This is a genomic window from Agrobacterium larrymoorei, assembly GCF_037722385.1.
Classification (GTDB): Bacteria; Pseudomonadota; Alphaproteobacteria; order Rhizobiales; family Rhizobiaceae; genus Agrobacterium; species Agrobacterium larrymoorei_C.
Map to the genome: position 1 here is coordinate 1 of NZ_JBBKAQ010000017.1, position 113,629 is coordinate 113,629.

The 113,629-nt window shown below is 57.3% G+C and carries 108 protein-coding genes; 71 read left to right on the plus strand and 37 right to left on the minus strand.

Annotated elements, in window-relative coordinates; genetic code table 11:
* The 4 genes from WKI41_RS15875 to WKI41_RS15890 form a co-directional block, all read right to left on the minus strand.
* A partial coding sequence (locus tag WKI41_RS15875) for a recombinase family protein (RefSeq protein ID WP_340194466.1) occupies positions 1-1,806 on the minus strand: 1,806 nt, incomplete at its 3' end.
* Positions 1,807-1,892: 86 nt separating this feature from the next.
* Positions 1,893-2,726, minus strand: a complete 834-nt coding sequence (locus tag WKI41_RS15880; RefSeq protein ID WP_340194467.1) for a recombinase family protein — start codon at positions 2,724-2,726, stop codon at positions 1,893-1,895.
* 205 nt (positions 2,727-2,931) lie between these two features.
* Complete coding sequence (locus WKI41_RS15885; RefSeq protein WP_340194468.1) at positions 2,932-3,708, minus strand: hypothetical protein; 777 nt, start codon at positions 3,706-3,708, stop codon at positions 2,932-2,934.
* Positions 3,709-4,332: 624 nt separating this feature from the next.
* Positions 4,333-4,668, minus strand: coding sequence for a hypothetical protein (locus WKI41_RS15890; RefSeq protein WP_340194469.1), 336 nt, complete (start codon positions 4,666-4,668; stop codon positions 4,333-4,335).
* 67 nt (positions 4,669-4,735) lie between these two features.
* On the opposite strand from WKI41_RS15890, the gene WKI41_RS15895 reads away from it, so the two are divergent.
* The 7 genes from WKI41_RS15895 (at position 4,736) to WKI41_RS15925 (ending at position 12,773) form a co-directional block, all read left to right on the plus strand.
* Positions 4,736-5,035: a hypothetical protein gene (locus WKI41_RS15895; RefSeq protein ID WP_340194470.1), complete on the plus strand. Its 300-nt coding sequence runs from the start codon at positions 4,736-4,738 to the stop codon at positions 5,033-5,035.
* Positions 5,036-5,522: 487 nt separating this feature from the next.
* Positions 5,523-6,701, plus strand: a complete 1,179-nt coding sequence (locus WKI41_RS15900) for a hypothetical protein (RefSeq protein ID WP_340194471.1) — start codon at positions 5,523-5,525, stop codon at positions 6,699-6,701.
* 331 nt (positions 6,702-7,032) lie between these two features.
* The gene (locus tag WKI41_RS15905; RefSeq protein WP_340194472.1) at positions 7,033-8,100 is read left to right on the plus strand and encodes a hypothetical protein; all 1,068 of its coding nucleotides are present in this window, start codon (positions 7,033-7,035) and stop codon (positions 8,098-8,100) included.
* A gap of 116 nt (positions 8,101-8,216) precedes the next feature.
* Positions 8,217-8,756 carry a hypothetical protein gene (locus tag WKI41_RS15910; RefSeq protein WP_340194473.1) on the plus strand — a complete coding sequence of 180 codons (540 nt, stop codon included), beginning with the start codon at positions 8,217-8,219 and terminating at the stop codon, positions 8,754-8,756.
* The gene (locus WKI41_RS15915; RefSeq protein ID WP_340194474.1) at positions 8,749-10,743 is read left to right on the plus strand and encodes an AAA family ATPase; all 1,995 of its coding nucleotides are present in this window, start codon (positions 8,749-8,751) and stop codon (positions 10,741-10,743) included. Before WKI41_RS15910 ends, WKI41_RS15915 begins: the two co-directional genes overlap by 8 nt.
* Entirely contained in the window at positions 10,740-11,480 is a 741-nt protein-coding gene (locus tag WKI41_RS15920) for an ATP-dependent Zn protease (protein ID WP_340194475.1), read from the plus strand. The genes WKI41_RS15915 and WKI41_RS15920 overlap by 4 nt, the downstream gene beginning before the upstream one ends.
* Positions 11,481-11,624: 144 nt before the next feature.
* Positions 11,625-12,773, plus strand: coding sequence for an RHE_PE00001 family protein (locus WKI41_RS15925; protein WP_340194476.1), 1,149 nt, complete (start codon positions 11,625-11,627; stop codon positions 12,771-12,773).
* Between the two features lie 126 nt (positions 12,774-12,899).
* Here the strand turns inward: WKI41_RS15925 and WKI41_RS15930 are convergent, their stop codons facing one another.
* From WKI41_RS15930 to WKI41_RS15955, 6 genes are read right to left on the minus strand one after another with little or no spacing between them, the layout of a single operon-like run.
* Entirely contained in the window at positions 12,900-14,600 is a 1,701-nt protein-coding gene (locus tag WKI41_RS15930) for a UvrD-helicase domain-containing protein (RefSeq protein ID WP_340194477.1), read from the minus strand.
* Positions 14,573-16,570, minus strand: a complete 1,998-nt coding sequence (locus WKI41_RS15935; RefSeq protein WP_340194478.1) for an ATP-dependent nuclease — start codon at positions 16,568-16,570, stop codon at positions 14,573-14,575. The genes WKI41_RS15930 and WKI41_RS15935 overlap by 28 nt, the downstream gene beginning before the upstream one ends.
* Positions 16,560-17,480, minus strand: a complete 921-nt coding sequence (locus WKI41_RS15940) for a hypothetical protein (RefSeq protein ID WP_340194479.1) — start codon at positions 17,478-17,480, stop codon at positions 16,560-16,562. The genes WKI41_RS15935 and WKI41_RS15940 overlap by 11 nt, the downstream gene beginning before the upstream one ends.
* A gap of 12 nt (positions 17,481-17,492) precedes the next feature.
* A complete protein-coding gene (locus WKI41_RS15945; protein ID WP_340194480.1) occupies positions 17,493-18,770 on the minus strand; it encodes a hypothetical protein in 1,278 nt (425 codons plus the stop codon).
* Entirely contained in the window at positions 18,767-19,117 is a 351-nt protein-coding gene (locus WKI41_RS15950) for a hypothetical protein (RefSeq protein ID WP_340194481.1), read from the minus strand. The genes WKI41_RS15945 and WKI41_RS15950 overlap by 4 nt, the downstream gene beginning before the upstream one ends.
* Positions 19,117-19,680: an STAS-like domain-containing protein gene (locus tag WKI41_RS15955; protein ID WP_340194482.1), complete on the minus strand. Its 564-nt coding sequence runs from the start codon at positions 19,678-19,680 to the stop codon at positions 19,117-19,119. The genes WKI41_RS15950 and WKI41_RS15955 overlap by 1 nt, the downstream gene beginning before the upstream one ends.
* Before the next feature lie 217 nt (positions 19,681-19,897).
* On the opposite strand from WKI41_RS15955, the gene WKI41_RS15960 reads away from it, so the two are divergent.
* Both WKI41_RS15960 and WKI41_RS15965 read left to right on the plus strand, forming a co-directional pair.
* Positions 19,898-20,749 carry a type IV toxin-antitoxin system AbiEi family antitoxin domain-containing protein gene (locus tag WKI41_RS15960; protein WP_340194483.1) on the plus strand — a complete coding sequence of 284 codons (852 nt, stop codon included), beginning with the start codon at positions 19,898-19,900 and terminating at the stop codon, positions 20,747-20,749.
* Positions 20,736-21,647 carry a nucleotidyl transferase AbiEii/AbiGii toxin family protein gene (locus WKI41_RS15965; RefSeq protein ID WP_340194484.1) on the plus strand — a complete coding sequence of 304 codons (912 nt, stop codon included), beginning with the start codon at positions 20,736-20,738 and terminating at the stop codon, positions 21,645-21,647. The genes WKI41_RS15960 and WKI41_RS15965 overlap by 14 nt, the downstream gene beginning before the upstream one ends.
* 9 nt (positions 21,648-21,656) lie before the next feature.
* Here WKI41_RS15965 and WKI41_RS15970 read toward each other — a convergent pair whose 3' ends face one another.
* Together WKI41_RS15970 and WKI41_RS15975 are read right to left on the minus strand one after the other, a co-directional pair.
* Complete coding sequence (locus WKI41_RS15970; protein WP_340194485.1) at positions 21,657-24,698, minus strand: class I SAM-dependent DNA methyltransferase; 3,042 nt, start codon at positions 24,696-24,698, stop codon at positions 21,657-21,659.
* Positions 24,699-25,275: 577 nt separating this feature from the next.
* A complete protein-coding gene (locus WKI41_RS15975; protein ID WP_022557122.1) occupies positions 25,276-26,061 on the minus strand; it encodes an alpha/beta fold hydrolase in 786 nt (261 codons plus the stop codon).
* A gap of 159 nt (positions 26,062-26,220) precedes the next feature.
* On the opposite strand from WKI41_RS15975, the gene WKI41_RS15980 reads away from it, so the two are divergent.
* The 3 genes from WKI41_RS15980 to WKI41_RS15990 all read left to right on the plus strand — a co-directional run bounded on the left by WKI41_RS15980 (position 26,221) and on the right by WKI41_RS15990 (position 28,610).
* The gene (locus WKI41_RS15980; protein WP_340194486.1) at positions 26,221-26,793 is read left to right on the plus strand and encodes a sigma-70 family RNA polymerase sigma factor; all 573 of its coding nucleotides are present in this window, start codon (positions 26,221-26,223) and stop codon (positions 26,791-26,793) included.
* Positions 26,786-27,433: an NrsF family protein gene (locus WKI41_RS15985; protein WP_340194487.1), complete on the plus strand. Its 648-nt coding sequence runs from the start codon at positions 26,786-26,788 to the stop codon at positions 27,431-27,433. Before WKI41_RS15980 ends, WKI41_RS15985 begins: the two co-directional genes overlap by 8 nt.
* Positions 27,434-27,623: 190 nt before the next feature.
* Positions 27,624-28,610: an alpha/beta hydrolase gene (locus tag WKI41_RS15990; RefSeq protein ID WP_113327737.1), complete on the plus strand. Its 987-nt coding sequence runs from the start codon at positions 27,624-27,626 to the stop codon at positions 28,608-28,610.
* A gap of 45 nt (positions 28,611-28,655) precedes the next feature.
* Here WKI41_RS15990 and WKI41_RS15995 read toward each other — a convergent pair whose 3' ends face one another.
* Entirely contained in the window at positions 28,656-29,465 is an 810-nt protein-coding gene (locus tag WKI41_RS15995; protein ID WP_340194488.1) for an SDR family NAD(P)-dependent oxidoreductase, read from the minus strand.
* Positions 29,466-29,511: 46 nt separating this feature from the next.
* Between WKI41_RS15995 and WKI41_RS16000 the strand changes: the two genes are divergently transcribed.
* The 5 genes from WKI41_RS16000 to WKI41_RS16020 all read left to right on the plus strand — a co-directional run bounded on the left by WKI41_RS16000 (position 29,512) and on the right by WKI41_RS16020 (position 33,881).
* Positions 29,512-29,892, plus strand: a complete 381-nt coding sequence (locus WKI41_RS16000) for a winged helix-turn-helix transcriptional regulator (RefSeq protein WP_034499614.1) — start codon at positions 29,512-29,514, stop codon at positions 29,890-29,892.
* 156 nt (positions 29,893-30,048) lie between these two features.
* Positions 30,049-30,582, plus strand: a complete 534-nt coding sequence (locus WKI41_RS16005; RefSeq protein ID WP_340194556.1) for a TetR/AcrR family transcriptional regulator — start codon at positions 30,049-30,051, stop codon at positions 30,580-30,582.
* Positions 30,583-30,662: 80 nt separating this feature from the next.
* The gene (locus WKI41_RS16010) at positions 30,663-32,081 is read left to right on the plus strand and encodes an MFS transporter (protein WP_340194489.1); all 1,419 of its coding nucleotides are present in this window, start codon (positions 30,663-30,665) and stop codon (positions 32,079-32,081) included.
* A gap of 88 nt (positions 32,082-32,169) precedes the next feature.
* A complete protein-coding gene (locus WKI41_RS16015) occupies positions 32,170-32,925 on the plus strand; it encodes an SDR family oxidoreductase (protein WP_013637163.1) in 756 nt (251 codons plus the stop codon).
* A gap of 266 nt (positions 32,926-33,191) precedes the next feature.
* Positions 33,192-33,881 carry an aspartate/glutamate racemase family protein gene (locus WKI41_RS16020; protein ID WP_022557128.1) on the plus strand — a complete coding sequence of 230 codons (690 nt, stop codon included), beginning with the start codon at positions 33,192-33,194 and terminating at the stop codon, positions 33,879-33,881.
* A 51-nt stretch (positions 33,882-33,932) separates the two neighbouring features.
* Here the strand turns inward: WKI41_RS16020 and WKI41_RS16025 are convergent, their stop codons facing one another.
* On the minus strand, positions 33,933-34,844 hold the full coding sequence (locus tag WKI41_RS16025) for an AraC family transcriptional regulator (RefSeq protein ID WP_087747385.1): 912 nt from the start codon (positions 34,842-34,844) through the stop codon (positions 33,933-33,935).
* A gap of 93 nt (positions 34,845-34,937) precedes the next feature.
* On the opposite strand from WKI41_RS16025, the gene WKI41_RS16030 reads away from it, so the two are divergent.
* From WKI41_RS16030 to WKI41_RS16065, 8 genes are all read left to right on the plus strand, one after another.
* Positions 34,938-35,765: an oxidoreductase gene (locus WKI41_RS16030; protein ID WP_340194490.1), complete on the plus strand. Its 828-nt coding sequence runs from the start codon at positions 34,938-34,940 to the stop codon at positions 35,763-35,765.
* Between the two features lie 55 nt (positions 35,766-35,820).
* Positions 35,821-36,411, plus strand: a complete 591-nt coding sequence (locus WKI41_RS16035; protein WP_020808320.1) for a TetR/AcrR family transcriptional regulator — start codon at positions 35,821-35,823, stop codon at positions 36,409-36,411.
* 67 nt (positions 36,412-36,478) lie between these two features.
* Positions 36,479-37,105, plus strand: a complete 627-nt coding sequence (locus tag WKI41_RS16040; protein WP_340194491.1) for a hypothetical protein — start codon at positions 36,479-36,481, stop codon at positions 37,103-37,105.
* A gap of 108 nt (positions 37,106-37,213) precedes the next feature.
* Entirely contained in the window at positions 37,214-38,068 is an 855-nt protein-coding gene (locus WKI41_RS16045) for a cytochrome b/b6 domain-containing protein (RefSeq protein ID WP_340194492.1), read from the plus strand.
* Complete coding sequence (locus WKI41_RS16050; RefSeq protein ID WP_340194493.1) at positions 38,065-38,841, plus strand: molybdopterin-binding protein; 777 nt, start codon at positions 38,065-38,067, stop codon at positions 38,839-38,841. Before WKI41_RS16045 ends, WKI41_RS16050 begins: the two co-directional genes overlap by 4 nt.
* A 33-nt stretch (positions 38,842-38,874) precedes the next feature.
* The gene (locus tag WKI41_RS16055) at positions 38,875-39,204 is read left to right on the plus strand and encodes a hypothetical protein (RefSeq protein ID WP_340194494.1); all 330 of its coding nucleotides are present in this window, start codon (positions 38,875-38,877) and stop codon (positions 39,202-39,204) included.
* Between the two features lie 49 nt (positions 39,205-39,253).
* The gene (locus tag WKI41_RS16060) at positions 39,254-39,838 is read left to right on the plus strand and encodes a DUF308 domain-containing protein (RefSeq protein WP_340194495.1); all 585 of its coding nucleotides are present in this window, start codon (positions 39,254-39,256) and stop codon (positions 39,836-39,838) included.
* Between the two features lie 41 nt (positions 39,839-39,879).
* Entirely contained in the window at positions 39,880-40,176 is a 297-nt protein-coding gene (locus WKI41_RS16065; RefSeq protein ID WP_340194496.1) for a chorismate mutase, read from the plus strand.
* A 67-nt stretch (positions 40,177-40,243) separates the two neighbouring features.
* Here the strand turns inward: WKI41_RS16065 and WKI41_RS16070 are convergent, their stop codons facing one another.
* Positions 40,244-41,107: a LysR family transcriptional regulator gene (locus tag WKI41_RS16070; RefSeq protein WP_340194497.1), complete on the minus strand. Its 864-nt coding sequence runs from the start codon at positions 41,105-41,107 to the stop codon at positions 40,244-40,246.
* A 108-nt stretch (positions 41,108-41,215) separates the two neighbouring features.
* Between WKI41_RS16070 and WKI41_RS16075 the strand changes: the two genes are divergently transcribed.
* The 7 genes from WKI41_RS16075 (at position 41,216) to WKI41_RS16105 (ending at position 46,681) form a co-directional block, all read left to right on the plus strand.
* Positions 41,216-42,040 carry an oxidoreductase gene (locus WKI41_RS16075; RefSeq protein ID WP_340194498.1) on the plus strand — a complete coding sequence of 275 codons (825 nt, stop codon included), beginning with the start codon at positions 41,216-41,218 and terminating at the stop codon, positions 42,038-42,040.
* A gap of 47 nt (positions 42,041-42,087) precedes the next feature.
* Complete coding sequence (locus WKI41_RS16080) at positions 42,088-42,936, plus strand: alpha/beta fold hydrolase (protein WP_340194499.1); 849 nt, start codon at positions 42,088-42,090, stop codon at positions 42,934-42,936.
* A gap of 65 nt (positions 42,937-43,001) precedes the next feature.
* On the plus strand, positions 43,002-43,532 hold the full coding sequence (locus tag WKI41_RS16085; protein ID WP_340194500.1) for a VOC family protein: 531 nt from the start codon (positions 43,002-43,004) through the stop codon (positions 43,530-43,532).
* Positions 43,529-44,263 carry a L,D-transpeptidase gene (locus WKI41_RS16090; protein WP_425341056.1) on the plus strand — a complete coding sequence of 245 codons (735 nt, stop codon included), beginning with the start codon at positions 43,529-43,531 and terminating at the stop codon, positions 44,261-44,263. The genes WKI41_RS16085 and WKI41_RS16090 overlap by 4 nt, the downstream gene beginning before the upstream one ends.
* Positions 44,264-44,372: 109 nt before the next feature.
* On the plus strand, positions 44,373-45,131 hold the full coding sequence (locus WKI41_RS16095; RefSeq protein WP_340194501.1) for an alpha/beta fold hydrolase: 759 nt from the start codon (positions 44,373-44,375) through the stop codon (positions 45,129-45,131).
* 385 nt (positions 45,132-45,516) lie between these two features.
* Positions 45,517-46,164 carry a LysE family translocator gene (locus WKI41_RS16100; protein WP_034499637.1) on the plus strand — a complete coding sequence of 216 codons (648 nt, stop codon included), beginning with the start codon at positions 45,517-45,519 and terminating at the stop codon, positions 46,162-46,164.
* Positions 46,165-46,276: 112 nt separating this feature from the next.
* A complete protein-coding gene (locus WKI41_RS16105; protein WP_340194502.1) occupies positions 46,277-46,681 on the plus strand; it encodes a RidA family protein in 405 nt (134 codons plus the stop codon).
* A 284-nt stretch (positions 46,682-46,965) separates the two neighbouring features.
* Here the strand turns inward: WKI41_RS16105 and WKI41_RS16110 are convergent, their stop codons facing one another.
* Positions 46,966-47,997 (minus strand): LacI family DNA-binding transcriptional regulator, encoded by a 1,032-nt coding sequence (locus tag WKI41_RS16110; RefSeq protein ID WP_340194503.1) that lies wholly within the window; start codon positions 47,995-47,997, stop codon positions 46,966-46,968.
* 195 nt (positions 47,998-48,192) lie between these two features.
* Between WKI41_RS16110 and WKI41_RS16115 the strand changes: the two genes are divergently transcribed.
* The 8 genes from WKI41_RS16115 to WKI41_RS16150 all read left to right on the plus strand — a co-directional run bounded on the left by WKI41_RS16115 (position 48,193) and on the right by WKI41_RS16150 (position 59,219).
* A complete protein-coding gene (locus tag WKI41_RS16115; protein WP_340194558.1) occupies positions 48,193-50,121 on the plus strand; it encodes an ABC transporter substrate-binding protein in 1,929 nt (642 codons plus the stop codon).
* A 104-nt stretch (positions 50,122-50,225) separates the two neighbouring features.
* Complete coding sequence (locus WKI41_RS16120) at positions 50,226-52,340, plus strand: family 10 glycosylhydrolase (RefSeq protein WP_340194504.1); 2,115 nt, start codon at positions 50,226-50,228, stop codon at positions 52,338-52,340.
* Between the two features lie 28 nt (positions 52,341-52,368).
* Positions 52,369-53,355, plus strand: a complete 987-nt coding sequence (locus tag WKI41_RS16125) for an ABC transporter permease (RefSeq protein WP_340194505.1) — start codon at positions 52,369-52,371, stop codon at positions 53,353-53,355.
* 9 nt (positions 53,356-53,364) lie between these two features.
* Positions 53,365-54,540: an ABC transporter permease gene (locus WKI41_RS16130; protein ID WP_340194506.1), complete on the plus strand. Its 1,176-nt coding sequence runs from the start codon at positions 53,365-53,367 to the stop codon at positions 54,538-54,540.
* Positions 54,541-54,551: 11 nt separating this feature from the next.
* Complete coding sequence (locus WKI41_RS16135; protein WP_340194507.1) at positions 54,552-56,264, plus strand: dipeptide ABC transporter ATP-binding protein; 1,713 nt, start codon at positions 54,552-54,554, stop codon at positions 56,262-56,264.
* 11 nt (positions 56,265-56,275) lie between these two features.
* Entirely contained in the window at positions 56,276-57,061 is a 786-nt protein-coding gene (gene otnI, locus WKI41_RS16140) for a 2-oxo-tetronate isomerase (RefSeq protein ID WP_340194508.1), read from the plus strand.
* A gap of 3 nt (positions 57,062-57,064) precedes the next feature.
* Positions 57,065-57,916: a 2-hydroxy-3-oxopropionate reductase gene (locus WKI41_RS16145; RefSeq protein WP_340194509.1), complete on the plus strand. Its 852-nt coding sequence runs from the start codon at positions 57,065-57,067 to the stop codon at positions 57,914-57,916.
* A 37-nt stretch (positions 57,917-57,953) separates the two neighbouring features.
* Entirely contained in the window at positions 57,954-59,219 is a 1,266-nt protein-coding gene (locus WKI41_RS16150) for a glycerate kinase type-2 family protein (protein ID WP_340194559.1), read from the plus strand.
* A gap of 51 nt (positions 59,220-59,270) precedes the next feature.
* On the opposite strand, the gene WKI41_RS16155 is transcribed toward WKI41_RS16150, so the two are convergent.
* The 5 genes from WKI41_RS16155 to WKI41_RS16175 form a co-directional block, all read right to left on the minus strand.
* A complete protein-coding gene (locus WKI41_RS16155) occupies positions 59,271-60,488 on the minus strand; it encodes an alpha-hydroxy acid oxidase (protein WP_340194510.1) in 1,218 nt (405 codons plus the stop codon).
* An 86-nt stretch (positions 60,489-60,574) separates the two neighbouring features.
* Positions 60,575-62,083 (minus strand): tripartite tricarboxylate transporter permease, encoded by a 1,509-nt coding sequence (locus WKI41_RS16160; RefSeq protein ID WP_340194511.1) that lies wholly within the window; start codon positions 62,081-62,083, stop codon positions 60,575-60,577.
* 30 nt (positions 62,084-62,113) lie between these two features.
* Positions 62,114-62,587, minus strand: coding sequence for a tripartite tricarboxylate transporter TctB family protein (locus WKI41_RS16165; RefSeq protein ID WP_340194512.1), 474 nt, complete (start codon positions 62,585-62,587; stop codon positions 62,114-62,116).
* Complete coding sequence (locus WKI41_RS16170) at positions 62,572-63,534, minus strand: tripartite tricarboxylate transporter substrate binding protein (protein WP_340194513.1); 963 nt, start codon at positions 63,532-63,534, stop codon at positions 62,572-62,574. The genes WKI41_RS16165 and WKI41_RS16170 overlap by 16 nt, the downstream gene beginning before the upstream one ends.
* Before the next feature lie 223 nt (positions 63,535-63,757).
* Entirely contained in the window at positions 63,758-64,768 is a 1,011-nt protein-coding gene (locus tag WKI41_RS16175; protein ID WP_340194514.1) for an ABC transporter substrate-binding protein, read from the minus strand.
* Positions 64,769-64,894: 126 nt separating this feature from the next.
* On the opposite strand from WKI41_RS16175, the gene WKI41_RS16180 reads away from it, so the two are divergent.
* From WKI41_RS16180 to WKI41_RS16215, 8 genes are all read left to right on the plus strand, one after another.
* Complete coding sequence (locus tag WKI41_RS16180) at positions 64,895-65,944, plus strand: amidohydrolase family protein (RefSeq protein ID WP_340194515.1); 1,050 nt, start codon at positions 64,895-64,897, stop codon at positions 65,942-65,944.
* Positions 65,941-66,867: an SMP-30/gluconolactonase/LRE family protein gene (locus WKI41_RS16185; protein WP_340194560.1), complete on the plus strand. Its 927-nt coding sequence runs from the start codon at positions 65,941-65,943 to the stop codon at positions 66,865-66,867. The genes WKI41_RS16180 and WKI41_RS16185 overlap by 4 nt, the downstream gene beginning before the upstream one ends.
* A 37-nt stretch (positions 66,868-66,904) precedes the next feature.
* Positions 66,905-67,612 (plus strand): IclR family transcriptional regulator, encoded by a 708-nt coding sequence (locus WKI41_RS16190; RefSeq protein ID WP_306929356.1) that lies wholly within the window; start codon positions 66,905-66,907, stop codon positions 67,610-67,612.
* A gap of 148 nt (positions 67,613-67,760) precedes the next feature.
* Positions 67,761-68,774 (plus strand): ABC transporter substrate-binding protein, encoded by a 1,014-nt coding sequence (locus WKI41_RS16195; protein ID WP_340194516.1) that lies wholly within the window; start codon positions 67,761-67,763, stop codon positions 68,772-68,774.
* On the plus strand, positions 68,774-69,595 hold the full coding sequence (locus WKI41_RS16200; RefSeq protein WP_340194517.1) for an ABC transporter ATP-binding protein: 822 nt from the start codon (positions 68,774-68,776) through the stop codon (positions 69,593-69,595). The genes WKI41_RS16195 and WKI41_RS16200 overlap by 1 nt, the downstream gene beginning before the upstream one ends.
* 7 nt (positions 69,596-69,602) lie before the next feature.
* Positions 69,603-70,478, plus strand: coding sequence for an ABC transporter permease (locus WKI41_RS16205; RefSeq protein ID WP_425341058.1), 876 nt, complete (start codon positions 69,603-69,605; stop codon positions 70,476-70,478).
* A gap of 183 nt (positions 70,479-70,661) precedes the next feature.
* Positions 70,662-71,618 carry a hydroxyacid dehydrogenase gene (locus tag WKI41_RS16210; RefSeq protein WP_340194519.1) on the plus strand — a complete coding sequence of 319 codons (957 nt, stop codon included), beginning with the start codon at positions 70,662-70,664 and terminating at the stop codon, positions 71,616-71,618.
* Positions 71,619-71,644: 26 nt separating this feature from the next.
* Positions 71,645-72,316 (plus strand): RraA family protein, encoded by a 672-nt coding sequence (locus WKI41_RS16215; RefSeq protein ID WP_340194520.1) that lies wholly within the window; start codon positions 71,645-71,647, stop codon positions 72,314-72,316.
* Between the two features lie 172 nt (positions 72,317-72,488).
* On the opposite strand, the gene WKI41_RS16220 is transcribed toward WKI41_RS16215, so the two are convergent.
* Positions 72,489-73,382 (minus strand): LysR family transcriptional regulator, encoded by an 894-nt coding sequence (locus WKI41_RS16220; protein WP_340194521.1) that lies wholly within the window; start codon positions 73,380-73,382, stop codon positions 72,489-72,491.
* 302 nt (positions 73,383-73,684) lie between these two features.
* Here WKI41_RS16220 and WKI41_RS16225 point away from each other — a divergent pair, with 302 nt between their 5' ends.
* The 6 genes from WKI41_RS16225 (at position 73,685) to WKI41_RS16250 (ending at position 80,001) form a co-directional block, all read left to right on the plus strand.
* Complete coding sequence (locus WKI41_RS16225) at positions 73,685-74,626, plus strand: alpha/beta hydrolase (protein ID WP_340194522.1); 942 nt, start codon at positions 73,685-73,687, stop codon at positions 74,624-74,626.
* 194 nt (positions 74,627-74,820) lie between these two features.
* Positions 74,821-75,495, plus strand: a complete 675-nt coding sequence (locus tag WKI41_RS16230) for a response regulator (protein ID WP_340194523.1) — start codon at positions 74,821-74,823, stop codon at positions 75,493-75,495.
* Positions 75,492-76,811: a sensor histidine kinase gene (locus tag WKI41_RS16235; RefSeq protein WP_340194524.1), complete on the plus strand. Its 1,320-nt coding sequence runs from the start codon at positions 75,492-75,494 to the stop codon at positions 76,809-76,811. The genes WKI41_RS16230 and WKI41_RS16235 overlap by 4 nt, the downstream gene beginning before the upstream one ends.
* 40 nt (positions 76,812-76,851) lie before the next feature.
* Complete coding sequence (locus WKI41_RS16240) at positions 76,852-77,181, plus strand: hypothetical protein (protein ID WP_340194525.1); 330 nt, start codon at positions 76,852-76,854, stop codon at positions 77,179-77,181.
* Between the two features lie 340 nt (positions 77,182-77,521).
* Positions 77,522-77,833 (plus strand): hypothetical protein, encoded by a 312-nt coding sequence (locus tag WKI41_RS16245; RefSeq protein ID WP_340194526.1) that lies wholly within the window; start codon positions 77,522-77,524, stop codon positions 77,831-77,833.
* Positions 77,821-80,001, plus strand: coding sequence for a prolyl oligopeptidase family serine peptidase (locus WKI41_RS16250; protein WP_340194527.1), 2,181 nt, complete (start codon positions 77,821-77,823; stop codon positions 79,999-80,001). The genes WKI41_RS16245 and WKI41_RS16250 overlap by 13 nt, the downstream gene beginning before the upstream one ends.
* 334 nt (positions 80,002-80,335) lie before the next feature.
* On the opposite strand, the gene WKI41_RS16255 is transcribed toward WKI41_RS16250, so the two are convergent.
* Complete coding sequence (locus WKI41_RS16255) at positions 80,336-81,085, minus strand: glucose 1-dehydrogenase (RefSeq protein WP_340194528.1); 750 nt, start codon at positions 81,083-81,085, stop codon at positions 80,336-80,338.
* Positions 81,086-81,099: 14 nt separating this feature from the next.
* Between WKI41_RS16255 and WKI41_RS16260 the strand changes: the two genes are divergently transcribed.
* Positions 81,100-81,519 (plus strand): winged helix-turn-helix transcriptional regulator, encoded by a 420-nt coding sequence (locus tag WKI41_RS16260; protein WP_425341057.1) that lies wholly within the window; start codon positions 81,100-81,102, stop codon positions 81,517-81,519.
* A gap of 210 nt (positions 81,520-81,729) precedes the next feature.
* Here the strand turns inward: WKI41_RS16260 and WKI41_RS16265 are convergent, their stop codons facing one another.
* Positions 81,730-82,665 carry a LysR family transcriptional regulator gene (locus tag WKI41_RS16265; RefSeq protein WP_340194529.1) on the minus strand — a complete coding sequence of 312 codons (936 nt, stop codon included), beginning with the start codon at positions 82,663-82,665 and terminating at the stop codon, positions 81,730-81,732.
* A gap of 61 nt (positions 82,666-82,726) precedes the next feature.
* On the opposite strand from WKI41_RS16265, the gene WKI41_RS16270 reads away from it, so the two are divergent.
* Complete coding sequence (locus WKI41_RS16270; protein ID WP_340194530.1) at positions 82,727-83,650, plus strand: SDR family NAD(P)-dependent oxidoreductase; 924 nt, start codon at positions 82,727-82,729, stop codon at positions 83,648-83,650.
* A 64-nt stretch (positions 83,651-83,714) separates the two neighbouring features.
* Here the strand turns inward: WKI41_RS16270 and WKI41_RS16275 are convergent, their stop codons facing one another.
* The 4 genes from WKI41_RS16275 to WKI41_RS16290 form a co-directional block, all read right to left on the minus strand.
* Complete coding sequence (locus WKI41_RS16275) at positions 83,715-84,161, minus strand: carboxymuconolactone decarboxylase family protein (protein WP_022557092.1); 447 nt, start codon at positions 84,159-84,161, stop codon at positions 83,715-83,717.
* A gap of 94 nt (positions 84,162-84,255) precedes the next feature.
* Positions 84,256-84,693 (minus strand): cupin domain-containing protein, encoded by a 438-nt coding sequence (locus WKI41_RS16280; protein ID WP_022557093.1) that lies wholly within the window; start codon positions 84,691-84,693, stop codon positions 84,256-84,258.
* 15 nt (positions 84,694-84,708) lie between these two features.
* A complete protein-coding gene (locus WKI41_RS16285) occupies positions 84,709-85,461 on the minus strand; it encodes an SDR family oxidoreductase (RefSeq protein WP_340194531.1) in 753 nt (250 codons plus the stop codon).
* An 11-nt stretch (positions 85,462-85,472) separates the two neighbouring features.
* Entirely contained in the window at positions 85,473-85,985 is a 513-nt protein-coding gene (locus WKI41_RS16290; RefSeq protein ID WP_340194532.1) for an Rrf2 family transcriptional regulator, read from the minus strand.
* Positions 85,986-86,160: 175 nt separating this feature from the next.
* Here WKI41_RS16290 and WKI41_RS16295 point away from each other — a divergent pair, with 175 nt between their 5' ends.
* A complete protein-coding gene (locus tag WKI41_RS16295) occupies positions 86,161-86,565 on the plus strand; it encodes a YybH family protein (protein ID WP_340194533.1) in 405 nt (134 codons plus the stop codon).
* Positions 86,565-87,587, plus strand: coding sequence for a bifunctional DNA-binding transcriptional regulator/O6-methylguanine-DNA methyltransferase Ada (gene ada / locus WKI41_RS16300; protein ID WP_340194534.1), 1,023 nt, complete (start codon positions 86,565-86,567; stop codon positions 87,585-87,587). The genes WKI41_RS16295 and ada overlap by 1 nt, the downstream gene beginning before the upstream one ends.
* A gap of 83 nt (positions 87,588-87,670) precedes the next feature.
* Here the strand turns inward: ada and WKI41_RS16305 are convergent, their stop codons facing one another.
* Both WKI41_RS16305 and ligD (WKI41_RS16310) read right to left on the minus strand, forming a co-directional pair.
* Entirely contained in the window at positions 87,671-88,444 is a 774-nt protein-coding gene (locus tag WKI41_RS16305) for an SOS response-associated peptidase family protein (RefSeq protein ID WP_282455199.1), read from the minus strand.
* A 58-nt stretch (positions 88,445-88,502) separates the two neighbouring features.
* A complete protein-coding gene (ligD, locus tag WKI41_RS16310) occupies positions 88,503-89,555 on the minus strand; it encodes a non-homologous end-joining DNA ligase (protein ID WP_340194535.1) in 1,053 nt (350 codons plus the stop codon).
* 280 nt (positions 89,556-89,835) lie between these two features.
* Between ligD (WKI41_RS16310) and WKI41_RS16315 the strand changes: the two genes are divergently transcribed.
* The 10 genes from WKI41_RS16315 (at position 89,836) to WKI41_RS16360 (ending at position 101,765) form a co-directional block, all read left to right on the plus strand.
* The gene (locus WKI41_RS16315; protein ID WP_340194536.1) at positions 89,836-90,612 is read left to right on the plus strand and encodes an ImuA family protein; all 777 of its coding nucleotides are present in this window, start codon (positions 89,836-89,838) and stop codon (positions 90,610-90,612) included.
* Entirely contained in the window at positions 90,533-92,044 is a 1,512-nt protein-coding gene (locus WKI41_RS16320) for a DNA polymerase Y family protein (protein WP_340194537.1), read from the plus strand. Before WKI41_RS16315 ends, WKI41_RS16320 begins: the two co-directional genes overlap by 80 nt.
* Positions 92,041-95,295 (plus strand): error-prone DNA polymerase, encoded by a 3,255-nt coding sequence (locus WKI41_RS16325; protein ID WP_340194538.1) that lies wholly within the window; start codon positions 92,041-92,043, stop codon positions 95,293-95,295. The genes WKI41_RS16320 and WKI41_RS16325 overlap by 4 nt, the downstream gene beginning before the upstream one ends.
* A 396-nt stretch (positions 95,296-95,691) precedes the next feature.
* The gene (locus tag WKI41_RS16330) at positions 95,692-97,065 is read left to right on the plus strand and encodes an MFS transporter (protein WP_340194539.1); all 1,374 of its coding nucleotides are present in this window, start codon (positions 95,692-95,694) and stop codon (positions 97,063-97,065) included.
* 57 nt (positions 97,066-97,122) lie between these two features.
* Positions 97,123-97,566, plus strand: coding sequence for an acetyl-CoA carboxylase biotin carboxyl carrier protein (locus tag WKI41_RS16335; RefSeq protein WP_340194540.1), 444 nt, complete (start codon positions 97,123-97,125; stop codon positions 97,564-97,566).
* Positions 97,567-97,594: 28 nt separating this feature from the next.
* Positions 97,595-98,950 (plus strand): acetyl-CoA carboxylase biotin carboxylase subunit, encoded by a 1,356-nt coding sequence (gene accC, locus WKI41_RS16340; RefSeq protein ID WP_340194541.1) that lies wholly within the window; start codon positions 97,595-97,597, stop codon positions 98,948-98,950.
* Complete coding sequence (gene pxpB / locus WKI41_RS16345; RefSeq protein ID WP_144579143.1) at positions 98,940-99,602, plus strand: 5-oxoprolinase subunit PxpB; 663 nt, start codon at positions 98,940-98,942, stop codon at positions 99,600-99,602. The genes accC and pxpB overlap by 11 nt, the downstream gene beginning before the upstream one ends.
* Entirely contained in the window at positions 99,599-100,573 is a 975-nt protein-coding gene (locus WKI41_RS16350; protein WP_340194542.1) for a 5-oxoprolinase/urea amidolyase family protein, read from the plus strand. Before pxpB ends, WKI41_RS16350 begins: the two co-directional genes overlap by 4 nt.
* A complete protein-coding gene (locus WKI41_RS16355; RefSeq protein WP_144579141.1) occupies positions 100,573-101,007 on the plus strand; it encodes a biotin/lipoyl-containing protein in 435 nt (144 codons plus the stop codon). Before WKI41_RS16350 ends, WKI41_RS16355 begins: the two co-directional genes overlap by 1 nt.
* The gene (locus tag WKI41_RS16360) at positions 101,004-101,765 is read left to right on the plus strand and encodes a 5-oxoprolinase subunit PxpA (RefSeq protein ID WP_340194543.1); all 762 of its coding nucleotides are present in this window, start codon (positions 101,004-101,006) and stop codon (positions 101,763-101,765) included. Before WKI41_RS16355 ends, WKI41_RS16360 begins: the two co-directional genes overlap by 4 nt.
* On the opposite strand, the gene WKI41_RS16365 is transcribed toward WKI41_RS16360, so the two are convergent.
* The 4 genes from WKI41_RS16365 to ligD (WKI41_RS16380) all read right to left on the minus strand — a co-directional run bounded on the left by WKI41_RS16365 (position 101,766) and on the right by ligD (WKI41_RS16380) (position 105,885).
* Positions 101,766-102,668 (minus strand): LysR family transcriptional regulator, encoded by a 903-nt coding sequence (locus WKI41_RS16365; protein ID WP_340194544.1) that lies wholly within the window; start codon positions 102,666-102,668, stop codon positions 101,766-101,768. It abuts the gene before it with no gap.
* 78 nt (positions 102,669-102,746) lie between these two features.
* The gene (locus WKI41_RS16370; protein WP_340194545.1) at positions 102,747-103,397 is read right to left on the minus strand and encodes an RraA family protein; all 651 of its coding nucleotides are present in this window, start codon (positions 103,395-103,397) and stop codon (positions 102,747-102,749) included.
* A 37-nt stretch (positions 103,398-103,434) separates the two neighbouring features.
* Complete coding sequence (locus tag WKI41_RS16375) at positions 103,435-104,640, minus strand: pyridoxal phosphate-dependent aminotransferase (RefSeq protein ID WP_340194546.1); 1,206 nt, start codon at positions 104,638-104,640, stop codon at positions 103,435-103,437.
* Between the two features lie 204 nt (positions 104,641-104,844).
* Entirely contained in the window at positions 104,845-105,885 is a 1,041-nt protein-coding gene (ligD, locus tag WKI41_RS16380) for a non-homologous end-joining DNA ligase (RefSeq protein WP_340194547.1), read from the minus strand.
* Positions 105,886-106,257: 372 nt separating this feature from the next.
* On the opposite strand from ligD (WKI41_RS16380), the gene WKI41_RS16385 reads away from it, so the two are divergent.
* Genes WKI41_RS16385 through WKI41_RS16395 form a run of 3 tightly spaced genes read left to right on the plus strand, consistent with a single transcriptional unit; the run spans position 106,258 to position 110,063 of the window.
* Entirely contained in the window at positions 106,258-106,962 is a 705-nt protein-coding gene (locus WKI41_RS16385; RefSeq protein ID WP_340194548.1) for a gluconate 2-dehydrogenase subunit 3 family protein, read from the plus strand.
* A 3-nt stretch (positions 106,963-106,965) separates the two neighbouring features.
* Positions 106,966-108,735: a GMC family oxidoreductase gene (locus tag WKI41_RS16390; RefSeq protein ID WP_340194549.1), complete on the plus strand. Its 1,770-nt coding sequence runs from the start codon at positions 106,966-106,968 to the stop codon at positions 108,733-108,735.
* A gap of 11 nt (positions 108,736-108,746) precedes the next feature.
* Complete coding sequence (locus tag WKI41_RS16395; protein WP_340194550.1) at positions 108,747-110,063, plus strand: c-type cytochrome; 1,317 nt, start codon at positions 108,747-108,749, stop codon at positions 110,061-110,063.
* A gap of 374 nt (positions 110,064-110,437) precedes the next feature.
* On the opposite strand, the gene WKI41_RS16400 is transcribed toward WKI41_RS16395, so the two are convergent.
* From WKI41_RS16400 to WKI41_RS16410, 3 genes are read right to left on the minus strand one after another with little or no spacing between them, the layout of a single operon-like run.
* A complete protein-coding gene (locus WKI41_RS16400; protein WP_340194551.1) occupies positions 110,438-111,940 on the minus strand; it encodes a tripartite tricarboxylate transporter permease in 1,503 nt (500 codons plus the stop codon).
* Positions 111,941-111,949: 9 nt separating this feature from the next.
* Positions 111,950-112,411, minus strand: coding sequence for a tripartite tricarboxylate transporter TctB family protein (locus WKI41_RS16405; RefSeq protein WP_340194552.1), 462 nt, complete (start codon positions 112,409-112,411; stop codon positions 111,950-111,952).
* A 25-nt stretch (positions 112,412-112,436) separates the two neighbouring features.
* On the minus strand, positions 112,437-113,537 hold the full coding sequence (locus WKI41_RS16410) for a GntR family transcriptional regulator (RefSeq protein ID WP_340194553.1): 1,101 nt from the start codon (positions 113,535-113,537) through the stop codon (positions 112,437-112,439).
* Positions 113,538-113,629: the final 92 nt, after the last annotated feature.

The following is a 113,629-nucleotide window of genomic DNA, read 5'->3' on the forward strand; positions in this document are numbered from 1 at the left end:
TGAAACTTGTAAATTCTCCCATTCGGGAAACTTCCGCAAAAGCTCCTCAGAGTAAGCCTCGAGGAGCTTTTCCCTTTTTGCCTCCGTGTCGATCTCACCGGATGCAATGCGGGACATCAGGTCGTTCTGTGCGGCCGCCAGGAACTGCTGCTGCATGACGTCGATGACATCCATTGAGGCCATGATGTTGGCGATGTCGCCATGGACCTGCAGAGCTGCCGGTTGGTGGCCCGGTGTCTTGCCGATCACCACCGTGTGGATCAGGTCGCGCACGATCGGCATCAGCCGGCGCTTGGCCTGTTCGTCGGCATTGTTGCGGGCGAGGAAGATCAACTTGCGAATGGCAAGCTCGGTATTCGTCGGATCGAACTGCGCCTTCAACTTGGCAATCTTCTCCGAGAAATCCTGCTCGGGTTCTTCGGTGGTGGCGAGTTCCCCAAGAAGCGCCTCGCGCGCTGCCTCCAAGTCATCGAGTTGATCGTCGAGAATGGCGAGACGCGGCCGGCCTTCAGCGTGCCGATCCTGGATCTGCTGCATCAGGCTTGCCTGCTTCGACTTGATCGATGCCAGTTCGCTTGTCATCTGATCTTTGCGGGAAGGGATGGTCTTCAGCTTGCTCACCTCATGCGCGACCATCTTCTGCGAAATGCGGTCAAAGATATCGAGCGAGTAGAAGGCGACCGGAATGCAGTTGAGGACGCGCTCTTCGAGTTCGTGGCGGGTGATCGTCTTGCTGTTGCTGCAGCAGGCGCCACCGAGATCATCGATCGGCAGCCGCTTCTTGCGGTTGGTGCAGCTATAGCGATCCTTGCCGGAGATGGCGTAAGGCCCGCCGCACTCTGCGCATTCCAGCATTCCGCTCAGAAGATATTCCGGCCGATGTGTTGCGTTCAGGCGGTTAGTCCTGGCGTTCTGATAGAGGTCGCCGATCTCGGCGTCGCGAGCACGAACGCGCTCCCAGAGATCGTCGCTGACGATACGCATTGTCGGTACCTCTGCCCAGACCCATTGATCGGCATCGTTCATCCGGGCAGTGCGCCGCTCCGTGTCAGGGTTTTTACGGTACTGCCGCTTATTCCAGACAATACGGCCAATGTAGCTCGGATTGTTGAGGATGCCGGTTCCGACTGTTTTGGAGCCGCGGATGGCAGTATCGCGCCAGGCGGCGCCCCGTGGTCCGATGATACCTTCAGTGTTCAGGATGTGGGCGATGTCGCGCGGAGAGATACCATCGGAATACATTTTGAAGATTCGTCTCACGATCTCCGCCTTGACCGGATCGATATCCCGGTGACCCTTAATGCGGTCGCCGTTGGCGTCGCGCTCTTGGGACAGTTTGTATCCATAGGCGAGGCACGTTGATGCCTTGCCTTTCTTGACCGCCGTCTTCATTCCTTCACGCGTCCGGAAGCGGATCTGGTCGACGAGTTCGTCGCTTAGGGTCGCCCGGAAATGCAGTTCCAGCTTCGTGATCGGCTGACTGGCATGAACAGTCCAGATCTCGGTGTTCTGGTAGTTCAGGTCTTTGAGGATCCTGGCGCTGTGCTCGACATCGCGCGACAGGCGGTCGACGGTGACGCACAGCACGACGTCGATGCGTTCACGCTTCACATGCGCCAAAAGTCGCTGAATACCGGGGCGCAACATAAAGCTCATGCCGCTGACAGCGGAATCTGAATAGGTTGCAACGAGGTTCCAGCCTTTCTGTTTGACGAAGGCTTCGCATAGCTCAATCTGCGTCTCGATCGAGACCTCATTCTGGCGGTCGGTAGAGTAGCGGGCATAAAACAGGACATTCTTGGTCATCTGCGAAATTCCATCTGAAACAATCTCTTTGTGAACACTGGCCGGCAGAACTGGCCGCGATGATGGGGCGTGCTCGTGCTGGTGCGTTATTCCGCAACGCCTCGTGCCGCCTGACGCTGACGCTCCTTCACGCGGTGCCAAAGATCCTGGGTGACGATCTGAAGCGCTGGCACAAAGTCGAAACAGTCGCGGCCCGGTATCCAGAAGCGACCGAGATAGAGTTCCTCATTGAGGATGCCGGCTCTTTGCGCCCGATCACCACGGATTGTCGTGTCGCGCCATGGTTTCCCGAGCGGGCCGGCGATACCCAATATTTTGAGGAGTGCAGCAATCTTTGCCGGAGACATGCCATCGGCATACAAGTGGAAGATCTGCTGAACGGCTTCGGCTGCTTTTGGATCTACAGCCGTGAAGCCGAAGATGTACTGACGGTCAGCGTTGAATGCGCCCGAATAGCGGTAGCCATATGGAAGTGGAACGAGGTGTTCGGCTTCGTAGAGTTCGTCCGGCATTGGTGCGATCAGGTTGATGCATCCGGACGAGTCGCGCTCACCATCGTAATGTTCGCTCAGGTCAGTCGCCTTGATCTCAACACCAGGATCGGCTGACCAGACTTCAATGTCCTTTCCACGAAGTTCCCGCAACAGACCCAGCGCTACGTCATACCTTGAACATAGGCGGTCGAGCGTGTGGCAGAGGATGATATCGATCGCACCTTCTTCGACATAGCCGAGGATTTTGCGGATACCCGGCTGCGCCGTGAAGACGACTTCGCCGATGTCTTCATCGCGGCAGATTGCCGACAGTGACCAGCCGTTCTTCTTGATAAACTCCTTTGCGAAATACAACTGCGTATCGAAGCAGGCGCCGAGATGAGAGGTGGTCGAGCTGCGTGCATAGAACAGAACATTCTTCGTCATTGTGAACCTTGGATGAAAACTTTCCTTGGGGGGACATGGTAACCGGCGGCGGGGAACTTGAGAGCCCCCGCAGCACTACCGGACCGTCATGGTTCGGCGGGCGTGATGATGGAAACCCAGCGTTGAGCGGTGAAACTGTGCGAGGCGGGAGACAAATGCCAACGGCAATTATTGCCGCGATCACGCTTCGCCGACGCCGACGGGGCTAGGGGCTCATAGCGGAACGGTAAGCGGCCGCCGCGGCGGAGTTACCACGCAGGAGGCCGTCGCGTTGGGGCTCGAGGATCTCCCACTGGATACGGTCGTGGGCGCCGAGCCAGTACCAACTGCTTTGATCGGGCAAGATGACGAAGATCTCGTTAGGAGTGATCTTGACGCGCGTTGCTCCTGTCTCAGCCTTGATCGCCTCGCGAAAGAGTTCTTCAAGTTTGCTGTCCGCGTCAGTCTTCTTCGCCTTCGATACCAGCTTCCTGGATGTGATCGTGGGTGCAATACGTTTGGTCAAAGCCAGAACGTGGCTGACCTTTTTGCGACGCCCCTTTGCATCGCCGATATCGATCACGATGCCGTGGCTGAAGACGTCGCAGAAAACGCCGCCGCTCACGGCAACGCAATGCGTGCTGAGCCTCACAACGCACGGATGATCGCGCTCAACGCCGGTTCGGGTGTTTAGATATGCCGCGAGTGTCTGTTGTTCAGGGAGATAACGCCAACTTCCGACATATCCAAGAAGGCGCAATGCCCCCTCAATCTCTACATCGGTGGTTCCGGTGATGGGAGGAGCGCGCGGGAAGTCTAGCCAGCGCGAACCGTGGCGGTGCTGACGGATTGCGTCTTTCGCTTTCGACACACTTACGCTGGTGATCGACGCGATAACGCCCGGTCCAGGATAAAGGCGGGATTTGGTGTCGTTGTCGACGTCATGCAGGTGATGCGTTTTAACCGCAACGATGGCAGACGGATGCTGGATAATAGTTGACATGGAATCTCCTTATAGTCGTGGATCGTCGTCGTCTTCGACGGCAATCCACGCGGAGAACTTCCTCGCGCATGCGGCCGGTGCAGATTCCGAGACGGGAATCGTTGTTGCACTCAATGTCCCGGGACGGCTGGATCGTGGCGCCGTCGACATGGAAAACGTGAACCATGGGCGCCTCCTTGTCCGTTGTGGGTTGGCCTGTTGAACACTCGTTGGCGCCAATAGCGCACAAAGCCCGGCCTTTCTCAAGAGCCCCATTTGTATGGCTTTCGACGTCGGTTTGCCGAAAATGCCGTGATTCCCGAAATGGCACGGCTGGAATCATTGATCTGCGGGGGAACGCCATCAGCGACCAAACCGGCGGTAGGTCATTGTTAAGTATAGAGTTATGAAAACTGTTGCTGATGCGCAACGCACTTATACCCATGGCCTACTCGCCAGTCATGGTTCACGTGCCGGATCCGCCTCCCTCTTGAAAATGCTCGAAACATTCGATTCAGCATCAAACGGCGTTTTACCGAGTAATGGGGGGAGGAGCCGTAGAGTCTGCAAACGCCGTTAGGCGTTCCCTAGCCATCGCTGATGGGCGAAAGACCGAAACCGCAGCCGGCCAGCTGACGCGACCGATCAGTCAGCGTCGTTGGCGCCGTCAGGATAGAGCAGGTGGGGCTTGCGACGGAAGGGCGAGCCCCCCGTTCGGTATTTGTAGATGAGGTCATCGAGGACGATCTCGGATTGGTGGTCGTCGAAGCCTTGTTCTGCCAGCATCGCAACGATCCTTGCTCTAAACTTCTCGAGGTCTTCGTGCATCCCCTTCTTGATCGCCCGATCAATGAGCCAGTAGAGAGCGACGCGGGCAACATCGTCGCGTCCGGGGCGTTTGGCCTTCTTGTCGGCATCGCGACGCTTCTGCTGTCGCTCCCGCTGTTTGAGGTTGCGGATCTCCTCGGACTTTGCTGGCACGCACTCTTCCCCGTCAGGTCTCTGGCTATCGATGCCAGACGGTTGTCGCCACGGCAACGCCGTTTGCATGGAATCGGAAATCCCGGTTTATGAATCGTTTTTTTGGGGTTCTGAATCAAATGATCGCAATTTGAGATCAATTGCGGGCACGTTGAGACAGGTCGAGATAAGCTGGCGAGGGCCAAACGGCGGTCGTGAATCAAATGAGCAGCGTTTGGAATCAAAAATATCGAACCATGAATCAGATGAGCGCAACTTGTCTCGACGTGTGGGCACATTGAAACGATCTGTGGGCAAGGTGACGGAAATCGCCGGCGGCTTCGTGTCGCGCTTGCATCTGCAGGACGATCTCCATTCCGGACTATGAGGCGGCGGCGAACCAAAAAGCTTCTAGGTGGGTTCATCCGCGATGTCTCATGTCATATATCCCAGCCGTTCGCGCGGAATGTGCCATCTCCGGGTGGAAATCGAGCGTCGCCTTTAGACGGCGAGACGCTGGCGCCGTGTTTACTTCGCCGCGTGTTTCCGTAACGACAAGACTACTTCGTTAAGGCCCTAAATGTGGGAGGCCGGCTATTCGGCTACGGATACTGGATTTTGCCGTGAAATAATATCGATAAAACGCGAAGTGGAAATTTTTTATAAATATCGTATATCTCGATATCATTTAGTTAACTACTGGTTTCAGTTGAAATACATTCTCTTTAGATCGCTCAGAAATAAAGATTATAATCGAATATATACTATAATTATGTTTTACTTGAATTTGCATTATGTCCTTATTGGCGCGATCATATAGTTATTCGATGCGTTGTTCATCGGATGCATTGTAAACGCGTCACACGGAGACTTCCATGCGCACCAGAGATACCAAGACCACTGCGACCGCCGCCCTCTCCTACAACTACGAAGAAGAGGGGATCGCGCATACAACGCGCGATCTGCTCGAAAGCAGCGCCGCCCATATCTTCGACCTCGGCCGCCGCACCACCGAACAGACGTTTGAACTCGGCGACCATCTGGCCCAAGCTGCAGACCTGCTGGCCGACGGCCGGTTTGATCATTGGGTAAAGATGCGCTGCGGTCTCGCACCGCGCAGCGCCCGCAATTATACTGCGGTGTACCGCAACCTGACACCCTACCGTGATGAATTGGTCGACCTCTCGGTCGGCGCGACGGTGTTGTTCCACCTGAGTTCGGCAACGACCGACCAGATCACGGCGGCCATTGCCTTTGCCGAGGCGAACGGGCGTCTTCAGGTCGCCGACGTGAAGACCATTCTCACCGGTGGAGAGGTGGACGGTGACAAGGCCGAGAAGGACGATCAGTTCTGGACCGGCGGTGTTGTCGGACTGAAAGCGTTGATTGCGGCCAAGATCCGCGATGGATTGAAGGCGTTCATCCAGCACGTCGTGACAATCTGCCAGGCGATCGAGGCTGCATTGGCCAAAAGCCGCGTGATCAAGGAGGCGCTGGCGAAGGAAATCCAGGACATTGCCCGCGTCGCGCGTCAGGAGCTCGAAAGCCTGGCCTTGTTCCTCGAACCAGAACTCGACTGGGGCCGCAACACCAAGCCAACGAAATTCCCCAAAAAAACCGGATGGGCCGAGGTCAACGACACGCTCTACACATTGGGTGGCGTCGATGGCTGGCCGAAGTCCAAGGACATGCGGGACTGGCTTTCGCTGCATGTGCTTCCGGTGCTCGGCTGGGCGGTGTCAAAGGAGAGGAAGCCGGAATGGCCGCTTTCCGCGCCGACAGCTCCGACATCCGGACCGGTGCTTTTGGCAGGAATGGACAGCGTCGGCGAAAGCCATGATGGAAAGCCGGCAATCTTGGAAGAGGCCTCCACCGACGCCGGTGTCTCCGATGAGGTGATCGACCGGTTTGGTGCAGCACTGGAGGAGGCGACTGGCGGCTTCATGACGGTCAGCCGGGAGGCGCCGCGAAACCGCAAGCAGTTTGCCAAGGTGCCAGCGCTTGCCGCTGACAGCGTCGCCAAGGTCGAAGTCGTACCCGCGGTCATGCCGTAAGATGCAGTTTGCACGAGGGCCGGGCGACCGGCCTTCCCGCCAAACTCGAAAGGGCCGCATGTCGGCCCTTTTCCTTTTGCCTGATGATGGCGACTGAAACGCTGAGGTCGAGCGTTGCGATCAGTGAGCGCGTTCATCGGCCCGGACTTCGTGAGCCCGTCGTTAACCTTGTACCGGCTTCGTTCTCTTTTTTGTTCCCGGGTCCTTGAGCCCGGCTTCCGGTCCTGCCAGGTTGGGGTTGTTCGGAAGACCGGACACAAAACGGCCCAAGCCGATGCTACCAACATCGACAAGGGCCTGACCCTCAGCCTTCGCGAAAAGGAATCGGGCTATGACAACGCATACTCTCTCAACCTCTGCCGGGGAAGTTCTTCGTTCGACTGTCGCCGCGGCATCGATGTTCTCCCATGGCTCATTCGGCATCGGTGCCTACAGCATCGGCGAGCCAGCGGTCCTGCGCCGCCATCCGCATATCGTTCGCTTCGCCGAAGTCGAGGCCGATCTCGATCTGCTGATTGATCGCGCCATCGCGGCCATCGCCGACGGTGAACCGGTCGAAGACGACATCCTCGGGCACTACATTCATATCGCTTCGCTCGTTCGCGCCGTGTCCTTCCGTGAGGGCAAGCTTTTGGAGCAGGCGGTCGAGCGTCTGGCCAAGGCCAACCCCAACGTCGTTGTCTTGACGCAGTCGCTCAAGTTGCCGCTGGTGAAAGCAGCACTCGAAGCCGTGTCCGGCAACGATTGGTCGAGCCTCGACGGCGTGAAGCTTGACTGCGAGGCACCGGCGAAGGGCAGCTATACGCCGGACCTGATCCTTGTGAATCGCGCAAAGCACCTGGCCTACATTCTCGACTTGAAGCGGTCACTGGCGTCGTATGGCGACACCAGCCGTCTGGAAGAGTTGAAGCTGAAAATGATGGCCTCAGCGATGGTTTTGCCGGATTGGCTCTACAAAAACCAGAAGCGCCTGATGGTCGACACTGTCGAAGTTGCGATCGTTGATGGCGCCAGCCGCCCGAGCGACCATGCCACCGGCATCTGGGCCTTGTCGGAGATCGACGACCTGCTGGAGATCGACGGAGTTGCGGCCTGCATGGCCGAACTGCGCCTGCGCTTCGGTCGCCGCGTGCAGCAGCTTCTCGAAGCGGAAGCCCGTAAGGCTCTCGGTGTCGTGGCGGTTGCCGTGTCGGACGCGGCCGCTACCTCGACCGTATTGGGCAGGCCGCTGATCGCGCTGAACGGTCCGGCCCGCACTTACGAAGAAGAGCGGGCCATGGCTACGGATGAAGATGACGACGGTCGTTACAATCTCGGCCGCTTCGATGATGATCCGGACGAAGAGCCGGAACCGGTCCGTATCCGGGTTGGCTTCGCCCGCCGTCCGCGCAGGCACTGACGAGCCGCGCGCCCAACAGCATTGATCGCGGTCGCGCCTGAAGCGCGTGGCCGGCTTCTCCAGCCCTTTCCATTCCATAAATGCCGGTTGCAATGCACTCCGGTGAGGAGACAGTCATGTCCATCGACACCCATAGTCCGTCTTTGGCCGGCTTCCGTTGCGAAGCGGTCACGACCGATACCATCGCGTTCGCCTGCCTTCACGGCAGGCTCGTGAATATCACTCCCGTCCAATCCGATGACCTTGATCACGGTTCAAGCAATCGCGACGACCCTGCTGTTTTGATTGGGCTGACGCTTGCCTCCGTCAGACATGGTCGTTCGTTGAACGGCCTTGTTCCGGACCCGCTGATGCTCCGTCTGCGTGCGACTGCCGACAGCGGCAATGCCGCCTGCCGCCTGTTGCTCGACTGGCTGCAGAACCGCAATCGCGATATCGATCAGTCTTGGAACGAGCCGACTGGTTGGGCTTCGGTCACTCCTCCGGGCGGCTCTTCTCCGCCACGCTGTTCGCCGCGCGAGCGTGTGTTGACGCAGTTGCCGCAGCCCGGTGCCATTAGTGGGTGGAGGCGTGGTCGGACGCGTCGGCGCGAACCGGTGCAAGACGCCCACACGGAAATTATTGCCGCGGAGACGGGAGGGCGCACAGATGGATAAGCTCACTCGTCTGTTCGTTCGCCGGCTCCAGCATCTCGCCCGGCGGGAGGCACGCCGGACCGCACTGCGCAACGGTCTGCTGGAAAGCAGGATCGTTGATGTCGGGGGTCATCTTCTCCTCCGCTATTCCCCTGCGTTCGACACGACACGACTGATCGGCGATCCGATCCGTGACGACACCTGGTTCCGAAAGAACTTTGGCGACTGGCTTGTCCCACCGAGGGAGAGCGGCAATCCGGAGCCTGGCTCTGGAGGCGATGGTGCCATGATCGCCGAGGTCAAGCATCCGTCGTTCGCCGCGCAACTCGTGAACATCCCCCGGGTGCGTCACGGCGCAATCGGAGAGAATGCTGTGCTGGGCAACGGTATCGATCAGCGTGCCTATGCCATCGGTCTTGTGGATCGAGCCGCCGCTCCGCCAATGGTCAGTCACATCGTTGCGACCCTGGTTCTGGCGCGTGCGGTGCGTAGCAGCGGACGGTCGCTTCGGGAGATCGTTTGTACGCTGACCCGTGTGACATCGGTCGTTACCCTCCATGCGCCGCTTGCAGGCTTCGAGCGTGAGGTGCTGCGGCTCCTTGAGAAAACCCGGCTTGTGCCTGGCGGCCCGTTCGCAGCCACGGAATCCGATCACATGTACAACGACGACCACTTCGATGCCCTCGAAGCTGAGACGCGCAGGCGTCTGATGACCTTCTCGGGTGCCGGCGTGCATCGTGTCACGGGCAATGCCCTGCGCCGGCGGATGATCAGCGCGCTCTCGCGCGACTTGTCGATCCTTGCCATCGCGGAAAAGCGGTCGGACGTTCCGTCGCTCTTGCAGATCTCCGCCGACCTGTCTCTGGAGACGGGAAAGCTCGATCGCAGGTTCGTCGCCGATCTGGTGGAGGTGCTTTATCCGAACACGGCGATTGAGACGTTTGGCCTGCCGTCAGATTCCGATGCGCGCTGGCTGTCGCTGGAGGATCTGGTTCTTGCGTTTCGCCCCGGGCGACATGTTCGCGACGTACTGCATGTCCTTGCCACGCTCATCGAGCGCAATCGCAGTGACTTCGAGGAAGAGGAGGACGGTGGTGGCGGAAGCAATGACAAGGCATCCAGATCGGCATCGTCGAGCACATCCGCCGAGAAGCCCCAAGGCTCGCACGAAAAGCCGAAATCGTCCGACACGGATAGCAACGGTCGCTGGAAAAAGGACAAGCCGTCGGGCGCCGAGGTGATCCAGCCGGAACCTCTGCCGGCGGAAGGCGAGATCGGCGACAAGCCGCCAATGACCGTCGAAACGCTATCCGGCTATGGCAAGGCGAAAGACTGGGCGCTCGATCTCAAGGCAGATCTGGATGATTATCGAGCAAGCATCCTGTCTTGGTCGGAGATGAGCACCAAGCTTTTGCTGTCCGGGCCGCCAGGCACCGGCAAGACCATCTTTGCCCGGGCGCTGTGCAACAGTCTGCAGGTACCGCTGGTCGTCACATCCGTATCGACTTGGCTGCAGGGCGGTCATCTCAACGACGTGATCGACAGGATGAGCAAGACGTTTGTCGAGGCGCGGGCCATGGCGCCGGCGATCCTGTTCATCGACGAGATCGACGGCATCGGCAAAAGGCAGCCGGCCGAGCGGGAATATGCCGACTATTGGAATACCGTCGTCAACAAGGCGCTGGAACTGCTCGATGGCGCGATCAAGAACGAAGGGCTGATCGTCGTCGGCGCCACAAACCGGCCCGATCATATCGACGAGGCGATCAAGCGCTCCGGACGATTGGAGACCCATATCGAAATCCCCAGGCCCGATGTGCCGACGCTTGCCGAAATCTTTGCGCACCATCTCGGTGATGATGTTGAAGCTCTCGTGATGGAAGCCAAGCGACCACGGGTAGAGGAAGAGCCGACCGCACACAGCAACAGCATCTTCGACCACTCGGATCGCCACGGCGCTGGTAGAGCACCTCGCATCGAAGACACTCAAGCAAGGCCCCTTAAATGAAAACCGTAGCAAATAACGCAAGCGCAGTGGAATCAGAAGCGACGAAGGCCATGCTCGACCGCTTGGCAACCCGTGCCATGGGAATGACCGGGGCCGATGTCGAGCGCTTCGTCCGTGAAGCTCGTCTTAAAGCGCGCCGCGAGAAGCGGGCAATCCGTTACGAGGACCTTGAGGCAGCCATCCGTAATGACCGACCGCAACTGTCGCAAGATCTCCGCTGGCGCTTTGCGGTTCACGAGGCAGGTCATGCTCTTGTCCATCATGTCCTGAAGCTGGGCTCCATCCACGGTATCAACATCGACACGGCCAATGGTGGCGGCTACAGTGAGCTTGGCTTCTCCGCATCAGGAAGCGACACCCTCAGCTACCGGGAGAACATACTGGCCATGATGATGGCGGGACGTGCAGCCGAGCAAATCGTCATCGGCAACATCTCAGCGGGCTCGGCCGGGTCTGATGACAGCGATCTTGCCAGAGCAACCATCCTTGCGCTTGCCATTGAAAGATCACTTGGTTTTGGTGCCGTCCATCCGCTTCTCTACCGAAAGGACAACGATCCGACCGGGGTTCTGGATGGCAATCCGGAGTTGGCAGCGCGCATTCATGTGCGGCTTGAAAAAGCGCTTGAGAGGGCGGGTGCGATCATCGGTAAGCACCGTAGCAAGCTGAATGACCTAGCGAGAGCTCTGTTTGAGGAGCGGGCGTTAGATGGGACATTAGTGAGAGATATTTTGTAGTATATCCGGAATTTGGAACCTGAAAATATAATCATTTTAAGTATTGATAAATGGTACTTATCGATGGTTAGCATCTTAACCGCAAAACATACCATGTGAGGAACTGTAATATTCATATAGAGTTCTTATAAAAAATCATTTACCATGATTTCAATGGCTTACGATCTCGCAAAAATTAGCATGACAGCCCTGATGGAGCCGGCGTTCCGCGCCGGTATCGCTCTCACCCGTCTCGACGAGCGTATTTCACGCTCACCCGTCGGCGCCGGCTTCCTCGAACGCCAAAATTACGCCGATGCCTGTGCCTCCCTCTGGATCGACGGCGAGCTCGTCCATCTCGAAGACCTCGTCCTCCACGACGCCACCCGCGACATCCGCACGCCGACCCACGAACTCACCATCGCCCGCGACGTATTGCGCACCCGCCGACGGATCTGTGGGCAGTCACCCGAATGGGCGCTGTCCGCCGAAGGTATTCGGTGCTTGCGACAAACATCGGACATCATTTCCGTCGGCGCCGAGGCTGCGGAGCCGGTCGGCGTTCGTATGCCCGCGGCGGTGGGACAAAATCCGGAAGGGGAGGGGAAAGAGATCGATGAAGCCGAAGGGCTTCCTGGCGTCGACTATGCCGCCATCGACGCGCTGCTGGCGCGATCTGACGCGGCGATCGAACACGCAAAACGCCGCGACCTACCTGCGGTCGACAGCCGCGAGCGAGACACGCTCGTCTATGATCTCGACTGGGACGAGGACGAGCGGCTGGAGGAATGGCGCGGCGTGCTGCGGCAAGCCATTGATCTGCCAGCGGTGCTGCAGGCGATCGTCGCACTCGATGCATGGAACGAGCTGGCCGTCCTGCAGCATGCGCCCTGGCTCGGCCGGCTGTTGGCCGCCTCCAGCCTGCGACAGTCCGGTATCACCACCGCCGCCCATCTGGCCGCCATCAACCTCGGCCTGAAAACCATTCCCGTCGATCGGCGCCGGCATCGCGATCGGGAGACCCGGCTGTTAGCTATTGCCCACGGCCTGATCGTTGCCGCCGAGATCGTATCGAAAGAGCATGACCGGCTGACACTGGCGAAAACCATGATGGACCGGAAACTTGAAGGACGGCGGACGTCGTCAAAGCTGCCGGAACTAGTCGAGCTGGTGATGGCAAAGCCGTTGGTGTCGGCCGGGATGGTGGCCAAGACGCTGGGAATGACGCCGCAGGCGGCGCGGCGGATCGTTTTGGAGCTCGGCCTCAGGGAGATGACGGGGAGGGGGAGGTTTCGGGCATGGGGAATATTTTAGAGATCCAGTCATCTATGTGGTACTGCCCACTCGCGACGGAACTCTTGCGAGCTTTCGCGACGGGAGTTGGCGTTTGTCACGAACTTGAGCTATCTCGGAGGAGTTCGGCTGCGAGCGCCAATCAAGTCACATAGCGACAGCGCCCGCACCAAACAACTCCTCTACTTTCGCTTGGGCACCGGCGCCAAGGTCGGCGACAATCAGTTTGTCTTTAGCTCTGGAGCAGCACACATAAAAAAGGTTACGCGTGCGTTTCTCCCGACCTTGGCTGGTATCGGTTCCCGCCAGCATCTTGCCGAAGGAGTATTGGTTCCAATTCGCGCCCGCGTCATCAAGGATCACAACTACGTTCTGAAACTCATCGCCCTTCACTCCGTGCTTGGTAGAAAACGGCATGCTATTTTCCAGAACGGCTCGGTATCGACTAACCTCAACATAGGGCACGGCCAACAACAGCGCCATAAAGGCTTGATGTGCGGCTTCAGGCGAGTCTGGATCGGCTGGCGCCGCTGCCTCCCCAATAGCATCTTCGAGGTCATCCAAGAGGACGACCAATTGCGCTTTGCGCAAATGTCTCAGTACCGCTTCAATGGTGCCACCGGTGTCGATGAGGGAAAGCAACTCATCAAGATTTGCCTTAACTCTAGCTTTCTCGGTCGCCCCGGCAATCGGGCTCGGTCGATCCTTTAGAAAGCTGATGGCGCGCCCCACCTTTCCTTTTCGCCAAGCCGCAATAAAGGGTTCAACCTTGTTGACGAAGAACGACGCGATCGGGTCTTCGCCGCTCTGGAATCTATCCTGTGTGAAGCCGCCTCGGCTGTTATAGGCCGCCCATAGGCCAGCGTAACCGGCTTTGCGGGCAATAAGACGATGGGTAAGGAATAGCACCTTCAACTCGCCCTCGATGTTCCAGCCAAAAGCATCGCGGGCCTTTTGCACGGCCAAAGCTGACAAATCTGCATCGGGATCGACGCCGACCAAACTAACATACCCGGCGGCGCCCGGCAGATTAGTGCCTGCGGGTTGTTGCTGAATATCCGTCCGGATTTTGTTGAGCAGTTTGATCACCGCTTTTGAGCAGCGATAGTTCTGTTCTTTTTTGATTTGGGTGAGAAGCGCTTGTTGCTCGCCTGAAAGTTCGCCGACTCCACCTGAGTATATGCTCTGCATCTTGTCGCCGAAGAACCCGATCAGCGGTGGTTGTTTTGTCTTTAGCAAATGTTCCAGAAGCGTTCTTACGACGACCGGATCGGTGTCCTGATATTCGTCTACGAAAATGAACGGAAAGCGGGCGGCAACGACTTTAGACAACAGAGGATGATCGCGAAACATGATGTAGGCCACACCCAGAAGATCATCATGGAAGATACGACCTTCCAGAAAATTTGCGCCCCGATCCGAGTAAATGACCGCCGGCACTGTTTTCAATGCGGCCTCAAGCTCGTTCTGGTTCTGCTTCCTGCGACTGTTTGCCGGCAGCCCCTCATTGAAAGCCAGCAGAGCCGGTTTCAGCTCCTTCTGGAACGACTTGATCGAGGCCCAGAGGAAATCGTGGATCGTCGAAACCACAAACAGTGGGTCGTGCTCTGTGCGTTCGATAATCTCGTTCTTGGCCACGTTTGTAAAGGTGATGCAGGCAACGCGCTGACCCGACCCCATCACACTTAATCGGTCGGGCCCCCGAATATAGTCGAGTGCACGAATGAGCGAGGATGTCTTACCTGACCCCGCTCCTGCATCGATCAGAAAGCTCTTCCGCGCCTTGAGGCATTCCAGTATTTTCTCGTCCGCATCCATCATCATTTCGCCGGATGTTCTGCTAGCCATTTAAGGCCTTGCTGAATGTAGAGAGGAATGCCCCACCCCGGTGCATTGATAAGATCAAGTGCGAAATCGACTTTCGCCAGCTTGGAACTCAGCGTCCACGCCTGAGCCTCGAGCCCGGCATCCACCGCCTTCTTGATCGCAGCTTTGGTTGTCATGAGTTTGGCGTGGTTTGCCGTCAGCCAAGGAATATTGGCATAAACAAACGCCTCTTCAAATGACCTACCGCAGTGCCCGTTTTGGCTAACTTGGTAAGCCACACGGATGCAGCCTTGCGTCTTGTCTACGTCGCCGCAGGCCATCAACTCGTCGAATTTTATTTTCGCCGGAAGCCACGTCCTAAGGCAAACGTTGCTTGTGCCTTTGCCCTCCGCGACCGGGCACTTTTCATTGTTATCATCCACAGAATCCAAGTCAGTAATGATCAAGCTCGGAATGCCGAGGAATTCAATGATCGGCTTAAACTTGTGCGCATAGGCACCGCCGACCTCGGAGATACTGATATACTGGCTGCCGAGCGTCTCACACCCCGCCACCTTAGCCTGTTCTTCTATCATCATGGGAAGCAGCAATCGCTCCACCTGGCCTTCTACGAAGATGGCTTTGTCGGCAAAGAACAGATCGCAATGCGTTAGCCTAATGTAGCGGCGTAGGAAATCGAGAAGATCGGGATCATCGTCGGGCAATGGCAGCTTCGACAAATCCTGCATGACGACTTGACGGCCGACTCGCCGGAAATACCGCACTGGCTCAAACGCCGAATGGGCGATCATGTGCGATGAATGAGTGGATAGAACGACCTGCGCCGTAGTGCCCCCATCCGATTCCAAGGCTTTGGAGATTTCGCTGATAAAAACTGTCTGCATCTGGGGATGCAGATGAGCTTCGGGCTCTTCAATGCCGATGACGTGGACACGTGGCTTGTCGCTCTTGGACGCATCGATTGCGGCCCGGAAAGATTCCAATTGGAGAACGATGTAAATCAGATTTTTGTAACCCAACCCGTTGTATTTTTCGGGAAGCTCGAACTCTTCCATCACGCCTCCTTTCCCGGCGTGTTCACTGGCATAATAAATCCGTGCGTTGTCGCGGTAGATTGTCTCAGCGCTCAATTCGGCCCGCACTCTCAGGTCCGGCGCTTTCTGGCCAGGCGGATAGCCAAAATTTTGAAGTCGCTTCGTGAGGCGACCGAAGGCCATGCCGTACTTGCCGGTGAGATCACCGGCACTTTGCTTGAGCGCATCCTCGATCGCCTGATAGCCAGCAGCGTCATCTACTTGGTAAAAGCGCTCGTAGTGATCGTGGAGCAGCTTTGAGAGCTTTGCGGACCGGCTCCCTTCGTCGTCGTCGACGTGTCTCTGGGCCGGCACAAGATCGACTCGCAGCAGGGATTTCAGGAGGCCGCCGTCTTCAAGCTTTTCGACTTCCTTGCCGTCGGGGGAGACCTTAAAGAACATGCGCTTAAAGTGATCGCGGAACGTCTCTTTTAGGTAGTCGCAAAGTGATTGATTTTTGCGCGGCCGTGCCTCGAAATCATCGAGAAGCTTCTTTGCGTTCTCCAGCGCGTAGTCGATCCTCATCCGCACCTTGTTTGTACCGGGCGTCAAGTCCATCAAAAGCTGTGTCGCTGCCACAAGGTCGGCCGGGTCCTCGCCATATGCGAAAGTCAGCTCAAGCCGCATACGCGGGGCGAACCGCTTTAAGAGTGCAATCCTTTTTTCCGGATTACCTTCGCCCGCAAGCAGAACCTCGATGCGCTTAAGGTCACGGTGGCGAAGCTGTGAAAGATCGTGAAAAGAGATTTTAGGCGTCTCACCTCCCGGCCCGATAAAGAGCCGAAGCGCCTCCATGACAGAGGTCTTACCGCTGTTGTTGGGTCCAACGAAAATGGTCGTTGTCTTGTCTTGGGCAAGGTCGATCGATATCCGCCGCAGCAATCTGAAGTTTCGAATACTTACGTTCTCAAGGCGCATGATGTTGATCTCTAAGACCTGCAATGCGGAAGGATGATTTTAACGTCCTATTGCGAGGTAAAGGAGGGCTATTGAAGCCGTTTCTTATAGCGCGGACGAACTTTTCGCGCCAATATTGCACAATCTGGGGCTGATTCATCTTATCCGATTGAGTGACAGGCCGATTTCTGGCGTTCGCACAAAAAGCGCCGGGACCGCGTTTCGCATCGGGTAGATGCATTGAAGGAATTGCAGGCACAGCATGCAGGCAGCGCGTGAGATTGAAAGCAGCTTTGAGAATGCAGACGATCTGCTTTGGCAGGCGGCGGCCGAGCGACTTCCGCAATTCGGAAACATTCGCGTAAGTCGTTCTGGCCGCATCGGCCCTCTTGTAGAATTTGCCATGGCGCGGCGCTGTTATCCGGATGCGTACAAAGCAGTCTCGTTTGAACCGAGATTTGTAGCCATGGTCGATCAAGCGCTCGATCAGCGTGTCATAACCGGCAATGGAATGCGCGACATTGCTGGCGTCTTTCCCCTGGCCCTGCATGATCCCACCAGCAACGACCAATCCCGTTGGGACCAATGGGCCAAGCATGCCGAAAACGCGGCGGCGAGCCACAATATGCCCCGCCGCCTTGTTGAAGAGCTGGTGGGAGCCTTGGGGGAATTGCAGGACAACGTCTACGCGCATAGCGGACGCATCGAAACAGGGCTTGTTGCCTACGCGGTAAGCGAGAGCGCTTTCGAATTCGTGGTCGCAGACGCGGGCATTGGGGTTCTCGCAAGCCTCAAGCAAAATCCCGAATTCGCGGCGATTGAGAATTCCGGACAGGCCATGCGAGCTGCTCTTTCTGACGGAGCCTCCCGATTTCCTCGGGAATCCGGTCATGGTTACGGCATCGGCCAGCTTTTTCGTGCATTGGCGCATGAGAGAGGCGACCTACGGTTTCGTAGCGGGGACCATGTCCTCACGCTGAGTGGTGACAATTTGAGCCTGACCGGCAAGCTGGAAGTCGCCGAAAAGGCTGCCCTGCCGGGGTTCGTTGTTTCGGTTCTGTGTCGTGCCTCTCACCCGCCGAATGACGTGCGTCGAGCCTAGTGGCTTCTGCATCTCCATCTCGATCGCCGCCCGTACGACTTTGATGTTATGAGCCAACAAATCATCAAGGGGCGCATCAGCGTCGGTTGGCCAAGATGCCCAGCGCAACCGCCCGGCCTCGTTAAAATGGGCCCGCCGCCGCCGGTGCGTCCGCGTAAAGGCGTCTGTCTCCAGAAGCGTCACTTTGTTAAAGGCCCGGTTGAGCTGCGGCAAAACGCGGAGCCCGCCACGAACAACAAGATTAAGGGGTCTCCCTACGCGACGAGCCAGCAAGGAAAGTTGGGCAGCATGAAATTCAATGCGCTCGCCGCGACCGCAGCCGGTTGCGAATTCAAATGCGACCACACCAATTTCCGGCCGTTCGCGGATCAAATCCGCCCACCGCCGATAGTCATGTTCGGTCCTCGCATTGAGATGCAGAGCCGCTGGAAGCCCTGCTGACGCAAATTCCGCCCACGCCATAAAAATCCGCTTCATAGCGTGAAGATTGTCCGTCCTGGGCACATCAGTGAGAACACTATAATTCGGTGCAGTGATCATGCTGATGCCAAGGTCGCGAAGCTGTGCGATCAGGCTGAAGCGATCTTTGAATTCCCACCACCGCTCGATCGATGGGTCTTTGCCGACGCCGCTCACGACGATCGACGCATTGGCCGGCACCAGAAACCGTTGGGCCAGTTCCTCCCGCGTGCGCACATGCAATTCACCATTGCCCATGTTGACCAGTTCATAGAGAGAAATCGCTACGACCGGTTCGTTGAGAACAGAAGAACGGCTGTACTTGTGGTGGATGAGCGGCACGACGAGCGGCAGGCTCGGCAGTGACAGCTCTTTAAAACGAGGAATATTATCGAATTCGAAGCCATCGATTTCGCGCATCCGGGCAACGAAATGGGAAGGATTGAAGCGACAAACCATGTCGCACTTCGATTTATCCGCGCATGTGCAGAGATCATGACAGTCGAGAAACACACCGGCCTCCGTGTGCAGGCCGCCGCATGTTCCGAAATCCTTACAATTACGGCAACCTAACGCGGGGGTATGTACAGCAGGGTTATCCCACAGCCGCTGAGGCTGCGGGAAAATCCGGGACGGCTCGTGAGCCGGACGAATGCTCATCTGAAGTTTACCTCCGCTGTATCACCGAACAGGCCAACATGCGTTACGCGAGCTTCGACAAACCCTTTTCCTGCCGATACGGCCGCAGCAATCTCGTTACCGGGATTGCGGATGCGCCCAACCGCGTGAAGCCCCTTTGTTACTGCAAATTCACCGCTGCCGCGTTCAACCAGACAAGTATCCCCGAGGTCGAGCCGCGCACCCGCAGATAGTTCAATAGTGACCTTATGACTGGCTTCCGTAATAGAAAGGTCGAGCAAGGTCGGACTTTTCAGGCGGTTAAGACCGCCGTTCCAACGCTTCTTCCACGACTTCCCTGTATCGCGGCGTATGTAATCCAGACCCATCAGCCAACCTCCAACAGCGGCGTGAAGCTTTTCGTTTTTCCAATGCGGCGTTCCACAACCAGGCCCTTCGCCGCGAGAGACGAAAGCCGATTATTCCAGGCTGTGGGTTTGATGCTTTCATCCTCGCCGCTCGCGGCAAGCTGCGGAGCCGACGCTGCGCCGAGGCGCTTGATATGATCGAAGGTGACACGAAGGACCGGCTCCAGTTCACCTACCAAAGATATATTGGAGAGATTGCCTTCGGCATCACACTTACACGACCAGAAAACATCGGCCCGCTGTTTCGCAAAAAACTCAAGCTCCTCGGTTACTGCCGCACTCGCGTTCGCGATCACTGGGTACAAGTTCGTGGTGCCATTTCTCGCAAAGTCGCGAAAGCCGACGACGCACTCGCGCAGGAATGATGACGTGGCCACTTCGATACCAGCGAAGTCGAGATAGACGATCTCTGTCTCGGCGACCGGATGGATACCCGCGATAAGGTCGGACAGCACTTTCCGTCCGGCCAAGCTGCCGGTCAGAATGGTTTTTTGCCCCGCCAGTTCAAATATCGAAATACGCACTTCATAATCCTCATTTCATAAAATGAAGATAGTGACGACAGGATCGCCGGTCAAGGGCACTTATTAAAAGAATCTAAAAAGCCGTCCGAGTCCGTCGGTAATTTCTTTTATTTCCCTTAATATGGTTTATAAATATCTGGATTTATCTAGCTAGGCGGGATAAATAAGAAAAAATTCAAACTCGCATTCGGTTTGAAATTATGTTATTTTATCTAATATGACTGGAGAAAACCAAACTCTTCTAAACAAACTCGTGCGTAGCGTCCCTGAAGGACTGCTCGTCGATTCTGCATGGCTCAACAAGAACGGCTATTCGATGCAGCTACGCCACCACTACGTTTCGGCTGGCTGGCTGGAACAACCTGCGCACGGAGTTTTCCGCCGTCCCGGCGGCAAGCTGACCTGGCAACAGGTAATGCTTTCTCTCCAAAATCTATTGGATGCGTCGCCATCGGTCGTTGGCGGGCGCACTGCGTTGGAACTGCAAGGCTATGCTCACTACCTGCGGTTCGGGACATTTTCGACGGTCTACCTCTTTGGGCCGAAGCCGCCTCCATCCTGGTTGAACAAGCTCAAGCTGGACGCGCGCTTCGTCTTTCACAAGGATAGCCGCTTATTTAACAATGATCCGCATCATCGCGGCATCAGCAGTCTGAACTGGAATCTTCGCACCGGCGACGTTACCGATCTGACGACATTGAAAGGTGGTCCGCCACCCGAACTCGGCTCATGGGATTGGCCCCTGACGCTTTCGACACCTGAACGCGCAATATTGGAAATGCTCGATGAACTGCCGAAGCACGAGAGCTTCGATGAGGTGGACGCCCTGTTTGATGGCCTCAGCAATCTCCGCCCTACCCGATTACAAAAGCTTCTCAAAGATTGCCATAGCATCAAAGTCAAACGTCTGTTCTTCTTCTTTGCGGACCGTCACAAGCACGCATGGCGAAAGCAGGTTGATCCGGCCGCGTTTGATTTAGGCAGCGGTAAACGTCATCTGGTGGCGGGTGGTGTTCTCGATCCGACCTACCAGATAACCGTACCGGGGGATTTGAATGGCCTTCGCTGAAACCTATCGACGGCAGGTTGCCCTCCTCGTTCGTATTCTTCCCGCGATCACGGAAGAAGAATGCTTTGCACTTAAAGGGGGCACCGCAATCAACCTGTTCGTGCGTGACCTACCGCGCCTGTCGGTGGATATCGACCTGACATACCTGCCTGTCAAAGACCGCACGGAATCGTTGACCGAGATCACCGAAGCTATACGACGGATTTCTGACCGTCTCAAAGCTGCGGACAATCGCATCCGTATTGGCGAAACTGCGGACAATGACGGCTTTGTACGCAAACTGGCCGTTCGCGACCCAACAGCCATGGTCAAAATAGAGGTTACGCCGGTGCTGCGCGGCTGCGTCTACGCTCCGGAGCTGCGCCAGGTCCGCCCGCCGGCTGAAGAAGCCTTCGGCTTTGCGGAAGCGCGGATCGTATCGTTCGCCGACCTCTATGGCGGCAAGCTAGTGGCGGCACTCGACCGCCAGCACCCCCGCGATCTTTTTGACGTGCGCGATCTCCTTGCGAATGAGGGGTTTACCGACGAAGTGCGGATCGCCTTTCTGATCTATTTGGCAAGCCATGATCGGCCGATGGCGGAGGTAATTGCGCCACCCCGCAAGGATATTACCGAAGTCTACGAACGGCATTTTTCCGGCATGACAGGGGATGCTGTTCCGCTCGCCGAGCTGGTTGCGACGCGCGAACGCCTGATTGCCGAACTGATTGGCGACATGCCCCGGAAACACCGTGACTTCCTGATTGGCTTCGAGGAAGGAAAGCCCGATTGGGATTTGATCGGCCTGCCCGATGCGGCCAGCCTGCCCGCCATCCGCTGGCGCCAGATGAATCTCGACGGCCTTAAGAAAGACCGGCGCGACGAGTTGGTAAAACAGCTTAAAGAGGCACTTGAATAGACGGAAGCGCTATTCTGCGGCTACTGGCTTCTTTGAGGAACGCTGCAAGTTTAGCTGCAACAATCTTGAAATTGCGTCGTCCAGTTCGATATCTTCGGGCCAACCATAGGCCCGCGCTACGGCGATATCCAGCGCACGGTGGGCTTCGGCCAACCATTCAGGCCTATCATTGTAAAGGCTCGTCAACGTTCGTTTCGCAAGAGCCACCCTTGCACCAGAATCTTTGGCAATCCGACGCGGGGGGAAACCGGGAAATTCCTCAGGCTGCTCGACGACGAGATCATCTGGATAAAGCCAATGCTCCCTCAGCGCGGCAAGGCGGGCGGCGGCGGCTTCGATTGCGGTGGCTGCCGGCAATCCTCGTGCTGCATCGACGGCTATGTCGGGCGTCATTCCATCAGGAAAGGGAAAAGTTGCGAACGTTGACGTATGCGTATAGCGGGGGCGATCTTCAAGATCAGAGCCTTTTCGCAACGCCCATGCTTCATGAAATTTGTTGTGGAGCAGGCCAAACATCAGATCATCCTCACGGGGGATAACGATCAAATTCTTGTCCGGCAATACAGGAAATGACTGCCAGACAAACAGCCGGTGCTGCGCCGTCTCTGGCGTTATTATGTACCGGCCTAATTGCTCGATACGAGATCGCATCTCCGGCCTTGGCCAATGCGGTTCCCACCATCGTGGCCCGGCCCGCTCACCTAATGCTCCCCGCAACTGCTCGACGGTTTTCCCATCTTCATCTGGCGTGGTAGCAACATGGCGAAAAGGAGATTCGAATAGAGCGGCGTCCGCCTTGCTCAAGCCGAGCGGAAGGTCGATGAACCACATATCACGCGGTCGGCCGGTTACATCGTCACCATTCCAATACGGCTTTAGAACCTCGGTGTTTCTGCGCCCATTGGGGTTGGTAGGCTCCCTCATCCACGCACGCGCCAACTCACCCGGAATATCAAACGGACCACTTTTCTGAATCCCCAGAAATGCACCATTTCTGTTTTGCACGAGGGGGCCTGCGGCTGTGAGGTCCAATCCAGTCGTCAAATCTGCGTTTATCGAGCCAACAGGTTCACCATTGAGAAGAATGGCTCCGCCTTCATTGTCGCCGAAGCAAATCAGCGATACGTCCACAGCCGCACCGTCGACCGTCCACTGCTCTTCGGGCCAAGCGGCATAAATCGTTGTTGAAGCCGCAATCCGGTGCATGACAGGTAAATTCGTATTCTTGCGGATTGAATTAGTGGAAACCAGACCCGCGCGACGGGTTTGCCCCTGTTCAATGGCCTCCCTGGCATTCTCAAACCAATAACAAACAAGGTCTGTAAAGCCGGGCAAACGGCCATCGTAAACTTTGCGGATCGCATCCGTCATTGGTACGCCAAGCCGCCGCTTCAGGAGCTTTGCCCCAAGGTAAGGTGGGTTGCCGACGATCGCTTCTGCCGACGGCCAAACAGCAGGCGAACCGTCTGAATTGATAATTGCATTGCGGCATTCAATGGTAGTCAGTGGTTTCAGGATCGGCTGACGGCCGACATTGAAACCGTTCCTGCGCATCCACTGAATCTCTCCAATCCAGACGGAGACACGCGCCAATTCAGCAGCGTACGGGTTAATTTCAATGCCCAGCAACGCTTCGGGACCGATGGCGGGAAATGCAGGCGGAAATCCAAGCTGCTCTCCCTCGATTGATACCCGCCGCTCTAAATTTTTTAATTCAACCAGAGCAAGGTAAAGAAAATTTCCTGATCCACACGCAGGATCAAGAACCCGGAACCTGCGCAAGCGTGCCAGGAATTCATTGAATGCAGCTTCCCCCTGCTTATGCGCTTGGCTAAGTGCTGCCGCCGCTGCCCGCAGGCTTGCACGAGTGGCATCCAACGTGCGGACCCTGCGTTGCTTGGCGAGGTCGTCAAAAAGCTCCAGCTGGGGGCGGGCAGTCAGCCGGCCAGAGACGCTGCGAACCTCCTCTGCCAATTCGGGATAGCTGGAAGCGTTCGCAACCGCCTCGTCAACGGCGTCCCGCGCAGGATTGATTATGTTAACTATGCCCTCTCGCACAGAATCCCATTCGCGTAGCAAAGGCTCTGTGATCACAGGCCGAATAATCGTCATGATCTTATCGCGGTCGGTGTATTCCGATCCGGTTTCGGAACGTTTGTCGGGATCAAGCCCTCGGACAAACAGGGTGCCGAAAATCGACGGATCGATCTCGCTCCAGTCCTGGTCGGCAGCGCGAATGCAAAGCTCAATATCTTCGGCTGTAAGAGGCAGAGCTTCGGCATTGTCAAACAGGCCACCGTTGAACCACTCGATGTTCTCGAAACCCACCAGCCCACCATCCTTCATAGCGGCAAACAGGGTTGAAGCATGCTTGGTAAATTTCACGGGGTCTAATTTAGCGGCCCCAAGCATGCGTCGAAACATCTTGTTTGGCAGCAGATCGGCATCTTCAGCAAACATACAGAAGACAAGCCGGTTAATGAAATGCGCAACCTTATCCGGCGCATGGCCATCTCGGGTGCGAAGCAAGTGCGCGAGGGTGGCAAACTCCGCTGCGACCGATTCAGTCAAACCCTGTCGTGTCGTCCCTGGCCGCAATTGCTCGGGGTCGGACATCACCCATTTCAGCTTTTGAAGAATGCCGGCATCACGCAAGTCTTCGAGGGCAAACTCATGCTTGGCGCTAACCGAGTTCGTCCAGTTGGTATGGATGACGAAACGATCGAGGTCGCAAACCACAAGCAATGGGGGATTTTCGAGAGCCAAAGCATACTGCTGAAGCTGCGCGAAGGCAGCATCTAGGTTCTTTCGCTTTCCTTTGTACTCCCAACCAAAATGGCCGCGTTTCCAGACATCCGCCCACCCCTCTCCGCCGGTGGTTTTGGTTGCGCCGCGCTCAAAACAATAGAATTCGCCGGCCTTGTCAGCATCGGCAGGCGTCGGCTCTCCAAGAAGGTGGCAAAGATCGATAAAATGCTCTTGGGCCGCCGATCGCTCTTTCAGCTCAACGGATTTCCATTTTCGGATAAAATCGTCTGCGGATACTGCCACACTGCCCCCAGGCCAAAAAACACGTTGTTAAATTGTTTATCTGGTGACGACGGGCGCGTCACCGTCAATTTCAACTCTAACATGGCAGGTTCCACAATTGGCAACTGATGGATTGACAAGTGCCGATTGATGCTGACGGGAGGCGGCTTGTTCGATGGGAAAAGTAGGTGATACTTGTGGTCATCATCAGCCATGCTCGACACACAAGCTCCAGTCGCCGCAGGTGATGAATGAAGGAGAAATTGCTGCGGCGACCGCTTGGTGACAACATGTTTAGCGGAAAATTGAATGATATCAGCATCTAGGACCTTTAGACATTCCTGTCGCCGGTTCGAGTCCTTCCAAGAGCTAGATTGCTTGAGAGATAAATCTGAACAACCTGGCACACATATATTCATTGCCTAACAGCTCGGAGAAAGAACGACACCCCCAGTCTTGGCTGTCGTCCTCTCTCGACTGCGCTGCTTGCCTCGTTGCCTAGAAACCGTCCGCTTTGCAAAGAGGTCACTGGACGACTAGCGCAGGTTTAGGGGAGGTCGCGCAGCGGTGTCTGACTGTCTGAATTTCGCGGATCGGGTTAGGCTTTCTGGCCTGCAGCTTCCAGGATAAGCTCCGCGACCTCGTCCGGGTGCGAGATCAGCGAGAGATGGCTGGCTTTCAATTCGATTGCCTTTGCGTCCATGCGTTTGGCGAGAAAGCGCTGCAGGTCCGGGTTGATCGTGCGGTCCTCGCTCGACACCGCGTAATAGCTGAGCTTGTGGCGCCAAGCGGCTTCGGTAACTTTGCCTGAGAGTAGCGTCTTCTGGAAAGGATATTGCGTTGCATACAGCACCTTCGCGCGGGCCGTGGGAATGTCACCGGCGAAGTCCTCGAGGAACGCCTTCTCGCTAAGTCTTCCTTCCTCACCGTCGAAAACAATTCCGGCAGAAGCGGGGGGAGTAGGGAAGGTTTTCGCTAAAGCGCCGAAATCCTCGTTTGCGTCGGGTGCACGGGCGGCGACGTACACGAGAGCCGACACATTAGGATGCATGCCGGCCTGAGTTACAATCATTCCCCCAAATGAGTGCCCTACCAATACTGTTGGCCCATCCTGCCGCGCCAGTACTCGCTCCGCAGCAGCAACCGATTCCGAGAGAGTAGTCAGAGGGTTCTGCACGGATGTGATGTTCAAGCCCTCGGGCTGCAGCCTCGATATCACTTCGCTCCAGCAGGAACCATCTGCGAATAGCCCATGGACGAAGACAACGTTACGGGCCTTTTCTGGGTGGCCGGCCGCCGATGCGGCCATGCCTTTGGTTGAAAGCATTGATGCTGCCGCGCCGGCAAGCATAGCAGTGGAAAATGTGCGCCTGTTCATGATCATTCCGGACTTCCTTTCATCGTAAAGCACATGCTTCGGAGGAGTCTTTCGTTGGGAATTCCCCAATCTTACATCGTCACGACTATGTGATCGGCGCGTAAATTCGAATAAATTCGCGATAGGTCGTAACAATGGGTTTCGTCCAACCGAAAGCATGGGTGCATGGACACACGGGAAGACAGATGGGCGAAAGCGATGCGCGCGGAACGCACTGGAGATAGCGCTGCCTACGAGGCGTTTCTCAGGGCTTTCGCCGCTTCGGTGCGGCGGATCGTCGAGGCGCATTTGCGATATATGGGTTTCAGCCTTTACGAGGCAGAGGATGTCGTACAGGAAGTGCTCATAGCAGTGCATTCCCGTCGCCACCAATGGGATACAAAGCGGTCTCTGCTTCCCTGGCTGAACGCAATTACGCGCTACAAGATCATTGATGCAAGCCGGCGCTTGGGCCGGGACGCACGCACGCGCGTCGATTTGACCGAGGAGCAGTGGGCCGACTTGTTCTCATTCGAGGTGTTCGATCCTGAACGCAATCCGGCAGATGTCGAAAAACTAATCTCCGCCTTGCCCCCTGGCGAACAGGCTGCTGTCCGAGCCATTGGGCTCGAGGGTGCCTCCACCAAAGAGGCCGCGGCGCGCATCGGTTCAACCGAGGGAGCGGTGCGCGTCGCCTTCCATCGCTCGTTGAAGAAACTGATGGCGGCAACACAGAGAAGAGGTCCCAGGCATGAATGACAATCGACAGCCAACGGACGATCTTATTCGAGGGCTTGCAGCGCAAGCTGGTAGACGTTCGTCACTCTCGTTCCGTTTCTCGATCGTTCTCCCTGTCGCGCTGGCCTTTTCGATCCTGGCAGCAACTGGCGTCGTTGTGATGATCGCCGGACCTCGCTCCGATCTCATACACATACTTCCGACATGGACGTTCCTATTCAAAGTCATCGGCATGGTTCTTGTAGCTGCCGGCGGGTTTCAGCTTGTCTGGACAGTGGTCCAGCCGGGCCAGGTGCCTCGCACGGTTCTCTTTCTTGCTCCGGGACTGGCCTTCCTGCTTACCGGAGCTTTGTCTGATCGGAGCGGCTTTCCTTTGCTTGGGGTTCACACCTACTCGGTGCTAAATTGTGCGGGGACTATCATCATGGCTTCCATCCCGGCGCTCGCCGCTATTCTTTCTGCGATGCGAGCCGGAACTCCCACGCGGCTCAGCCAGGCAGGCGCTATTGCTGGTTTCCTTGCAGGTTCCGTTGGTGGTCTCGCCTATACCATCGCCTGCCTCAACGATGGCGCTGCCTTTGTGGCGGTATGGTATTCGATCGCCATTGCATGTGTAACGGCGCTGGGAGCGTCAATCGGGCCGAAATTGTTGAGGTGGTAGCAAAATCGGTTTGGAAATAGGCTATTCTCTTTTCAAAGCAATGGGATACAGTCAGTCATCTGGCTGCGGACCCAAGTGCCAATCTGAAGCGATCTCATGTCTCGGGCAGAACATCTGAAATCGACAGGCCAGACCGGCGCCCGGGTTCGAGAAAAAGTCATCGTCGCTTCGTTCCATTACAGAGCAAGAAATGAGCAATTCCTCACGCAGTGCAGCCGTCCCTTCACGGATGATTCAGGCCCCACAGTCCATCAGCGTCGAAGCACAAGCGGCACTGTCGCGCCTGGTCGACAAGGACGGCAGCCCTATGAATGCGCGGTTCGAAATGCCGTCCCCAGAGGATTTTTCAGGCTGGATGATGATGAAAGCCGCAGTAGATGCGCATTACGCCGCCGCGGCCAAAGATCTTGCCGGGAGTTTGCAGTCCACAGTCAAGACAATTGTAGTCGAACAAGCAACGATCCATGTCGCGACGCCGCACGGAGCATTTCATGAGCGTGGCGCACTCATCGACCTGCATGGCGGCGCATTGGTGTTCGGAGGCGGTGAGGCCTGTCGCGTCAGTGCGCGACGCCAAGCTCACCAGCACGCCGTGCGATGCTACGGCGTCGATTACCGGATGCCGCCTGAGCATCCCTATCCGGCCGCTCTTGATGACTGCTTAGCCACGTACCGTCATGTCTTGAGAGGTCACTCCCCCGACAAGGTAATCATCCTGGGGAGATCGGCAGGCGGCAATCTCGCGACTGCCATGCTGCTGCGGGCAAGAGATGAAGGCATGCCAATGCCTGGCAGATTAGTCTTGCTCTCGCCACAGGTTGACCTCACCGAATCCGGTGACAGCTTCCAGACCAACCAGATGATTGATCTCGTTCTGCCCCGCCCGCTACGATCAAACAACCTGCTCTACGCCGGTGGTGCCGATCTCTCCAATCCCTATCTATCGCCGCTCTTCGGCGATTTGGCGGGCTTTCCGCCGACATTCCTGCAGACCGGCACGCGTGACCTGTTCCTGTCAAACACGGTGAGGATGCATCGAGCCTTGCGAAAAGCTGGCGTGGAAACCGAATTGCACGTCTTCGAAGCTATGCCCCATGGTGGCTTCATGGGTGGGACGCCGGAAGACCAGGAACTCGAAGCGGAGATCCACCGGTTCGTCATGGCAAACTGGAACTGAGGCGGGGAACTTAGACAGGTTTGGCGCAGCTTCTCTGTTGTCCTGCTACATCCCTGGCCACATTCCTCCGTCAAGTCGGAGGTTTGCTCCTGTGATATAGCCAGCACGGGGGCTCGAGAGAAACGCAATCGCATCTGCAATCTCCTCGAGGGTTCCGACCCTTCCAACGGGCACCTGAGCAAACATTGGCAGGATTTCTCTCTCTATGTCGTCCCAGAGGGCGTCAATGGCCATCCCGCTCTCAATGGCTTTCTTACGGAATGCGGTATCCAAACTGATGCTATGCACCGTTCCAGGCGAAACGGTGTTTGCGGTGATGCCGTGTGCAGCAACGTCTTTTGCGAGCGACGCCGTCATCGCGATCATGGCCGCCTTGGCGGCGGAGTAGTCCGGTCGACTTGCGGGCGGCATCAGGGCCGCCAGGCTTGAGATGTTTATGATCCGACCCCACCGCGATACTTTCATTGCGGGCAGAACTAGCGAGATGATCCTCACAGATGCGAGCACGTTCATGTCATAGACAGCGGCCCACGTTTCAGAGCTTGTCGAGGTCCAATCCTCCGCCGCGGCAGATCCGCCGGCATTGTTGACCAGGATGTCGATCGAGCCTGCTGCAGCCTTTGAATCACGAACCAGACGATCGACCTGATCCGGCACTGTCAGATCGCCGAATACCGCGAAAGCATGACCTCCAGAGGATATGATGTCATGCGCGACCTCCTCTGTTTTCATTCTGTCGCGACCGTGGACAAGAACGGTTGCCCCTTCCTTTGCGAGGCCTCTGGCCGCGCCCTCGCCAATCCCCTTACTGCTTCCCGTGACCAGTGCAACCTTGTTTTGGAGTTGTAAGTCCATGATATTTCATCCGTGTTATCGCCTCCTGCAGATATGAGGTTCGTTGATGAAACAGGCAATTACGCACTTTAAAGTGCCTGTCGAGGACAGGGCGACATGCCTCGGAGCCGACGGATCTGTCTCTCATGTGAGCAGGGTGCTTCGGATGATCACAGGACGTTGGAAACTGCCGATCCTTTTCCGATTGTTCGCCGAACCATCATTGCGGGCATCGCAGTTCATGAGAGACATACCTGGCATATCCCAGAAGATGCTAACGCAACATCTCAGGGAACTGGAAAATGACGGCCTCATAAGCCGACACGACTTTCAAGAGCAGCCTCCTCGAGTCGAATACTCGCTGAGTTCAGCAGGCCACGGGCTTATGCCGATTTTGATGGCGGTCAGGGAATTCTCTCGGGATTATCCTGTTGATCGGCGTCGATAACTAACTTGGGTGCCGACGCTTGGCGCGATCCCGAAAATATCGCTTGCATTATGGACCAAATGGTTCCATATAGAACTTATGGTCAAGCGCACTCAAATATCCGCGTCCGTTGGTCGCCCTAGAGAATTTGAACTCGATGAAGCAGTTCGAAAAGCAATGCACGTATTTTGGGATCGTGGATATCACGAAGCATCCCTTCCCGACTTGCTTGAGGGTATGAAACTTTCCAGAGGCAGCTTTTATAAGGCTTTCGTCGATAAGAGAGGCGTCTATCTGCGCGCCCTCGACGCTTACATTGAGGACGCGGTTCGCTCGGTCGGTGAAGCGCTTCATTCCAATCCGTCGCCCAAAGCCGCGATTTTAGAAGCTTTTTCTCAACAGGTGGATCAAGCATCGGGACAGGACGGTTTGCGTGGATGCTTTGTCGTCTTTGCAGCTGTCGAGATGCTCCCAAGGGATAAAGAGGTCGCACCACGTATTTCCCGGCTGTTCAGGCGGCTGCAAGATCTTTATGCGGCGGCGATAATAAGAGCGCAGGCCTTGGGCGAAATCGATCCCGAGCTGGATGAACGAACGCTTGCGAGGTTCCTCGTGTGTCAGATTCAGGGCATGCGGGTCCTTGCCAAAGCAGGAGCGGATCGCGCTGAGACGAGGGCCATGGTCGAACTGGCGCTGAAGGCGCTTGGCTAACTTCAATTTGGAACCAATAGGTTCCCAATTTTTATCATTTCAAACCGTCGATCGATTTTTTGGTCGATGTGGAGACACTTATGAGAGACACGAGCAATCCCGATGACAAACTCGATCCACGTCGTTGGATTGCACTGATCATCCTTTTGACCGGCGCCTTTTTGCCACCGCTTGACTTCTTCATCGTCAATGTGGCGCTGCCCTCGATCCGGGCAGATTTCAGGGCTTCTGCGTCAACGATACAGCTGATTATCTCCGGTTACGCCACCACCTATGCTGTGATGCTTATCACTGGCGGCAGGCTTGGAGATCTCTATGGTCGACGAAATGTCTTTCTGGCTGGAATGGTCGGGTTTGCAGCCGCATCTGCCTTATGCGGGTTTGCCTGGTCTCCAGCCGCGTTGGTCGCCGGCCGTATCCTTCAGGGGTTTGCAGCGGCAATTATGGCACCGCAGGCCTTGGCTTCGATCAATGCCATTTTCCCAGACCAAGAAAAATCAAGAGCCCTCAGCTTTTATGCCCTGACATTCGGGATGGCATCGATGGTTGGTCTGTTTCTTGGTGGTGCGTTGATTGCGCTTGATGTTCTTGGTCTTGGATGGAGAGCCATCTTCCTCATCAACCTGCCGGTTATTGCAGTCGCTGCGCCGTCGGCCTTCATCATGTTGCGAGAAACCCGATCTGCGCACCCAAGCAAACTGGATCTTGGCGGAGCACTGTTGATCGCGATTGCGCTATTTGCACTGATTGCGCCGCTGATCGAGGGCCGGGAGCACGGGTGGCCGATCTGGCTTATCGTGATGCTTGCCACGTGTCTTCCGTTTTTCGTCTTGTTTTGGCGGCATGAGAAACATCTGGAATCGACGGGGAAAGATCCGATTCTTGCACCGAGCCTGCTGCAAAACCGTGGGCTACTGCGCGGGCTCCTGGCTGCCTTGTTCTTCTACGCCCTTGCGGCCTTCTGGCTGATATTCTCGGTCTATGAGCAGGGTGGCCTTGGTCGGACGCCTTTCGAGGCCGGGCTGGCGATCCTTCCTGCGGCTGTCGGCTTCGTCCTTGGTCCTTTTGCAAGCGAGCGCATCCTCAGCGTCTTCGGGAGATTTTCCGCTGGCGCCGGCATGGTGCTGCAGGCTGCAGGATTGTTTGGAACGGCGGCCTTGATTTCTACTGGCCTTCCGCAATTCCTTTTTGCTGCGCTCTTTCTTATCGGTGCGGGGCAGGGGATCGCCCTTCCAAACCTGGTGAAGAGCATCGTGCAAAGGGTAGACCGGACGCAGTCAGGATTGGCTTCTGGTCTGGTCAATTCGATGTTTCAGATTGGCGGTGCGTTGGCAGCCGCAATCGTTGGCGGCTTGTTCTTCTCGATCTTGGGGCCGGCCACAGACGTTCAATCCATTGGCCAAGCATACAGCGTTGCAGCGGTTGCAATTGCCATTTGTCTTCTCATCGCGGGATGGCTTTCCGTCAGCCTGACATCGACCCAACCGTTGCGTCGATAAGCGGCGCCATCGCAGCGCATCATCAGCCGATCGCGCGGAAACGGGGTAAAACTCCCCAGCAAAACAGAAACATTCAGAGGTAATCTCTATGAACAACATCTCCACACTACCTCTTGCCGGCAAGTGCGCGCTGGTCACCGGTGCGGCACGCGGTATCGGTGCGGCAATTGCGCTGAAACTGGCCGAGGACGGTGCCGACGTTGCGATCACCTATGAGAAGTCGGTCGAGAAAGCGGAAGCCCTCGTTGCTGAGATCCGCGCCATGGGTCGCAAAGCGATCGCCATCCATGCCGATGCCGCGCGTACAGAAGCGGCAAGGTCCACTGTCGAGCAGACCGTCGCCCGCCTCGGCAGCCTTGATATTCTGGTCAATAATGCCGGCGTCCTTTTCGCAAGTGATTTTTCCACGCAGCCACTTGAGGAGATTGATCTGCAGCTGAACGTCAATGTTCGCGGTGTCTTTCTGATCACCCAGGCAGCGCTGAAATATATTCCCAACGGAGGTCGCATCATCAGTACCGGCAGCAACGCGGGTCTGGCTGTGCCGTTCGCGGGGATCGCGGTCTATGCCGCGACCAAGTCTGCGCTGGAAAGCTTCACGCGCGGTCTCGCACGTGAGCTGGGCTCTCGGGAAATTACTGTCAATCTGGTTCGACCAGGTCCGATTGATACTGACATGAACCCTGCCGATGGCGCGCTCGCAGCCGCTATCCTGCCAAACCTCTCGATTGCTCGATACGGTAAAGCCAGTGAAGTCGCAGAGGCCGTCGCCTTTCTCGCGGGTCCCGGTGCAGCCTACATCACCGGCTCAGGCATTCTCGTCGATGGCGGCATCAGTGCCTGAGCATTGATACGAGGCGGTGCCTCGCCGCTCTGTCCTGTAGGTGATAATGCGGAATTTAAGCGCGAATGGGCTGCGGAGTTCCCTCCGCTGCACTGTGCGCGTAAATTTGGCGAAGCGGGCGGTGGCCATCATCCAGGAATTTCTCCACTCCGTTGGTGGTTTTCCTGCGTTGCGATCGTAGCAAAATAGCAAATATGGGTAGCCTGGTTTCTGCTCAAGCGCCCGTTGAGCGGTAACAGACCTAACGTATGAACATGGAGAAGAATTTGAAGACCATCGGCATACTTGGCGGAATGTCCGCGACGTCAACCCAGATTTATTACCGAGAACTCTGCAGGCTTACCCGCGAGAGCCTGGGAGGACTCCATTCTCCCGAGCTTCTCATACGGTCTGTCGACTTCGACGAAATCGAAAAGTTGCAGGCATCCTCCGATTGGGACGCGGCGGGCCGAATCCTCAATGAACATGCTATCGCGCTGCAGCGCGGAGGTGCCGACCTCCTCATTCTGGCGACGAATACCATGCACAAGGTGGCGGACAAGATCGTGGGCAGGGTGTCGATCCCGTTCGTGCACATTGCGGACGCGACTGCAACCGCTATCCTCGACCGCGGTTTCCGGAGACCGGGTTTGATGGCAACGGCCTTCACCATGGAGCAGACCTTCTACACCGACCGCCTCATCGCTCAGGGGCTGTCGCCAACTATCCCTGAAGCTGATGATCGAACAGAAACCCATCGTATTATCTATGAAGAGCTGTGCCGCGACATCGTTCGCGAGGAGAGCCGCTTGACCTATGAACGGATTGCGCAGCGTCTGGTCGACAAAGGCTGCGACTGTCTTATCCTCGGCTGTACCGAGGTGGGTATGCTGTTAAACCAGGATAACGTAGGCGTTCCCGTCTTCGACACGACCCTCATTCATTGCAAAGCCGCCCTTCAAACCGCTTTACAATGACATGTTGTGTTCTGACGGTCGATCGATCGTCATAACGGTGAGGGGCAATGGTCAAACCTGTTCGCCCAGGTGATGCCTGACCCACTTCGCTTCTTCCGATGCGGTACGCCCGAAATGCCGTCTGAAGTCGCGGCTGAATTGCGCCGGGCTGACATAGCCCACTGACGCCGCCACCTCTGCAATTGTCGCCGTCTGGCGGGCGATCATCAGTCTCGCTTCATGGAGCCGCATCGCCTTCACGTATTGCATCGGACTTGAGCCTGTCAGCTCCTTGAAATGGACATGGTATGAAGGAACGCTCATGCCCACCGCTCTGGCAAGGTCCGCGACGGTGATTTCAGAGCCGTAGTTTTTGCGCAGCCATGCCAGGCTCTCGATCAGTTTTCCCGACGTCCCTTTCCGCTGCAGGGCGGCGATCACTGCGCCGCCTTGCGGCCCTGACATGACCCGGTAATGCAACTCACGCAGGATGGAGCCGCCAAGGACGGCGACCTCAACCGGACTGCCGAGCACCGTCAGCAAGCGCAGCAGGACGTCTTCGATAGTGCTGTCCATCCTACTCGAGAAGAGCCCTTTTGGTTTGACGCTTGCAGGACCCGCGAGCTTTTCAAGCTGCGTGGCGATCTCGGCCGCCATCTGCATGTCGAACTCTAAATAGACCGCGAGCAGTGGCCGCCGTGGACTGGCTGTAGATGTCATCCTAAACGGAACGGGCACCGAAACGGCAAGATAGTGGTGCTCGTCATAGAGGTAGATTTCCCCGTCCAGAATTCCGTGTTTGCTCCCCTGCAATACGAACACGGCGCCCGGCTTATAAAGAACCGGAATGTCGTACAGCACTGCTTCCGTGCGTAGGATACGGACACAACTGAGCCCGGTCTGGTTGTAGCCAAGACGAGGAGCGAGTTGTCCGGCCAAGGCGGCAGACTGGTCATGTGTAGAGGGCGGCATTTTATAGTTCATAGGAATTGGCCAAAATTTAAGAGGATTCGCAATCGAACCCGCGTTGTCTCCAGATTATCTGTCACATCAACGGGTAATCAAGGAGTTTCAGAAATGTCGAGCAAAACGTTTTTCATAACAGGGGCGAACTCGGGTTTTGGGCTGGCGATCGCCACTGCTGCAATCGAAGCCGGTCATACCGTCATCGGGACCATCCGCTCCGAAGCCTCGCGCGAAGCGCTGGCAAAGACCCTCCCGGAACTGCGCCCGGTCCTCTGCGACGTCACCGATTTTGATCGTATTCCGGTCGCGGTGCAGCGAGCGGAGGAAGAGCACGGCCCAGTCGATGTGCTGATCAACAATGCCGGATATGGGCACGAGGGTGTGCTTGAGGAATCGCCGATCGAGGAGATGCGCCGCCAGTTCGACGTGAATGTGTTTGGCGCCGTTGCAGTCGCCAAGGCGTTCCTCCCGAGGTTCCGTGAGCGCCGAAGCGGCTTTATCGTCAACGTCACGTCGATGGGAGGCATGATCACCATGCCCGGCATCGCCTATTACTGCGGCAGCAAGTTCGCGTTGCAGGGTATTTCAGAGGTCATGCGGTCGGAAATGGCGCCGTTTGGTGTGCACGTAACAACCCTTTGCCCCGGCTCGTTCCGGACGGACTGGGCAGGCCGTTCTATGGTCCGCACAGAGCGTTCCATTGCTGACTATGATACCCTGTTCGATCCGATCCGCGAGGCGCGTCAGGCAGTGAGCGGCAAGCAGCTCGGAAATCCGAAAAAGCTCGCCGACGCGGTGCTGACCCTCATCGAATCTGAAAATCCCCCGCCGCAACTTCTCCTTGGCAGCGATGCGCTTAGACATGTAACGGCGCGGGTCGAACGCCTGACCCAGGAAATCGAAGCTTGGAAGAGCGTGACTGTTTCCACAGACGGCTAGCGCAAACCCAAAATTTGCTATTGACGATCTGCCTACTAGAAGGTAGACAAGCTGCATGAGCAATCTTTCGACCACCTCGGACGACATTCTGGCGTCCACCCGACACCTTCTGATAAGCGGCGGCTACAATGGCTTCAGCTACGCCGATATCTCGGAGATTGTCGGTATCCGCAAGGCCAGCATCCATCATCATTTTCCCAGCAAGGTCGATCTGGTGCGTGAGCTGGTCAAGCGTTATCGAGAGGATGGCCAGGCAAGCGTGGCAATCCTTGAGCAGAAGGTTCCGAATGCTCTGGACATCCTCAAGGCTTATGCTAACCACTGGGCTGCGTGCATTGAGGATGCCAGCAGACCCTACTGTGTCTGTGCTATGCTTGCCAGTGAACTGCCATCCCTCCCCACGGAGGTCGCAACCGAGGTAACGAACTTTTTTCGCTTCATCTCCTCGTGGCTGGCTTCGGTCATGGAGCGAGGTTCCAAGCAGGGCGAGCTGAGTCTTACCAGTGCGCCGCATGTCGAAGCCGAAACATTTCTGGCAACCGTCTACGGGGCAATGCTTTCGGCGAGAGCCAATGGGAAGCCGGAAGTGTTCTCAATGATACTCGAACCTGCCCTCAATCGTCTCACGCCGACGGTTTCTCACTAATCCTGCGTAGCTAGCCTACTCAGGCCAATCGCGTCCAACGAAACTACCAACTAGTAGGAAGATCAAAGTGAAAAATGTATTCCCCGCTCTGGCCCTCGGGCTGACCAGCATCCTTTCGGTAACAGTCCTTTCGACACCCGCATCTGCCGAAGATAAGAAAGCCGCGCCGATCCATGTCCGCGGCAGCATCGTCGACTACCAGGGTTCAACGCTCAAAGTGAAGACGCGCGAAGGCGAGACAATCGATGTGGCGCTTGCCAACGACTGGAAGGTGGCGGGCGTCGCGGATGCCAAGGTCACCGACATAAAGCCGGGCGATTTCGTGGGAATCGCATCCTTGCCAAAGGCCGACGGGGGCGATGGAGCGCTTGAGGTCGTCATTTTCCCGCCGGCAATGAAAGGCCTTGGCGAAGGCAGCTACGGCTGGGATCTGAAGCCCGACAGCAGCATGACCAATGCGACGGTCGCGGATGCCGTTAAGGGCGTCGATGGCCGGACTGTCACCGTTACCTATCATGGCAAGGAAAAGAAGATCGCCATCCCGGATGGGACAGCTGTCGTGACAATCGCTGGAGCCACCAAGGATGATGTCGTTCCCGGCGCCGTTGTCTTTATCACCGCCGAAAAGGCTGCAACCGGCCCGATCGCCCATCAGGTGGTCGTCGGCAAGAATGGTGTGGTTCCACCCATGTGAGCCACGCCGTCACTGGCCGGAGCAACCGCCTTACTGCTTCGGCCAGCGACTACAGATCGACGCTGCTTGATCTTCAGCCGTAAAATGCCACAGATGAAAGACGTTGAGATGAGCGCAAACGCTTCCAATGACAATCTTCAATATCCTCGGACGATCTTCATCCGCCGTCACTCCGCTGTAACCAGACTTACGCACTGGCTGAACGTGCTTTGCCTAAGCTTCCTTCTTTTGAGCGGGTTGCAGATCTTCAATGCCCACCCGGAGCTTTATTGGGGTCATTACGGCGCAAACGGTGACCCCGCCGTTCTGAAGATCGGCTCCGACGACGATGCAGACACCCCAAGCGGCTTCTTGCGTGTCGCGGGAGTACAAATTCCGACAACTGGCGTGCTCGGCGTTTCCAATTTTGATGGCGAGCAGACTGCGCGAGCCTTCCCGTCCTGGGCGACAATCCCGTCATATCAGGATCTGGCGGCTGGACGTCGCTGGCATTTCTTTTTCGCTTGGCTGCTTGTGATCAACGGCATTGTCTATCTCGGCTTCAGCGTGCTCAGCGGACATTTCCGCAAAGACCTGGCGCCAAAGCCCCATGAGATCTCGCCGCGCCACCTCGGCCGCGAAATCCTCGACCACGCTCGGCTCCGCTTTCCAGAAGGGGAGGAGGCCAGGCACTACAACGCGCTTCAAAAGCTCACCTATCTCACCGTTATTGTCGTCCTCCTGCCTCTGATGGTTTTGACAGGCCTGACCATGTCACCGGGCGTCGATGCCGCTCTGCCCGCCTTGATCGAGATTTTTGGCGGACGTCAGTCCGCGCGCACCATCCACTTCATCACAGCGTCGGCGCTTGTCATCTTCGTTGTCGTGCATGTGGCAATGGTGGTCCTGTCCGGGACCTGGAACAACATCCGCTCGATGATCACCGGACGCTATGCGATCCAGGAGAAAGGCCCGAAATCATGAGCAAGCTTTTCACCCGACGCCGCTTTCTCATCGGCGGCACGCTCGGCGCCAGTGCCCTGACCCTTTCCGGGTGTGACCTGCTGGACCAGAACGCGGACATCGCCAATGTCCTTCGGTCGGCCGAGGAACTGACCATGAAGGCCCAGAGGCTGCTTCAGGGGCGTAATGCCTTGGCACGCGAGTTCGATGAGAAGGATATCTCGCCATCCTTTCGCGTCAATGGAACGAGTGCTCCTGACAGTGAGGAATATGTTGAACTGCGGGAAGGCGAGTTTGCAAGCTGGCGGCTGAAGATCGACGGTCTTGTCGATCGACCTCGAGAATTCTCTCTCGCTGATCTGAAGGCGCTTCCCTCCCGCACCCAGATCACGCGCCATGATTGCGTGGAAGGCTGGAGTGCCATCGGCAAATGGACTGGCGTTCCGCTTGCCAGCCTGTTGGGTTTGACTGGGCTCAAGCCAACGGCACGGTATGTCGTGCTGCATTGTGCCGACGAACTCGAAAAGACGCTCGATGGCAGCGGTCGCTATTATGAGAGCATCGATCTCATCGACGCGGTTCATCCGCAAACCATCCTCGCCTACCAGATGAACGGTGAGAACCTTAGCGTCGGTCATGGCGCGCCCTTACGTCTCAGGGTCGAGCGGCAGCTGGGTTACAAACAGGCAAAATACATCATGCGGATTGAACTGGTCGACAGCTTCGCCGGCTTGTGGGGTGGGAACGGCGGCTATTGGGAAGACCGCGGCTACGAATGGTACGCAGGCATTTGAAGCAATGACAAAGCAACCACAGGATTACAGTTCATGAGCAGACGCCAAGTTCAAAAAGTAATGCCCATCTCCGCGACCGCTTCTTCGCCACCGGTTGCGGTTGGACAAACCAACTCGATCTTCTCGGATCCCGACGGTCGATGGGTCGCAAAGCGGCAGGGGGAGATCAACGAGGCATTCGAGAAGCGCATGCGCTTGCAGAGCGATCCGGACACTGATTTAGCGAATCCGGCGGACGAGGGCGCGCAGAACGTCGAGCTCTTAGAGAAGCCAGCTGCAAAACTCTCGGGCGAAAGCGACCGAATTGGTCGATTTGAGTGGGCCGAGAATACCGCATTTGGAAAACAGGTCGGCTTCTTCTGACCAGTGTCATTTTACCAAATCGCATCATTCAAGAAAGTGGAACAGAGCAATGGCAAATAATCAGACTTCCCTTGGCGCGAGCGCCAACGAGCAATGGCTCAAGCAGTATTACTTCACCAGAGCCGCCTTCTCAGTGCTGTGGGTCGCGGCTGCATTGACTGCCGGACGGCATTCCTTTGCGGTGGCTGCCGCACTGCTGATCATCTATCCCGCTTGGGATGCAATCGCGAACGTCATCGATGCCGCAAGGAGCGGTGGTCTTGCCGCCAACCGGAGCCAAGCGATCAACGTCGCAGCGAGCTCGGTTATGACGATAGCCGTGATCCTGGCGTTGACAATGAACATGAACTGGGTTCTCGGCGCCTTCGGTCTATGGGCGATCTTTTCCGGGCTGTTGCAGCTTGGAACTGCCGTGCGGCGTTGGAGAACGAGTGGAGGTCAATGGGCGATGGTTCTGAGCGGTGGCCAATCCTCTGTGGCCGGTGCTCTCTTCATCTTTCAGGCGCAAATGCCTCAGGAGCCTTCTATCGCCACGGTTGCGGGCTACGCTGGCGTCGGAGCATTCTACTTCCTGGTTTCGGCAATTTGGCTCACGATCGCGCTGTCGCGTCGCAGTATGCGCCCCATCGCATAAGCGCTACGTCCCGCTAATGAAACCGCTTGGAAGATATTCAAATGATGACAGATGATGTGGCACAGCAACTCGCTTCCTACCGGAGAACCATCGACAATCTGGATTCAGCCGTTCTCTATATTCTGGCCGAACGCTTTCGCTGTACCGAGCATGTCGGCCACCTGAAAGCCGAACAGGCTTTGCCGGCGATCGATAATGAGCGAGAGCGACGCCAATTGGATCGAGTGATGAGTATCGCCAATGAGGTTGGCCTCAGTCGCCACTTCGTCGAAGGGCTGATGACAATGATCGTGGGCGCTGTGGCGGAGCGGCACAGAGAGATTGCGGCCAGCAAGTAAATTGTCTGTCGCGGCTGTCCTACCGCGGCCGTGGATCGGCGGGGAAAATCGATCTTCTTCGCGCGGCTTACCATGCAGGGGCATTTGTGATGTGGTCCGAGACGGTCGAGATAAACGCCCGAAGACGCTGAAGACGTCGCAGGTCCCGATGATATCCCATCCAGATGTCTCGCGCGGGCGGGAGCTTGGGTAGTTCAAGTCTGCGGATACCCGGGATTTGGTTGCCCACTGCGCGGGGCAGGACTGCGATCCCAACACCCTGCCTGCACATTCGCCCCTGGACGTTTCGGTTGTTTGATCGCAGCACGGGTCGCGCGTTCGGAAAAATCTCGGAGAGCCAGGCTATGTCGGGGAATTGCCCTGTTGAAGTGTCGTGGGTGATCAGACGGAAACCAGTCCCGTCGCCGAATTTAGGGTCGGGCGACTCCTCGGCGATGTAGACGCCGTATTCGAGCCTAAAGAGCCGCCGTTGAATAACATCGGCAGTGTCGAACTGAACGATGCGAAAGGCAACGTCGGCCTCCCTCTGGGCGAGGTTGAACAGGCGAGTGCCGGTCAGGATCTCGACGTCTACATTGGGATAGGCTTTCGAGAAATCTGCCAGGATGGGAGGCAGGACATAGGCCCCGAACCAGTCTGCCGATGAAATGCGCAGATTGCCTTTGAGGTTTTGTTCCTGCCCGGCGAGCCGGCGCTCCATGGCCAGCGCGCCTTCTTCCATCTGCTCTGCCAAGGCGATGATCCCATGGCCCTCTTCGGTAAGCACGAGACCGTCAGCGGTCCGCTGGAAGAGCGTGTGGCCGATGGCATCCTCGAGGGCACGCAGCCGTCTGCCGACGGTGGGATGGCTTGTATGAAGAGCACGCGCAGCGCCGCCGAGCGTGCCCGATCTCGCAATCGCAAGGAAGATTTTTACGTCACTCCAATCCACGGCTATTCCCCTACAAAAGTGAACGATGGAAATACAAAACTGTCACTTCAAGTACAAATACAAACATATAGATTCAAGTCATCTTCTGAAAGCAAGCGGAGAAACGTCATGAAAACATGGTTCATCACAGGCTGCTCGAGCGGCTTCGGACAACGGCTCGCGATCGCTGCGGCACAGCGGGGCGATCAGGTCGTCGCAACGGCCCGCAATGTCAAAACGATCGAAGAAATGGCTCGGCCATTCGGCGGTCGCATGATCACTTTGCCGCTCGATGTGACGGATGTAGCGGCAGCCAAAGCTGCAGTCGCAGAGGCGGTCGAGACATTCGGCGGCTTTGACGTCCTCGTGAACAATGCCGGCTACGGACTGTTTGGAGCGCTCGAAGAAGGCACGCCCGAAGAGTATCGACCGATGTTCGAGGTGAACGTTTTCGGTCTTATCGAAACCACCAGAGCAGCCTTGCCAGTCCTGCGGCGCTCGGGAGGAACGATCGTCAACATGTCGTCCGGCGCAGGGATCGCGGGCAGCGGCGGGGCAGCATACTACAATGCAGCCAAGTTTGCGGTTGAAGGGGTTTCCGAGGCGCTCGCCGGTGAGCTGAAACCGTTCGGCATCCGCGTGCTGATCGTCGAGCCTGGGCCATTTCGGACCGACTTCCTTGGACGTTCGATCACGATGGCGGCCAAGGAGATGCCCGAATACGCCGCGAGTTCGCGCAGGCACTATCGGGAAACCAACGACGGCAATCAGGCGGGCGATCCCGATAAGGCGATCGCGGTGATACTGCAGGCAGTCGATGCGGATGACGCTCCGCTTCATCTACCGCTCGGTCCGGCCGCGCATTCGATCGCTGAGCGAAAGCTGGCTTCGTTTCGCCGTGATATCGACACCTGGCGCGATATCTCGATTGCTACCGATTTCGATCAGCCCTGAGCTGGTGGTTAGCTCTGCTTGAACGTCACATCGATTGGAAAATCATCATGATCCCAACATTGAAAGGGTTTACCCAGCAATTGGTGCCGGTGAACGGCATCAAGATCAATGCCGTCACGGGCGGCTCTGGGCTCCCGATCCTTCTGCTCCACGGCTGGCCGGAAACCTGGTGGGAATGGCACCACGTCATGCCGCTGCTGGCCGAACATTTTAGCGTGGTGGCGATTGATCTGCGCGGTGCGGGTTTTTCCGACTGCCCGCTTGACGGCTACGATAAGGCGACGATGGCGCGCGACGCGCACGAGGTCATGATTGCGCTTGGTCATGAACGTTATGCCGTATGCGGCCATGACATCGGGGGAATGGTGGCGCTTCCACAGGCCGCCATCTATCGGGAGGCTGTTACTCACCTTGCCGTCCTCGATGTTCCGCTTCCTGGCTGGAGCCAGTGGGAGGCGACGACGGCGAAGATCTGGCACTTCGCGTTCCATGCTAATCGGGATCTGCCGGAACGCCTGATTTATGGCCGCGAACATGACTATGTTTCGACCTTCATGGCGGAGCGGTTTTACGATCACAGCACCTTTAATCCTGAAGATATCGACATTTATGCGAAAGCAATGGCACTTCCTGGTCGCACGCGCGGTGGCATGGAATGGTACCGCACACTGACCGCCGACCATGCGGCCGCGCTTGAATACAAAAAACAACCGCTCCGGATTCCGGTTTTAGGTCTCGGCGGCGAGCAGCGTTTCGGTGCTCATATGGTCGCGATGCTCAGGGAGTTCGCCACAGATGTAACTGGCGGCTCGATTGCCCGCTGCAGTCACTATGTGGCGGACGAGCGCCCGGATGAAGTGGCCGCTGCTCTCATCGATTTCCTCAAGGCCAAGTGAACTCTGCGATCCAGCCAAATGGAGCCCGATCGCGTTCATCGATTCAACAAGAAAGGTAAACTGTCATGACTGCACCTCAAATTCGCGGCGTCAATCACATCGGCATCACAGTGCCCGACATCGAGGCAGCAAAATCGTTCCTGGTGGAAGCTCTTGGCGGCCAAGTGATCTACCAATCGTTCGGGCCGCAGGATCCGGCCAGGCAGGGACCTGAATTCGAGCGGGCCACTGGTTCTTACCCTGGAACGGTCGTGCGTGCGCAGGCGATGATCAAGATCGGAACCGGGCCTGACATCGAGCTCTTCGAAATGCACGGCCCCAAACAAGCGCAACCGGTTACACCGAGCGACTTCGGCATCACACATTTTGGTGTCTACACCGACGACATCGACGCATCGGTAGCACGGTTTGAAAAGGCTGGCGGAACAGCCCTCACGGCACCACGGGCTATTCCCTACGCAACGGAAAAAGGTTTTGGTAACAAGGTCTGCTATTGCCGAACGCCGTGGGGCACGATGATTGAGTTTATCACCACGCCTGATCGCATGGCCTATCATGACCAGACGGATCTACGCAGATGGCAGGACGAGGAATGAGCGTGAGCTTTGATACCTCGTTATCCCGCCGCAGCCTCCTGTCGCTTTCGGCGATGGCTGCGGCCTCGGCCCTGGCAGGGTGCGTCTCCACCCCCGGCACGGGCCGGATGGTGGGGCGACAGTCGACGCCTCTCCAGGAACCGATCGGCTCTGTCCACATCGCTCGTGCGCCGACAGATGCCGAACTGGCTGTCATGTACGGTCCTACCGAGGATGGCGGCTTTCTAATCCCGGCGGTCCCCTACAAGCAGATCGATCCGCGCTACTATCGCCAGCAGGTCCTCGACCCGACTGGCGAGGCGCCCGGCACGATCGTCGTCGACACCCCCTCCCGCTTCCTCTATCTCGTCCAGCCGGGCGGGACCGCGATGCGCTATGGTGTCGGGATCGGGCGCGATGGCTTTGCCTGGCAGGGCAACGGCATCATTCAGTGGCGTCAGAAATGGCCGCGTTGGAAGCCGCCGAACGAGATGGTCGCCCGCCAGCCGGAATTGGCCAAATATTCGATCGAAAATGGCGGCATGGAGCCGGGCCTGAAAAATCCGCTGGGTGCTCGAGCGCTGTACATCTTCTCCGGTGGCCACGACACACTCTATCGTCTGCACGGCAATCCGCAATGGCGCTCGATTGGCAAGGCAGTTTCTTCCGGATGTGTGCGCCTGCTCAACCAGGACATTATCGACCTCTATGAACGCGTGCCGATTAAGGCTCCAATTGTCGTCAAGCAGTAAGCGCAAGCGATCACGTTCGTCTCTCCTTCGGATAGGGGGCGAGACATGTCCTTCAGGCGATTTCAAAGCCTCAGTTATTTCACGCACAAAGCTCAAGGAACAACCGACCATGTCGAACTTCAGTAAAGCGGCCGCTGGCCTCATTGCCGCGCTTTTGTCTTCCGCTGCCCCAACAGCCCCAGCCTTAGCGGACGCGCGCAACATCGTGCTTGTGCATGGCGCGCTCGTGGATGGTTCGGGCTGGCGCGGCGTTTATGACATCCTGACCCGCGACGGCTATCATGTCAGCATCGTCCAGCAGCCACTGACAAGCCTGGATCAGGACGTTGCAGCCACGAAGAGCGTGCTTGATCAGCAGGACGGCGACGTCGTTCTCGTCGGCCACAGCTATGGGGGCACGATCATCACGGCAGCAGGTGATGATCCCAAGGTCAAGGCACTAGTCTATGTTGCGGCACTGCAGCCAGAAAAGGGCGAGAGCACCGCACAACTGCTCCAATCGATGCCGTCACCCACCAACGATATCAAGCCGACAAAGGATGGCTTCCTGCTTATCGACCCGGCAAAGTTCGCAGCTGATTTCGGGGCGGATCTGCCCAAGGAAAAGGGCGAGTTTATGGCCCGGTCTCAGATGCCTGTCGCCATCGCGGCCACCAGTGCACCCGTGTCTATTGCCGCTTGGCACGATAAGCCCAGCTATGGGATTGTCGCCAAGAACGATAAGACCATCAACCCCGAACTGGAGCGCCGGATGTACAAGCGCGCCGGATCAAGGGTGACAGAGGTAGAGGGCAGCCACGCCATTTATATAACGCAGGCAGCTGCAGTTGCAAAGGTGATCGAGGAGGCCGCGGAAGCTGTCGACTGACAGAAAAGGACCGCGGTAACTCTGCAAATTCACAAGCTGCGGCGTTTTGCGAGTTTGGACTCGTGCCTTGCTAGTGATGTGATCGCTGCATCGGATAAACGTTGTCATCAGAGGGTCCCCGCGATCCAACATCGAGCTTCGAAGCCTGGTGTCGTCGCGGGCCTTCAATGCAGATCGCCATGGAAGGTACAGCAGGAGCGCACTCCTTACGAATGTAGGATGGCTCAACTTCTCAACCTCGTTGAAACGGTGCTCTGCATATCTGTTGCCCGGGAGCACTGTACCCGATAACTCCGTCTCGACTCGAACTCCTTCGTATGATTCAGGCCGGAAAACGGTCGGATGCAGTACGCTCTAATTGTGCCCAAACCGCAAGGTCGTTGCCATGTCCATCCCTCTGCATCAATACCTCATATTTATCTCTATCGTTACCATGATCGTGGTGACACCGGGACCCAACCTGGCTTTGCTCCTAGCCAATTCGCCGAGCAACACGAAGCTCACCGGTTTCGGGATGGTATTCGGGTTCGCCGCAGCCATCGTTTCTCATGCCACGTTGGCACTTGTTGGAGTGGGGGCAGTGATCGCAGCGTCGGCAATCTTGTTCACAGTCATGAAACTGTTGGGTGCAGCCTATCTCATCTGGCTGGGGATCAAATCTCTCTTGTCGCTGCGCGGTCTGGATGCATCTGTCATAAATCCAAGCCGGGTTCCAATGAGCCTGACAGCTCCGAAAGCCTTCGTTCGCGGATATCTCAGCAATTTCCTCAATCCCAAACCGGCGATCTTTTACGTTGCGGTCTTCCCCCAATTCTTGGAGGGCCACCAACAGGAGGTGCTTGCAAATGGCGCCGCGCTTGCACTCACACATGCTCTGATCGCTGTAGGTTTTTACGGCGTAGTTGTCCTCCTTATCGGCAGCGTCACCGGTTTCCTCAATCGCCCGCACATCGCCAGAAGGATCAAAACAGTTTCCGGGGCGGCTTTGATTTTGCTAGGCGGTCGCTTGTTATTGGCAAAGAGCCCTGCCTGATCGTCTCAACCTAATCCGGGGCTAACGCGCCTTCAATACAACGACCCCATCGCATCAGTGCATTCACTTAGCTAATTTGGCTCGGCCTATGCGGACGAAGAAAGGATCATTTGTGAATCGCAAAATTATCGTGCCGCTGGCAATGAAGCCCATTGTGGAGCGGGCAGGCTATGCCCCTGCAGTACGCTTCGAAAACCTGGTTTTCTGCGCGGGGCAGGTTGGACGTGATACCAACATGAATGTTATCAACGACCCAGAGAAGCAATTCGAGGCGTGTTGGGACAACTTAGCTACCGTTTTGTCAGCGGCAGGTTGCAGCTTCGAAGATGTTGTCGAAATGACTACGTATCATGTCGGATTGCAGCAGCACATACATACCTTTCGCAAGGTAAAGGACCGTATTTTCCCCCGCGGAACATGCGCGTGGACTTGCATTGGCGTCTCTGAACTTGCCCATCCCGGTCTTCTTGTGGAAATCAAAGTTGTGGCAGCTATACCTTTGCACCCGTTGGAATAGAGCGGCAGTTGATCCCCGCCGAAGTCGAAAAGTGCTCAAATTCGACCGGACAGCTGGTGTAGAAGACATAACAAAACGACGCAGCTGGTGGACGACCAGCCGCGGTTTGTATCGCGAATGCCGCGGCTGCGACAGGTTTGTATTCTCTCCATAATATTCCTTGGTCGGCTGGAATTAGCGGTTCCATAAGCTCCGGTACGCCGCACCACCGATCCGCATACGCTTAGTAGTCGAAGTCTCAGTCACTTAGAGGTCTGATGAGCAGATCGCGAGTTGGTATCCGTTCAAGAGCTAGAGATGTTTTCATTGCTCGAAGGGGTCAACAATTTCGGATTGTTAGGCGCAGGCCCCGATGAGCGTCGCACGATAAAGGTCGATGCGATAAGAATGCGTTTTGCGACGACCGCCTGCCCTTTCGTTTCTATACGTTCCAGCAGTAGGCGCATCGCTGTAGCGCCCATCTCCACACCTTGTACCCTGATGGTCGTCAGGGGCGGAGATATTTGGGTCGCGGCGGAAAAGTCACCGAAACCGACAACAGACATATCGTCTGGTATGCGGTAGCCCCGTGCCAGAAGCTCGGAAACAGCGGTGAGCGCCAGCCCATCGTGAGCACAGAACAAGGCTGTGGGTGCGTTTCCGGCAGTGTGAAGAGCTTGTAGAGCAGGGATAAAACCTCCATCTTCGTCAAAGCGCAGGACATGCAGTCTCGCATCGGCATTTTGCTCTAAACTTTCGCGTAAACCGTGATATCGTTCCATACGGCCGCGATAGCCTTCCTTGCCCTGCACGAAGGCGATGTCGCGATGCCCGAGCGCAAACAAGTACTCGCCGACCGCTATGCCTGCTTCGTGGTCCGTTCCGCCGACATGATCGGCTTGTTCAAGTGGAAACACCCACCCCAGTCGAACCGAAGGTACGCCGGACGCTTTTACAATCTCCAGCGTCTTTTGTTCATGCGGCCCAACAAGGATGATGCCCGCGCTATCCTCCACCATCGCCTCGACCCTGTCGGCGTCATGCGTCCACTGCAATCGTACGGCTTGACCCAGTCGATGCGCCTCCTTCTGCATGCCGTCCTGTAGCATCGTCCGCAACTCGTAGCTCACGCTATCGACTTGATCGTGAAAGATCAGAGTGATTTCACGTTGCTCGTCGGCGGGCTTCGGGCGCTGGTAGCCCAACATTGCGGCAGCGTCCTCGACGCGTTTGCGCGTTGCCTCACTAACCCCGGCTTTTCCTGAAAGTGAGCATGATATGGCAAATTTTGACAGGCCGGTGTGATCGGCAATGTCCTGCAATGTCACTTTGCGCATAACGCATCCTCCCACCATGAACCTAAGTCTGGAAATAAATTCAACATAACGCTTTACCTAACAAACCACATAATACAAGCTAAACATATTCGGGCATGCAAGCTATTTTTTGGCATCGCAGCCGTCCGAGGAATCGCGGGATCTATCCTGAGGAGGAGAGGCAATTCTGCGATGCGTGACTGGAGGAGAAAACAAATGCAAGGATTCAATCGCCGCTCGTTTCTCGCTGCGAGTACTGCTGCCGTCATAATGCCCGCTCTGCAAGCCTTTGCGCAAACGAGCACCGTTAAAGAACCCGCTATGCTGGACGCCATTGTCAAGGACGGCAAGCTGCCAGCCGTTGCAAACCGCCTGCCAATCAACCCGCTGGTCGTCACACCGCTTGACCGCGTGGGAACACACGGCGGTGACTGGAACAGCGCGATCGTCGGTGGCGGGTCCCTGTCGATGCTGTTCCGCTATCAGGCCTATGAACCTCTGTTGCGATATATGCCGGACTGGTCGGGCGTCGCACCAAATGTCGCAGAGCATTACGAGAGCAATGCGGATGCTACCGAATTCACCTTCAGGCTGCGCAAGGGTATGAAGTGGTCGGACGGCGAACCCTTCACTACGGAAGACATCATGTTCTGGTACGAGGACATCTTCGATTACGAGGGCCTCAACGATATCGGCCAGAACCATTTGCGGGCAGGCGGAAAAAAGGCCCGCTTCGAAGCCGTGGACGATGTGACGTTTAAGGTAATCTTCGCAGCACCCAACGGACTGTTTCCACTTCGGCTGGCATGGGCCAATGATGACCAGACGACCCGCGCGCCGAAACACTATCTCAAGCAGTTCCACATCAAGTACAACCCAAATGCTGAACAGGAAGCCAAGACCAAGGGCGCGTCGGGCTGGATTCAGCTGTTCCAACGCGAAGCGGGCCTCGTGGTGGACAACGAATTTTTCCAGAATTCGCAGCGCCCCGTCATCCATGCCTGGAAGATGGCGGTCGCACCGGGACAAAGCACCGACCGCGCCATTGCCGAGCGCAACCCGTTCTATTGGAAGGTCGATACTGATGGAAATCAACTGCCTTACATCGATCGCATTGTCTACCAAATGGTTGCCGATGCGCAGGTCTTGCTGTTGAAGGCGATGCAGGGCGAAATTGATCTGATGGATCAGTATATCGCCACGCCAGCCAATCGGGCCGTGCTTTACGATTCGCAGGAACAGGGCCAGTTTGGCCTGTATACACTGACATCGACAGAAACCAACGAGATGGTGTTCCAGCTCAACCTCAACCATCCAGATGAAGCCAAGCGCAAGCTTTACGGCAACAAAGATTTCAGGGCGGCGCTATCGATGGCGCTGGACCGGCAGGCGATTATCGACACGGTGTTCATCGGCCAGGGAACGATCTCACAACCTGCCGTGCGAGCGGAAGACCCCCTTTACAACGAACGTCTGGCCACGCAATTTACCCAGTACGATCCCGATGCAGCCAATGCCCTGCTCGACAAAATCCTTCCCAACAAAGATGGGGAGGGCTTCCGGCAGGATGAAAACGGCAAGCGGGTGACGGTCATATTCGAGATCGATCAGGCCCGAACCACATTCCTCGACATCTTTCAGCTAGCATTGCCCATGTTTCATGCCGTTGGCGTCGACGTGCAGATGCGAAGTATGGACCGTTCGCTGTGGGAGGTGCGGGTGCGTCAAGGCATCGACTATGACGCGACGGCACACCGCTTCGGCGGCAATGGCGGCATCGCGGCCATTCTCGACCCGCGCTATTTCATTCCCAACACGACCGAGGCTCTGTACGCCAAGGGATGGCAACTGTGGTATCGCGATCCTGCCTCCAAGGGTGCGGTCGAGCCGCCGCAGCCGGTCAAGGATGCATTGGCGCATTATGACCTTGTGCTGGGCTCGCCGGACCCGGAGGTGCAGCGAAAGCTGATGGCGCAAATACTGGAGATCGCTGCCGACCAGTTTTACGTCTTCGGCGTATGCCTGCCCAGTGACAGCTACGGCGTGGTTAAAAACGATATGCAGAACGTCCCCAAATCCATGCCGAATTCGTGGGGATATCCGACGCCCGGCCCCGCCAACCCGGAAACCTTTTTCAAGGCCTAATCCCACCGTCTCGTCCCGGCACCAACTGAACCGGGATGGGTACATCGAAGTGTTTCAAGCGCGCCTGATGGGCGCGACGGCATCCTATTGTCATTGGAGACCACATGTTGCATCGACCAAACGCCATATCCGAAGCTGCCGTTCGCTCTCCGGAATGGTTCAAATCCGCCACCCGCTGGACGCAATTGACCTTTGCGGAGGACGACCCGGCAAAATATAACCCCGAATTCTGGATCGATGTTTTCAAGCGCACCAAGTCGAATGCGGTCTGCCTTTCGGCTGGCGGCTATATCGCCTATTATCCGAGCGAAATCCCCCTTCACTATGTATCGAGCTTCATTGGCGATACCGATCCGTTCGGTACTATTGTCGAAGGCGCGCGCAAGTTGGGAATGCACGTCATGGCGCGTGTCGACCCGCACGCGATCCATGCGGATGCGGCAAAGACCCATCCCGAATGGGTGGCGATCAATGCGGATGGAAGCCCGCGTGAGCATTGGGCATTTCCCGGCATTTACGTCACCGATGCACTGGGAAGCTATAATCGCGACTTCACAACGGATGTCATTCGCGAAGTCGTGACCAAATATGACATCGATGCCGTGTTCGCCAACCGCTGGCAGGGGCATGGTGTGTCCTACAGCGAAGACAATCGCAAACGCTTCAAGCAGGAAACAGGCTTTGATCTGCCGTTGAAACCGGATGCGACCGATCCGGCGTGGCAGGCCTGGGCCGCATGGCGCAGACGCATTCTCACCGAACTCGTGGTCTATTGGGACGAGACGGTCAAATCCATCCGCCCCCATGCCAGCTTCATCCCGAATATGAGCGGGTCGTCGCTGATGGAATTCGACCTTTCGCTTATCCAGAAACATTGCCCGATCCTGTTCGTCGACCATCAGGCGCGCCAAGGCGTGGAAGTCGGTTGGTCTGCCGGGCGTAACGGTAAGCGCATTCGTGGAACGTTCCGTGACCGGCCCGTTGGCCTCATCACCTCCATCGGCCCCGAAGAAGAATACCGATGGAAGGATTCCGTCCAGAGCGGCGAGGAAATCAAGCTCTGGATTCACGATGGCATGGCGCAGGGTCTTTTCCCGTGGTTCACCAAATTCAATGCCTGCGTTCCCGACGACCGCTGGGTGCGGCCCGTTGCGGAAGCCTTCAATCTCCATGCAGACATCGAGCCGCATCTGGAGGGCATGCAGCCAACCGCCGAAATCGCCATCATCGATCCGTCAACGACGCTGCGGCACTGGGCACCGGAGCAGCGCCATATTGCCGAACATAATGATCTCGGCTTTTATCATGCGTTGGTGGAAGCACGCATTCCGTTCGAATTTCTTTCCGATCAGGTCATGACCCCGGATGCGCTGGATCGGTTCAAGCTCATCATTCTGGCCAATGCTACCTATCTGTCTGACGATCAATGCGCGGCCATCGAGCAGTATGTGCGACGCGGCGGCTCGGTCGTGGCGGCGCATGAAACCTCACTTTATAATGAAGTCGGCAAGCGGCGCGATGATTTCGGCCTGTCGAATGTCTTCGGTGCCTCGCTGGCTTCCGCACCTCGCGGGCCGGTGAAGAACACCTATATCGCGCTGTCCGATCCACACCCGTTAAACGAAGGCTACGAGGGGGCCGCACGCATCATTGGCGGCACTCACATGATTGCACTCGATGCCAAATCGGATGCAGAAACGCCGTTCCTCTACGTTCCCGATTTTCCAGACCTGCCCATGGAGGAAGTCTATCCACGTGAAGCGCCGAGCGGTGCTGCCGTGGTTGCGCGTGAGACGGGCCATGGAGGTCGCGTGGTGTACATTCCATGGAATATTGGTGAGATCTTCTGGAAAGTGCTTGCACCCGATCACGGCAGGCTGATCGCAAACGCTGTGAACTGGGCTCTTGCTCAAGACCATCGTGTGACTGTCGACGGAAAGGGCATCATCGACATCGCCGTTTATGAAAAAGAAGATGCCATGGCGATCTTCCTCGTCAACCTTACCAATCCGATGATGATGAAGGGGCCCTTGCGGGAGGTCTACCCGATCGGCGAACAGACGCTATCGATCGAACTGCCGAAGGGCCGCACGTCTGCCGCGGTGAAATTGCTGGTGAAAAACGAGGAAGCGCCCTGCAAGATCGTTGGCAACCGTGCAGAAATTATCGTGCCCTCCATCCGGGACCTAGAGACGGTTCATCTGACCTGGCAATCCTAAGCCGGATAGCGTGTAGCGGGAGGAACCCATGCTGACATATGTGGCGAAGCGCGTTCTTTACATGATACCGACCCTGTTCGGCATGTCCTTGATCGCATTCATGATCATTCAATTGCCACCCGGCGATTATCTGACCTCGCTTCTTTCCACCATGGCCGATGGTGGGCAAAATTTGGACGAGGCGACGATTACGCGCCTGCGCGCGCAATACGGTCTCGATCAACCTGTCTATGTCCAGTATTTCGTTTGGATCACCGGAATATTGACCCGGGGCGATTTCGGATATTCCTTCGAGTGGAACCAGCCCGTATCGACCCTGATCTGGGACCGGATGGGTTCGACGCTGCTGATTTCGCTGGCAAGTCTTCTGCTGGTCTGGGCGATATCGCTCCCAATCGGGATCTATTCCGCGGTCAGGCGTCATTCTTTCGGCGACCACGCCTTTACGCTCCTCGGCTTCATCGGGCTGGCCGTTCCAAACTTCATCATGGCACTGACGCTGATGTATGCGAGCTACCGGTTTCTAGGGCAAAGCGTTGGCGGGATATTTTCCCCCGCCTTCGTCGATGCGCCGTGGAGCATCGCAAAATTCCAGGACATGCTCAGCCATATGTGGATACCGGTGATCGTCATCGCCATGTCGGGCACTGCCGCCATGATCAGAATCCTGCGGGCAAACCTGTCGGACGAATTGAGCAAGCCCTATGTCATCACGGCCCGTGCCAAGGGTTTGCCCGAGCGCAAGGTCATCGTGAAATACCCCGTGCGCATCGCTCTCAACCCTTTCGTGAGTTCGATCGGCTGGGTGCTGCCCGACCTCGTTTCCGGCGTTACCATCACCGCCATCGTGCTCAACCTTCCAACGGCTGGACCGCTTCTGTTGCGGGCGCTGGTCGGTCAGGACATGTATCTGGCCGGGAGTTTCATTCTCCTGATGGGCGTGCTGACACTGGTGGGCATGCTGATATCAGACATATTGCTTGCGGTGCTCGACCCCCGCATACGGTTTAATTGAGGGGTGGCCATGTCGATCAACCAGAACACAACCGTGGCGCTGGAAACCGGCCCTGCCATCAGCCCGCTGAAGTCTGGGCGCAAGGTGGCAAGCCTGGAAGCCGCAGGGCAATGGACGCTTATCCGTCAGCGCTTTTTCCGTCACAAGGTCGCTGCCTTTGCCGCAGGCATCATTCTGTTGCTCTATTTCATCGGAGCCTTTGCCGAATTTCTGGCACCAGGCCTGCCGAATACGTCGCGCCCGCAATACACCTTTGCACCGCCTCAGCGCATTGCCCTGTTCGCACCGGCTGCCGATGGTGGCTCGCAATTTCTGCCGCATGTGAAGGGCTACAAGATCGAGATAGAGCCGAAAGCTCTTCGCCGTAGCTTCGTCGTCGACGAAACTAAAATCATTCCCATCGGATTTTTCGTCAAAGGCGCGCCTTACAAGCTGTGGGGAATCATTCCCATGGAAACACGTCTGGTCGGACCGCTGGACGCCCGCGACCCGATGTACCTGCTGGGTTCTGATCGACTGGGACGAGATCTCATGAGCCGCCTGATCTATGGAACCCGTGTCTCAATGTCCATCGGCCTTGTCGGCGTTGCCATTTCTCTGACGCTTGGCGTCGTGATGGGCGCGGTGTCTGGCTATTACGGTGGTTGGGTGGACACCCTCATTCAACGCATCATCGAGATCGTCAGCGCCATGCCGACCATTCCGCTATGGCTGGGGCTGGCCGCCGCCATTCCCCTCAACTGGTCGCCGCTATCGGTCTACTTTGTCGTGACGCTGATCGTTTCGCTGCTGAGTTGGACGGGTTTAGCGCGCGAGGTGCGGGGACGCTTCTTCGCACTGCGCGGCGATGACTTCGTGACGGCTGCACGGTTGGACGGCGCCGGGGAACGGCGGATCATATTCCGCCACATCCTGCCCTCGCTGACCAGCCATATTCTGGCGGTGGTGACGCTTGCCATTCCCACCATGATCGTAGCGGAAACCTCGCTGTCGTTTCTCGGTGTAGGATTGAAACCGCCGGTCGTCAGCTGGGGTGTGTTGTTGCAGGACGCACAGAACGTGCGCACGGTTGCCACCGCCCCATGGCTCCTGATCTGGCCGAGTCTGGCAGTAGTCCTGGCTGTGCTGTCCTTCAATTTCTTCGGCGATGGTCTGCGCGATGCAGCCGATCCCTACGACAGCTGAGAGGACGTAAGATGACGAAACCTGAAGCCCTGCTGGCGGTCAAAGACCTGTCCATTGATTTCCATCTCAGAACCCATGTGCTCCACGCCGTTCGCAATGTCAGTTTCGACCTTGAACGCGGAAAGACGCTGGCGCTGGTGGGCGAAAGTGGGTCGGGCAAATCGGTGACCGCCCGTGCCCTGATGCGGATCATCGATAAGCCCGGACAGATGACCGGCGGCCAGATCATCCTTAATGGGCCAAACGGACCCGTCGATATCGCGAAGTTTGCTGCAAGCAGTCGCGAAGTTCTGGCCATTCGCGGTGGACGGATCGGCCTGATCTTTCAGGAGCCGATGAGTTCCCTGTCGCCGGTCCACACCATCGGCTCGCAGATCATCGAAGCCGTGCGTCTGCATCGGCGCGTGTCGAAAAAGCAGGCGCGGGAGCGTTGTATCGAACTGCTGCGGCAGGTGGAGATACCGCAACCGGAACTGATGGCCGATCGGTACACCTTCGAATTTTCCGGCGGAATGCGCCAGCGGGCGATGATTGCCATGGCGCTGGCTTGCGACCCAGAAGTCCTAATCGCCGATGAGCCGACAACGGCGCTAGATGTGACGACGCAGGCCGAAATTCTCGATCTCATCAAACGGCTCCAGGTGGAGCGCGGCATGGCGATGCTGCTCATCACCCACGACCTGGGTATCGTCGCCGAGGTCGCAGACGAGGTCGCCGTCATGCGCTTTGGAAAGATCGTCGAGAACGGGCCGGTGGACGGGATTTTCCACGCCAGCCAGCACCCCTACACGCGGCAACTTCTGGAAGCCACGGTCAAGCTAGAGAGTGGAGCTGCGATACGCACGCTGCCGGCGTCACTGACGGCTAACGTGTCTCCGATCTTGTCGGTGCGCAATCTTTCCAAAATCTACGGCGCACCGTCCGGACTGTTTTCGCGGAGTGGAGGTCGCGGACTGGTGGCCGTGGATGACGCCAATCTCGACCTGTTTGCCGGCGAAAATCTCGGCATTGTCGGCGAAAGCGGTTCGGGCAAAACCACGCTTGGACGGATGATCCTGCGCATCGTCGAGCCGACCTCCGGGACGATCGCTTACCGCGCAAAAACCGATGCGGCACCGATCGACATCACGTCGCTGGGCAAGATTGATCTGCGCCGCTACCATCAGGATGTGCGTCTCATCTTTCAAGACCCGTTTGCCTCGCTTAATCCACGCATGACGGTCAAGCAGATCATCGGCGATCCTCTGGTCATCGCCGGTGGCATGTCCAGCAAAGCGGTAGAGGCGCGCGTTGCCGAACTTTTGCAAAAGGTCGGGCTCGATCCCTTTGCGATGGAAAGATACCCACATGCCTTTTCCGGTGGCCAACGCCAGCGGATCGGGATTGCAAGGGCGCTCGCCGTCAACCCGAAGGTCATCGTCGCCGATGAGGCGACCTCGGCTCTCGACGTGTCGATCCGAAGCCAGATCCTCGACCTGCTGCTCGACATTCAAAAGCAGCTCAATCTGAGCTTCATCTTCATTTCGCACGATATCTCGGTGGTGCGCTATTTCTGCGACCGCGTTGCCGTTATGCACAAAGGCAAGATCGTCGAGATCGGAGATGCGGAAACCATCTGCACCACGCCCTCGCAGCCCTATACCAAGCGACTGATCTCTTCTGTTCCGAACCCCGACCCCCGCAACAAGCGCATGCTGCACCGTCTGCGCGCAGACCAAGTTTGAGGTCATTGCCGATGCCAAAATTCGCAGCCAATCTGTCCATGCTTTATACCGAACATCCGTTCATGGAACGGTTCGCCGCTGCCGCTGCCGATGGTTTTGCGGCAGTTGAATATGTCAGCCCCTACGAGGAGGTGGCAGAGACGATTGCAGCGGAACTCAGGAGGTGCAATCTGACGCAGGCCCTGTTCAACCTGCCGCCCGGCAACTGGGCCGCAGGCGATCGCGGCATCGCCTGCCTGCCAGACAGGGTCTCCGAATTTGAGACGTCCGTGGAAACGGCGATCCGCTATGCAAAAATTCTGGGATGCCGAAAGATCAATTGTCTGGCCGGCATTCAACCGACTGGTGTCGATCCGCAGGTTCTGGAGGACACGCTCGTCGGCAATCTCGGGCACGCCGCGCAACGTCTGGCGGATGCCGGCATTGCCCTTGTCTTCGAGCCCATCAACACCCGCGACATACCCGGATATTTCGTCACCAACACCGATCAGGCCGAACGGATCATGGACCGTGTCGGGCATTTCAATCTGCTGATACAGTATGACTTCTACCACATGCAGATCATGCAGGGCGATCTCGTCACGACCTTCGAGCGCCTGCAGGGCAAAATCGGCCACGTTCAGATCGCCGATAATCCCGGACGTCATGAGCCGGGGACGGGCGAAATCAACCACGATTTCATCTTCAAGTGTCTGGATGAACTTGGTTACGACGGATGGGTCGGCTGCGAATATCGACCGGCGTCGACCACCAGCGCAGGTCTCGGCTGGCTGAAAGCATATCAACAGGAGGATTGAGCCATGAAAATAGGATTTATCGGATTGGGCGTGATGGGCCGCCCGATGGCGCAGCATCTGATCGATGCCGGACATGAGCTTTATCTTCACCGGGTCAAACCCGTGTCGAACCACCTCCTGGAAAGCGGTGCGAGGGCCTGCGGTTCAGCTACAGAAGTGGCGCGCAGCGCCGAAATCGTGATTTTGATGCTGCCGGACACGCCGGACGTGGAAACAGTGCTTTTCGGTGATGATGGCGTCGCGCACGGCCTCGATGCGGGAAAGCTCGTCATCGACATGAGTTCGATTTCACCGATTGCGACGAGGGATTTTGCCGCCCGTATTGAGGCGCTGGGATGCGATTATCTCGACGCGCCGGTGTCGGGCGGTGAAGTTGGCGCCAAAGCGGGGTCGCTGACCATCATGGTAGGCGGTAAACCGGATGTTTTCGAGCGGGCAAAGGAACTGTTCGAAAAGATGGGCAAGAACATCACGCTGATCGGTGCTGTCGGTAACGGACAGGTTGCCAAAGTCGCAAACCAGATTGTGGTCGCGCTCAATATTCAGGCCGTTTCGGAGGCCCTCCGCTTCACGAAGGAATCTGGTGCGGACCCTTCCATCGTACGAAAGGCATTAATGGGCGGCTTCGCGTCATCCCGCGTATTAGAGGTCCACGGCGAACGTATGATCAATGAAAGGTTCGAGCCCGGCTTTCGGATAAGCCTGCACCATAAGGACATTTCGCTGGCGCTCGAATCAGCCCGGCTGCTGGAGCTTAAGCTGCCGAACACTGCGACGGTTCATCAGCTGATGAACGGAGCCATTGAACAGGGCTTAGGCGAGAAAGATCACTCGGCGCTGATCAACGCACTATGAGATCTTCCGGCTGTTTGTCCAAACACGGGAGCGACCGATCATGATCTCAAGTCCTCGCCTGTTCCTCACATCCTTATACGAAGCAGCAATCCAGGCCGCTAATCCTTTGAACAGGATTAAAGACCTTCTGCCGCGCCCGCCTCATGGCGGACGCGTTGTTGTCATAGGCGCGGGTAAAGGGGCGGCGCAAATCGCGCAATCGCTGGAACGTCTTTGGGATGGCCCGCTGACAGGTCTGGTCGTTACACCTTATGGTTACGAGTGTGATACGCACCGGATCGAAGTCATCAGTGCCGCTCACCCCGTGCCAGACAGTGCCGGGCTTAAAGCGGCCGACCGTATAAAGGCCTCTGTATGCAACCTATCTAGCAATGATATCGTGATAGCGTTGATCTGCGGTGGGGGTTCTGCGCTCTTACCAGCACCGCCGGCGGGGTTTGCTCTTGCCGACGAAATAGCTCTGAACGAGGAACTACTAGCGTCCGGTGCTCCGATTTCGGCCATGAACGCCGTTCGCAAGCGTTTCTCGACAATCAAAGGCGGGCGGCTGGCGGCGTTAACGAAGGCGAGGGTGATCAGCTTCGTAGTATCTGATATTCCTGGAGATGACCCGTCTTTGGTGTCCTCCGGCCCAACCATCCCTAACCTGAGCACCCGCGATGATGCCGAGGAAATTATCGCACGGTATCGCCTGAAACTGCCGGCTCCGATACTGAGTTTTATAGGATCGGATGCATCCGATGCACCGAGCCCAAGGGAGCCAATCTTTGCCGGACACAGCCACCATATTGTTTCGTCTTCGAGAATCGCGCTTGAAGCAGCAGCAGCGCTTGCCCGTGCTTCAGGGGTCGAGCCAGTTTTATTATCTGATTGCATGGAAGGCGAAGCACGCGATGTTGGCCTCGTACACGCGGCTATAGCACGTGAGATCGCGTTGCATGACAGCCTTTTCCTCAAACCCTGCGTGCTGTTGTCTGGAGGCGAAACGACAGTGACGCTTCGGGAGAGAGGCGGTAAAGGTGGACGCAATGGAGAGTTCGCGCTGTCTCTTGCGATGGCGATAGATGGACTCGATGTCCATGCACTCGCCGCCGACACCGACGGCATCGATGGTTCTGGAAACAACGCGGGTGCTCTCGCTGATGGCACGAGCGTCAAACGCTTTTTGGAGAAGCAAGTAAACGGAGACGCGCGGCTGTTGGCTAATGATAGCTACTCTGCCTTTTCCGCTATCGGAGATCTTTTTGTCTGCGGGCCAACCAACGTAAATGTAAATGATTTCAGAGCTATATTGGTCAGATGAGAGCGGTTGGTACAAGAGGGCGCTGGTTCATATCCCTTCAAGGCAGAAAAGCTAGCAACGTTCCACTACCCGAGCATCGGCGCCGGGATATTGAACAGGTCTTCCATCAATAATTTCCTGGATGGAATTCACCCCAAGCAAACCCATGTCACGCCGAAGTTCCTCCTGCAGGATTGCGGCGGCCTTTGCAGCGCCCCTCTTGCCACCGACGGCCGCTGCGTAGAGGAGTGGCCGTCCAACGAAAACGAATTTCGCTCCCAGCGCCAGCGCCTTTACGATATCTGTTCCTCTCCTAATCCCACCGTCCATCATTACAGGAATTGCGTCTCTCACCTCTTCTACAATATCAGGTAAAGCAAGGAGCGGAGGTATAGCACCGTCGAGTTGGCGCCCACCATGGTTGGACACGATAATGCCGTCAACGCCTATCTCAACAGCTATTCTAGCATCGAGCGGATGCAGAATACCTTTGATCACAAGTTTTCCGGTCCATCGCTTGCGAATTCTACTGATATGATCCCAGTCAAGGTGGTCCTTTTTTCCAAAATCGCGCATGACGTTAGAGGCGATAATCGGAGCGCCACGTGTGGCGTAAGAATTTTCGAAATGTGGAATACCGTGTCTTGCGATCGTCCGCATGAATGTTCCGAGCGTCCACGTCGGGTGGCTCAGTCCTTGCCACGCGAGGCGCAGGCTGGGACGCAGCGGTGTCGAAAAGCCCGCTCGAACGTTATTTTCGCGGTTGGCCAGCACAGCCGTATCAACGGTGAGAACCAAAGTCTTGAAGCCTGCCTTAATTACACGGTCGACAAGAGCGTCGATCTTCTCGGGCTCACCTGGCAAATAGGCCTGAAACCAAGAGCGGGGCGCTGCTGCCGCGACATCCTCCATGCGGATTAGCGAAGACCCGCTCATGATCATTGGGATGCACGCATCCTGTGCGGCTTCTGCGAGTACGAGGTCGCCACGATAGGCCATCAAGGCACTGATCCCCATCGGTGCGATTCCAAATGGCGCACTCCATTCCTCTCCAAACAGGGTGGTCGTAGTTGTGCGCGCAGACACATTTCTGAGAACGCGCGGCTGGAAGCTTATTGCTTTGAACGCATCAGCATTCATTTGAAGTGAAGCATTTCTTTCACTTGCACCCGCGATATAGCCGAACAAGGGCTTCGGAAGATGACGTTTTGCCAGGGCTTCAAAATCATCGAGTGAAAGGACACTTTTCAGGCGGCGTGCAGAAAGTGGCCCGAATTTGGGGAATGTCATTTGCGATCTCTCTCGCTTCTAAAGAAGCGATACGCTCCTTCGAGTTCTGCTGAACGGATTAGAGCGCCTTGCGGCGCCCTTCAATTTCAGTCTTCGCTCTCTTCGAAAGCAGCCTTTCTGCTTTTACGTATCGTTGGCAAAATCAGAGTGAGCAGCATGAGAGCTGTCACGGCCAGAAGCACGGCGCTGATAGGACGCTCGAAGAATACCAGCCAGTCCCCCTGAGAAAGCAGCATGGCGCGGCGAAGGTTGGTTTCGAGCAGTGGACCAAGAACGAAGCCCAGAAGAAGCGGCCCTGGTTCGCACTTTGCCTTACGTAGAACGTAACCCAGAATGCCGAACAGAATGACCAGAGCAACATCGAAACCGCGGTTGCTGACGCTGTAGACGCCAACGCAGCAGAACAGCAGGATGGCTGGATACATAATGCGGTATGGGATCTGCAAGAGCTTCACCCACACCCCAATCAGCGGCAGATTAATAATCAGCAGCATCGCATTACCGATCCACATCGAGGCCACCAGACCCCAGAACAGACCCGGCTGGTTCTGGATCACCGAGGGTCCGGGCGTAATGCCGTGGATGGTCATCGCACCAAGCATCATGGCCATGATGGAGTTGGATGGAATACCGAGTGTCAGAAGCGGAATGAACGAAGACTGCGCACCGGCATTGTTCGCCGCTTCCGGCCCTGCAACACCCGCGATAGCACCATGACCGAACTTCTCCGGCGTTTTGGACATGCGCTTCTCAACGGAATAGGCACTAAACGCACTCAATGTTGCGCCACCGCCAGGAAGTACACCAAGGATGGTGCCAACCCCGGTGCCGCGCAGAACGGCACCCCAGCTTTCCTTGAATTCCTCACGCGTCGGCCACAAACGACCAATCTTGCTTTGTAGAACGCCGCGAACCTCTTTTGATTCCAGATTGGTCGCGATCTCGGCAATACCGAAGAGACCGACCGCGATGACCACGAATTCGATGCCATCGTAAAGATCCGTGGATCCGAAGGTCATGCGGGCTGAGCCACTGTTTACGTCGATCCCGACCATGCCGAGCACAAGCCCGAGGCACACCATGCCGATCGCCTTTATAACGGAGCCGTGCGCAAGGATGGTTGCCGCGAGCAAACCGAAGATACAGAGCGCGACGTATTCTGCAGGCCCAAAAGATAAAGCAAATGAAGAGAGGGTAGGGCCGGCGATGGCGAGCGCTATCGTCGAGACGGTTCCAGCAAAAAAGGAGCCAAGCGCTGCAATCGCCAAAGCTGCACCAGCCCGGCCTTTCCTCGCCATTTGATAGCCATCGATCGCGGTTACGACAGCTGAAGCTTCGCCTGGGAGGTTGACAAGGATCGCCGTTGTCGAACCACCATATTGCGCGCCATAAAAGATACCGGCCAGCATTATCAGCGCTCCTAGCGGCGGCAGGAAGAATGTGACGGGCAGTAGAATTGCGACAGTTGCCGTTGGGCCTATGCCGGGCAACACCCCGATCAGGGTGCCGAGAAGCGCCCCGATGAAGCAAAACATCAAATTGGTCGGTGTCAGTGCTTCGGAAAAGCCGAGCATCAAAACGTCGAGAAATGCCATCGAAATAATCCGATCAGGTCAGGAAGGCGATTACAAAGGCCAGATGGGCATCTGGACGCCAAGTCCGTAGATGAAGAGAAGTGCGCCGAGCGTTGTCAGGATCGCGGTCGAAATGAAGATTTCCCGCCATCTCGATTCAGGGTCGGCAAGACTTCCAACGACCAGAAGCCAGATGGTCGCGACGACAAAGCCGAGACTTTCGGCAGCGAAAGCAAACCCGGCAATGCCAACGACCAAAATGATCAGCGGCTTGGGATTAAGAGTATCCAATGCTTCGTGGGGCTTTGTCAGCGCCTTGATGAGAACGACCGCTCCGATCAAAGCGATGATGACGCATAGCGACCTTGGCAGGAAACCCGGTCCCATCATCGCCGGTGTGCCGAATGACAGGTCACGCCCGGCCCAAAGGCCAAGCGCTCCCAGAAATATCATCACACAACCAGCAAGAATATCGGGAAAATCCCGGCTTTTGGTTGCAGGCTTCAGGCTCATTGCTTCACCCATGGCGTCTTGTCCCAGATTTCCTGGAAGCGCGCGAGACGGTTCGGCATTTCCTTCTCCCAGTCAGGGCCGCTCAGATACGCCAATGGCAACGCCATCTGCTTGGCCTGCTTCTGGAAGTCGGGATTGTCGAGCGTCGCCTTGACGGCGGCTGCAAAGCGATCGGAGATTTCAGCAGGCACATCGCGTGGCGCTGCAATACCGCGTTCCGACGTCATTTCAACATTGAAGCCGGATTCGATTGCAGTCGGCACGTCTGGCAGTTGCGGCGAACGCTCCTTCCCAAAGGTGTTGATCATGCGCAGGCCGGATGTATCGTTACCAGCAAATTCGCTGACATTCAGACCGCCGCCGGTCACCTGAGATCCAAGGATCGCTGTGCGCGTTTCGCCCGCACCGTTAAACGGAATATGCGTAATCGTCGTGCCAGACTCCGCACCGAGGATGATGATTGCAAGATGGTCATCGGTACCGATACCGGAGGAGCCGTAGGAGACGGCGCCGGGCTTTGCCTTTGCGGCGGCCACGAAATCAGCGAGAGTTTTAATCTCAGATGCTGCAGGAACGACGATTGCAGCAGGGTCGTCAACAATGCGCGCGACAGGCTTGATTGTCTTTGGATCGTAACCAAGCTTTCGCTGCACCTGCATGGAGAGGAAGCCGGGCGTGTTGATGTAGGAGAAGGTGTATCCGTCAGGCTTTGCCTTTGCCAGCGCGGTGTAAGCGATTTCGCCGGATGCACCGGGGCGGTTTTCGATGACGATGTCGGCCCCGAGTTCCTTTTCCAAGAACGGCTGCATGGCACGCGCCATCACATCAGTGCTGCCACCGGGGGCAAAAGCAACGATCATCTGGATTGGCCTGTCTTTGGGCCACTCGGCGTGAGCAAATTGAACGGAAGCGGCTAGAGCCGAGACCGCAAGCGAGAGAGCGAAAACGTTTCTTTTCAAATCCAATCCTCCTTTGGATGGTGGCCGTCAAACTGTGCAAAGACGTTCTGGCCAAAGCAAACGCTTGGCGGCCGTAGAGTGCTGCTGTTGTAATTGCGTGTGTGGAACTGGCGCCGTGCGCGTAAGCACGTCATCCGACGCCGGTATCTGCCGTGAGTTTTTCAGTCGCTCGCGCGTCGATGAGCCAGGCTGTGCGCGCATGATGTTTTGGGTCGAACCGATCTCAGCTGCCTTGGCCAGTTGCGACTGGCTCAAAAAACACGTCTTGCCACGTGGCCAATTTCGACTTCAGCAGGCCTGCTTCAAACATGAAGTCCGCGAAGACCATCACACCTTTGGGCTGAACGCCCCACTCGTCTTTGACGGTCGCCAGCATGTTCTCGATTTGGTCGGCATTGAGAGACGATTTCTCCGAGGCTAGAAAGATTTCAGCCGCTTCTTTTGGATTGTCGCGAATGAAGTTATCGGCCTCCTGGATCGCTGCGACGACAGCGAGCGAGGCGTCCTTACGATCTTCGATGAACTTGCCCGTCGTTGCCAACAATCCGCTCGTGACCTGTTGTCCGAGGTAGTCCGAGAAGTTGAAAAGCTTGTGGATCTTGGGGTTTACCTCTAGCACATCGCTATAGGGATGGGGCGCAACATAGGCGCTGATGGTACCACCAGCAAGAAGGCCGCTCGTTGCATCAGGATGTGGCAGTTGCACCATCATCGTGTCGAAGTGCTTTGCGTCGCCAAAGGCTTTCTTTGCCGCCATTCGGACCAGCAGACCCTGTTGACCGGTCGTCGATGTGACGGCAATCCGATCATTGGCTCCGAGATCCTTGAGGTCCTTGATCTCTGCCTTGTTGGTGTAGAAACCATTGTCGCCTGCGACAAGTGCCGCAAGGCCGCGAATCTTGATCGAGTTTTTCGTCTTTTCCGCAGCGATCAGCATGCCGGGAAGGCCATAGGCACCGATGTCGACCGTTCCGCTGATCAAGGCGTCGTTGATGGCAGGCGCACCGCTGATCTTTTTGATCTCAACGGTCGTGTTGATGCCTTTTGCGGCCAGTTGCTTGGAGAAGAAGCCCTTCTGCTCCGCGACAACAACAGGCAGATAAGCATACCCATATTGGATAGCGATCGAGATCGGCTTTTCTTCTGCGGCTCTGGAAAAGGTGGTTGAAACTGTGAAAAGCGACAGTGCGGCGATCGCGGCAAGAGCGGCGCGCCGGCGAAGTTTCTGTTGCATACTTCCTCCCGAAGTGCTTTTTGAAACGGCGTTGCAAAATAATGATGTCATCTCTGCTGCGCTGTCAACCGCTTTTGTGACGATCGTTGATTACTGCTGCCGGTGCCAAGACTGTGAGGAGGACAGATGGCTGGACATTCGCCCCATATCGCCGTGCGTGAAGACTGGCTCGCTCTGGAACAGGAGGAGGTTCTTTTCCCCAATATGCCGATTGTGGACCCTCATCACCATCTGTGGGACCGCCCCGGTTCTCGATACTTATTCGATGAACTCCTTGCTGACGCCCGGCAGGGCCATCGCGTCCAGGCGACCGTCTTCGTGCAGAGTAGGTCCATGTACAGCGCCGATGAACCGGACGAATTGCTCAAACCTGTGGGGGAGGTCGAATTCGCAAACGGCGTTGCAGCGCGCTCCGCCTCCGGGCTCTATGGATCGTTCAGAGCGTGTGCCGCAATCGTTGGCTCGTGCGATCTGATGGCGGGTGAGCGTATCGAACCAGTGCTTGATCGCATGGCCGCTGCTGGCGGAGAGCGCTTTCGCGGCATCCGCAACCAGACCGCCTGGCATGAGGATCCCGCAATTGCCACCAATCCCGTCCCCCCGGTAAAAGGGCTGCTTTTAGAGCCCGCATTCCGTGAGGGCGCACGCCGACTGGGCGCACGCGGTCTGACGCTCGATGTTTGGGTCTATCACACGCAACTCGCAGAGTTCGAGGATCTTGCGCGTGCCTGCCCGGATACCACGATTATTCTCGACCACCTTGGTGGCCCGCTTGGGGCTGGCGTCTATAGAGGCAGGCGAGACGAGGTGCTGGCCGTATGGCAGGCTTCCATGGCGAGGATCGCTCATCTACCGAATGTCTCCGTCAAGCTTGGTGGTCTGGCAATGGGGGCAGGCGGGTTCGACTTTCATCTTGCCCAGCAGCCGCCATCGTCTGAAGCGCTCGCAGCGGCGTGGGATCCGTACATCTCGTATGCGATCGAACGCTTCGGCACGCAACGCTGCATGTTCGAGAGCAATTTCCCCGTCGATAAGGGCATGGTGTCCTACCGAGCGTTATGGAACGCCTTTAAACGGCTGACTCAAGGCGCCAGTGCTTCGGAAAAGCAGGACCTTTTCTTCTCGACAGCAGCGCGGATCTACAAGCTCGGCATTGAGCCGGAAGGAGAATTCTGATGTTTTTCGCACCGCCGCCGACGATAGAGACGGAAATCTTTTCCCGCATGCCGGACCGCTTCCGGAACCCCCGTAAAACCCGCTGGGCGGACGTAAACCGCTCCGGTATGGCGATCGATTCGTTCCTCGAAGGCCCTTGTTTCGACGGTCACGGCAACCTCTATGTTACCGACATTCCATTTGGGCGGATATTCCGAATCACACCCGGCGGAGAGTGGGAGCTTGTGAGCGAATATGACGGCTGGCCGAATGGAATGAAGTTCCACAGCGAAGGCAGAATCTACATCACCGATTACAAACGCGGCGTCCTCCAGCTCGATGTCGGTACCGGAGCGGTATCTCCGGTGATCGAAGAATATTTCTCCGAAGGCTTCAAGGGGGTCAACGACCTCGTCTTCGCCGCCAATGGTGATCTCTATTTTACTGACCAGGGGCAAAGCGGACTTCATTCGCCGACCGGCCGGGTGTTTCGTTTGTCTGCGGCAGGGAAGCTCGAATGTGTCTTGTCCGACATTCCCAGTCCCAACGGGATCGTCATGGCCAAAGACATGAGTTATCTCCTCGTCGCAGTGACCCGCGCCCAGCAGATCTGGCGGGCGCCGCTCCAGGAGGGGATTGCAACCAAGGTGGGGATCTTCCTTCAGTTGCACGGTGGCATGGGCGGACCAGATGGCCTGGCGCTGTCGGAGGATGGCGAGCTTTTCGTTGCCCATACGGGCTTTGGCTCGATATGGCATGTATCGCGTGTGGCAGAACCCCTGCACCGCATCCGGTCATGCGCTGGTATTTCGACAACCAACATGGCCTTCGATCCAAAGGACCGGCACGTGATCTACATCACCGAATCTCAGACCGGCAGTATCTTGCGCGCGAGGTTGTCTGTGCGAGGGGAGGAATTGTGCATGGGTGCGGTTGTAAGCTAACGATACGCTGACCGGATTGATGAAGAAGAGGGTGATTATGGACGACGATTACGAGCAAGGTTTACCTCGGGTGAAAGGCGTGGCTTCCGCCGATCGGCTCCTTACCGTGCTGTCGGCGTTCCGTAGAGGTGACGATGCCCTTGAACTGACACAACTCGCGGAACGGACTGGCCTCGTCAAAAGCACGATCATGCGCTTGTGCGTTTCGCTTCAAAGTTTCGGTTTCATTGAGCGGATGCGGGACGGCCGGTATCGTTTGGGAACGGAAATTGCCAGACTTGGCTCCGTATACCTTCAATCCTATGCGCTTGAATCCGAAGTGATGCCGGTTCTGGAGCGGCTTGTCTCCATCTCGGGCGAGACAGCCTCGTTCTATATCCGGCGCGGCGATCAGCGCCTTTGCCTGTTTCGCCACGACTCGCCGTCGCCGCTCCGCATGCATGTGCGACCAGGTGATCTCAGACCCATGGATGCGTCTTCGATCGCGCAGGTTCTGCGCATGTTCGAGGCGGGCCAGACGGAGAGTCCCAAGGATATTGAGCTGCCCATCTATTCAAACGGGGTGACGGACCCTCACGTTGCTTCGATGGCCGCCCCTGTGTTTGGGGCTGGCCAACGCCTCCTGGGCGCGCTCGCGATCACCGGTCCCGCATCGCGGCTCACTGCTGATAAGGCCGCGGAGGTTGCTCAGCAGTTGAGCAGCTTTGCCGAAGGCCTGACGAAATCACTGGGTGGCGAATTTTAAAAATGCAACGGCGTTGCATTTATTATTTGCAACGCCGTTTCAAAATGCTAACAAGGTGCTGCTCATCGGGAGGATGGGTCCGCGCCCATTGATTGTCGTGAACCCTCCGAGAGCTCATTTTCGCTAGGCGAAACTCGTGGAGGAGTTCATGATCAATTTTACAAGACGTCAATCTTTGGCCTTTGCCGGGATCGGTCTTCTCGCAGCGTCTGGAGCGCCGCTGGTGGCCCGTTCACAAGAGAAGAAGACCATCAAGGTTGCTACACAGTACGGTACCAGCCATCTGGCGACGACTGTCGCGGAAAAGCTTTCGCTCTTCCAAAAACATGCCGAGAGCAATGGTCTGTCCGGAACCGAATTCCAGATTCAGCGTGTCAGTGGTTCGACGGTCATCAATGACGGCATTTTCAGCGGTAGCCTTGATATCGGCGCTTATGGCTCAACTGCCCTGATTGCCGCTTGGGCCAAAACCAAGGGCTCGTACGACCTAAAAGGTATCGCGGCGTGCAATGAAGCAGTGTTGGCGCTTTACACCAACGATCCTTCGATCAAGTCGATCAAGGACATCAAGCCTACAGATCGTATCGCGGTGACTGCTACGACATCGCCACAAGCCATCATGTTGCAGATGGCAGCGGAGAAGGAATTCGGCAAGGGGGAGGCGAAACGCTTTGATAAGCAGATGGTCCAGTTGCCCCACCCGGACGCCACGACCGCATTGATATCCGGAACAGGAATTACCCTCTATTTCGCCTCGCCGCCATTCATCAGCACGCTTGAGGCATCGAAGAAATGCTTCAAAGTCATCGACGGCCGCGACATCATGGGAGGGCCCTACTCAGGCGCACTCTATGCTTCGACCCAGAAATTCGCTGAGGCCAACCCGAAAGTGCTGACAGCATTTGTCGGCGCGCTGAAGGAAGCGATGGACCTGATCCAGAGCGATCCCCGACAAGCTGGCGAAATATATATGGCTGCGGAAAAGACGAGCCTTTCGGCAGATCAGGTGGAAGAAGCTATTCGTGGTCAGGTATTCACGATTGAGCCGCGTGGGATGCAAGCTTTCGCAGACTTCTTCGCAGGGACCGGCGCAATCAAGCAGGCGCCTACCAGCTGGCGCGATATGTTCTTCGAACCGGCCAGTAAGGGGAATGGCAGCTAATGGATATGACCAACCAATTGGCACACGGCACTCACCGTACGGAAACATCCTCCCCTTTGCTCTCGGTCAATGGCGTTACGCTCCAGTACAAGACCGGCGCAGCCATCCTCACTGCGACCTACAAGGTCAGCTTCAACGTCCAGAAGGATGACCGTTTCATTCTGCTTGGCCCGTCTGGCTGCGGAAAATCCACGCTGCTTAAGAGTGTCGCCGGTTTCATGGCCCCGGTCGAGGGAGACATCAAGCTCGCAGGCAAAGCGGTTCGAGGCCCGGGGCCCGACCGGATGATGGTATTCCAGGAGTTTGATCAGTTAATGCCGTGGATGACGGTGATCGACAACGTCATGTTCCCGATGCGCCGTGCGGGACGCTTTCCGAAGAACGAGATCCGCGACCGCGCGAGGCGCGTAATCGACAAGGTAGGATTGTCGAAGTTCGAAAATTCCTATCCACACATGCTATCCGGCGGCATGAAGCAGCGCGTGGCTATCGCACGTGCGCTCGCCATGGAGCCAGCGATGCTTCTAATGGACGAGCCTTTCGCCGCGCTCGATGCCCTGACGCGTCGCCGTATGCAGGAGGAGCTTCTGGAGCTCTGGGACGACGTGCGTTTCACTTTGCTCTTCGTCACGCACTCCATTGAAGAGGCGATTATCGTCGGCTCGCGCATTCTTGTTCTTTCCCCACACCCCGGCCAGGTTCGCGCCGAACTAGATGCGACCGCCTACGGGCATCAGCACCAGGGCGATGCGGATTTCATGGCCTTCAATCGAAAGATCAACCAGATGCTTTTCGGCGATCAGGAGGTTGCTCATGACTAACGTTGCCATGGCTCCGGCTAGCCTTCCGGCAAGACCGGATCTGGAATACAAGACCCTTGATATATCCCAGATCGGCAGCATCAAGCAGGATGTCGGGTTTTGGGAAGGCCTGTTCAATATTACGGGATTTCGTCGCGCGCTCGTCCTGATCGGCCTGTGCATTATCTGGGAGACCTATGCCCGTTATCTCGGTAACCCGCTGATGTTTCCATCTTTCAGCGAAACCATCACGACGCTATGGGCCGATATCGTTTCCGGTCGGCTACCGTCTGCGGCAATAACCTCCCTCCAGGTTCTTCTAACCGGTTATGCCACCGCGATTGCGATTGCCGCAGTAATGACAACGCTCGCCATTTCGACCCGCTTCGGGACCGATCTCCTAGCGACACTAACGGCAATGTTTAACCCACTGCCCGCCATCGCAGTTCTTCCGCTTGCACTTCTGTGGTTTGGCCTTGGTACCAGCAGTATTGTCTTCGTAATCGTCCACTCCGTCCTTTGGGCGGTATCGCTCAACACGTTCACGGGTTTTCTTTCCGTCAGCCAGACCCAGAAAATGGCTGGCCGTAATTACGGCCTCGGCGGGCTGCGGATGGTGTTTTTTATTCTCATTCCGGCAGCCTTCCCGTCGATCCTGTCGGGTTTGAAGATTGGCTGGGCTTTCGCTTGGCGTACCCTGATTGCGGCCGAACTTGTCTTTGGTGTTTCAGGAAATGCCGCTGGCCTCGGTTGGTATATTTTCGAGGCACGTAACGCACTCGAAACCTCCGGCGTGTTTGCCGGCCTGCTGACCGTCATCGTCATCGGCCTCGTGGTTGAAGGACTTGTCTTCCGTACGATCGAGCTTTTGACGGTTCGCAAATGGGGCACCCAGAACGGCTAACGGCGACACAAAGGCTAGCCGGTGCAAAGACAGATTGGTGCCGGCTGCCAGTTCACAGAGATCGCCATGACCTTCAGCCGAGGCCGAAGGCGGCTGCTCTTTCCCAATCACTACCGATTGTATAAACGAGGCGCACAAATGAATGCGACTGAAATGACGTCCCCTCAGATTAGGGGCCGGGTGATGGTCACGGGAGCCCAACTGGTCTCCGAAGCCATGCAACTCTTGGCAGACCACCGACTTGAGGCAATTTTCGCTCCCGCCTATTCGACACCAGACGATCTTGCCGCCATGGCTCGCGACAATCAGGTCGATGCCATACTGGTGCGGCAAGGGTCGATCGACCGCTCGGTGATCGCGGCGTCGTCGCAGCTGAAGGTCATCGCCAAACATGGAAGTGGCGTCGATAACATCGATCTTGCGGCAGCGACCGAAGTGGGGGTCCCGGTTCTTAGGGCGCTGGCGGCTAATGCGCAATCGGTCGCGGAGCTTGCGATCAGCCTGACGGTCAGCCTGATGAAGGATGTCCTCTCGCTCGATAGTCAGGTTAAGGCAGGCGGCTGGCCGAAAACGAAGTATGTGGGACGCGACCTTGCCGGCGCTGTTTTCGGCGTTGTCGGTTTCGGGGAGATCGGCCAGCGTGCCGCTGCGCTTGCCCGTGGGCTTGGAATGAAGGTTATCGCCTATGATCCCTTCGCGGCGGACATGTCGGAGATTTCGGTCAGTCGAGACCTCAACGAGGTACTGAGAGCTGCTGATGTCGTCAGCCTGCATTGCCCGCTCATGCCGCAGACACACCATCTCATTAACGCGGAGCGCCTGTCACTGATGAAACACGATGCCTTTTTGATCAACACTGCTCGTGGGGCGGTGGTGGATCAGGCTGCGCTCGTTACAGCGCTGCAATCGAAATCGATAGCTGGCGCCGCCCTTGACAGTTTTGAGGAGGAGCCGCCTCCAAGCGACAGCGTGCTTTGGACTTTACCCAATCTCATCGCGACGCCGCATGTTGGCGGCGCGAGCCGCTCGGCCCTGCGCAACATGGCGGTACAGAGTGTTACCCACATCATCGGCGTGCTCGAGGGCAGGGGCTATGACAGCCAGGCTCTTGCAAACAAAAACCTCGCATCTGCCGCCTGAAATCACCGATATTGAGGAGAAATAGAATGATTGGATTCCGCGTTTGTAAACGTGAACGCAAGGTCGAGGCGAAATGGGTGGATGCCTTTCGTGCTTTGCCCGTTGCCAATATCAGCGATGTCATGAGCCGCATGACGGCAGGCGGTGCGGCTCTTCGTCCCTACTATACCGGCGGCATGATGGTCGGCACGGCGGTTACGGTGAAGGCGCGCCCTGGCGACAATCTCATGGTCCACAAGGCGCTTGATATCGCGGAACCCGGTGACATCGTGGTTGTCGATGCTGGCGGTGATCTCACCAATGCGATTATCGGGGAGTTGATGGTGGCGCACGCCGCTCAGCGTGGTCTTGGCGGAATTGTCATCAATGGCGCGATCCGCGACAGCGCCGAGCTTTCCGCCGGTACTTTCCCGGTCTTTGCTCTTGGGGTCACTCATCGCGGCCCTTACAAAGACGGTCCGGGTGAGGTGAATGTCCCGATCTCGATCGGCGGGATGGTGATCAATCCCGGTGATCTCGTATGTGGAGATGCGGACGGCTTTCTGAGCGTCCCTATTGACGATGCGGAAACCGTTTTCGAAGCCGCGGCGAAAAAGCATGCGGCGGAGACAAAGCAGATGGAAGCAATCCGCGCAGGTAAGAACGATAGGGCTTGGGTCGATGCTGCGCTCTCGAAGCTGGGCTGCACGATGGCCTGAACAGTCTCAGCCGCCGTATGCTAACGGCGGCTTACACCTGAAGTCTCAGGATATTGCTGTTCAACCCAGAGCCGGTGGTCACTGGTTCGATTCCTTTCAAGGCGACAGAACGAACATGCAGCTTCGTGCTAGGCTTCTAACCAGCAACGCTGACCAAGCCGGACGAATTCTATCAACGGCTCTTCAGAAAATGGATAAATGCGCGCAACGCCGCGGATTGATGACGGCGGCTCGGGAAGTAGATGTATAGCGCGTCCATGGGAGAAGACCATGAAGGCAGAACGCGCGATAGGTCTCCTCGGTCGACGAGCTCAGAAACAATCGCCCTCGGGACGCTGACGATCCCAAGGCCGCGTATCGCAAGACCAATTTGCGAGCAGAGATCGTGAACTATCGTAGTGTCAGAGGGAGAGATTTGCATCCTGTCGCCGGCCGATAACAACGTCCAGGGAATAATCGATCCGGTGATCTGGCTACGACAGACGATCGCGCGGTGTTCGAGCAAGTCGCTGGGGTTCTTGGGCATTGACCGGTTCGCCAGATAGGCGGGCGCTGCGACCAAAATCGCATCTGATGGAGGTGCGATTTGGACGGCAACCATGTCCTTCTCAAGGTGGCTGCCGAAGCGCAGACCGGCGTCGTAGCGATGCTTGACGATATCGACCAGACGCGCTTCGACAGCGATCTCCAGTTCGACCTCAGGGAACGCATCTTTGAACTCGACCAACGTGTCGGCGATCATTAGATCGAAGGGCGCCCGCGGCATGGTGAGACGCAAGGGGCCAGCCGGGCGGCCACTCCGGCCTGTCGCGTCCTCAGCAGCCTGCCTCAGTTGTTCGACTGCCGGAGCGGCCGCGACCAGATAGTCGTTGCCCACATCTGTCAGGCTGACGCTACGCGTCGAGCGACGAAACAGAGGCGTCCCAAGCCGCTTCTCAAGGCTCCCGATCGCCTGGCTGACTGCGGATGGCGAAATGCCCAGACGCCGAGCGGCCTCGGAGAAACTACCTGCTTCCGCCACGGCGAGGAACATGCCCACGCCATCAAGGGTGTCTCGGTATCGCAAAGATCTACCTTGAAGTTTTACTTAAAGCCTCATGCGAGATTACCGCGCTTATCGGACGTCCTTGTCAAGCCTATTTGAAGTTCATGTGGAAGGAGATGAACATGGACTCTGCAAAATACCGCGGGCTTGATGCCGCAAGACACAGACTAAAGCGACGGACAGTTGTTAAGGCATTGGGAGCCGCAGCAGCGTTGCCCTCGGCAGCGTGGGCGGCAACCTCGGCCGCTATTTCGTCCCGAACGTTTTCTTCTCCCCGCCATACGACACGTTATCTCGAATGCGGGCCTGCCGATGGACCGTTGATGATCTTTCTTCACGGCTGGCCTGAACTCAGCCTCATCTGGCGTGCACAGATGGAGGCGTTGGCCTTAGATGGTTGGCGGTGCATAGCACCCGACATGCGCGGATATGGCGGCTCGTCAGCACCGGCGGCCCTCGACGCTTACACGAATGAGCAGGTTGTCAGGGACATAGCAGAATTGCATGATTATCTTGGTGGTAAGCCTGCCATCTGGGTCGGCCATGACTGGGGCAGTGTCATTGCTGGATCGCTGGTCGCGCATGACCCCGCCCGTAGTCGCGGCCTTGTTCTCATCTCCGTTCCCTATTTCCCTGATGCGAACGCTTTGCCCACACTTGTCGCTTTGATCGACCGCACGATCTACCCGGCTGATGAATATCCGGACGGGCAGTGGGATTATTACCGCTATTATACCACGAATTTTCAGGCCGCGGTCTCGGACCTTGACGCGGAAAAGGCCGCCTCACTGGCATCGATCTACCGCTCTGGCGATCCAACAAGCATGGGTAAGCCATCGGCAAATGCGTTGGTCACCCGTAAGGGCGGACGCTTCGGCAAGGCGCATCGCGCACCCCAGATCAAGCCCGATCCGGCACTTTGGCCTGCGGCTGATTTCACGGCCCTGGTCGAGGCGTTTGATGCGCATGGCTTTCGCCCACCCTGCGCATGGTATTTAAATGATGCCACCAATATTGCCTATGCCCGGCGCGCGCCGAACGGCGGGCAGATCTTGAAACCCGTGATGTTCGTGAACGGCGAGTACGACCAGATCAACACCATCAACGGAAATCGCTACGGCGACCCGATGCGCGCAGCCTGCACCGACTTGACGATCGTAAACCTGCTCGGAGCGCATTGGCTGCCGCTGGAGCGCAAGCCGGAGGTTGTCCAGGCAATCCGAACGTGGCTGCAGGACAAGAACCTGTCTGCAACGCGACGGTGAGTTTTTACACGTGGATCCAAGGCATCAATTAAGAGCACCGATGAACCTGTGGAGAGGTGTAAATCACCGCCACAAGTTCCGTGACGCCAGGATTTTGCAATGTTGCACCAATAAGAACAAAGTGGGGCCAACGGTTTATGGCGGAGATTGGCAGGATCCAATCACGGCAACGATGGCGATGCGAGGTGTAATCGTTGAGAGTATTAATTGTCGAAGACGAAACAGAATTCGCGAATGCCTTACGGATTGCGCTTGAGCGAGAGCGCTTCGTTGTCGATCAGACGGACTGCATCTCAATGGCGCAGGAGGCAGCCAGGTCCGCATCCTATGATCTTGTCTTGCTTGATCGCACTCTTCCGGATGGGGACGGATTGTCGCTCCTGCCAATGCTGCGAGAAACCAGCCCCGGTCTTCCGGTCATTGTGTTAAGCGCACGCGGGGAGGTGACAGACCGCATCGCCGGCCTCGACACCGGCGCTGATGATTATCTTATCAAGCCGTTCGATGTCGACGAGATGTTTGCCCGCATTCGCGCGGTTCGAAGGCGTCCCGCAGATCTTGTGAGCGAGGAAATCCATGTCGGGGCGCTTGTTTTTGACGTCACGAATGATGAGGCGAGCGTCGGGGGTGTGAGGCTGGATCTTACCCGCCGGGAGTTGCGCGTTTTAGCATCGCTCGTAAAACGTCGTGGTAGAACGGTATTAAGAGAGGCCTTGGAACAGGCTGTTTTCGGTTTCGACGACGAGGTGCAGTCGAATACGCTGGACTCCCACATCTCGCGTCTCCGCCGCAAGCTCGCCGAAGCGAACGCGGGGATCGAAATCCATGCGATCAAGGGTGTCGGCTACCTGTTGAAGGGTCTGAGATGAAGCGAGGTCAGCCGTCGCTAAAGCGCCCCCTGATCGTAAAGCCGCTGATCTTCCAGCTTGCGACACTGCTCATCGCCTGTACATTTTTCATGGCTTTGGCGCTTCGCATGGATAGCGGCGGGCTCTATACCGACGAGGCGATAACTCCGGTGATCGCACGCGCGATCGTCCGGGATCAGAATGGTGGGCTCTCGATCCGCGAAACACCCGAGCTCGCCGAGCTTCGTGATAAATCTCCCGACCTCTGGTTCGTTGCTGAGGACGATGTCGGCCGAAACGTGACGTTCGGCGACATACCGTCGCAATATTCATCGCTCCTCGGCCGATTGAAGGATCTATCCTATGCGCATCTGCGCGATCGCAATCCCCCCTATCGTTTGTCGGCGGTCATACGGCGCGAGATCGCTCCAGCCGGAACGCTGACGATCCTTGGCCATGGCAAGCTGACAGGCGTCAGTCTTGTCGTTCTGCTCGCGTCCAATGTCATCGTCATCCCCATCTTCCTCGCACTGGCGCTGATCTCGCTGGTAGTAACGCCGTGGATCGTGCGGCAAGCACTTGCCGGCGTGTCCAGGATCGCCAGGGAAGCTGAGCAGATCGATGCAAACCGGCGTGGGCGACGCCTCAGCGAGGAGCACGTGCCACGTGAGATCGCGCCATTAGTGCGCGCGGTGAACGACGCCCTTCGCCGGCTTGACGAGGGCTATGAACGGCAGCGGCGTTTCATCGCCTCCGCGGCGCACGAATTGCGCACGCCCATCGCCATCCTGCGCTTGAAAATTGATACAGCGACCGAACCGGCGACACGCAAGCTAAGCGCCGATGTGGCACGCCTAAGCAATCTCGCCGAGCAAATGCTTGACATACAGCGCTTGGATGCCGAACGGGCCGACGAACACGTCGATCTAGGAGCTCTCGCCCGTCGCGTCGCCGCGGATCTGGCACCGCTATTTATTGCCTCGGTGCGCACGATAGAGGCGCAGATCGAAGGCGCGTCAGTGCTTCGTGGTGACGCGGGTGCGATCGAGCGGGTAATGACGAACCTTGTCCAGAACGCGATCGAGCACGGCGGGCACCATGTCATTTTGCGCGTGACAGGTTCCGGCTTCGAGGTTCAGGACGACGGTCCGGGTATACCCCCTGAGGAGCGCGATCGCGTCTTCGAACCATTCCACCGCCTGAGACCACGGTCTACAGGCAGCGGCCTCGGCCTGAACCTGGTGCAGCAAATCATTGAGCGACACGATGGCAGAGTTTCGATCCTGAGCGCGCCCGGCGGCGGAACCATTATGCGTGCCGAATTCGGCTTGGAGTGACGCATTTTCAACGCTGCATCCCAGACGTTATGGAGAACCTATGAACGAGAAGACTTGCACCTTGCCAACGCCCGAGCAGCGGGAATTTCTCGAAATCCGCGAAGCTGCAGAGCAAAAGATGCTGGAGACCGTCTTTAAGGCAATCGATGAGGCGGCGGCCGAAGTTTCGGAAAGACTCGAACAGTCGGGTCTTCAGTTCAAGCCAACCAGCAAAGACTATTTCCTGTTTGCGGTTCAGCAAGTTGCCTTCATCCGCCTCTGCGGCGGCGATCCGCGTACAATGCAAGGCGGTGATCCGGAGCTGGGTCAACGGATCGTCAGTAATGGCCAGCATATCATCGACCATTACTGGCGAAGCGGCAAAGATTAGAGTCCTCGGCCGGTTGCGGGCGCTCGAATACTGGCAGATTTCCATGTCTTTGCGCTGACATGAGCTTCTCTGGCGTCTAATTCCTCCTGCCCACCCCAACGATCCTGGATTTAGAGGTCTCGGAATTGGATCGTTTAGCGCGCGACAGCCACGCTCGGCCGCCAGTGCGGCTGATCGCTGCAGGATCGTACGGTGGGAAGCTTTCCAGCAAGCATTTTATTCTCCGGTCCCATGTTCTCGCAATCTTGCCCTGTTTTTCTAGCGCCGTCGCCAATGACGGCGCTGAAAGGAGACCAAGGATATGATAAGACACAGCCCTACCAGTCGGCATAGAGCTATCTTGATCGCGCTCGCCACGCTTCTGAGCGCTGGGATCACGGACACCGCATCCGCTATCGATTGGGGACGCGAAGCGCACCGGGAGGACAGCAGGACGTGCGAAAGTTTCGGCGCAGTTCGCGGCAGGGAATACACGAGATGCATGATTGAACAGCAGCGCCGCCGCGACGATGCCTTACTCAACGCTTCCGAGCAGCAGCGCAACAATGCGGAAGCTGCGCGCAACAATGTGGAGACCGTCCGCAGGATGCGCTGCAACCGTGAAGCAGAGCGGGCGCGCCAACGCGGGGAGCGGCCACAATGGTGCCGTTGATCTCCCGGCGACGCTTCGGCAAAGCAATCTGCGCGCTCGCTGTTATGGCGGGCACGCAGAGAACTGGTTCGGCGGCAGAAGACAAGGCGAGCGTTCCTTCGCCGCATCCTGATGCCAAACCGATCGTTTATCCCCAGACAAAGCGCGATACGGTCGTCGAGACGCAGTTCGGTGTGTCGGTGCCTGATCCTTATCGGTGGCTCGAGGGCGAGCCTCGCAGCGACACGGATGTCGCTTCCTGGATCGACACGCAGCGGCGCTTCACGACGCAGCATCTTTCCCACCTTCCTGCACGCGACGTGTTCCGCCGTTCGCTCGTCTCGACCTTTGACTATGAACGCGTCGGCATCCCACAGAGGAGCGGGGGCCGCTATTTCTTTACGCGGAGAGCCGGGGGCCAGAACCAGCCCCTGCTGGTCATGCGTGATGATTCCGGCCAAGAGCGCATTCTGCTTGATCCCGCGACATGGTCGATGGATGGCACCGTCACGTTCGCGGAATGGAGAGCATCGCGGGACGGAAAACGCGTAGCTTATGCCGTTCAGGACGGTGGCAGCGACTGGCGCACCATCCGCGTCCTCGATGTGGCAACCGGCAAGGAGACGAGCGACGTTGTGCAATGGGCTCGCATGACGCAGATCGCATGGGCAAATGACGGATCGGGATTTTATTACTCGCGATACCCGGAGCCAAAGCCCGAATTTTCGGACACCACCGGCCTTATCAACCATGCGATCTACTTCCATCGGATCGGTACGCCCCAGGCGGACGATACGCTGTTCTTCGCAACGCCGTCGAAACCCGCAAGGGTCAATTCCGCTGGGCTCACCCCCGACGGCCGTTACATGATAATCTATTCGACCGACGACCTGGTCCATGCAGATGTCTCGGTGGTCGACCTAGACCAGAGGGACCAATCACCTCGGACTTTGATTGAAAATTCGCTTGATCGGTGGTCTGTCATCGGCAATGTCGGGACAAAACTTCTCCTGAAGGCCACAAAGGGTCCGGAAAGATCGAAGATCGTCAGCGTTGATCTCGCCAGTTCGGAGCCAGTGTTCATCGACGTCGTGCCGGAGCAGAACGCCCATCTGACCGGCGCATACATCGTTGGAGATCGAATACTGGCGATCTATTTCGTCGATGTAAAGTTCGAGATGCGTCGGCTCCGGCTCGATGGAAGTCCCGACGGTGTTGTGAAACTGCCCGGCATGGGTAGCGTGCACGCTGTTTCTGGCGAACCGGGCAATCGAGAAGCCTTCATCCTCTATGGGAGCTTCAACCAGGCCGAGACGGTCTACAAATACGACGTTGAGACCGGACAGCTGGTTGCCTGGGTAGAGCCCGCGATCGGCGCCGATCTGGCGTCGGTCACTGTCGAACAGCGCTTCTTCCGTTCAAAGGATGGCACGCGCGTGCCGATGTTCATTGCGCGCCGGAAGGACACGGTCGGCCCGGTCCCGACCCTTCTGACCGGGTACGGCGCATTTGGGCTCATGATGCCACCGGCTTATTCCGCGATGCTGACGCCATGGATATTGCAGGGCGGCGCGGTCGCTTTCGCCAACATACGTGGCGGCGGCGAATACGGCACGACGTGGCACGAGGCAGGACGCGGCCTCAAGAAACAAAACGGCTTTGATGATATGATCGCCGCAGCCGAATATCTGCACGCAAGCAAGATAGCGCCGCCAAATGGGGTTGCGATCTACGGCGATTCCGCCGGTGGCTTGATGGTCGGTGTGGTCGTCAACCAGCGTCCGGACCTGTTCGGGGCGGCTCTGCCAAGCGTCGGCGTTATGGACATGCTGCGCTTCGACAAGTTCACCGGCGGTGCGTTATGGCTCGGCGAATACGGCAATCCTGCCCGCGAGGAGGACTTCCGCAATCTGCTGTCGTACTCGCCGTATCACAACGTCAAGCCGGGCAGGCACTATCCGGCGATCCTGGTAACGACGGGTGAAGCAGATAATCGCGTGGTGCCGGCCCATAGCTTCAAATATATCGCCGCGCTGCAGGCCCTTGATCTCGGGCCGCGCCCACGGCTGCTGCGGGTCGACACCGGGGCGGGCCACGGCATGGGCAAGCCGACGACCAAGGTAATCGAGGAGGCGGCTGACATGCTCGCGTTTGCAGCTCATTGGACGGGTCTCAAAATAACAAGGTAAGGACTGGCTCTAATACAGCATTTATGTGTCCGCACTTCTACGCCCCGGGGAAGAGCAGTCAGCTCAAGCACGGCAGCACGAGGTGGGTGTTCCTTCCTGCATCGTGTGCAAGCAGATGAGAGATCTGCGGTCACTCGACACCTGCTTCAGGAACACGGCGGCTGACAAATGTCCGCTGAGGGTCCAATACGGCTAGCAATCAAAAGTGCGAAGTCTACGTCCCCTCAACTACTTCCGCCGCTTGCGGACATGCAATTTCAAACGACGGGATTTTAGCTATCAGATTCTTGCCCCGAAGGGCCCCCAGGCAATCACGCTTGGGGGCTTCCAGATCCTAAACCTGCGCTGCGCCACCGTCAGCAAAGACTTCGCCGCCTGTCATAAAGCTACTATCTTCTGAAGCCAGAAAGAGGGCGACAGCCGCAATCTCTTCGGGATTTGCGACCCGGCCGAGCGGAATCTGTGCCGCTAGACCCTGAAGCAGCGCAGACTCCTCTGCAGGTGTTACGAGACCCTTCAGACCAGGCGTCTCCGTGGCGCCGGGCGATAGCACATTAACCCGAATACCCGACCCCTTAAGGTCTAAGGCCCAGCTGCGGGCGAAATTGCGGATTGCTGCCTTTGTGGCGCTATAGACGCTGAACGCTGCAGTTCCCCTGGAGCCGGTTGTCGATCCGGTTAAGATGATCGATCCGCCCCTCTGCATAAGCGGAAGTGCTTTCTGCACGGTGAACAACGTACCTTTGACGTTGACGTTGAATGTCTGATCGAAAGACGCCGCGTCAATCGCACCGAGCGGGGCGAATGTGCCTAAACCTGCATTCGCGAAGAGGATGTCAATTCGCCCGCTCTTCTCCCGCACCGTTTCGAACAACCGATCGAGATCGTCCAGCCGCGACACATCGCCCTGTACCGCCGTCACTCCAGCGCCAATAGCCTCTACCGCCCTGTCGAGTTCCTCTTGACGGCGGCCGGTGATGAATACCTCGGCGCCCTCCGCAACGAACCGTTTCGCCGTCGCCAGACCGATCCCACTGTTTCCGCCTGTGATGACGGCAATATTGCCTTGAAGTCTGCCCATCAAAGTTACCTTTCAGAATGTCATATGAAAACAAGATAGACACCGGCTTTCATTATCGCCAGTATGCACCTTTTGGTAAGTACGGGGAGCTAATAGTGGCTGCGTCTAATTTCGTCTGCGGGCTCGACGCATCACTCGCTGTCATTGGCGGGAAATGGAAGCCGTTGATCTTGTTTCACCTCGCTCACGAAGCTCGACGTTACGGCGACCTCAGGCGCGCTGTCGGTAACGTCAGCGACAAGATGCTCATCCAGCAGCTTAAAGAACTAGAAGCCGACGGAATTGTCGATCGGCACGACTTCAAGGAAATCCCCCCGAAAGTGGAATACTCACTTACGCCGTTCGGCGAGACGCTCGCCGAGGCGCTGAGGCCACTTTGTGCTTGGGGAACGCAGCATATGACCGAGGTTGCGAAGCTGATGTCGCAGCGAGCCTGAGGTGTTGAAAACGGTCTCATGCCATAGCCAAGCGACCAATGCGGAGCAGTTGCATTAATGACCACTAACTATAGTTATGATTATGGATACGGTTTTTCGGTCCCATCCCCAATCAGTCGTGCGGTGAAACCAAGCTCCTGGTTGGCAGACGAACCTTGAATTGAGAAAATTGGTAATGACGGTGTCGCCAGTTCGATTCCATTCAAGAGCTTAGATCGATCGATTGGCCCTCAAAAAGTCCAGAAAAGCCCGCATCCCCGCTCCGATATGGCGGTGCCTGGGATAGTAAAGGCGGAGGCCAGGATAGGGCGGCGTCCACTCGGCTAACGCCTGCCGGAGTCTCCCGTCCGCAAGTGCTTCCTCGGCCATCCATCGAGTGACGTAGGCGAGGCCGCAGTCGTCCAGAGCCGCGGCCAGAAGAAGTCGGGACTGGTCGACCACGAGGTTGCCGGTCGTCGCCACGACGACATCCTCGCCCCGGCGCTGAAACTCCCAGCGATAAATCGACCCGCCCGCCATGCGGAGCTGGATGCACTGGTGACGCGAGAGATCCGACGGACTTTCGAGAAGCGGCGCATTGTCGAGATAGGCGGGCGATGCCACCACGATGTGCTGCTGGTCTGGACCGATCGGGATTGCGACCATCTCGCCGGGGACGAGTTCCGCCGCGCGGATGCCGCAGTCGAAACCTCCTTCGGCGATATCGACCAGTCGCCCTTCGGACCGGATTTCGAAGCGCATTGCCGGCTGCAGCTTCACGAAGCGCGTCAACAGCGGCATTAGCACCTGCTCGGCGGCGTTGGCGTCGCAGTTGATCCGTACAAGCCCGGACGGCGAGGCGGCTTGGTCGTGAAGCTCCTCGACCGCCATTCCGATTTCGCTGAGCGCCGGCATGAGCCGCTCCGCAAGTCTCCGCCCGGGCTCCGTCAGCGAGACGTTCCTCGTCGAACGGTGGAAGAGCTTCACTTTGAGACGTCTCTCCAGTCCGGCGACTGCGTGGCTCAACGCCGACGCCGTCTGGCCCAGAACTCGGGACGCAGCGCGAAAACCTCCGTGCTCGGCGACGGCAAGGAAGGCCGATAGCTCGCCAGGAGGGAGCAAGCCCACTGTTCGAATTATCTCATCATTGTGTGTAACGGTGGTCATCTAGTTCATGAATGCCATGCGCTTATCTTTGGGACAAGTCGATTACTGAAGGAGTACAACCATGACTTTACCGATACCGTTCGGCTTTTCATCTACGGCCGCCGACGTTCTGGAAGGCGTCGACCTCGCCGGCCGGAACGTCATCGTAACCGGTGGCGCCGCTGGCATCGGGCTGGAGACGAGCCGCGCTCTCGCGGCCGCGGGAGCTGCTGTGACGATTGCAGCCCGCCGCCCGGATGAGGCGGAGAAGGCAGTCGCTGAGCTGAAAAAGAGTATGCCCGAGGCTCAACTGCGCGTTCGGCGCCTCGACCTCGCTGATCTGTCTTCCGTGCAGGAATTCTCGGAGAACTGGAACGAGCCTTTGCACTTTCTCGTCAACAATGCGGGCCTCATGGCCATTCCGGAAATCCAGCGGACTGCGGAAGGACGGGAGATGCAGTTCGCGACGAACTATCTGGGGCATTTCGCACTCACGCTAGCGCTGCGACGGCATCTAGCCAAGGCAAATGGTGCCCGTGTCGTTTCCGTCGCCTCGACTGGCAACCTGTTCGCGCCCGTGTTCTGGGACGATCCGGACTTCCGCTTCATTCCATACGATCCGCTGCTTGCTTATGGGCAATCGAAGACAGCCTGCGTCCTGCTGTCCGTTGGGATCACCAAGAACTGGGCCAGCGACGGGATAGCGTCCAACGCGCTCAATCCCGGAGCGATTGCCACGGGGCTTCAGAAGCACACGGGAGGCCTGCGAACCCCCGAGCATTTGCGCAAGACAATAGAGCAGGGGGCAGCCACGTCAGTGCTGCTGGCGGGTTCGCCGCTCGTCGAAGGCATTTCCGGTAGATATTTCGACGATTGCCAGGAGGCCTCGGTCGTTGACGAGCGAGGACCTGGGCCCTTCAAAGGCGTAGCGAGATACGCCGTTGATGAGGACAACGCGGTCCGCCTCTGGGAGATCGCGACGCGGTTGCTGGGATTGCCTCTGTGAGCGGAACACCCTGTCGACCTGTCCGGACCGGCAGGGTGCTCGTCGAGCGATGACCGGACGCTGATCAGGCCTTGGTCGCCACCGGAAGCCGGAATGGCGCGCCCAAGCGGTTGAAGGCGTTCATCGCGGCGATCGTGATCGTCAGATCGACGAGATCCTTCGGTTCGAAGGCTGACGCGGCCGCGGCATAAGCCTCGTCCGAGGCGTGGGTCTGGCTGACGTTGGTCACCTCCTCGGCCCAGGCGAGAGCGGCCCGTTCCTGATCGTTGAACAGCTGGGGCACTTCGTCCCAGACCGGAACAAGCGTGATCTTATCGACGGACATCGTCTTGCGCAGATCGCGACTATGCATGTCGATGCAATGGGCGCAGCCGTTGATCTGCGACACGCGCAGGAAGACGAGATGAATCAGCTCTTCAGGCAGGTTCGTCTTCTTGGTGACGTAGTGATGGACGCCGAAGAGTGCCTTTGCGCCGTCGGGGGCGACTTCGGACCAGTTCATGCGGGTCATATCGTTTTCCTTTCTCGTGGACACGGTTCTCCGTTCGCCGGGTAAACCGTCGTTGCTTGTGCAGTAGTTGAGGAGGTAGGTCTGGTAGCTAGCGCTACGGCTTGCGCGGCGTCGTCAGGGCGTCGTCATCGGTGTCGACGACGAAGACGGCGAGGAGCTTCGCCGGCTCGGTCTTGCTGGCGTTGGCGCTGACGTCGTGATGGTCGCCCGGCAGCTCGGTAAAGTTCTGACCGGCGATGAAGGTCTTCGTCTCGCCACCGTTCACGGCGCTCAGGATCGCGCCTTCGAGAACCGTCGCATAGATCAAGGCGGATTTTGCGTGCGTATGGGCGGAGCTGTAGCCGCCGGGGCCGTACTCGACGAGCACGCCCTTGACGCTCTTGCCTGGAACGTCCGGGAGGGGATGCTCGTAAACCAGCGTCACCTTTGCGTCCTTCGTGTCGTACACAAGTCCAGGCTTGACGACGTCATGAGCGGAAGCTGTGGCCAGAGCGACCGCAAGTGCCGTAGCGGCATAGAAGATGGTCTTCATGATGTGCCTCTCTGCCTATGCCTTGAGCCATTCTGTGAGAGTGATCCGGCCCTTGATGTAGTCTCCGCCGGGAACCAGTGAGCCTGCGACAACGGGAGCGCCGAAGTAGTCGACGGCCTCGTCGGCTTTGACCGGACGAGCGTCGCCCCTGGCATCAAGATAAGTCCGGATGAAAGATTCGAACGGTCCCCGTTCAGGTCCGGCAAGGTCGACGGTTCCGTTCTTCGGCTCGCCGAGCGCGGCCTCCACCAGAGCAGCGGCGACGTCGTCGGCCGCGATCGGCTGGAAGTTGGTATCCGGCACTTTCACCGCGCCGTCCGCCGCGTAAGCGCCGGCCAGGGTCTCGATGAACTCATGGAACTGCGTCGCGCGGACGATGGTGTACCCTTGGCCCGACGCCGCGACAGTCTCCTCCTGCGCCAGCTTGCCGGCCATGTAGGGATTGGCCGCGAGCTGATCGGCGTTGACAATGGAAAGGACGACGTGGTGGCGTACGCCCGCGGCCTTTTCTGCGATCGTCAGGTTGCTGCTCGACGTTCCAAAGAAGTCGGTTATCACAGTCTTGTCGAACGACATCGTGTTGGAAACGTCGATGACGGCGTCGGCGCCTGCTAGCGCATCGGCCAGTCCTTCGCCTGTGTAGGCATTGATCCCGTTGCGGGAGCTTGCGACGACGGCTTCGTGGCCGGCGTCCTGTAGCAACTTCACTGCCTTCGAGCCGATCAGGCCCGTGCCGCCGATGACGACGACCTTCTTCATCTTGGTCATGGTGATTTCTCCTATGACGAGGCGCGATTGCCCGTCTTGCGTTCGTGGAGTTCAAGGTAGGCGCATCCTCGGGCGGCGATACCACCGTCGTCGGCTGCACCAAGGTCCGCCAGAAGGTGCGCAACGGACACCTTGGCGAGTTCTGCGCGGTAGGCTTTCTCGGCTTTCAGCATCGCGGCGTTGATCTGGCAGGGTTTTGTGAAATAGCGCTGCGGAAGAGGGTTCGGCCCTCGCTGGCGGATTTCGGCGCACCGGAAGGCGGGCGCCGGTCCCTCGACCGCGAGGACGATATCAAGGAGGCTGATTTCGCTTGGGGCCTTGGCCAGCCTGTAGCCGCCTTTCGGCCCTGGTGTCGTCGCGACGATGCCCGCGCCAGACAGCGCCTGCAGGTGCTTCAGCAGATAGCTCGTCGACACGCCGTGGAGTTCGGCCAGTGCTGCCGCCGATAGCACGCCGTCTTCCGACAGTCCCGCCAGGAATGCCGTGCAGTGTATGGCCTGCTCAACGCCTTCGCTCAGTTTCATCTTGCATCTCCTAATCGTGGATATAAAATGTCTATGATTGTGATCGGAGTCAACCTATGATCACATCGACCGCTCAAAATTCCGAATTTGAAATCAGAAAGCGGAGTTTCGGCGGTCGGACGATCCGCCATGGTCAGGATGCTTGCAGGAGCGGAACAACAAAGAAGGACATCGAATGACAACCAAGCTCGAACTCTCCTCGACGCCGGAAGGCATCGTCCCGACGCTTCTCGCACACCTAAACTCACTCGATGTCGAGACCATGCTCGGCTTCTACGACCCGGAAGGCTTGATTGTGGACGCCGCAGGGGTCGCTCACGTCGGCAGGAACGCAATCGGCAGGGAGCTCTCCAAGTACTTCAGTCTCGGCCTTCAGATGTCGATCACGCAGCGTCACCTATTCGTCGCCGGCGACGTCGCGTCCCTCATCCTCGACTGGTCCTATATCGGCACGGCGCGGGACGGCACGAAGATCAACATGGTGGCGACCGCAACCGACATCGCCCGCCGTGGCCCGGATGGGCTCTGGCGCTATCTGATCGACAACCCTTTCGGCTCGATGCAGAGGGGCGCTGCCTGATGACGGATGCCGCGGAAGTTCTGACCGAAGCGACAGCGCTCGCATTCCGCGGCGTCCTCACAACCGGCGTCTACTGCAGGGCGACCTGCATCTCCCGTCCTCCCCGGCCAGAGAACATGCGCTGGTTCGGGTGCGTCTCCGACGCACAAAGAGCAGGCTTTCGCCCGTGCCTGCGATGCCGTCCCAATGATGAGGAATTCGCAAGGAGGAATGCCGATCTGGTCGCCGAGGCGTGCAAGCTGATTGATGCCGGAGACAGCTCGCCGACCGTCGCGGCGCTCGCGCACGCCCTGGGGATCAGTGAAGGGCACTTCCACCGAACGTTCCGTGCACACACGGGAATGACCCCGCGAGCATACATGATCGAGAGGAGGGCTCAACTCGTCCGGGAAGGACTAAAACCGGGCAGGACAATTACATCGACGTTCTATGACGCAGGATATGGTTCCAGCGGAAGGTTCTACGCGGTATGCAGCCGCGCGCTCGGAATGGCTCCGGCAGACTACAGGGCGGGCGGGCGCAGGGAAACGCTGCACTTTGCAGTCGGCCAGACATCGCTTGGTGCGATCCTGGTTGCATCGAGCGCCAAGGGCGTTGCGGCAATTCTCCTTGGAGATGATCCTGCTGCCCTCCTGACTGATCTTCAGGATCGATTTCCGAACGCGAACTTTGTCGGAGGGGACGAGCGATACGAGGATACCGTCGCCAAGGTTGTTGGAATGGTCGAGCGCCCGGAGGTCGGCCTCGACGTACCGCTCGACCTGCGTGGGACTACCTTCCAGCGTCGCGTCTGGCTGGCGTTGCGAGATATTTCTCCGGGCGAGATCATCAGCTATGAAGATCTCGCAGCTAGGGTTGGATATCCGAAGGCCGGTAAGGCTGTGGCTAGCGCCTGCGCGAGCAATCCACTCGCCATCGCTATTCCCTGCCACCGTGTTGTGAGAAAAGATGGAGCGTCATTCCGCTATACCTGGGGAATCGAGCGGAAGGCTGAGCTGCTGCGAAGAGAGGGACGACATTAAATTGAAATCATGTTCTCGCACAACTGCGCCGCGGTGGTTGACCCGATTGTGGAGTGCTCCTGCCGAGCGAAACGGCTAATGGGTTACACCAGACCGTCTTGCTCCACCGGCTCGCCAGATTTCGATACGATTGAAGATCCGTAGGGCTCACGTGACAGGATGATGAGCGCATCGTTTGGTAGTGGGCGGGCGAGTTGCTTTGCTTCCTCCCAAGGTGCTCGCATCCAGACGTCGGTTTCCTCTTTCGTCAGCAGCAGAACAGGCATGGCCTTTTCGTGGATTGGCTTCACAAGATCGTTCGGATCCGTGGTCAGGAAGCCATAGAGATCGTCCGTGGTCATTCCATCCTTCACCTTGCGGACGCTTTTCCATTGCGGCACGTGGATACCGGCGAAGAACATCAGCGATTTTGCCTCGTCGCGCGCAAACCATGCATTGGGCACATTGCCACCGTCCTGTTGGCTCGCCGGATCTGGTTCGGCAAAGCTGGTGACGGGCACGAGACACCTGTGCTCGACGCCGAACCATCTCGTCCAGTGAGGCAGGTTGAGCTTGCGAACATTGGTCACACCACGGTCGGGCTCCATGCGAATGAGTTCGTTGATATCGACGGCCTTGCCCTTGGCCTTAAGCTTATCCGCTCTTGCTTCCGCAGCCTTCTTTTGCAAGAAAATCGGTGAGGGCAGGCCCCATCGCGCATGCACAAGCTGCGTCTTGCCATCCGCAGTGTTGCGGACGATGGGCCCCATTTGGTCAGGGTTCATCTGATACGCCGGCATCAGGTTGATAAAGCTTTCGGCATCCTGGGCCCATTTCGAGACCCAGTCCTTGTCTTCCATGCGATAAAGATTGCACATGGCAGCAATTCCTCCGTTGCGACCGAATGCAGTTGTCCGGTGACGTCCGCCTGCGTCTCTAGTCTAGCTTGTAAACGTCGGCATTGTCCTGCCGTTCCCGCAGTCCTTTGTAGGAAGCATGCCGCAGTTTATCCTCGCTGGTCCACGCCCGAAACTCGATCTCAGCGATCAGCGTCGGCTCGACCCAGACAATGTCGGTTTTTCCGGGATAGGGAACGGGCGGCTGCTTTCGTTTCCAGCGGAGTTTGTCGAGTATCTTGCGCAGCCTGATCATCTCGGCTTCTTTGAAGCCCGTGCCGACGTTTCCGACATGAATGAGCTCGTCGCCACGATAGGCAGCCAATACCAGCGAGGCGAACCCGGTAGACGATACCGACGATGGTTCGTAACCAACGACCATGAAGGCTTCGCTTTCAACGCATTTGACCTTTACCCAGTCGCCGGTTCGGCCGGAGCGATACGGCTGATCGAGACGCTTGCCGACGATGCCTTCCAGACCAAGGCTGCGGACATGCTCCAACAGGACGTCTGGTTCGGCGTCGAGTGTTTCCGACAGACGGATGGCGCCGTCATTCGCCTTTATCGTATCCTCGAGAAGATGCCGGCGTGATCGGTATTCCATCTCCCGCAGATCGTGGCCGTCGAGATACATAAGATCAAAAGCGTAGAGGACGGCATCAGATGCCCGGTTACCGGCCGTCTTGCCCGAAGCCCCCAACGACTTCTGAAGCAGCCCGAAATCCGGCCGCCCTTCATCGTCAAGCACCACCGCCTCGCCATCGATGATCATCGTCGCCGGCCCTAGCGCCCGGGCTGCCTGTTCGATCGCCGGAAACCGGTGCGTCCAGTCATGGCCGCTGCGCGTCAGGATGCGCACCCCTGTCGGCTCGATGTGGACCGCCAGCCGATAGCCATCCCACTTCAGTTCCCAGCTCCACTGGCCACCTCGTGGCGGATGGGCCTTCAATTGCGCAAGCGCCGGCTCGACGCGGTCGGGCATCGGATCGAACAGAAGCTGTGGCTGTGCAGGGTTACGCTTCCGACGCGGCTTTGAGCGGATCGGGGCTTCGATATCACGAAGAAGCGGCTTTGATCTCGGTGGCTTCGTCATGGCGAGACTTCAGCACGAAAACCTTAAGAATAGTGTGACGCCGCTCATCTATCCCCGCTATCCACGATCCGGAGCTCGACACGAGGGAGTGCGGTAAAAATTCTTGTTATCCCTACATCCTTGAATCCTTTTCGAATCTTCGGTTTTGCTAATACTAGGATAGTATTCCTCAACCTTGTGGTGCTTGACTCTTTCCCGCCATCAGAACAAACAATGAACAAATAGCCTGTGCGACATGATGTCGATCTTTTGAACACGACCTTGAAGGGAGCCGTGAACGATGACTGCTGCCCGTTCCCCCAGGGCTCCTGGAGGGGTTTTGGATGTGATCTGCGACTTGCGCGACCGCATTGCCTCGATGGAGGGCGCAGCCGCGAAACGGGCTGGCACACTCGCCTTCGGCGTTCCCGAAATCGACGCGGCCTTGCCTGGCGGGGGTCTTGCTTACGGAGCCCTGCATGAGTTTGCGGGCGGCGGATCCGGTACGGTCGACGGAGCGGCTGCCGCGCTTTTTGTGGCCGGCATTGCCGCCAGAACCAAAGGCCCCGTCATCTGGTGTATGACGCGGCCCGATCTGTTTTTCCCGGCGCTTGCCCAGGTTGGCCTTCATCCCGACCGCGTCATCTTCGTGGAGTCCGACAGGGAAGAGGACGTTCTGGCCAATATGGAGGAGGGGCTCTCGTTTGGCGGTCTCGGGGCGGTCGTCGGCGAACTTGTCCGCCTGCCGATGGTCAGTTCCCGACGCCTGCAGCTGGCTGCCGAGCGAACCGGGACGATGGCGCTTGGTGTCCGCCGATGGCGACGGCAGACGGAGGCAAATGATTTTGGCCAGCCGACGGCGTCAACCACCAGATGGCGGGTGAGTGTGATGCCGTCCGAGGAGCTGCCGGTACCGGGGGTGGGCAGGCCTCAGTGGTTTTTGGAATTGATGCGCGTGAAAGCGGGTGAGTGTGCTGAGTTTCTCGTGAGAGCGTGTGATGACAAGGGTCGTATCCATTTATCTTCCGGATCTGCCGACGGATCGCATTCGTCGAGCCGATCCCTCCATTCCGCCTGAACAGCCAATCGCGGTAATCGCCAAAAGCGGTTCCAAGCGATGGGTTTCGGCTGCCGACCCGGCTGCGAGAAAGGCAGGCGTGCATGTCGGCATGGCGGCGGCGAAGGCGCAGTCGCTGTTTCGCGGCCTGATGATGGTTGACGCAGATCCCGCAGCCGATCGCGTCGCTCTCGAACGCATCACGCTCTGGGCGCTGACGATCTATTCGCCGATCGTCGCCGTTGACGGGATCGATGGCATTGTCATGGATACCGAAGGCGCCGACCACCTGCAGGGCGGCGAGCTGCCAATGGTGACAAAGATCGCCAACCAGTTTCTGGGCAGGAAGCTGACTGCCCGTGTAGCGGTCGCCGACAGCTGGGGTGCAGCCCATGCCTGCGCTCGCGCCATCAACCGCGACACGATCATCGTTCCGTCAGGCGAGACAGTCCGGGCGGTGGAAAAACTGTCGATCTCTCTGCTGCGCCTTGCGTCCAAGATCGTAAGCGATCTTCGCATTCTCGGCTTCCAGACCATTGGCGAGCTTCTCAACACGCCACGTGCACCACTGACTTTGCGCTTTGGTCCGGAGATCGGCCGCCGTCTCGACCAGATGCTCTGCCGTATCGCCGAACCTATCGAGCCGATTCGAACGCCTGAGCTGATCGAAGTCTCGAAAGCCTTCGCTGAACCGATTGGCGCTGCCGAAACGATCAACAAATATGTCGGCCGCCTCGTCGTCCAGCTGGTCGATGAGCTACAGAAGCGCGGCCTTGGGGTGCGCCGTGCCGACCTGATCGTCGAGAAGGTCGACGGTACCAGGCAGGCCATTCGCGCAGGCACCGCCAAGCCTGCCCGCGATATCGCCTGGCTGACGAAACTGTTTAGGGACCGGACCGAAAAGATCGAGCCAGGTTTCGGGATCGAGAAGCTTACCCTTGTTGCGGTTCTGGCCGAGGCATTGGAGGAGGCGCAGAAAGCCTCTGCCCTTATTGAGGATGATATCACCGACGTGACGCCGCTGATCGACATCTATGGAAACCGAGGCCAGCGGGTCTACCGCGTCGCACCGGTCGCCTCAGATGTGCCGGAACGCTCCGTCCAACGGATCAGCCCCGTCGCTGAACCGATCGCCATTGCCTGGGTCAGCCATTGGCGCCGGCCGGTCCGGCTCTTGCCACGACCCGAGCTGATCGAGGCAATCGCGCTGATGCCGGACCGGCCGCCGGTCTCCATCGTCTGGCGCGGCAAACGTCGCAAAGTGAAGCGTGCCGATGGCCCGGAACGCATTTTTGGGGAGTGGTGGCAACGCGACGCGGAGATGGAAGCTGTCCGCGATTACTTTGTTATTGAGGACGAATCCGGTGAACGCCTGTGGGTGTTTCGCTCTGGCGACGGTGTTGATCCTGAGACCGGATCCCATCGCTGGTTCTGCCATGGGATCTTCGCATGAGCTATGCCGAGCTGCAGGTCACGACGCACTTCTCCTTTCTGCGTGGCGCATCTTCAGCGCAGGAGCTGTTCGAGACCGCCAAGATCCTAGGGATCGAAGCACTCGGAGTCGTCGATCGCAATTCGCTGGCCGGAATTGTCCGCGCACTCGAAGCATCCCGTGCAACAGGCGTCCGGCTTGTCGTTGGCTGTCGCCTCGATCTGGCGGATGGCATGTCGGTGCTCGTCTATCCGATGGACCGAACCGCCTACTCGCGCCTGACGCGGCTAATTACCCTCGGCAAGTCGCGTGGCGGCAAGAATAACTGCATCCTGCACTGGGATGATGTCGTCGCCTACTCAGAAGGCATGATCGGCATTCTGGTGCCGGATCTGCCGGATGATCTCTGTGCGATCCAGCTACGCAAGATGGCTGAGCTATTTGGCGACCGCGCCTATGTCTCACTCTGCCTGCGCCGGCGTCCCAACGACCAGATGCGTCTTCATGAGATCTCCAACATGGCGGCCCGGTTCAAGGTCAGAACCGTCGTCACCAATGACGTGCTGTTTCATGAGCCGGGCCGGCGGCAATTGCAGGACATTGTCACCTGCATCAGGCACAACACCACGATCGACGATGTCGGTTTCGAGCGGGAGCGCCATGCGGACCGCTATCTGAAGCCACCGGATGAGATGGAGCGCCTGTTTCCGCGCTACCAGGCGGCATTGGAAAGGACGATGGAAATCGTCAGGCGCTGCAAATTCTCGCTTGAAGAGCTGACCTACCAGTACCCGGAAGAGGCCATCGTGCCCGGCAAGGATGCGCAGGCCTCGCTTGAGCATTATGTCTGGGAATGCGTGACCGACCGCTATCCGGAGGGACTGCCACCGGACGTTCTCAAAACCGTGCGGCACGAGCTCGATCTCATCCGCACCATGAAATACGCGCCGTACTTCCTGACCGTATTTTCGATCGTGCGCTTTGCCAGAGGCCAGGGCATTCTTTGCCAGGGCAGGGGGTCCGCCGCCAACAGCGCCGTCTGCTACATCCTCGGCATCACCTCGATCGACCCCTCCACCAATGACCTCCTGTTCGAGCGTTTCGTCAGTCAGGAACGTGACGAGCCACCGGACATCGACGTCGACTTCGAACATGAACGGCGCGAGGAGGTCATTCAATGGATTTACAAGACCTATACCAAGGACAAGGCAGCCCTCTGCGCGACTGTCACGCGTTACCGGGCGAAAGGCGCGATCCGCGACGTCGGCAAGGCACTCGGCCTGCCGGAGGATGTCATCAAGGCGCTGTCGTCGGGCATGTGGTCCTGGTCGGAGGAGGTACCGGATCAGAATATCCGTGAACTCAATCTCAACCCGGACGATCGCCGTCTGGCGCTTACCCTGAAATTGGCACAGCAGCTAATGGGAGCACCGCGTCATCTCGGCCAGCACCCCGGCGGCTTTGTCCTTACCCATGATCGGCTGGACGATCTCGTGCCGATCGAACCGGCGACGATGAAAGATCGGCAGATCATCGAATGGGATAAGGACGACGTCGAAGCCTTGAAGTTCATGAAGGTCGACGTTTTGGCGTTGGGCATGCTGACCTGCATGGCAAAGGCCTTTGATCTCATCCGCGAGCACAAGGGCGATGATCTCGATCTGTCGAAAATAAAGCAGGAAGACGCCGCCACTTATGCGATGATCCGCAAGGCGGACACCCTCGGTACCTTCCAGATCGAAAGCCGGGCGCAGATGGCGATGCTGCCGCGCCTGAAACCCCGCACCTTCTATGATCTCGTCGTCCAGGTAGCGATCGTGCGTCCCGGTCCGATCCAGGGCGACATGGTGCATCCCTATCTTCGACGACGGGAAGGAAAAGAAGACGTCGTCTATCCCACACCGGAGCTGGAGGCCGTGCTCGGAAAGACGCTGGGTGTTCCGCTGTTTCAGGAAAGTGCCATGCGGGTGGCCATGGTCTGTGCCGGCTTTACCGGTGGGGAGGCCGACCAGCTGCGCAAGTCGATGGCGACCTTCAAGTTCACCGGCGGTGTCTCCCGGTTCAAGGACAAGCTCGTCTCCGGCATGGTGAAGAACGGCTACTCCCCGGAGTTTGCCGAAAAGACCTTTTCCCAGCTGGAAGGTTTTGGCTCCTACGGTTTCCCCGAAAGCCACGCGGCCTCATTTGCGCTGATCGCCTATGCTTCGAACTATATCAAGTGCCATTATCCAGATGTCTTTTGCGCAGCCCTTCTCAACAGCCAGCCAATGGGCTTCTACGCCCCTGCCCAGATCGCTGGCGATGCGATCAAGCATGGCGTCGAGGTGCGGCCGGTCTGCGTCAACCGCTCGCGATGGGACTGTACGCTGGAAAGGATCGGAAGCAGCGATCGTCATGCTGTGCGGCTCGGCTTTCGACAGGTGAGGGGATTGGCTGTGGCAGACGCCGCACGGATCGTGGCGGTCCGCATGAACAGCCAATTCGCCTCGGTGGATGACATGTGGCGACGCTCCAGTGTTCCGACCGAGGCGCTTGTCCAGCTGGCGGAGGCCGATGCTTTCCTGCCAGCGCTAAGGCTCGAACGGCGGGATGCCCTTTGGGCCATCAAGGCGCTGCGCGACGAGCCGTTGCCCTTATTTGCCGCCGCGGCTGAGCGCGAGATGGTGGCGATTGCCGAGCAGCAGGAGCCAGAGGTGGCGCTTCGGCAAATGACGGACGGCCATAACGTCATTGAGGACTATAGTCACACCGGGCTAACCCTGCGTCAGCATCCCGTTGCCTTCCTGCGCAAGGACCTGTCGACCCGCAATATCATTTCCTGTGCGGAGGCGATGAGCGCGCGGGATGGGCGGTGGGTTTATACGGCGGGCCTTGTCCTGGTGCGGCAAAAGCCGGGATCGGCCAAGGGTGTGATGTTCATCACCATCGAGGACGAGACGGGGCCTGCCAACATCGTTGTCTGGCCAACCCTGTTCGAGAAGCGCAGGCGCATCGTGCTGGGATCCTCGATGATGGCGATCAACGGACGGATTCAGCGGGAAGGGGAGGTCGTCCATCTCGTCGCCCAGCAACTCTTCGATCTTTCAGGCGACCTCGTCGGCCTTGCCGATCGGGATACGGAGTTCAGGCTGCCGACCGGGAGAGGTGATGAATTTGCTCATGGCGGCGGGCCGGATTCACGCGATAGGCCGAAGCCCGTTGTCCCGCGGGACATGTTCACACCGGACCTTCATATCGATACGCTGAAAGTGAAGAGCCGGAATTTTCATTAAGCAGCCTTTGGTAAAACTACCGGTCTGTCGTTCGAATTGGCTCAAGAGCAAAAACGCTAGGATGGACTCATCAAACCAAGTCCGCCTGACAGATTCAAAAGTTCACGCTTTCGGCAGTGGCGCGCAGGAGACACTAATCCTCTTTCTCGGTCAGGGTAACTTTCCCTGATACTGTCCATAATGCGCGGCGCTGACGATCGGAGCCGATCTCAATGAGGAAGCCGCACCGAATCACGTCTGTCGCTGATTCCAATCGATTTACAGAATAGACCGGAGAATTGATGAAAGGGAGCAGGAGTATTCCTAAAAGCGATAAATCGAGATGCGTTAATATCGCTTTTTCTTGCGATTGGGTTTTGTCATTCTTTCCCCAATTATTAACTGGGGAACAAGTCGATGCAAACCGCCGCAGTCTCACAGCGTCTGGATAGACTACCAATTCTGCCCTTCCATAAAAGAATTCTTACGCTCGTCGGGGCGGGTCTCTTCTTCGATGCCTTCGATATCTATCTCGCGAACTCCGTACTCGGTGCCCTAGTTCAGGATGGGTGGTCGACGGTCGATAAGAATGCCGCATTTCTTTCGGCGACCGCATTTGGCATGCTATTGGGTTCTATCATGGCCGGTATCCTCGGCGACCGTTACGGTCGCAAGTTTACCTACCAGTTCAATCTTCTGGTCTTTGGCCTTTCGTCGATTGCCTGCGCGTTTATGCCAACGATGGAATGGCTTATCGTTGCCCGCTTTGTAACCGGTATCGGCTTAGGGGCGGAGCTTGTAATCGGTTACGGACTGTTGAGCGAATTCGTACCGCCGAGCCATCGCGGTCGCTGGGCGGCGTTGCTCTCCTGCATTGCTCAATTCGGCCTCTTTGCTGCAACATTGACCAGCTGGATCGTCATTCCATCGCTGGGTTGGCGTGCGATGTTCATTATTGCCGGCATTGGTGGTCTCATCGTCTTCATCGCCCGCAAGAATATTCCCGAGTCTCCACGTTGGCTGGAGCGAAACGGCAAACAGGCTGAAGCCGATGCGATCGTCACCAAGATCGAATCCGAAACAAATGTCGGAGAACTTGCTACTATCGCTCCTTCTCAGCAATCTGCGTCGCTGGGCAGAAACAATCCTCTCGCTGCCCGTTTCCACAAGCCGCTTGCGATCGGCGCCGTGACTCAGATCGTTCAAAGCGCAGCTATCTATGGCTTCATCGCCCTCCTGCCGACCTTCCTCGCGCAACAAGGCATTCCGATTAACAAGTCGCTCGGTCAGTCCGTTCTGATGACCTTTGGCGGCCCGGCAGGTGCGCTTGCCGCCTATTTCTTGACTGACCGTATTGGCCGGAAGCCTGCGATCATCGGAGCTTCGCTTCTTGGCGCCGTCATCGGTCCTTGCTTCGCCCTGGTACAATCGCAGGAAATCGCCACCGCGCTTGGTTTTCTGATGTTCGGTTTGGTTTATTTTCTGGTCTCTGTCGTTCAGGCCGGGTATCTGCCCGAGCTGTTTCCAACAGAGGTTCGCATGCGTCTCACGAGCTGGGCGGTCACAGCGGGCCGCCTAACTTCGATCGGCATTCCGTTTGTGTCGGTCTATCTCGTTCAGGCTGGTGGTCTCGTGGCGGTGGTAGGCACGGTTGCAGCGCTTCTTGTCGTGCAGGCCTTGATGATCGCAACGCTTGCCGTGGAAACCAACCGCAAGAGCCTTGAGGAGATCGATGCTGATACGCTGGATGGTTCGTCCGCGGAGCCTGTTGTCCCACGGAAAGCCATCTAAAAGGGATTCAAATAAAGGCGCCGTGACACGCACGGCGCCTGTTTGACAGGTGTTGAAATGAACGTCGAGCAGATCAGAGGCCTAATAAAGGCGATGGACGAAGCCTCCGTTTCAGAATTGGAATACAGCGAGGAAAGCGTCCGCCTAAGAATTGTGAAGGCATCGGCTTCCTATTCAAATGGAGACGCGCCGGACACGAGTTGCACGACCGCGGCCGCTCAAAAAGAAGAAACTGCTGCCCCGAACGTCCTAGGTCGCGGCAAAGGTAATCTGGTGGAAGCGCCGTTGCCCGGCATATTCTATCGCTCCGCAAGTCCCGGGGAACCGCCTTTTGTGGAAGTAGGTAATCAGGTTACTAAAGGTCAGACATTGGCGCTAATCGAGGCAATGAAGATGTTGACGCCCGTGAAGGCGGCTGAAGATGGCGTAGTTACTGCTGTTCTTGTGGAAGACGGCGTATCAGTTGAAGCTGGTGCCGCATCGTTCGAAATCGGGTCGTGACGGCTCTGCCGGCTAGGGAATAAGGCTAATGCTGAAGAGGGTTCTTATCGCGAACCGGGGTGAGATCGCCGTTCGTATTCAACGCGCGTGCCGGGTTCTGGGCATCGAGTCCGTCCAGATTTTTTCCGATGCAGATCGCGATGCGCCTTATGTGCAGAGCGCAAGTTCGAGCCTTTGCATCGGCCCGGCGCAAGCAAGGGATAGCTATCTCAACATCGCGAAAATACTACAGGCCGCTGAACTCATGCGCGCAGATGCTGTCCATCCCGGGTACGGGTTTCTTTCAGAGAGCGCGGCTTTTTCGAAAGCCGTGGAGGGGGCTGGTCTCGCTTTCATCGGCCCTAAGGCCGCGTCGATCGAAACCATGGGTGATAAGATCGCGGCCAAGCAGACGATGAAGGCCGCGGGCGTTCCTTGCGTCCCCGGCGGCGACGAAGCACTACCGGATGATATGATCCGTTGTGCTTATATGGCAGATGAGATCGGTTATCCGGTCATAATCAAGGCAGCTGGCGGCGGTGGTGGACGCGGTATGAGGATCGTCCGGTCCGCCAACGAGCTCGCTGAAGCCATTGTCACCACACGAGAAGAAGCGGGACGCGCATTCGGTAATCCCGCCGTCTACATGGAAAAATTTCTCCAAGCCCCGCGCCACGTGGAAATTCAGGTACTGGCGGATAATCACGCCAATGCTGTCTGGCTTGGTGAGCGCGATTGTTCATTGCAGCGCCGTCACCAGAAGGTCGTAGAAGAAGCTCCCGCTCCCGGCATTTCACGCGATTTGATTGCCGAAGTCGGCGAGCGCTGCGCAGCGGCCTGCCGTAGCATCGGTTACTCCGGGGCAGGGACCTTTGAGTTTCTTTACGAAAACGGCGCTTTCTACTTCATTGAGATGAACACTCGCGTTCAGGTCGAGCATCCGGTAACGGAAGCCGTCACGGGCATCGATATCGTCGCCTGGCAAATTCGTATCGCCGGCGGCGAGCGCCTCGGCTTCGAGCAAAAGGACATCGTTCGGCAGGGACATGCGATCGAATGCAGGATCAATGCCGAAGATCCTTACACTTTCCGCCCCAGTCCCGGCCGTATCCAGCGTTGGCACGCGCCAGGCGGTCCCGGCATCCGTGTGGACACCCATGTGGAAAGCGGTTACGTCGTTCCACCTCATTACGACAGCATGATCGGAAAGATCATTGCCTATGGTGAAAGTCGTAAGGAGGCGATTGCGCGCATGAAGGCAGCACTGGGGGAGGCCGTTCTTGACGGCATTACGTCCAACCTCCCGCTGCATCGTGATATCATGGCCAACCCGGATTTCGTCGCCGGCAATGTCGGTATCCATCACCTCGAACATTGGCTGGAGACGCGCCACCATGACGATTGAGCCCCTCAAGCTGAGCTGGATGGGCGAGCAGGCCATTCTCTGCGACACTGGACATGCAGCGATCGATCTCAAACTGCAGGAACGGTTCTGGGCGCTTGCCGAGCAACTGAAGGGCCGCGCCTTTGTGCGGGAAGTCGTGCCCGGCATGAACAACCTGCTCGTCATGATCGATGCAGCCGCTATCGGTGGCGCTGAGGCGTTAAAGGATATCGAGACCTGCTGGAACGGGCTTGATGAGCATAGTGTCGCCGGTCAGGAGATCGAGGTGCCGGTGCGTTACGGCGGACAACATGGGATTGATCTTGTCCATGTCGCCAAGATAACCGGACTTTCCCCGGAGGATTATGTCCGCCGACACAGTGAAGGCCGCTACATTGTGTTCAACCTCGGCAGTCAGCCCGGTTTCGGCTATCTGGGAGGGCTCGATCCGTCGCTTGCCGTGCCGCGCCGCGAAGTGCCGCGGACGCGGGTAGAAGCAGGGTCCATCGTGATCGGTGGCGCGCAGGCAGGGGTCATTTCCAAGACCTCGCCTTCCGGCTGGCACATCATCGGCAAGACGGATCTGAGATTTTTCGATCCCGCGGCCGCACCGCCTGCGCTGCTGGCACCGGGTGACGTCATTCGCTTTCGCATTGAGAGTATGGAACCATGATCGAGATCGTCACACCCGGCCCGCTGGCGACGGTCCAGGATCTTGGTCGCCATGGCTATTATGATATCGGCGTCGGCTTTTGTGGCGCCATGGATCCGCTAGCGCTTATCATCGCCAATCGGCTGGTCGACAATGACGACGGAGCGGCTGTGATCGAATTCACGATCGGCTCGTTCGAAATCCGCTTCGAGCGGGATACCGTCTTCGCTTTGGCTGGCGCCGATTGTGCCGTAAAGCTGGACACTGTCGAAATTCCACCCTTCTGGTCTGCTCACGCCAAGGCGGGGCAGGTCCTCAAGGCAACCGCTCCACGGCATGGCATGCGAACCTATCTCGCGATCGCCGGCGGACTTGCCGTGGAGCCGGTTCTCGGCTCCCGCAGCACTGACATGAAGGGGGGCTTCGGGGGTCTTGGCGGACGTGCCCTTCAAGCTGGAGACCGGCTACCGCTCACGACGCCGGCTACCTTGCCGATGGCTTCCGATTTCGGTCTCGATCCGCGCGCGCTCTCATCCTTCTACGAGGCCGGCTATCCTGACGAAGTTTCCGTGCGCTTTCTCGCTGCGGCCGAATACTCGTCCTTCGAGGACACGGCGCTCGATTTGTTTCGAGACGAGGCCTGGACCATCCAACCGGATAGCAACCGTATCGGTTATCGTCTGGCTGGACCGGTCCTGGACCTGAAAGCCAAGCTGGAACTGCGCTCACACGGCATCATGCCTGGTACGATCCAGGTGCCACCGTCGGGCCAACCCGTCATCCAGCTCAGTGATGCCAATACCTGCGGCGGATACCCAAAGATCGGCGTTGTCATTGCGGCTGATCTCTGGCGCTTGGGTCAGGCAAGGCTGGGCGGCAAGCTGCGCTTTGTCGAGGTCTCCCGCCAAGAGGCAATCAGGGAACTTGGCGACCAGAATGCGTGCATGGCGGCGGTGTTTTCGCAAATCGGCGAGAGCAGGAGGGCTTTGTAATGGCTAACGGCAAGGAATTGAAACTGCTTGATAACGCCGAGCTTGTCTCACTTGCTCGCTATGCGTCAGAACATGGCGTCTCCGAGCTGGAGTGGTGCGATGGTGAGGCGAGGATATCGCTCAAGCTCAAGCCGGCCAGCCGCAAATTCCGAGGCGCTTCGACAAAGGGGGCTCAAACCGAACAGCCTCGCCCGGAAGCAGTCCGAGCGCCGAGTTTCGGCGAGTTTCATCAACCGGAAAACCTGTTGATCAGCGACGGAATGGTGGTGAATGAGGGGCAGATTCTTGGGTTTGTCCGGCTCGGACCGGTTATGAAGGCCATTCGCGCTCCACAACGCGGAACTCTAAAAAGCTGCGGATACCGCGAGAAGGCACTGGTCAGTTACGGCGACGTGGTTTTTCAGATCACTCCACAACAAGGTAGTGTGCGATGAAGATCGATATCAATTCCGACCTCGGTGAAGGTTTCGGCATCTACAGCGCTGCCGACGACGAGAGCATTCTGTCTCTGGTGTCCTCCGTCAATGTCGCTTGTGGCTATCACGCTGGCGATCCGGTGGTCATGGATCGCACGGTGCAGTTGGCGCTAAAGAATAATGTCGATGTCGGCGCACACGTCGGCTATCCTGATCGACAGGGATTTGGCCGCCGACATATGGCGTTCTCGCCGCGTGAGCTTGAATTGATGACGCTCTATCAGCTCGGCGCGTTGACAGCCGTCGCGGATGCCGCCGGGCATCGGCTGACCCACGCCAACTTCCACGGCGCGCTTGGCAATCTATCCTTCGTAGATGCCGATGTCGCCGATGCTTTGCTCAAAGCCGTCCGGGCCTTCAATCGCGACCTCATTTTCGTGGCCTTGCCGAATACGGAAGCGGAAAAGGCAGCCCGAAACCACGGATTGAACGTTGTAAATTCGTTCTTGGCCGACCGGGCCTACGACGAACGGGGCCTGCTGGTCTCCCGTGGGAAGCAGGGCTCGATCGTAAAAGACGCGGTGAAGATCCGCGAGCGGATCATCCGCCTGTTACAGGATGGGACGGTGGTGACCGCGGATGGTCAGGAGATCGCGATGTCTGTCCAGTCAATCCTCGTCCACAGCGATACGCCGGGCGCCGTTCAGCTTGGCGAAACCATACGTTCAGCCGTTCTGGAAGCGGGTGCCGAGATCGTCTCCCTGTCCCGGCTTTGACTATGCTGGCAGAAAGAACGTTTCGAAATTGCAGCATTGCTCGGCAAAACCGGCAACTGATTTCTTGAAGTCCGAGCTACGGTCTGTTCGATATAGCACGGCATACCGCACGTGCGGCAGCCGGGTCTTCATCGGCAGACGTCGCAAGCGGCCGTCTTTGACAAGCTTCGCCGTGACTGGTACCGGCAGGTAACTCACCCCAAGACCGGACACGGTGAAGCCAATCTGTGCCACGAGACTTTCACAGTGAATGGTCTTCGAGGGCGCGACCTCATGGCTCGACAGCCAACGGCCATACACAAGTCCGGTACCTGATCTACTGCCTTGGACAAGCATGGTAAAATTAACCAGCTCAGTCATGGAAAGCTCTTCTTCCCCTTTATAGAGGCTTGGAGCAGCCATCCATGCGTTTTCGACCGCCTTGAGAGGCACGGTGACGCAGCGAGAATCGTTGAAGACGTCGGGAATGACAATCATATCGATCGTGTCGTCCATCAACCGATCGAACAGTGTGGCACTAAGCTCGACTTCGGGCTCGATGCTGACGCGCGGGTAATTGATCTTGATCATACCAACAAGGCTGGGAAGCCATGTCATTGCCGTCAGCTCGGTTACGCCAATGCGGAAACGCCTCAGGAGGACCTGACTGGAACTAACTCGTTCGACGAATTGATCGCGCTCTTCCAGGAGGCGCTTGGCGTAATCGAGTACTTCCGCGCCCTTTTGCGTCAATCTGGCGGTACGTTTGGTGCGGTCGAAAATCTCGACGTTGAACTGTTGCTCGAGTTCCTGAACCCTTTTCGAGACGGCGGATTGCGTCGTATTGAGCTTCGCGGCCGCTGCTGCGAAGCTCCCGAGATCCGCTATCCAATAAATTGCTTCAAGCTGTTTGAAGGTAATCACGCGGCCTGCGTTCCAGTCCAGTTAGATAAAGATCGTACACACCTTCACGTATAAGCAAAATCCGTCAATCGTCAAAAATCAAGGTGATGCTGGCGTTCCGTAAGCGCCGGTGTAAGTTCCTTGGTTAATGCTGCGCAGGATTTCTTCTTCTTTTTGCTCCTGCGCATGGACAGCGTTGAGAAGTTCGACAGCAACGGCCTGCGGGAAGGCAACAATGCCGTCCTCGTCTCCCACGACGATATCTCCCGGTTCGATCACAAAGCCGCCGATCGCAACTGGCACATTGATCTCACCTGGGCCGTTTTTGTAGGGTCCGCGATGGATGGCGGCGCGGGCAAAGACCGGAAATTCCGATTTGGCCAAAGCTCTGGCATCGCGGATCGCGCCGTCTATCACCATGCCGGCCGCGCCCCGTGTTTGCGCAATCGTTGCCATGATCTCTCCGATTAGAGCACGGTTTGTTTCGCCGTCACCATCTACGACAACGACATCGCCAGGACGAACAAGATCGAGCGCCTTGTGGATTAAAAGGTTGTCGCCTGCCGCAACACGAACCGTCAAAGCAGTTCCGGCCATCGTGCCATTCACCTTATGGAAAGGTCGGACACCGATGGCGCCCGGAAGTCGAGCGAGGTTGTCGCTTATAATTGCAGTCGAGGACTTGGCATAGGCTAAGATGAGTTCGGCATCTGCCCGCGGCGCGCTTGGGAGTATCCGGTTTCCGATCATTGAAATTCTTTCAGGATTGAGTGCGACACGATGCTGCTCAGCGAAGAGCCTTGACCGCTGCCAGGATAGCTTGACTTCCGGACTCGACGGCTTCCATGGAGGCCGCGAAGGAGAGCCGAAGATAGGGGGAAACACCGTAAGCTGACCCGTCCAGAACGGCCACCTTTGCCTGCTTCAGAAGGTAGAGGGAGACATCAAGATCGGTACGCAATTCCTTACCGTCAGGCGTGCTTTTGCCAATCAAGTTGGCGACAGAGATAAAAAGATAGAACGCTCCCGAAGGCGCGCGGGGCGACAGGCCCGGCGCATCCGACAGGATCTCGACCATTCGGTCCCGACGGCGACGATACATTTCAGCTGCCTCACGCACGCAAGCCTGATCGCCCGTCAGCGCCGCGACAGCGGCGGCTTGACTGATCGAGCTTGCGCACGTCGTACTCTGGCTTAACATCTTTACGATCACCTCGATCAGCGCCTTTGGGCCAGCCGCGTAGCCGACACGCCATCCTGTCATGGCGTAGGCTTTGGACATGCCGTTGATAATGATTGCTCGATCAAACAGTGACGGTACGATTTCTATGAGGCTTGGCGCGCGTTCATCGCTATAAGAAAGATATTCGTAGATCTCATCCGTCATCACCCAGACGTCTGGGTGGCGCACCAGCACCTCGCCCAGAGCCGAAAGCTCGTCACGGGAATAGATGGCGCCAGACGGATTGTTCGGTGTGTTGAGAACGAGCCAACGGGTTTTTTCGGTAATTGCCGCTTCAAGCGCAGTTGGTCTTAGCTTGAAATCGACCTCTTCGTCGCAAATCACGACGACGGGCTTGGCACCATGCAGGCTCGCTAAATCGGGGTAGGACACCCAGTAGGGTGCGGGCACAATGACTTCGTCGCCTTCGTTCAGCGTCGCCGAAAAGACTTCGAAAATTAGTTGCTTGGCCCCGCAGCCGACAGCAATATTCTCGGGCTTTGCCGGTAACCCTTTTTCCCGATTGATATGGGCGGCAACGGCGGCGCGGAGCGCTGGTGTTCCGGCAGAGGGCGTATAGTGGGTGTCCCCCGCTTTCATCGCATCGAATGCAGCCTCGACAATATGATCTGGGGTTGGAATATCCGGTTCACCGATCGTCAGGTCCACAATCTTGTGTCCTTGTGCCTGCAGGTCCGAGACCATTTTCTTGGCCGCGATACTGGCCGAAGGCTTCAGTGAAATCGCCCGATTTGATATTTGAAGAGACATTCTGTTCGCCTTGACTGTCGATGTCTCAGAAGGCTAAGGCGTTAGGAAGTTCAAGAAAAGCGATTAAAAGTCATGCAAATCAATTCCTAAAATGAATTAGATGGAAGCGGTAGTCGCTCGCCACCGGAGTAAAGAGGAGAATTCAACTAAGGCGTCAAAGTTTTCGGTGATTGTACGTCGCATGGCGCCCATCTATGCTCCTGGTCAGCTTAGCTGTACCGCGCTGAAAAATTTCTGGTAATTGAGTCTACAAGCGTCGGCGTGTTCTTGCCGTTCCCATAAGCTCCTGGGGGAAGCATGGCGGAGTTTACCGTCGACTGTCCAAGCGAGGAAACCGATCTCGGCAATCACGGTCGGCTCGACCCAGACGATATCTGATTTTCCGACAAACGGCACAGGCGGCTGCTTTCGTTTCCAGCGCAGCTTATCGAGTGTCTTGCGCAGCTTGGTCATCTCGGCTTCCTTAAAGCCCGTGCCGACGTTCCTGACGTGGACGAGCTGGTCGCTGCGATAGGCAGCAAGCGCCAGCGATGCGAAGCCGCCCGGCGATGCGGTGGATGGCTCATAGCCAACAACCATGAACGCTTCGCTTTGCACAAATTTCACCTTGACCCAGTCGCCGGTGCGGCCGGAACCATAGGGCTGAGCGAGGTGCTTGCCGACGATGCCTTCGAGGCCGCACACATGTTCGAGGAGGACGTTGGCGTCGGCATCGATGGTTTCAGAAAGGCAGATGGCGCTATCTCTGCCGTTCAGCGTGTCCTCAAGAAGATGGCGGGGCGAGCGGTACTCGACGCTGCGCAAATCGTGACCGTCGAGGTAGATAAGATCGAAGGCGTAGAGGATGGCATCAGATGCTCGACGGCCAGCCGCCTTGCCGGAAGAACCCAACGATTTCTGAAGCAGCCCGAAGTCAGGCCGCCCTTCGTCGTCGAGCACCACCGCTTCACCATCGATGATCATCGTCGCCGGCCCTAGCGCCCGGGCCGCCTGTTCTATCGCCGGAAACCGGTGCGTCCAGTTATGGCCGCCCCACGTCAGAATGCGGACCCCGGTCGGCTCGCTATGAACGGCCAGCCGGTAGCCATCCCACCTCAGCTCCCAGCTCCATTGGTCACCTTTGGGCGGATGGACCTTCAGCTCAGCAAGCGCCGGCCCGACGCGGTCAGGCATCAGGTCGAACAGAAGCTGCGGCTGTGCGGGATTGCGCTTCCGCTGCGGCTTTGATCTCAGGGGCTTCATCATTGGGTGCTATTCGACGGGTTAGCCACCTAATAGCTATTTAGTCCAGGTGTTTACAGTTGAGTTCCTTTCAAGGTGACAAGGCGGTTCCCCATATCCCGCGAATTGCCAAGGGCCTAATAGGCTTGTCTAGGTATTGAGCACGAGTGGGCAAACACAGTCTGAGAGACGTTCTAAGAATTGGGCGCATTTGTTTCTCATTTTAGCGAAATATTGTAAAATATTTCCAATAAGCTCGCGGTTTTACGATTTTCGTTCTAATCGGTCTTGCGGGTCGTGCGCTGCGACGATAAACCGCAGGATCCCACCTGACTCATCGGTCGATGAATCGAGATCAACATTTTGAAGTGACACGCGTCACAAAGTGAGTTGCTCATGAGAGACCTTCCAGGCCGCCCTTCACGTCGAAATTTTCTGAAAGCATCAGCCGCCAGCGCCGCCGTTGCTGGACTGGTTGCCGTACCCGCGAAAGCAGAGGAAAAGGCAGAGCCGGTTGCTTTGGAAGCTTACAAGCCGATCTGTCTTAAGCCCAGTGAGTGGGCTTTCGTCGTCGCAACAGTCGCAAGGCTTATCCCTTCCGAGGGCGATGGGCCGGGCGCGATAGAGGCGAGGGTGCCCGTCTTCATCGATCTGCAGCTGGCGGGAGATTTTGGTCGCGCCGCCGACTGGTACATGGAAGGGCCGCACCAGGCCGATGCAAGCCCCTTGCGCGGTTGGCAGACGCCGCTCACTCCGCTTGAGATCTATCAGAAGGCTATTCCGGTTTTTGATGAGTGGTGCCGCACGGCCCATGGCAAGATTTTTGCCGAACTCGATGCCGCCAAGCAGGATCAGGCCCTGACGTCACTGCAAAAGGAAGAGATCAAACTTGATCCCGAGATCCGGGATTTCTTCTCCATTCTGCTTGGGAACACCAAGGAGGGTTACTTCGCCGATCCTATGTATGGCGGTAATCACAAGATGCAGTCCTGGACTTATATCGGGTTCCCGGGTGCACGCGGGTCCTACAAGGAATGGGTCCTCAAGCATAACGTCAAATATCCATTGGGACCGGTCTCGATCTCCGGCGAGAGGGCGTGAACCATGGCTAGAACCGAAAAGAAGAAAGACGTCGTCATCGTCGGTCTGGGATGGACCGGATCGATCCTCGGCATGGAGCTTGCGCAGGATGGGCTTGAAATCGTGGCCCTTGAGCGTGGTCACGATCAGAACACCGTTCCCAATTTCCAGTACCCCGAGATGATCGATGAGCTGAAATACGGCGTTCGTCTTGGCATGATGCAGAAGCCGCGTAATTCGACTGTTACGATCCGCCGCAACGAAGCGGAAGTAGCACTTCCCTATCGCGTTCTCGGGTCGTTTCTTCCGGGCAATGGCGTTGGTGGTGCCGGTACGCACTGGAACGGGCTGAACTGGCGTCCAATGACGTCGGAATACCGCCTCCGCTCCTATGTCGAAGAGCGTTGGGGTGCGTCGATCATTCCTGAAGACATGAACCTTCAGGACTACCCCGTGACCTATGAAGAGCTTGAGCCCTATTTCGACCGCTTCGAACGCGTCGCAGGTATCTCTGGCAAGGCCGGCAATATCAAGGGCGAGAAGATCGAAGGCGGTAACCCGTTTGAGGCTCCGCGCTCGCGCGATTATCCGATGCCACCCATGCCGACGACCTGGGATGGCGCGAAGTTCGGTGAAGTCACGAAATCCATGGGTTACCACCCGTTCCCACGCCCAGGCGGCATCGCGTCGCAAGCCTATGTCAACGAGTATGGCATGCAGATGGGCCCGTGCAATCATTGTGGCTTCTGTGAACGCTACGGCTGCTACAATTATTCGAAGTCGTCGCCGCAGACCGCCATTCTGGACGCTTTGAAGCGCAAGCCGAACTTCGAATATCGCACGGAGTGCGAAGTGTTGCGCATCGAAATGGCACCGGATGGTAAGACCGCGACCGGCGTGACCTATTTCGATGAGAAGGCGCAGGAGGAGGTCTTCCAGCCCGCCGATCTGGTGATCCTGGCTGCCTATCAGCTGCACAACGTCCACCTCATGCTGCTTTCCGGCATCGGGCAGCCCTATGATGCCAATACCGGCGAAGGCGTGACGGGGCGCAATTACGCCTATCAGATGAACGGTGGCTACACGCTTTTCTTCAAGGACGAGGTTTTCAATCCCTTCATCGGTACCGGTGCCAACGGCATGACCATCGATGATTTCGGCATCGACAATATCGATTTCGGTCAGGAAGGCTTCATCGGCGGGTCATACATCTCCGCCGGGCAGTCCAATGGTCAGCCGATCCGCTCCATGGCGCTTCCGGCAGGCACGCCGAGCTGGGGTGCCAAGTGGAAACAGGCCGTTGGCGAGTGGTACGGTCACTCCATGTCCATCGGTTCGCATGGCTCCCACATGGCCTATCGCGGCAACCACCTCGATCTCGATCCGACCTATAAGGACCGCCATGGACGGCCTTTGATGCGGATGACCTTCAACTGGAACCCCAATGAAATCCGCATGACGCAGTTCATGAAGTCGAAGATCGAGCCGATTGCCAAGGCGCTCAACCCGACATCCATGCAGGAAGGCTTCAAGAAGGAAGGCGCCATGTATGACGTCAGGCCTTATCAGACCACGCATAATGTCGGCGGTTCGGTCATGGGAGACGATCCGAAGACATCTGCCGTCAACCGGTATCTTCAGGCATGGGACAAGCACAACATCTTCGTGCTCGGTGCAGGCGCGTTCCCGCAGAACACGCAGTACAACCCCACGGGCATGGTCGGTGGTCTCGCCTATTGGGCAGCGGAACACATCCGTAAAGACTATCTTCCAAACCCAAGACCGCTGGTTTGAGGAGTGCGATGATGAAAAAGCTTCTCAAAATTCTTGCCGGTCTCGTTGTCGTCGGCCTTGCCTGTCTACTGGCCTTCATCTTTGTTCCCGTTCAGCGCACGGGCGCGACCACCCAGCTTGCTGCGGATTTCAAGCCTGCGGAAGGGCGCGGAGAATATCTCATGCGTGCCAGCGACTGTATGGCGTGTCACACGAATGAGGGTGGAACGCCCTTTGCCGGTGGCCGCGCCATTCAGAGCCCAATAGGTACCATCTGGACCACCAACATCACGCCGGATAAGGAAACCGGCATCGGCAACTACACGCTCGATGACTTCAGGGCCGTCCTTTACGATGGCGTGACACCCAATGGCACGCACCTCTATCCGGCCATGCCCTATGAAAATTATCGCAAGCTGACGGAAGAAGATGTCGTTGCCCTCTACGAGTACTTCATGAATGAGGTGAAGCCTGTTCCCAACAAGATCGAACAGACGAAACTCGCTTTCCCCTTCAACATGCGCTTTGGTCTTCGCGCCTGGAATTGGGTGGCTCTACGTGGCGAAGCCGGGTTTGCGCCAAACACGTCGGAAGATGGCGTTTTCAATCGCGGCAAATATCTGGTGGAAGGTCCCGGCCACTGCGCCGCCTGTCACAGTCCGCGTTCGGTAATGATGACGCAGGATGGTATCGATGAAACGTCGAAAAGCTTCCTCTCCGGCGGCGAAATCGACAACTATACGGCACCTGATCTGAGAGGCCCGACAAGCGGCCCGCAAAAGTGGACGGTTGAGGAAACAGCTGCTTACCTCGCCACCGCCCGCAACGCCCACTCCACCGCAACGGGCGAGATGATGCTGGTAGTCAGGGATTCCACCCAGTATCTGACGTCGGAAGATAATACGGCCATTGCTAGTTTCTTGAAGAAAATCGGCTCCTCAGAACCATCGCAAGCAAAGAATGCCGAGGCGGCAACGCAGACGGAACAGATGCTGTCGAGCGCCAAGCCTGATATGCCGTTGGGACCGCGCCTCTACCTCGATAATTGCGGTGGCTGCCACCTCGTCAACGGCAAGGGCGCGCCGGAAATATTCCCGGAGCTCGACGGAAACTCTCTTGTGACAGCGAAATCCAGCAAGGGTCTCGTCAGCGTCATCCTGCATGGGGCAGAACTGCCATCCACGGAAAAGCGTCCGATGAAGGTCAGGATGCAGGGCTACGAGGATCGTCTGTCCGACGAGGAAATCGCAACGCTTGCCACCTTCCTGCGCAATGCATGGACCAACAACGCATCCGATGTGACAGCACAGGATGTTGAAGCGATCAGGAAGCTCGGCAACAGCCATTGAGCTTTGCCCACAGTAAGAAGATCCCGCTGTCAGCTTAGCGGGATCTTTTGCCATTAACGCTACCTCAGAGCGTGGGGGTCAATTCGTCGTTTCAGACGTAGCGGCTGATGCTCTCTAGTTCGAAGCTGAACTAAAGGCTGCCGTCGATACCGATGAACGCGCTCGTGAAATCATCTGCTTTGCGCTAAGCGCAGCTCCAGTCCGACATGCGTTGCCCATCGCTTCATTCCGTGGCGGCGTTTACATCCAACTTCATGTCGGCGGTCCGATCCCACTTCAAGGCGATATGTCTGGCGTCTACCACAATGGAAACGCCAGGCAACTTTGCTTTGTCTCCAAATTTTACCAGAAGCGTATTTTTTCTTAACGCCTTGTCATTCTTCCTGAAACGCTTCCTTTCGACCTCGGCGAATTGTCGGCAAGAGAACGGCGCCGAGCAATACGACAGCTACAAGCAGGAGGCCTAAACTGACAGGTCTCGTTAGGAGCACCGTCGGATCGCCTTTAGAGAACAGCAGAGTGCGACGCAGGAACTCTTCCATCATCGGCCCGAGAATAAAAGCCAGCAGCATAGGAGCGGGTTCGGTATCTAGCTTACGGAAGATGTAGCCAACGACTCCAAAAATCGCCATGGCGTAGACATCGAACGTGTTGTTGTTGACGCTGAAGACACCGATGGCGCAGAATACAATGATGATGGGGAACAGAAGATGATATGGAATGGCGATCATCCGGACCCAAAGGCCAATTAGCGGCAGGTTGAGCACGAGCAACATCAGGTTGCCGATCCACATAGATGCGATCAGTCCCCAGAACAGTTCCGGCTGCTCGGTCATAACTGATGGTCCGGGCTGGATACCTTGAATAATCATCGCGCCGATCATCAGCGCCATCACTGAGTTCGATGGCAGACCTAGTGTTAGCATTGGTATAAAGGAAGTCTGAGCGCCGGCGTTGTTAGCTGCCTCAGGCCCAGCGACACCTTCGATTGCCCCTTTACCAAACTGTTCAGGGGCCTTCGACATCTTCTTTTCAAGCGAATAGGAGCCGAAGGACGCTAATGCTGCGCCACCACCTGGTAAGATGCCAAGGAGGGAGCCGAGTGCCGTGCCTCGCAGGATCGGCGCGATGATGCGCTTCCAATCCTCTTTTGTTGGCATCAGTCCGGTAACGCGTTTGGTCATGACGGAGCGGTCGGCTTCGTTTTCGAGATTGGCGATGATCTCGCCAAGACCAAACACACCCATGGCGATGACGACAAAGTTTAGTCCGTCGGCCAGCAACGGCATACCGAATGTGTAGCGAGGCACAGCGGAACTGACGTCTGTCCCGACCATGCCAAACAATAGCCCGACAAGGATCATTCCAAGCGCGTGCAGGAGGGGACCTGAGGCCATGACGATCGAAGCGATCAATCCGAGGACCATCAACGAGAAATATTCTGCGGGTCCGAACTGGAGTGCGACCGCAGCCAGCGCAGGCGCGAACACGGCGATCAAGATAGTCGAAATCGTGCCTGCGATAAAGGAGCCGATCGCCGCCGTTGATAGCGCCCGGCCAGCATGTCCCTGGCGCGCCATCTGGTAGCCGTCGAGTGCTGTGACGACAGAAGAAGGTTCACCTGGAAGATTGACGAGGATGGCTGTCGTGGATCCGCCATACTGGGCACCGTAGTAGATGCCGGCGAGCATGATCAGCGAAGATTCTGGCGGCAGGCCAAACGTAATCGGTAGCAACATTGCGATGGTGGCAACAGGGCCCAGCCCCGGCAACACACCGATTGCGGTGCCAAGAAAGACGCCGACGAGGCAGTAAAAGAGATTATAGATTGTTCCAGCAACGGTAAGGCCCAGCCAGAGATTTGCAAATATATCCATTGGGATGCCTCAGCCTCTGATCCATTCGCCGACAAGCGGCATAGGAAGGCCAAGACCTTCGACGAAAACGATGGCGCAGAAAATGACCAGGGCAACCAGCCCAACTGCGGCGCGAAGTTCGAAACGGAAGCGTTCGCTGGCGGCTGCCGATATCAAAACGAGCATTGCAAGAGCAAAGAACAGACCGCCGCGCTCGAGTAGATATCCGAATGCGCATACCGAAAGCGTGATTAGACCAACACCCTTCCAGTTGATGCCATCGATGGACGGGCCATCACGAAGCAATCCGCGAGCGACGGTAATCAAACCGAACGCCACAAGAAGTGAGGAAATGATCGTCGGAAAATAACCTGGCCCCATGCGCCCCGCTGTGCCAAAACTGTAATTTCGGGCGATGAGAAAGCCAGCAATCCCCAGAGCGAGATAAATCAGCCCAATGCCGAGATCCCGTTGACCGCGTATCAGCGTCATTTTGTATTCCTCCCTGTTTTGAAGTTCATTTTGGCGGCCGTCGCTCATCAAGGGATGCGCCGGGCCGTTCCGTCATCGGCAGCAACCGAAGACCGAATTGCTCATTAGGCTTCCGCCAGCGTTCGATAAGGCGTTCGTAAACGCCATTAACCTGATCTGCTGCGCTGTAACCGATCACATGAAAAAAACCACCGGCTTCAGGGTCGAGGTCCGTGCGTCCTAACAATACGACGGACAGATCCGACGGTATGGTGAGGCCCTCGTTTTCCAACAGACGACGGAACTTGGAGCCGTCATCAATACCCCAGATGAGAAGTGCGGGCCGGCTGGCGGCGGGCGCAACTTCCAGGGCGGCGCGAAACGCCGCGACGGCCATTTCCTCGAAATCCTTGGGCGGCAATCTTCCCACACGAATTTCCGGCTGCAGGACAGACGACAACTCTGGCCTTGACCGCAATATCCTCCAACGGTGTTGGCCCATCTCATTGGCGAGAAAGAAGCTTGCAGTGGTAACGTAGTGTATGCGGTCGTGTCCGCTAGCAACCAGTCTCTCGACCGCGACTTCCACAGACTGACCCCATTCGAAGCCAACCGCATCAATGTCCGTTCCAACTAGCCAGGCGCCGTCCACGATGACTGTGTCTGTCTTGCGCCGAATGGCAGCAATCATATCGATCGGCATCGTGTCGAAAGAATTTTGTACGATACACGCGTCAAAGCGCGGCAACGTTTGCAATACCTCCCTGGCATGTTCCGGATCAGAATATCCGACCTCCAGCGTCACATGACCGGCACCGGAAAGCCGATGTTGCAACTCTTCGAGCACCACGCGACCGCGCAGATTGTTCGCTGATCGGCGCAGTAATATGACACTCTTCTGCACGCGCTCATCTGAAGCCTGGACTTCTGGCGTCTGCAGCCCATCACCACCGGTGAAAAATGTGCCTCGTCCCACATGCGCCGCAACAAGGCCTTCTTCCTTCAGGGCTTTGAGAACCCGCTCTACACTTTGCTGGCTCAAAGAGAAGTCACGCATCAACTGCCGTACTGTCGGCACGCGCTCTCCGCGTCCCGCCGTCATGGCAACAGAGCGAAGATAGGATTGAAGACTGTCGTTCTCGGTCATGTCGTCTCCCTTAATACAATACAATACATATTGGCAAGAACTAATCAGAATTCGCTCTTTAGGCTTGCCATCCGCAAGGTTTCTGGATAGTT

What these genes read in the sequence shown, in the direction of transcription:
- WKI41_RS15880 (WP_340194467.1), bottom strand. Translation starts at nt 2,726, where the DNA reads ATGACGAAGAATGTTCTGTTCTATGCACGCAGCTCGACCACCTCTCAT.
- WKI41_RS15885 (WP_340194468.1), bottom strand. Translation starts at nt 3,708, where the DNA reads ATGTCAACTATTATCCAGCATCCGTCTGCCATCGTTGCGGTTAAAACG.
- WKI41_RS15895 (WP_340194470.1), top strand. Translation starts at nt 4,736, where the DNA reads ATGGAATCGGAAATCCCGGTTTATGAATCGTTTTTTTGGGGTTCTGAA.
- WKI41_RS15900 (WP_340194471.1), top strand. Translation starts at nt 5,523, where the DNA reads ATGCGCACCAGAGATACCAAGACCACTGCGACCGCCGCCCTCTCCTAC.
- WKI41_RS15905 (WP_340194472.1), top strand. Translation starts at nt 7,033, where the DNA reads ATGACAACGCATACTCTCTCAACCTCTGCCGGGGAAGTTCTTCGTTCG.
- WKI41_RS15910 (WP_340194473.1), top strand. Translation starts at nt 8,217, where the DNA reads ATGTCCATCGACACCCATAGTCCGTCTTTGGCCGGCTTCCGTTGCGAA.
- WKI41_RS15915 (WP_340194474.1), top strand. Translation starts at nt 8,749, where the DNA reads ATGGATAAGCTCACTCGTCTGTTCGTTCGCCGGCTCCAGCATCTCGCC.
- WKI41_RS15920 (WP_340194475.1), top strand. Translation starts at nt 10,740, where the DNA reads ATGAAAACCGTAGCAAATAACGCAAGCGCAGTGGAATCAGAAGCGACG.
- WKI41_RS15925 (WP_340194476.1), top strand. Translation starts at nt 11,625, where the DNA reads ATGATTTCAATGGCTTACGATCTCGCAAAAATTAGCATGACAGCCCTG.
- WKI41_RS15930 (WP_340194477.1), bottom strand. Translation starts at nt 14,600, where the DNA reads ATGGCTAGCAGAACATCCGGCGAAATGATGATGGATGCGGACGAGAAA.
- WKI41_RS15935 (WP_340194478.1), bottom strand. Translation starts at nt 16,570, where the DNA reads ATGCGCCTTGAGAACGTAAGTATTCGAAACTTCAGATTGCTGCGGCGG.
- WKI41_RS15940 (WP_340194479.1), bottom strand. Translation starts at nt 17,480, where the DNA reads ATGCGCCAATGCACGAAAAAGCTGGCCGATGCCGTAACCATGACCGGA.
- WKI41_RS15945 (WP_340194480.1), bottom strand. Translation starts at nt 18,770, where the DNA reads ATGAGCATTCGTCCGGCTCACGAGCCGTCCCGGATTTTCCCGCAGCCT.
- WKI41_RS15950 (WP_340194481.1), bottom strand. Translation starts at nt 19,117, where the DNA reads ATGGGTCTGGATTACATACGCCGCGATACAGGGAAGTCGTGGAAGAAG.
- WKI41_RS15960 (WP_340194483.1), top strand. Translation starts at nt 19,898, where the DNA reads ATGACTGGAGAAAACCAAACTCTTCTAAACAAACTCGTGCGTAGCGTC.
- WKI41_RS15965 (WP_340194484.1), top strand. Translation starts at nt 20,736, where the DNA reads ATGGCCTTCGCTGAAACCTATCGACGGCAGGTTGCCCTCCTCGTTCGT.
- WKI41_RS15975 (WP_022557122.1), bottom strand. Translation starts at nt 26,061, where the DNA reads ATGATCATGAACAGGCGCACATTTTCCACTGCTATGCTTGCCGGCGCG.
- WKI41_RS15980 (WP_340194486.1), top strand. Translation starts at nt 26,221, where the DNA reads ATGGACACACGGGAAGACAGATGGGCGAAAGCGATGCGCGCGGAACGC.
- WKI41_RS15985 (WP_340194487.1), top strand. Translation starts at nt 26,786, where the DNA reads ATGAATGACAATCGACAGCCAACGGACGATCTTATTCGAGGGCTTGCA.
- WKI41_RS15990 (WP_113327737.1), top strand. Translation starts at nt 27,624, where the DNA reads ATGAGCAATTCCTCACGCAGTGCAGCCGTCCCTTCACGGATGATTCAG.
- WKI41_RS15995 (WP_340194488.1), bottom strand. Translation starts at nt 29,465, where the DNA reads ATGGACTTACAACTCCAAAACAAGGTTGCACTGGTCACGGGAAGCAGT.
- WKI41_RS16000 (WP_034499614.1), top strand. Translation starts at nt 29,512, where the DNA reads ATGAAACAGGCAATTACGCACTTTAAAGTGCCTGTCGAGGACAGGGCG.
- WKI41_RS16005 (WP_340194556.1), top strand. Translation starts at nt 30,049, where the DNA reads ATGCACGTATTTTGGGATCGTGGATATCACGAAGCATCCCTTCCCGAC.
- WKI41_RS16010 (WP_340194489.1), top strand. Translation starts at nt 30,663, where the DNA reads ATGAGAGACACGAGCAATCCCGATGACAAACTCGATCCACGTCGTTGG.
- WKI41_RS16015 (WP_013637163.1), top strand. Translation starts at nt 32,170, where the DNA reads ATGAACAACATCTCCACACTACCTCTTGCCGGCAAGTGCGCGCTGGTC.
- WKI41_RS16025 (WP_087747385.1), bottom strand. Translation starts at nt 34,844, where the DNA reads ATGAACTATAAAATGCCGCCCTCTACACATGACCAGTCTGCCGCCTTG.
- WKI41_RS16030 (WP_340194490.1), top strand. Translation starts at nt 34,938, where the DNA reads ATGTCGAGCAAAACGTTTTTCATAACAGGGGCGAACTCGGGTTTTGGG.
- WKI41_RS16035 (WP_020808320.1), top strand. Translation starts at nt 35,821, where the DNA reads ATGAGCAATCTTTCGACCACCTCGGACGACATTCTGGCGTCCACCCGA.
- WKI41_RS16045 (WP_340194492.1), top strand. Translation starts at nt 37,214, where the DNA reads ATGAGCGCAAACGCTTCCAATGACAATCTTCAATATCCTCGGACGATC.
- WKI41_RS16050 (WP_340194493.1), top strand. Translation starts at nt 38,065, where the DNA reads ATGAGCAAGCTTTTCACCCGACGCCGCTTTCTCATCGGCGGCACGCTC.
- WKI41_RS16055 (WP_340194494.1), top strand. Translation starts at nt 38,875, where the DNA reads ATGAGCAGACGCCAAGTTCAAAAAGTAATGCCCATCTCCGCGACCGCT.
- WKI41_RS16060 (WP_340194495.1), top strand. Translation starts at nt 39,254, where the DNA reads ATGGCAAATAATCAGACTTCCCTTGGCGCGAGCGCCAACGAGCAATGG.
- WKI41_RS16065 (WP_340194496.1), top strand. Translation starts at nt 39,880, where the DNA reads ATGATGACAGATGATGTGGCACAGCAACTCGCTTCCTACCGGAGAACC.
- WKI41_RS16075 (WP_340194498.1), top strand. Translation starts at nt 41,216, where the DNA reads ATGAAAACATGGTTCATCACAGGCTGCTCGAGCGGCTTCGGACAACGG.
- WKI41_RS16080 (WP_340194499.1), top strand. Translation starts at nt 42,088, where the DNA reads ATGATCCCAACATTGAAAGGGTTTACCCAGCAATTGGTGCCGGTGAAC.
- WKI41_RS16085 (WP_340194500.1), top strand. Translation starts at nt 43,002, where the DNA reads ATGACTGCACCTCAAATTCGCGGCGTCAATCACATCGGCATCACAGTG.
- WKI41_RS16090 (WP_425341056.1), top strand. Translation starts at nt 43,529, where the DNA reads ATGAGCGTGAGCTTTGATACCTCGTTATCCCGCCGCAGCCTCCTGTCG.
- WKI41_RS16095 (WP_340194501.1), top strand. Translation starts at nt 44,373, where the DNA reads ATGTCGAACTTCAGTAAAGCGGCCGCTGGCCTCATTGCCGCGCTTTTG.
- WKI41_RS16100 (WP_034499637.1), top strand. Translation starts at nt 45,517, where the DNA reads ATGTCCATCCCTCTGCATCAATACCTCATATTTATCTCTATCGTTACC.
- WKI41_RS16110 (WP_340194503.1), bottom strand. Translation starts at nt 47,997, where the DNA reads ATGCGCAAAGTGACATTGCAGGACATTGCCGATCACACCGGCCTGTCA.
- WKI41_RS16115 (WP_340194558.1), top strand. Translation starts at nt 48,193, where the DNA reads ATGCAAGGATTCAATCGCCGCTCGTTTCTCGCTGCGAGTACTGCTGCC.
- WKI41_RS16120 (WP_340194504.1), top strand. Translation starts at nt 50,226, where the DNA reads ATGTTGCATCGACCAAACGCCATATCCGAAGCTGCCGTTCGCTCTCCG.
- WKI41_RS16125 (WP_340194505.1), top strand. Translation starts at nt 52,369, where the DNA reads ATGCTGACATATGTGGCGAAGCGCGTTCTTTACATGATACCGACCCTG.
- WKI41_RS16130 (WP_340194506.1), top strand. Translation starts at nt 53,365, where the DNA reads ATGTCGATCAACCAGAACACAACCGTGGCGCTGGAAACCGGCCCTGCC.
- WKI41_RS16135 (WP_340194507.1), top strand. Translation starts at nt 54,552, where the DNA reads ATGACGAAACCTGAAGCCCTGCTGGCGGTCAAAGACCTGTCCATTGAT.
- otnI (WP_340194508.1), top strand. Translation starts at nt 56,276, where the DNA reads ATGCCAAAATTCGCAGCCAATCTGTCCATGCTTTATACCGAACATCCG.
- WKI41_RS16145 (WP_340194509.1), top strand. Translation starts at nt 57,065, where the DNA reads ATGAAAATAGGATTTATCGGATTGGGCGTGATGGGCCGCCCGATGGCG.
- WKI41_RS16155 (WP_340194510.1), bottom strand. Translation starts at nt 60,488, where the DNA reads ATGACATTCCCCAAATTCGGGCCACTTTCTGCACGCCGCCTGAAAAGT.
- WKI41_RS16160 (WP_340194511.1), bottom strand. Translation starts at nt 62,083, where the DNA reads ATGGCATTTCTCGACGTTTTGATGCTCGGCTTTTCCGAAGCACTGACA.
- WKI41_RS16165 (WP_340194512.1), bottom strand. Translation starts at nt 62,587, where the DNA reads ATGGGTGAAGCAATGAGCCTGAAGCCTGCAACCAAAAGCCGGGATTTT.
- WKI41_RS16175 (WP_340194514.1), bottom strand. Translation starts at nt 64,768, where the DNA reads ATGCAACAGAAACTTCGCCGGCGCGCCGCTCTTGCCGCGATCGCCGCA.
- WKI41_RS16180 (WP_340194515.1), top strand. Translation starts at nt 64,895, where the DNA reads ATGGCTGGACATTCGCCCCATATCGCCGTGCGTGAAGACTGGCTCGCT.
- WKI41_RS16190 (WP_306929356.1), top strand. Translation starts at nt 66,905, where the DNA reads ATGGACGACGATTACGAGCAAGGTTTACCTCGGGTGAAAGGCGTGGCT.
- WKI41_RS16195 (WP_340194516.1), top strand. Translation starts at nt 67,761, where the DNA reads ATGATCAATTTTACAAGACGTCAATCTTTGGCCTTTGCCGGGATCGGT.
- WKI41_RS16200 (WP_340194517.1), top strand. Translation starts at nt 68,774, where the DNA reads ATGGATATGACCAACCAATTGGCACACGGCACTCACCGTACGGAAACA.
- WKI41_RS16205 (WP_425341058.1), top strand. Translation starts at nt 69,603, where the DNA reads ATGGCTCCGGCTAGCCTTCCGGCAAGACCGGATCTGGAATACAAGACC.
- WKI41_RS16210 (WP_340194519.1), top strand. Translation starts at nt 70,662, where the DNA reads ATGGTCACGGGAGCCCAACTGGTCTCCGAAGCCATGCAACTCTTGGCA.
- WKI41_RS16215 (WP_340194520.1), top strand. Translation starts at nt 71,645, where the DNA reads ATGATTGGATTCCGCGTTTGTAAACGTGAACGCAAGGTCGAGGCGAAA.
- WKI41_RS16225 (WP_340194522.1), top strand. Translation starts at nt 73,685, where the DNA reads ATGATCTTTCTTCACGGCTGGCCTGAACTCAGCCTCATCTGGCGTGCA.
- WKI41_RS16235 (WP_340194524.1), top strand. Translation starts at nt 75,492, where the DNA reads ATGAAGCGAGGTCAGCCGTCGCTAAAGCGCCCCCTGATCGTAAAGCCG.
- WKI41_RS16240 (WP_340194525.1), top strand. Translation starts at nt 76,852, where the DNA reads ATGAACGAGAAGACTTGCACCTTGCCAACGCCCGAGCAGCGGGAATTT.
- WKI41_RS16250 (WP_340194527.1), top strand. Translation starts at nt 77,821, where the DNA reads ATGGTGCCGTTGATCTCCCGGCGACGCTTCGGCAAAGCAATCTGCGCG.
- WKI41_RS16260 (WP_425341057.1), top strand. Translation starts at nt 81,100, where the DNA reads ATGTCATATGAAAACAAGATAGACACCGGCTTTCATTATCGCCAGTAT.
- WKI41_RS16265 (WP_340194529.1), bottom strand. Translation starts at nt 82,665, where the DNA reads ATGACCACCGTTACACACAATGATGAGATAATTCGAACAGTGGGCTTG.
- WKI41_RS16270 (WP_340194530.1), top strand. Translation starts at nt 82,727, where the DNA reads ATGACTTTACCGATACCGTTCGGCTTTTCATCTACGGCCGCCGACGTT.
- WKI41_RS16275 (WP_022557092.1), bottom strand. Translation starts at nt 84,161, where the DNA reads ATGACCCGCATGAACTGGTCCGAAGTCGCCCCCGACGGCGCAAAGGCA.
- WKI41_RS16280 (WP_022557093.1), bottom strand. Translation starts at nt 84,693, where the DNA reads ATGAAGACCATCTTCTATGCCGCTACGGCACTTGCGGTCGCTCTGGCC.
- WKI41_RS16285 (WP_340194531.1), bottom strand. Translation starts at nt 85,461, where the DNA reads ATGACCAAGATGAAGAAGGTCGTCGTCATCGGCGGCACGGGCCTGATC.
- WKI41_RS16290 (WP_340194532.1), bottom strand. Translation starts at nt 85,985, where the DNA reads ATGAAACTGAGCGAAGGCGTTGAGCAGGCCATACACTGCACGGCATTC.
- WKI41_RS16295 (WP_340194533.1), top strand. Translation starts at nt 86,161, where the DNA reads ATGACAACCAAGCTCGAACTCTCCTCGACGCCGGAAGGCATCGTCCCG.
- ada (WP_340194534.1), top strand. Translation starts at nt 86,565, where the DNA reads ATGACGGATGCCGCGGAAGTTCTGACCGAAGCGACAGCGCTCGCATTC.
- WKI41_RS16305 (WP_282455199.1), bottom strand. Translation starts at nt 88,444, where the DNA reads ATGTGCAATCTTTATCGCATGGAAGACAAGGACTGGGTCTCGAAATGG.
- ligD (WP_340194535.1), bottom strand. Translation starts at nt 89,555, where the DNA reads ATGACGAAGCCACCGAGATCAAAGCCGCTTCTTCGTGATATCGAAGCC.
- WKI41_RS16315 (WP_340194536.1), top strand. Translation starts at nt 89,836, where the DNA reads ATGACTGCTGCCCGTTCCCCCAGGGCTCCTGGAGGGGTTTTGGATGTG.
- WKI41_RS16320 (WP_340194537.1), top strand. Translation starts at nt 90,533, where the DNA reads ATGACAAGGGTCGTATCCATTTATCTTCCGGATCTGCCGACGGATCGC.
- WKI41_RS16325 (WP_340194538.1), top strand. Translation starts at nt 92,041, where the DNA reads ATGAGCTATGCCGAGCTGCAGGTCACGACGCACTTCTCCTTTCTGCGT.
- WKI41_RS16330 (WP_340194539.1), top strand. Translation starts at nt 95,692, where the DNA reads ATGCAAACCGCCGCAGTCTCACAGCGTCTGGATAGACTACCAATTCTG.
- WKI41_RS16335 (WP_340194540.1), top strand. Translation starts at nt 97,123, where the DNA reads ATGAACGTCGAGCAGATCAGAGGCCTAATAAAGGCGATGGACGAAGCC.
- accC (WP_340194541.1), top strand. Translation starts at nt 97,595, where the DNA reads ATGCTGAAGAGGGTTCTTATCGCGAACCGGGGTGAGATCGCCGTTCGT.
- pxpB (WP_144579143.1), top strand. Translation starts at nt 98,940, where the DNA reads ATGACGATTGAGCCCCTCAAGCTGAGCTGGATGGGCGAGCAGGCCATT.
- WKI41_RS16350 (WP_340194542.1), top strand. Translation starts at nt 99,599, where the DNA reads ATGATCGAGATCGTCACACCCGGCCCGCTGGCGACGGTCCAGGATCTT.
- WKI41_RS16355 (WP_144579141.1), top strand. Translation starts at nt 100,573, where the DNA reads ATGGCTAACGGCAAGGAATTGAAACTGCTTGATAACGCCGAGCTTGTC.
- WKI41_RS16360 (WP_340194543.1), top strand. Translation starts at nt 101,004, where the DNA reads ATGAAGATCGATATCAATTCCGACCTCGGTGAAGGTTTCGGCATCTAC.
- WKI41_RS16370 (WP_340194545.1), bottom strand. Translation starts at nt 103,397, where the DNA reads ATGATCGGAAACCGGATACTCCCAAGCGCGCCGCGGGCAGATGCCGAA.
- WKI41_RS16375 (WP_340194546.1), bottom strand. Translation starts at nt 104,640, where the DNA reads ATGTCTCTTCAAATATCAAATCGGGCGATTTCACTGAAGCCTTCGGCC.
- ligD (WP_340194547.1), bottom strand. Translation starts at nt 105,885, where the DNA reads ATGATGAAGCCCCTGAGATCAAAGCCGCAGCGGAAGCGCAATCCCGCA.
- WKI41_RS16385 (WP_340194548.1), top strand. Translation starts at nt 106,258, where the DNA reads ATGAGAGACCTTCCAGGCCGCCCTTCACGTCGAAATTTTCTGAAAGCA.
- WKI41_RS16390 (WP_340194549.1), top strand. Translation starts at nt 106,966, where the DNA reads ATGGCTAGAACCGAAAAGAAGAAAGACGTCGTCATCGTCGGTCTGGGA.
- WKI41_RS16395 (WP_340194550.1), top strand. Translation starts at nt 108,747, where the DNA reads ATGAAAAAGCTTCTCAAAATTCTTGCCGGTCTCGTTGTCGTCGGCCTT.
- WKI41_RS16400 (WP_340194551.1), bottom strand. Translation starts at nt 111,940, where the DNA reads ATGGATATATTTGCAAATCTCTGGCTGGGCCTTACCGTTGCTGGAACA.
- WKI41_RS16405 (WP_340194552.1), bottom strand. Translation starts at nt 112,411, where the DNA reads ATGACGCTGATACGCGGTCAACGGGATCTCGGCATTGGGCTGATTTAT.
- WKI41_RS16410 (WP_340194553.1), bottom strand. Translation starts at nt 113,537, where the DNA reads ATGACCGAGAACGACAGTCTTCAATCCTATCTTCGCTCTGTTGCCATG.